The sequence below is a fragment of the Paenibacillus sp. FSL K6-0108 genome, from assembly GCF_045040695.1.
Classification (GTDB): domain Bacteria; phylum Bacillota; class Bacilli; order Paenibacillales; family Paenibacillaceae; genus Paenibacillus; species Paenibacillus pabuli_B.
In genome coordinates this window covers 4,959,559-5,074,901 of the sequence record NZ_CP150288.1, presented here as the reverse complement: position 1 = coordinate 5,074,901, position 115,343 = coordinate 4,959,559, and the positions used below count along the sequence as shown (strand labels likewise).

Annotated in this window: 117 protein-coding genes, 1 pseudogene and 1 riboswitch (2 of these 119 only partly in view); of the genes and pseudogenes, 103 read left to right on the top strand and 15 right to left on the bottom strand. The window is 45.9% G+C overall.

The window, feature by feature from the left end; all coding sequences use genetic code 11:
* Together MHB49_RS23060 and MHB49_RS23055 are read right to left on the bottom strand one after the other, a co-directional pair.
* Positions 1-873, bottom strand: partial view of a DUF5677 domain-containing protein gene (locus tag MHB49_RS23060; RefSeq protein ID WP_405153150.1) — the 5' portion only. Its footprint begins 33 nt before the window's first position; 873 of the gene's 906 nt are visible here — the first part of the coding sequence; the start codon lies at positions 871-873; its stop codon lies beyond the left edge, outside the window.
* Between the two features lie 56 nt (positions 874-929).
* Positions 930-1,154, bottom strand: a complete 225-nt coding sequence (locus MHB49_RS23055) for a helix-turn-helix domain-containing protein (protein ID WP_405153149.1) — start codon at positions 1,152-1,154, stop codon at positions 930-932.
* A 190-nt stretch (positions 1,155-1,344) separates the two neighbouring features.
* Between MHB49_RS23055 and MHB49_RS23050 the strand changes: the two genes are divergently transcribed.
* The 33 genes from MHB49_RS23050 to MHB49_RS22890 all read left to right on the top strand — a co-directional run bounded on the left by MHB49_RS23050 (position 1,345) and on the right by MHB49_RS22890 (position 28,819).
* On the top strand, positions 1,345-1,647 hold the full coding sequence (locus MHB49_RS23050) for a hypothetical protein (protein ID WP_405153148.1): 303 nt from the start codon (positions 1,345-1,347) through the stop codon (positions 1,645-1,647).
* A gap of 111 nt (positions 1,648-1,758) precedes the next feature.
* Positions 1,759-1,971 carry a hypothetical protein gene (locus MHB49_RS23045; RefSeq protein ID WP_405153147.1) on the top strand — a complete coding sequence of 71 codons (213 nt, stop codon included), beginning with the start codon at positions 1,759-1,761 and terminating at the stop codon, positions 1,969-1,971.
* A complete protein-coding gene (locus MHB49_RS23040) occupies positions 1,971-2,351 on the top strand; it encodes a hypothetical protein (RefSeq protein ID WP_405153146.1) in 381 nt (126 codons plus the stop codon). Before MHB49_RS23045 ends, MHB49_RS23040 begins: the two co-directional genes overlap by 1 nt.
* The gene (locus tag MHB49_RS23035; protein WP_405153145.1) at positions 2,314-2,676 is read left to right on the top strand and encodes a hypothetical protein; all 363 of its coding nucleotides are present in this window, start codon (positions 2,314-2,316) and stop codon (positions 2,674-2,676) included. Before MHB49_RS23040 ends, MHB49_RS23035 begins: the two co-directional genes overlap by 38 nt.
* 162 nt (positions 2,677-2,838) lie before the next feature.
* A complete protein-coding gene (locus MHB49_RS23030) occupies positions 2,839-3,105 on the top strand; it encodes a hypothetical protein (RefSeq protein WP_405153144.1) in 267 nt (88 codons plus the stop codon).
* 493 nt (positions 3,106-3,598) lie between these two features.
* The gene (locus tag MHB49_RS23025; protein WP_405153143.1) at positions 3,599-3,742 is read left to right on the top strand and encodes a hypothetical protein; all 144 of its coding nucleotides are present in this window, start codon (positions 3,599-3,601) and stop codon (positions 3,740-3,742) included.
* 206 nt (positions 3,743-3,948) lie between these two features.
* On the top strand, positions 3,949-4,836 hold the full coding sequence (locus tag MHB49_RS23020; RefSeq protein WP_405153142.1) for a Rha family transcriptional regulator: 888 nt from the start codon (positions 3,949-3,951) through the stop codon (positions 4,834-4,836).
* A gap of 63 nt (positions 4,837-4,899) precedes the next feature.
* Positions 4,900-5,880 carry a hypothetical protein gene (locus tag MHB49_RS23015; RefSeq protein WP_405153141.1) on the top strand — a complete coding sequence of 327 codons (981 nt, stop codon included), beginning with the start codon at positions 4,900-4,902 and terminating at the stop codon, positions 5,878-5,880.
* Positions 5,881-6,207: 327 nt separating this feature from the next.
* Complete coding sequence (locus MHB49_RS23010) at positions 6,208-6,702, top strand: hypothetical protein (protein ID WP_405153140.1); 495 nt, start codon at positions 6,208-6,210, stop codon at positions 6,700-6,702.
* Entirely contained in the window at positions 6,699-7,217 is a 519-nt protein-coding gene (locus MHB49_RS23005) for a hypothetical protein (RefSeq protein WP_405153139.1), read from the top strand. The genes MHB49_RS23010 and MHB49_RS23005 overlap by 4 nt, the downstream gene beginning before the upstream one ends.
* A gap of 412 nt (positions 7,218-7,629) precedes the next feature.
* Positions 7,630-8,016 carry a phBC6A51 family helix-turn-helix protein gene (locus MHB49_RS23000; protein WP_405153138.1) on the top strand — a complete coding sequence of 129 codons (387 nt, stop codon included), beginning with the start codon at positions 7,630-7,632 and terminating at the stop codon, positions 8,014-8,016.
* 737 nt (positions 8,017-8,753) lie between these two features.
* On the top strand, positions 8,754-10,523 hold the full coding sequence (gene terL, locus MHB49_RS22995) for a phage terminase large subunit (RefSeq protein ID WP_405153137.1): 1,770 nt from the start codon (positions 8,754-8,756) through the stop codon (positions 10,521-10,523).
* A gap of 13 nt (positions 10,524-10,536) precedes the next feature.
* The gene (locus MHB49_RS22990) at positions 10,537-11,985 is read left to right on the top strand and encodes a phage portal protein (RefSeq protein WP_405153136.1); all 1,449 of its coding nucleotides are present in this window, start codon (positions 10,537-10,539) and stop codon (positions 11,983-11,985) included.
* Complete coding sequence (locus MHB49_RS22985; RefSeq protein WP_405153135.1) at positions 11,985-12,809, top strand: phage minor capsid protein; 825 nt, start codon at positions 11,985-11,987, stop codon at positions 12,807-12,809. Before MHB49_RS22990 ends, MHB49_RS22985 begins: the two co-directional genes overlap by 1 nt.
* 83 nt (positions 12,810-12,892) lie before the next feature.
* Positions 12,893-13,501, top strand: coding sequence for a scaffolding protein (locus MHB49_RS22980; protein ID WP_405153134.1), 609 nt, complete (start codon positions 12,893-12,895; stop codon positions 13,499-13,501).
* 55 nt (positions 13,502-13,556) lie between these two features.
* Positions 13,557-14,483: a major capsid protein gene (locus tag MHB49_RS22975; protein WP_405153133.1), complete on the top strand. Its 927-nt coding sequence runs from the start codon at positions 13,557-13,559 to the stop codon at positions 14,481-14,483.
* Between the two features lie 19 nt (positions 14,484-14,502).
* The gene (locus MHB49_RS22970; RefSeq protein ID WP_405153132.1) at positions 14,503-14,727 is read left to right on the top strand and encodes a hypothetical protein; all 225 of its coding nucleotides are present in this window, start codon (positions 14,503-14,505) and stop codon (positions 14,725-14,727) included.
* A gap of 15 nt (positions 14,728-14,742) precedes the next feature.
* Complete coding sequence (locus tag MHB49_RS22965) at positions 14,743-15,126, top strand: hypothetical protein (RefSeq protein ID WP_405153131.1); 384 nt, start codon at positions 14,743-14,745, stop codon at positions 15,124-15,126.
* Positions 15,126-15,446 carry a hypothetical protein gene (locus tag MHB49_RS22960; protein WP_405153130.1) on the top strand — a complete coding sequence of 107 codons (321 nt, stop codon included), beginning with the start codon at positions 15,126-15,128 and terminating at the stop codon, positions 15,444-15,446. The genes MHB49_RS22965 and MHB49_RS22960 overlap by 1 nt, the downstream gene beginning before the upstream one ends.
* Complete coding sequence (locus MHB49_RS22955; protein ID WP_405153129.1) at positions 15,446-15,850, top strand: HK97 gp10 family phage protein; 405 nt, start codon at positions 15,446-15,448, stop codon at positions 15,848-15,850. Before MHB49_RS22960 ends, MHB49_RS22955 begins: the two co-directional genes overlap by 1 nt.
* Positions 15,850-16,224, top strand: a complete 375-nt coding sequence (locus MHB49_RS22950) for a minor capsid protein (RefSeq protein ID WP_405153128.1) — start codon at positions 15,850-15,852, stop codon at positions 16,222-16,224. The genes MHB49_RS22955 and MHB49_RS22950 overlap by 1 nt, the downstream gene beginning before the upstream one ends.
* A 57-nt stretch (positions 16,225-16,281) precedes the next feature.
* Positions 16,282-16,812 carry a hypothetical protein gene (locus tag MHB49_RS22945; protein ID WP_405153127.1) on the top strand — a complete coding sequence of 177 codons (531 nt, stop codon included), beginning with the start codon at positions 16,282-16,284 and terminating at the stop codon, positions 16,810-16,812.
* Positions 16,813-16,871: 59 nt separating this feature from the next.
* Positions 16,872-17,267: a hypothetical protein gene (locus MHB49_RS22940; RefSeq protein ID WP_405153126.1), complete on the top strand. Its 396-nt coding sequence runs from the start codon at positions 16,872-16,874 to the stop codon at positions 17,265-17,267.
* Positions 17,268-17,557: 290 nt separating this feature from the next.
* Positions 17,558-21,856 (top strand): phage tail tape measure protein, encoded by a 4,299-nt coding sequence (locus tag MHB49_RS22935; RefSeq protein WP_405153125.1) that lies wholly within the window; start codon positions 17,558-17,560, stop codon positions 21,854-21,856.
* Positions 21,856-22,641 (top strand): phage tail domain-containing protein, encoded by a 786-nt coding sequence (locus tag MHB49_RS22930; protein ID WP_405153124.1) that lies wholly within the window; start codon positions 21,856-21,858, stop codon positions 22,639-22,641. Before MHB49_RS22935 ends, MHB49_RS22930 begins: the two co-directional genes overlap by 1 nt.
* Positions 22,642-22,658: 17 nt before the next feature.
* Entirely contained in the window at positions 22,659-23,699 is a 1,041-nt protein-coding gene (locus MHB49_RS22925) for a hypothetical protein (protein ID WP_405153123.1), read from the top strand.
* Between the two features lie 719 nt (positions 23,700-24,418).
* Positions 24,419-24,574 carry a hypothetical protein gene (locus MHB49_RS22920; RefSeq protein ID WP_405153122.1) on the top strand — a complete coding sequence of 52 codons (156 nt, stop codon included), beginning with the start codon at positions 24,419-24,421 and terminating at the stop codon, positions 24,572-24,574.
* A gap of 16 nt (positions 24,575-24,590) precedes the next feature.
* Entirely contained in the window at positions 24,591-26,744 is a 2,154-nt protein-coding gene (locus tag MHB49_RS22915; RefSeq protein ID WP_405157221.1) for a phage tail protein, read from the top strand.
* 50 nt (positions 26,745-26,794) lie between these two features.
* Complete coding sequence (locus tag MHB49_RS22910; protein WP_405153121.1) at positions 26,795-27,349, top strand: stalk domain-containing protein; 555 nt, start codon at positions 26,795-26,797, stop codon at positions 27,347-27,349.
* Between the two features lie 66 nt (positions 27,350-27,415).
* Complete coding sequence (locus tag MHB49_RS22905) at positions 27,416-27,562, top strand: hypothetical protein (protein ID WP_405153120.1); 147 nt, start codon at positions 27,416-27,418, stop codon at positions 27,560-27,562.
* A gap of 25 nt (positions 27,563-27,587) precedes the next feature.
* Positions 27,588-27,896 carry a BhlA/UviB family holin-like peptide gene (locus MHB49_RS22900; RefSeq protein ID WP_405153119.1) on the top strand — a complete coding sequence of 103 codons (309 nt, stop codon included), beginning with the start codon at positions 27,588-27,590 and terminating at the stop codon, positions 27,894-27,896.
* A 1-nt stretch (position 27,897) separates the two neighbouring features.
* Positions 27,898-28,584, top strand: a complete 687-nt coding sequence (locus MHB49_RS22895) for an N-acetylmuramoyl-L-alanine amidase (protein WP_405153118.1) — start codon at positions 27,898-27,900, stop codon at positions 28,582-28,584.
* Position 28,585: 1 nt separating this feature from the next.
* A complete protein-coding gene (locus MHB49_RS22890) occupies positions 28,586-28,819 on the top strand; it encodes a hypothetical protein (protein ID WP_405153117.1) in 234 nt (77 codons plus the stop codon).
* 89 nt (positions 28,820-28,908) lie between these two features.
* Here the strand turns inward: MHB49_RS22890 and MHB49_RS22885 are convergent, their stop codons facing one another.
* Complete coding sequence (locus MHB49_RS22885; RefSeq protein WP_405153116.1) at positions 28,909-29,841, bottom strand: hypothetical protein; 933 nt, start codon at positions 29,839-29,841, stop codon at positions 28,909-28,911.
* Positions 29,842-29,915: 74 nt separating this feature from the next.
* Positions 29,916-30,947, bottom strand: coding sequence for a tyrosine-type recombinase/integrase (locus MHB49_RS22880; RefSeq protein WP_405153115.1), 1,032 nt, complete (start codon positions 30,945-30,947; stop codon positions 29,916-29,918).
* Between the two features lie 141 nt (positions 30,948-31,088).
* Here MHB49_RS22880 and MHB49_RS22875 point away from each other — a divergent pair.
* From MHB49_RS22875 to MHB49_RS22865, 3 genes and pseudogenes are all read left to right on the top strand, one after another.
* Positions 31,089-31,304 (top strand): annotated as a pseudogene (locus MHB49_RS22875) (sporulation initiation factor Spo0A C-terminal domain-containing protein); the annotation flags it as partial.
* 398 nt (positions 31,305-31,702) lie between these two features.
* Positions 31,703-32,476 (top strand): EAL domain-containing protein, encoded by a 774-nt coding sequence (locus tag MHB49_RS22870; protein ID WP_405153114.1) that lies wholly within the window; start codon positions 31,703-31,705, stop codon positions 32,474-32,476.
* 25 nt (positions 32,477-32,501) lie between these two features.
* Complete coding sequence (locus MHB49_RS22865) at positions 32,502-33,482, top strand: GGDEF domain-containing protein (protein WP_405153113.1); 981 nt, start codon at positions 32,502-32,504, stop codon at positions 33,480-33,482.
* A 113-nt stretch (positions 33,483-33,595) separates the two neighbouring features.
* Here MHB49_RS22865 and MHB49_RS22860 read toward each other — a convergent pair whose 3' ends face one another.
* Entirely contained in the window at positions 33,596-34,402 is an 807-nt protein-coding gene (locus tag MHB49_RS22860; RefSeq protein WP_405153112.1) for a FlxA-like family protein, read from the bottom strand.
* 143 nt (positions 34,403-34,545) lie between these two features.
* On the opposite strand from MHB49_RS22860, the gene MHB49_RS22855 reads away from it, so the two are divergent.
* The 4 genes from MHB49_RS22855 (at position 34,546) to MHB49_RS22840 (ending at position 39,774) form a co-directional block, all read left to right on the top strand.
* Complete coding sequence (locus tag MHB49_RS22855) at positions 34,546-36,555, top strand: ABC transporter substrate-binding protein (RefSeq protein ID WP_405153111.1); 2,010 nt, start codon at positions 34,546-34,548, stop codon at positions 36,553-36,555.
* Between the two features lie 299 nt (positions 36,556-36,854).
* Positions 36,855-37,892 carry an NAD(P)/FAD-dependent oxidoreductase gene (locus MHB49_RS22850; RefSeq protein WP_405153110.1) on the top strand — a complete coding sequence of 346 codons (1,038 nt, stop codon included), beginning with the start codon at positions 36,855-36,857 and terminating at the stop codon, positions 37,890-37,892.
* A 225-nt stretch (positions 37,893-38,117) separates the two neighbouring features.
* Positions 38,118-38,762, top strand: coding sequence for a hypothetical protein (locus MHB49_RS22845; protein ID WP_405153109.1), 645 nt, complete (start codon positions 38,118-38,120; stop codon positions 38,760-38,762).
* A 535-nt stretch (positions 38,763-39,297) separates the two neighbouring features.
* Positions 39,298-39,774, top strand: coding sequence for a hypothetical protein (locus MHB49_RS22840; protein ID WP_024630975.1), 477 nt, complete (start codon positions 39,298-39,300; stop codon positions 39,772-39,774).
* 109 nt (positions 39,775-39,883) lie between these two features.
* Here the strand turns inward: MHB49_RS22840 and MHB49_RS22835 are convergent, their stop codons facing one another.
* Positions 39,884-40,477 (bottom strand): thymidine kinase, encoded by a 594-nt coding sequence (locus MHB49_RS22835; protein ID WP_247898312.1) that lies wholly within the window; start codon positions 40,475-40,477, stop codon positions 39,884-39,886.
* A 184-nt stretch (positions 40,478-40,661) separates the two neighbouring features.
* On the opposite strand from MHB49_RS22835, the gene MHB49_RS22830 reads away from it, so the two are divergent.
* Entirely contained in the window at positions 40,662-40,874 is a 213-nt protein-coding gene (locus MHB49_RS22830) for a hypothetical protein (RefSeq protein ID WP_247898311.1), read from the top strand.
* Positions 40,875-40,882: 8 nt separating this feature from the next.
* Here MHB49_RS22830 and MHB49_RS22825 read toward each other — a convergent pair whose 3' ends face one another.
* Positions 40,883-41,230 (bottom strand): potassium channel family protein, encoded by a 348-nt coding sequence (locus MHB49_RS22825; protein ID WP_405153108.1) that lies wholly within the window; start codon positions 41,228-41,230, stop codon positions 40,883-40,885.
* A gap of 186 nt (positions 41,231-41,416) precedes the next feature.
* Positions 41,417-41,740 carry a DUF2627 domain-containing protein gene (locus tag MHB49_RS22820; RefSeq protein ID WP_064636780.1) on the bottom strand — a complete coding sequence of 108 codons (324 nt, stop codon included), beginning with the start codon at positions 41,738-41,740 and terminating at the stop codon, positions 41,417-41,419.
* 244 nt (positions 41,741-41,984) lie between these two features.
* On the opposite strand from MHB49_RS22820, the gene lpdA reads away from it, so the two are divergent.
* From lpdA to lipB, 5 genes are all read left to right on the top strand, one after another.
* Positions 41,985-43,409, top strand: a complete 1,425-nt coding sequence (gene lpdA, locus MHB49_RS22815; protein WP_109998534.1) for a dihydrolipoyl dehydrogenase — start codon at positions 41,985-41,987, stop codon at positions 43,407-43,409.
* Positions 43,410-43,548: 139 nt separating this feature from the next.
* Positions 43,549-44,577, top strand: coding sequence for a thiamine pyrophosphate-dependent dehydrogenase E1 component subunit alpha (locus MHB49_RS22810; RefSeq protein WP_063565722.1), 1,029 nt, complete (start codon positions 43,549-43,551; stop codon positions 44,575-44,577).
* Positions 44,578-44,579: 2 nt separating this feature from the next.
* Complete coding sequence (locus tag MHB49_RS22805; protein ID WP_053784434.1) at positions 44,580-45,566, top strand: alpha-ketoacid dehydrogenase subunit beta; 987 nt, start codon at positions 44,580-44,582, stop codon at positions 45,564-45,566.
* A gap of 48 nt (positions 45,567-45,614) precedes the next feature.
* Positions 45,615-47,069: a dihydrolipoamide acetyltransferase family protein gene (locus MHB49_RS22800; protein WP_405153107.1), complete on the top strand. Its 1,455-nt coding sequence runs from the start codon at positions 45,615-45,617 to the stop codon at positions 47,067-47,069.
* Positions 47,070-47,231: 162 nt separating this feature from the next.
* Positions 47,232-47,939 (top strand): lipoyl(octanoyl) transferase LipB, encoded by a 708-nt coding sequence (lipB, locus tag MHB49_RS22795; RefSeq protein ID WP_405153106.1) that lies wholly within the window; start codon positions 47,232-47,234, stop codon positions 47,937-47,939.
* 27 nt (positions 47,940-47,966) lie between these two features.
* Here lipB and prli42 read toward each other — a convergent pair whose 3' ends face one another.
* Entirely contained in the window at positions 47,967-48,068 is a 102-nt protein-coding gene (gene prli42, locus MHB49_RS22790) for a stressosome-associated protein Prli42 (RefSeq protein ID WP_090810668.1), read from the bottom strand.
* Positions 48,069-48,151: 83 nt separating this feature from the next.
* Between prli42 and MHB49_RS22785 the strand changes: the two genes are divergently transcribed.
* Positions 48,152-49,285 (top strand): M20/M25/M40 family metallo-hydrolase, encoded by a 1,134-nt coding sequence (locus tag MHB49_RS22785; RefSeq protein ID WP_405153105.1) that lies wholly within the window; start codon positions 48,152-48,154, stop codon positions 49,283-49,285.
* A gap of 127 nt (positions 49,286-49,412) precedes the next feature.
* Here MHB49_RS22785 and MHB49_RS22780 read toward each other — a convergent pair whose 3' ends face one another.
* The gene (locus MHB49_RS22780; protein WP_090900723.1) at positions 49,413-49,547 is read right to left on the bottom strand and encodes a Z-ring formation inhibitor MciZ; all 135 of its coding nucleotides are present in this window, start codon (positions 49,545-49,547) and stop codon (positions 49,413-49,415) included.
* Between the two features lie 120 nt (positions 49,548-49,667).
* Here MHB49_RS22780 and MHB49_RS22775 point away from each other — a divergent pair, with 120 nt between their 5' ends.
* From MHB49_RS22775 to sigF, 11 genes are all read left to right on the top strand, one after another.
* On the top strand, positions 49,668-50,243 hold the full coding sequence (locus tag MHB49_RS22775; RefSeq protein WP_405153104.1) for an NUDIX domain-containing protein: 576 nt from the start codon (positions 49,668-49,670) through the stop codon (positions 50,241-50,243).
* On the top strand, positions 50,243-51,463 hold the full coding sequence (locus tag MHB49_RS22770; protein ID WP_405153103.1) for an endonuclease Q family protein: 1,221 nt from the start codon (positions 50,243-50,245) through the stop codon (positions 51,461-51,463). Before MHB49_RS22775 ends, MHB49_RS22770 begins: the two co-directional genes overlap by 1 nt.
* Positions 51,464-51,650: 187 nt before the next feature.
* Positions 51,651-52,280, top strand: a complete 630-nt coding sequence (gene spoIIM, locus MHB49_RS22765) for a stage II sporulation protein M (RefSeq protein ID WP_247903231.1) — start codon at positions 51,651-51,653, stop codon at positions 52,278-52,280.
* 108 nt (positions 52,281-52,388) lie between these two features.
* The gene (locus MHB49_RS22760) at positions 52,389-52,856 is read left to right on the top strand and encodes a Fur family transcriptional regulator (protein WP_024630961.1); all 468 of its coding nucleotides are present in this window, start codon (positions 52,389-52,391) and stop codon (positions 52,854-52,856) included.
* 154 nt (positions 52,857-53,010) lie between these two features.
* Complete coding sequence (locus MHB49_RS22755) at positions 53,011-53,253, top strand: DUF4227 family protein (RefSeq protein WP_247898301.1); 243 nt, start codon at positions 53,011-53,013, stop codon at positions 53,251-53,253.
* A gap of 73 nt (positions 53,254-53,326) precedes the next feature.
* Positions 53,327-54,217: a tyrosine recombinase gene (locus MHB49_RS22750; RefSeq protein WP_405153102.1), complete on the top strand. Its 891-nt coding sequence runs from the start codon at positions 53,327-53,329 to the stop codon at positions 54,215-54,217.
* 182 nt (positions 54,218-54,399) lie between these two features.
* Positions 54,400-55,224: a purine-nucleoside phosphorylase gene (locus tag MHB49_RS22745; RefSeq protein ID WP_405153101.1), complete on the top strand. Its 825-nt coding sequence runs from the start codon at positions 54,400-54,402 to the stop codon at positions 55,222-55,224.
* Positions 55,225-55,538: 314 nt separating this feature from the next.
* A complete protein-coding gene (locus MHB49_RS22740) occupies positions 55,539-56,660 on the top strand; it encodes a D-alanyl-D-alanine carboxypeptidase family protein (RefSeq protein WP_247903230.1) in 1,122 nt (373 codons plus the stop codon).
* Between the two features lie 144 nt (positions 56,661-56,804).
* The gene (gene spoIIAA, locus MHB49_RS22735; RefSeq protein ID WP_036663380.1) at positions 56,805-57,158 is read left to right on the top strand and encodes an anti-sigma F factor antagonist; all 354 of its coding nucleotides are present in this window, start codon (positions 56,805-56,807) and stop codon (positions 57,156-57,158) included.
* Entirely contained in the window at positions 57,155-57,610 is a 456-nt protein-coding gene (gene spoIIAB / locus MHB49_RS22730) for an anti-sigma F factor (protein ID WP_247898298.1), read from the top strand. The genes spoIIAA and spoIIAB overlap by 4 nt, the downstream gene beginning before the upstream one ends.
* Positions 57,611-57,624: 14 nt before the next feature.
* Entirely contained in the window at positions 57,625-58,380 is a 756-nt protein-coding gene (gene sigF, locus MHB49_RS22725; RefSeq protein WP_076291907.1) for an RNA polymerase sporulation sigma factor SigF, read from the top strand.
* 88 nt (positions 58,381-58,468) lie between these two features.
* On the opposite strand, the gene MHB49_RS22720 is transcribed toward sigF, so the two are convergent.
* Positions 58,469-59,401 (bottom strand): EamA family transporter, encoded by a 933-nt coding sequence (locus MHB49_RS22720; RefSeq protein WP_405153100.1) that lies wholly within the window; start codon positions 59,399-59,401, stop codon positions 58,469-58,471.
* 109 nt (positions 59,402-59,510) lie between these two features.
* Between MHB49_RS22720 and MHB49_RS22715 the strand changes: the two genes are divergently transcribed.
* The 18 genes from MHB49_RS22715 (at position 59,511) to MHB49_RS22630 (ending at position 76,386) form a co-directional block, all read left to right on the top strand.
* The gene (locus MHB49_RS22715; protein WP_405153099.1) at positions 59,511-60,422 is read left to right on the top strand and encodes a helix-turn-helix domain-containing protein; all 912 of its coding nucleotides are present in this window, start codon (positions 59,511-59,513) and stop codon (positions 60,420-60,422) included.
* A gap of 8 nt (positions 60,423-60,430) precedes the next feature.
* The gene (locus tag MHB49_RS22710; RefSeq protein ID WP_405153098.1) at positions 60,431-60,655 is read left to right on the top strand and encodes a hypothetical protein; all 225 of its coding nucleotides are present in this window, start codon (positions 60,431-60,433) and stop codon (positions 60,653-60,655) included.
* A 489-nt stretch (positions 60,656-61,144) separates the two neighbouring features.
* Complete coding sequence (locus MHB49_RS22705) at positions 61,145-61,801, top strand: stage V sporulation protein AA (RefSeq protein WP_405153097.1); 657 nt, start codon at positions 61,145-61,147, stop codon at positions 61,799-61,801.
* Positions 61,782-62,210 carry a stage V sporulation protein AB gene (locus MHB49_RS22700; protein ID WP_405153096.1) on the top strand — a complete coding sequence of 143 codons (429 nt, stop codon included), beginning with the start codon at positions 61,782-61,784 and terminating at the stop codon, positions 62,208-62,210. Before MHB49_RS22705 ends, MHB49_RS22700 begins: the two co-directional genes overlap by 20 nt.
* An 86-nt stretch (positions 62,211-62,296) precedes the next feature.
* Entirely contained in the window at positions 62,297-63,904 is a 1,608-nt protein-coding gene (locus MHB49_RS22695; RefSeq protein ID WP_405157220.1) for a spore germination protein, read from the top strand.
* Positions 63,905-64,007: 103 nt separating this feature from the next.
* Positions 64,008-65,339 (top strand): diaminopimelate decarboxylase, encoded by a 1,332-nt coding sequence (gene lysA / locus MHB49_RS22690; protein WP_405153095.1) that lies wholly within the window; start codon positions 64,008-64,010, stop codon positions 65,337-65,339.
* Between the two features lie 224 nt (positions 65,340-65,563).
* Positions 65,564-65,995: a peptidylprolyl isomerase gene (locus tag MHB49_RS22685; RefSeq protein ID WP_405153094.1), complete on the top strand. Its 432-nt coding sequence runs from the start codon at positions 65,564-65,566 to the stop codon at positions 65,993-65,995.
* A gap of 236 nt (positions 65,996-66,231) precedes the next feature.
* The gene (locus MHB49_RS22680) at positions 66,232-67,545 is read left to right on the top strand and encodes a hypothetical protein (RefSeq protein WP_405153093.1); all 1,314 of its coding nucleotides are present in this window, start codon (positions 66,232-66,234) and stop codon (positions 67,543-67,545) included.
* Between the two features lie 129 nt (positions 67,546-67,674).
* Positions 67,675-67,838: riboswitch (FMN riboswitch) on the top strand.
* 471 nt (positions 67,839-68,309) lie between these two features.
* Positions 68,310-69,413, top strand: coding sequence for a bifunctional diaminohydroxyphosphoribosylaminopyrimidine deaminase/5-amino-6-(5-phosphoribosylamino)uracil reductase RibD (gene ribD / locus MHB49_RS22675; protein ID WP_076291914.1), 1,104 nt, complete (start codon positions 68,310-68,312; stop codon positions 69,411-69,413).
* A gap of 49 nt (positions 69,414-69,462) precedes the next feature.
* Positions 69,463-70,131 carry a riboflavin synthase gene (gene ribE / locus MHB49_RS22670; protein WP_405153092.1) on the top strand — a complete coding sequence of 223 codons (669 nt, stop codon included), beginning with the start codon at positions 69,463-69,465 and terminating at the stop codon, positions 70,129-70,131.
* 57 nt (positions 70,132-70,188) lie between these two features.
* Positions 70,189-71,427, top strand: coding sequence for a bifunctional 3,4-dihydroxy-2-butanone-4-phosphate synthase/GTP cyclohydrolase II (locus tag MHB49_RS22665; RefSeq protein WP_282189371.1), 1,239 nt, complete (start codon positions 70,189-70,191; stop codon positions 71,425-71,427).
* A 20-nt stretch (positions 71,428-71,447) separates the two neighbouring features.
* Complete coding sequence (gene ribE, locus MHB49_RS22660) at positions 71,448-71,915, top strand: 6,7-dimethyl-8-ribityllumazine synthase (RefSeq protein WP_024630943.1); 468 nt, start codon at positions 71,448-71,450, stop codon at positions 71,913-71,915.
* Positions 71,916-72,017: 102 nt separating this feature from the next.
* Positions 72,018-72,818 carry a ScpA family protein gene (locus MHB49_RS22655; protein WP_247898287.1) on the top strand — a complete coding sequence of 267 codons (801 nt, stop codon included), beginning with the start codon at positions 72,018-72,020 and terminating at the stop codon, positions 72,816-72,818.
* Complete coding sequence (scpB, locus tag MHB49_RS22650) at positions 72,787-73,449, top strand: SMC-Scp complex subunit ScpB (protein WP_405153091.1); 663 nt, start codon at positions 72,787-72,789, stop codon at positions 73,447-73,449. Before MHB49_RS22655 ends, scpB begins: the two co-directional genes overlap by 32 nt.
* Before the next feature lie 194 nt (positions 73,450-73,643).
* Complete coding sequence (locus MHB49_RS22645; RefSeq protein WP_405153090.1) at positions 73,644-74,372, top strand: DUF2953 domain-containing protein; 729 nt, start codon at positions 73,644-73,646, stop codon at positions 74,370-74,372.
* A gap of 182 nt (positions 74,373-74,554) precedes the next feature.
* The gene (gene ytfJ / locus MHB49_RS22640) at positions 74,555-75,037 is read left to right on the top strand and encodes a GerW family sporulation protein (protein ID WP_405153089.1); all 483 of its coding nucleotides are present in this window, start codon (positions 74,555-74,557) and stop codon (positions 75,035-75,037) included.
* A 165-nt stretch (positions 75,038-75,202) separates the two neighbouring features.
* Positions 75,203-75,625, top strand: a complete 423-nt coding sequence (locus MHB49_RS22635; protein ID WP_405153088.1) for a holin family protein — start codon at positions 75,203-75,205, stop codon at positions 75,623-75,625.
* An 83-nt stretch (positions 75,626-75,708) separates the two neighbouring features.
* Positions 75,709-76,386 carry an N-acetylmuramoyl-L-alanine amidase family protein gene (locus tag MHB49_RS22630; protein WP_405153087.1) on the top strand — a complete coding sequence of 226 codons (678 nt, stop codon included), beginning with the start codon at positions 75,709-75,711 and terminating at the stop codon, positions 76,384-76,386.
* 21 nt (positions 76,387-76,407) lie between these two features.
* On the opposite strand, the gene MHB49_RS22625 is transcribed toward MHB49_RS22630, so the two are convergent.
* The 4 genes from MHB49_RS22625 to MHB49_RS22610 all read right to left on the bottom strand — a co-directional run bounded on the left by MHB49_RS22625 (position 76,408) and on the right by MHB49_RS22610 (position 78,451).
* Entirely contained in the window at positions 76,408-76,590 is a 183-nt protein-coding gene (locus tag MHB49_RS22625) for a hypothetical protein (protein ID WP_405153086.1), read from the bottom strand.
* Positions 76,591-76,823: 233 nt separating this feature from the next.
* Positions 76,824-77,060 carry a hypothetical protein gene (locus MHB49_RS22620; RefSeq protein WP_405153085.1) on the bottom strand — a complete coding sequence of 79 codons (237 nt, stop codon included), beginning with the start codon at positions 77,058-77,060 and terminating at the stop codon, positions 76,824-76,826.
* 195 nt (positions 77,061-77,255) lie between these two features.
* Positions 77,256-77,525, bottom strand: coding sequence for a hypothetical protein (locus MHB49_RS22615; protein WP_247898280.1), 270 nt, complete (start codon positions 77,523-77,525; stop codon positions 77,256-77,258).
* A 185-nt stretch (positions 77,526-77,710) separates the two neighbouring features.
* A complete protein-coding gene (locus MHB49_RS22610) occupies positions 77,711-78,451 on the bottom strand; it encodes a GT-D fold domain-containing glycosyltransferase (RefSeq protein ID WP_247898279.1) in 741 nt (246 codons plus the stop codon).
* A gap of 184 nt (positions 78,452-78,635) precedes the next feature.
* On the opposite strand from MHB49_RS22610, the gene MHB49_RS22605 reads away from it, so the two are divergent.
* The 27 genes from MHB49_RS22605 to MHB49_RS22475 form a co-directional block, all read left to right on the top strand.
* Positions 78,636-79,295 carry a glycosyltransferase family 2 protein gene (locus MHB49_RS22605; RefSeq protein WP_405153084.1) on the top strand — a complete coding sequence of 220 codons (660 nt, stop codon included), beginning with the start codon at positions 78,636-78,638 and terminating at the stop codon, positions 79,293-79,295.
* Positions 79,296-79,332: 37 nt separating this feature from the next.
* A complete protein-coding gene (locus tag MHB49_RS22600) occupies positions 79,333-80,379 on the top strand; it encodes a glycosyltransferase (RefSeq protein WP_405153083.1) in 1,047 nt (348 codons plus the stop codon).
* Positions 80,348-80,986: a hypothetical protein gene (locus MHB49_RS22595; protein WP_405153082.1), complete on the top strand. Its 639-nt coding sequence runs from the start codon at positions 80,348-80,350 to the stop codon at positions 80,984-80,986. Before MHB49_RS22600 ends, MHB49_RS22595 begins: the two co-directional genes overlap by 32 nt.
* A gap of 193 nt (positions 80,987-81,179) precedes the next feature.
* On the top strand, positions 81,180-82,001 hold the full coding sequence (locus tag MHB49_RS22590) for a hypothetical protein (protein WP_405153081.1): 822 nt from the start codon (positions 81,180-81,182) through the stop codon (positions 81,999-82,001).
* Positions 82,002-82,127: 126 nt separating this feature from the next.
* Positions 82,128-82,613, top strand: coding sequence for a hypothetical protein (locus tag MHB49_RS22585; protein WP_247898274.1), 486 nt, complete (start codon positions 82,128-82,130; stop codon positions 82,611-82,613).
* A 200-nt stretch (positions 82,614-82,813) separates the two neighbouring features.
* A complete protein-coding gene (locus tag MHB49_RS22580; RefSeq protein ID WP_247898273.1) occupies positions 82,814-82,969 on the top strand; it encodes a hypothetical protein in 156 nt (51 codons plus the stop codon).
* 67 nt (positions 82,970-83,036) lie between these two features.
* The gene (locus MHB49_RS22575; RefSeq protein ID WP_405153080.1) at positions 83,037-86,858 is read left to right on the top strand and encodes a hypothetical protein; all 3,822 of its coding nucleotides are present in this window, start codon (positions 83,037-83,039) and stop codon (positions 86,856-86,858) included.
* 14 nt (positions 86,859-86,872) lie between these two features.
* Positions 86,873-87,523, top strand: a complete 651-nt coding sequence (locus MHB49_RS22570) for an S-layer homology domain-containing protein (protein ID WP_405153079.1) — start codon at positions 86,873-86,875, stop codon at positions 87,521-87,523.
* Positions 87,524-87,623: 100 nt separating this feature from the next.
* Positions 87,624-88,988: a hypothetical protein gene (locus tag MHB49_RS22565; RefSeq protein ID WP_405153078.1), complete on the top strand. Its 1,365-nt coding sequence runs from the start codon at positions 87,624-87,626 to the stop codon at positions 88,986-88,988.
* 13 nt (positions 88,989-89,001) lie between these two features.
* Positions 89,002-92,142 carry a M23 family metallopeptidase gene (locus MHB49_RS22560; RefSeq protein ID WP_405153077.1) on the top strand — a complete coding sequence of 1,047 codons (3,141 nt, stop codon included), beginning with the start codon at positions 89,002-89,004 and terminating at the stop codon, positions 92,140-92,142.
* Positions 92,142-92,558, top strand: coding sequence for a hypothetical protein (locus tag MHB49_RS22555; RefSeq protein WP_247898268.1), 417 nt, complete (start codon positions 92,142-92,144; stop codon positions 92,556-92,558). The genes MHB49_RS22560 and MHB49_RS22555 overlap by 1 nt, the downstream gene beginning before the upstream one ends.
* 18 nt (positions 92,559-92,576) lie before the next feature.
* The gene (locus MHB49_RS22550; protein WP_405153076.1) at positions 92,577-92,987 is read left to right on the top strand and encodes a hypothetical protein; all 411 of its coding nucleotides are present in this window, start codon (positions 92,577-92,579) and stop codon (positions 92,985-92,987) included.
* An 11-nt stretch (positions 92,988-92,998) separates the two neighbouring features.
* Positions 92,999-94,879, top strand: a complete 1,881-nt coding sequence (locus MHB49_RS22545) for a hypothetical protein (RefSeq protein ID WP_405153075.1) — start codon at positions 92,999-93,001, stop codon at positions 94,877-94,879.
* A gap of 16 nt (positions 94,880-94,895) precedes the next feature.
* Complete coding sequence (locus MHB49_RS22540; protein WP_405153074.1) at positions 94,896-96,041, top strand: hypothetical protein; 1,146 nt, start codon at positions 94,896-94,898, stop codon at positions 96,039-96,041.
* Positions 96,042-96,119: 78 nt separating this feature from the next.
* On the top strand, positions 96,120-101,705 hold the full coding sequence (locus tag MHB49_RS22535) for a hypothetical protein (RefSeq protein WP_405153073.1): 5,586 nt from the start codon (positions 96,120-96,122) through the stop codon (positions 101,703-101,705).
* A 44-nt stretch (positions 101,706-101,749) separates the two neighbouring features.
* Complete coding sequence (locus MHB49_RS22530; RefSeq protein ID WP_405153072.1) at positions 101,750-106,441, top strand: hypothetical protein; 4,692 nt, start codon at positions 101,750-101,752, stop codon at positions 106,439-106,441.
* Positions 106,442-106,457: 16 nt separating this feature from the next.
* Positions 106,458-107,603 carry a hypothetical protein gene (locus MHB49_RS22525; RefSeq protein ID WP_405153071.1) on the top strand — a complete coding sequence of 382 codons (1,146 nt, stop codon included), beginning with the start codon at positions 106,458-106,460 and terminating at the stop codon, positions 107,601-107,603.
* Between the two features lie 62 nt (positions 107,604-107,665).
* Complete coding sequence (locus MHB49_RS22520) at positions 107,666-109,438, top strand: hypothetical protein (RefSeq protein ID WP_405153070.1); 1,773 nt, start codon at positions 107,666-107,668, stop codon at positions 109,436-109,438.
* Between the two features lie 22 nt (positions 109,439-109,460).
* Positions 109,461-109,790: a hypothetical protein gene (locus tag MHB49_RS22515; RefSeq protein WP_405153069.1), complete on the top strand. Its 330-nt coding sequence runs from the start codon at positions 109,461-109,463 to the stop codon at positions 109,788-109,790.
* Positions 109,791-109,802: 12 nt separating this feature from the next.
* Positions 109,803-110,846, top strand: a complete 1,044-nt coding sequence (locus tag MHB49_RS22510; protein ID WP_405153068.1) for a hypothetical protein — start codon at positions 109,803-109,805, stop codon at positions 110,844-110,846.
* On the top strand, positions 110,846-111,790 hold the full coding sequence (locus tag MHB49_RS22505) for a hypothetical protein (RefSeq protein ID WP_405153067.1): 945 nt from the start codon (positions 110,846-110,848) through the stop codon (positions 111,788-111,790). Before MHB49_RS22510 ends, MHB49_RS22505 begins: the two co-directional genes overlap by 1 nt.
* 15 nt (positions 111,791-111,805) lie before the next feature.
* A complete protein-coding gene (locus MHB49_RS22500) occupies positions 111,806-112,597 on the top strand; it encodes a hypothetical protein (RefSeq protein WP_405153066.1) in 792 nt (263 codons plus the stop codon).
* Between the two features lie 12 nt (positions 112,598-112,609).
* Positions 112,610-113,350, top strand: coding sequence for a hypothetical protein (locus MHB49_RS22495; RefSeq protein WP_405153065.1), 741 nt, complete (start codon positions 112,610-112,612; stop codon positions 113,348-113,350).
* Positions 113,347-113,748: a hypothetical protein gene (locus MHB49_RS22490; protein ID WP_405153064.1), complete on the top strand. Its 402-nt coding sequence runs from the start codon at positions 113,347-113,349 to the stop codon at positions 113,746-113,748. The genes MHB49_RS22495 and MHB49_RS22490 overlap by 4 nt, the downstream gene beginning before the upstream one ends.
* A 12-nt stretch (positions 113,749-113,760) precedes the next feature.
* Entirely contained in the window at positions 113,761-114,783 is a 1,023-nt protein-coding gene (locus tag MHB49_RS22485; protein ID WP_405153063.1) for a hypothetical protein, read from the top strand.
* A 176-nt stretch (positions 114,784-114,959) separates the two neighbouring features.
* Complete coding sequence (locus tag MHB49_RS22480; RefSeq protein ID WP_405153062.1) at positions 114,960-115,286, top strand: hypothetical protein; 327 nt, start codon at positions 114,960-114,962, stop codon at positions 115,284-115,286.
* On the top strand, positions 115,252-115,343 hold the beginning of the coding sequence (locus MHB49_RS22475; RefSeq protein WP_405153061.1) for a hypothetical protein. 100 nt of this gene lie beyond the right edge of the window; 92 of the gene's 192 nt are visible here — the first part of the coding sequence; the start codon lies at positions 115,252-115,254; the stop codon falls past the right edge of the window. The genes MHB49_RS22480 and MHB49_RS22475 overlap by 35 nt, the downstream gene beginning before the upstream one ends.

Below are 115,343 nucleotides of genomic sequence, written 5' to 3'. Positions count from 1 at the left end.
TCCACTCGTTACTCTCAAGTAAGTCTTTCTCAAGTAAACATAAAACCATGCATACGTCTGTTTCTTTCGTTTTCTATATTTATTCAGTATTTCTTCGAATAAGGTAAAGCTCCAAGTCAAGGCCCATGTGCTGACGGTTTTTAAAGATTCAGGTGTTCGTAGTGGCTTGGTGTATCCCGTTGAGAAAACACTATGTATAGCTGAGTTTGCATGTGTTTTTGCCGACCAGGTTCTATAGAGTAATTCATATTCTGGTAGTTGTTTTAGATGGGCAGCTAATTCGTACAATGTTTTAGGTCCGCTGAATAACGAATACCAATTAGGAGTCTTTCCCCCACTTTTTTCTTTTTTATTTCTTTTACGAGTCTTATCCCACTCATCATTTATTCTTTTGTATTTACCATTTAAAAGACTATCTAAGTTTTGAATACGTTCTGTCGCGTCTATTTCTGGTAAAGGGAAAGAATAATTACTTTCCTCCAGTGTTTTTTTGAACTTTCCGATCTCTTCTTTAGAATACTGTTTGTGTAACTTTATTCTCGATTTTATGTGTGCTACATGGTAAGAAGCGGCGCGATCAGCCGAATGCCTATCGAGAATGTATCTGATTGATAAGAAATGCTCAAACATAGAGCGAATAATAGGGATTGCAGCCTCTGTATTTCCACTTTTAATCAAAATTGAAATTCCATCTAGATATTCTAAATAATCTCTCAGCAGTAAGAAAACAGTAGAATCAGTGTACTCGTTTATCGGATGTTTTTGGATCGTGTCTAGAACCGTACCCCCAAAGTCTACACATTGTTCAAATACTCTACTAATTTCATTTAATAGGGCGTCATATTCAGGATTTAAAATTGTCCGATTTAGCATAGTAAAAATTCCTTTCTTATTTTCAATCGGAGGCGGTAGATAAAAGGACCGCAGTATTAACGGTCCTCTTCATTATCTTCCTCTATGTATTCAATTAAATCACCGGGCAGTACGCCGAGCTTTACGCATAATGTATTTAATGTCGGAAAGTCAATCCTTGCGTTGGCATTCAACGCGAGCGCCTTTACAGTATTGCGATTTATGCCGGTAATTTGAACGATGTCTTTCTGTTCAAGTCCGCGTTCCTTCATTATCTTATCAAGCGAGAACCGGATAGCCACGAAAATTCCTCCAAAAATAATGTAGTAAACTAGTTGACAAGATAACAACTCGGATGTATAGTTGTAATCAAGTAAACTAGTTGACAAGATAACCTGTTAACATCTTATACGTATATCGTAACAAAACGTTTCATCATTATCAAGCAGCATCGTACCGGTCCGCAATAAATCCCGCGAGGAGGAATGAATTATGTCTAACATCACTGTAGTTACGAAGGTCGACGACTTTGACGGACCTTTCCGTGTCGAATACGCCGGCACACTTATAGATGAGAATCACGCTATCTACATCGACTCTGATTACAATATTGCAGTTATGGAGCGCGTTAATTTCGACGGAATAGAGTACGTTACGTCATACGGCGAGCCTGCTATTTTCGACCTGACGGTTGAGGACCTGAGCTTCATTGATAACATCCGCAATATGAGCGCGATCGAACTACTAACTAAATTTATCCGTAAAGGGGATATGCAAAATGAAACTCACCGTTAATAATACTCAAACTACGTCTAACAATATTGAAACAAGAAAGTATGGCCGCCGGTTTATCCAACTTCTGCGTGCTCTGTACGCAATCCTGATCATCACGAAGGAGATCGTAGCATGAGCCGCCGCCCTGTACACCTTTACCGCTGCGTCGTCAATTTCACGCAATCAAACCGCATGTTTTACGTTAACAGTGTTCGCCAGCTTTCCGACGTCGAGGTTCGTTTCCGCGCGGTTGAGAAGGGCGTCAGTAACGCCAATGTTTCCGGGCTTAGCGTAACCGCGGCCGACATCATAGACATCGACTTCGTATATCGCGGGGTGATGTGATGAGCGCACAAGACCGTTTCGAGCTGGCATCCGTTGCTATCGGGCCATTTGATAGTGATGACGAATTTTATGAATACGAAGGATGCGCACTGAACGAACGTTACATGTTCTTCATCGATGCGGACGCGCTATGGGTTCGCTCAGTTCACCAAGATCCGGAGCAGCCGCGCCAGTACATAGACGGAGAAAGCGGAGGCATGGCGATCGGCCTTGACGCTACCGGAGACATAATGGATATCACGGCTCAACTCGTAGCTAGACTGCGCGGCATGGATGCGCTCGATTTTCTGACGCAAATATTACTGTTTACGCCTGGCCGCGGTGATTTTAATCTGCAGCTTGATGGACTCATCTCGGATCGGAGGGAGCCGCGTGGATAAAATATTCATCCTACACGTTTGGGAAGAGAAGGCGGAGAGCCACGAAATAACTCCGGCCTGGCTCGTAAACAGTGACACCGCGATCTATCTCTCGCACTGCACCGTATTCCTTGTCCGCGTCATCCCGATCCGACTCGGCCACCTAACGCGTTATTACGTCGAGGATACGGCTACTTGCGGCATTCACCTCGCACAGGACGTCGATGGCGATCCGGAATTAATCGCAGCGCGGATTATAGGAAGGCTCCGGAGTCGGACCGCGCTTGATTGGCTGGCGGATGATGTACTCGGGGGAATGACGGGATTGTTCGAATTTCAAGTATAGCCGCCTGATGAGCGCCTGTTTTAGCGGAGCAGGACGAAACCAACGGGCCCCGGTCCGGCGGTCGCGGAACTTCCGCATGTATCATGTAACAACGTACTGTATCGATATGTATTTGCTTTCTACTTAATAGTCGCGCGGACTAAAAACGCCGAGGAGGCATCCATGGAAAAAACGACAGTAATTGAAATTGGTTATGTACGCGATCATCGCACCGGTAATTTCATTGTTACGCTCATTGACGAATCATTCCATCCTAACAGTAACCGCCGCCGCCAACAGATCGTTGTGTTACCTGGCGTATTCTTCCGCATCCTAACCAAAATAGACCGCCGATCCATCGCGAACACAGTTTATGTCACGTTGGAACAAGCGGCCGACCTCGGATTCATTGTATCGAAAATTCCCTTAACCGTTGAAGCAATCGCCTAGACAGACTCGTCTCATCATCCGTACTTTCCGACGCCAATCGGAGAGATCGCTATGCGGACACTTTAACGCTGAGTAGCGCCAACTATTCGGTACATTACGCCGGTCTAGCGCCAACTATTCCGGCATTTCCTTAGAATATTCCGCGGCACGGAGGCGGCAACCTTCGTTCAGGCAGCGCGTTCACATATATCGAGTGTAAGCGAGAACTTACGCTCTGAATCACTTTTACAATGACGGAGGGAGCGGCGATTGGCTATCGCGTGACGCGCCCTTTTCCGTTGTTATATCCAGTAATACGCAAGGTAACGGACAAGGTTTCAAGATTTTGAACTAGTTTTCATGATCTTTTGGAGATAGGAACAAGAGAAAGAAGTTATGTAATGCTTCGAGCGAGGCAGCAATAACCGCAAAAGCTAACAGATTACTATCAATGACGTCACTTACTTTGTTTCGTCCAGAAAGTACAAACTGGAAGAAAGCATAAAAAGCTATCATGAGATATATTGATCCTTTAGAAAATATAAATAGCTTGTCCACAAAAGTCCTGATTACTGTCCACCTCCTTGCAGTTACAGATAGTAGGTTTGGGAAAAGAGGAGGAAATAATAAAAAAAAAATAGACAAACCTCTTGCATAGCTGAAAAAGTGTGCTATACTGAGATTTAGACTATACTTTTTTATATAAATATATCAATTATATCACCTTACAATAATATTATATCGCTTATCTATCTGAAAGTCAACCCTTAACTTGAAAACTGGCAATACCCAATAACATCGGCCTCGCGCCGTTAACATATAGCACTACGTCAACACCAAACTAAACGAATGGGAGAGATGTACATGTTAGCAAATCAGAAATTGGTGTTTATCGAGAACAGGATGTTGGTGACGGATAGTTTAACGATTGCCGACGTGTTTGGAAAAGAGCATTCCAAAATCCTAAGAGATATCCGAGAACTTGACTGTAGTGAGGAATTTAGAGAATCCAATTTTGGACTCTCCTCATATCAGTCAGAACAAAATAGAAAAATGCCTAAATACATCATTACTCAAGACGGGTTTTCATTTCTAGTAATGGGGTACACGGGCAAAGAAGCTGCGCGATTTAAGGAAACGTACATCGGAGAATTTAATCGCATGCGGGAACAACTCCAGCAGCTCTCCACACCTTCATACGCGATCGACGATCCCATTGCGCGGGCCAAACGTTGGATTCAGGAGCGCGAAGAAACGGAGCGCATTGAGACGGAGCGATTGCTGCTTGCGGAAAAGGTAACGGAGCAGGACGAGAGAATAACCGTTTTACAGCCAAAGGCAGAGAAGTATGACGAATTCCTTGATTTGGACGGTTATGTTACTTTCTCAACAGTAGGTAAACAGTTCCTTGGCGGGATGTCCGCAATTGAACTTCGTAGATGGTTACAAGAGAATGGGATATTGTACCAGCGTACTGTTGACGGGTACTACCCTCCGACTAAGGGACATGAGCCTTATTTTAAGATCACTGTATTCACAAAAGACCACATTACAAGTAAAGGGTTGAAAATAACTCCGTCCGGAATTGATATGATGGTCGACCTTTTCTATCACGGAGTTAAGCCAGAAATTAAACGGGTTTCGAAGTTGAAGCCAGCGGAGGTAATCGAGTTTCCGCGTCAAACCGCACAGAGCTCATATAAACCTTGGACTCCGAAAACTACGCTCAACCTTCGTCCGGAAGCGCAATAATCCAATTAACGGCCGTACTTTTATCGTGCGGCCTCGTTTTTCCTACTATAAAGGAGGCGCAATATGAATCTAAAATACGGAATCGCAGCGTATCAGCAAAACGGAGACCTTACGATCGTCACCCGCATTATGGAGGACGCGGACGAAACGGATTTCCTCGGCAATCCAACGCGCCGTTACAGATTCGTAGAGGGAAACGATATCTCCATAGATCTCGCGCATCCTCACCAATATATAGCGTACCGAATACGTGCGATCCGTGAGAAGGCGGTTAAACACGCTTGGTATGTTCGCGGGCCTATTCGCTGGGCATATGACGAGCTCAACCGGCAGCTTTCGATTTTACACATAGATATGGGCGTTAGTATACCGTTCGAACCGGTAGACTGGGAGAAACACATCTACAAATACGACATTAATCCGGAGCTACTGGAATGGCTACGTAAATCAGACGATGAGATCACGCGGTCATACCACGAACTCGGAACTGTTGCGAATTACCGCCTGTATCGCGGCGTGTTGTCGCTGATTGAGCCGACAGAGGTGGCCGCTCGCTGCGAAGAGGCGCGTATCAGATCCGAAGTGATGATCGATATGGAGGCGGCGCTAAAGCATGTGCTCCAATACGTAGACGTCGCGCGGTCCGACCAAGAAATCGTTAAATACGTCAATCAATCGCTGATGACACGCTACTATGATGCACAGGCCAAGAGGAATGGATTGCGTAGACTTCGGAAAGGTGGCGCCGACCGAATGGTACAACCCAATTTTATGACTCCACTCGGAACAGTTCTAGGTTCAGAGGTTGCGGAAGAGACAGTATGGCAACGGGTAGGCGGACGCCAGGCTGACTTCTTGCGTAAATTGGCCGAAGCTGCCGAAAAGGATATGGTAGCGGGTGAGATGGGAAAGTACGGACTGACGAAAGATAGTTGTTACGTGATGACCGGGGAGAGGGCAAAAGAGATTAGCGGACTTTCTTACGATGCTGCGAGAAGGAGACTAACGCGGATTAGAAAAAAGTTTACACCCAGGGTCCATTAATCGTCGCACATTGACGGTATATTTAGAACTTATACAGGGCAAGTAAACGGAATATCCCATTATTATTTTACATCATAATTCCACTCAAGTAAAGCTGATGCCGCGCTACCACAGGCGGTATACCCTTTGGGTAAATAAGTCCTTTAAAAACGTGAACTTTTGCCTTACTTTGCGGGCAATAAGGGGAAACTATTTTTCGTACTACCCTATATTTTGCACTGTTTTGCGGCTATACGTTATGAGGAAGTAAAATCCCGTCAGGGAAACGAACGATGCGGGTATACTCCGCACGCCCTTACGTTAATCCAACGTTAAGGAGACGATAACATGGCCGATATTAGACGATTGTGGATGCACATTGAGTTTTACGTTAAGAAACGGGTAGATTTTGTAACGCTGGACCGGTTGAGTCCGGAAAGCTACGAGAAGTTTCTCACAAGAGCAGCGATCGAGGTATCGCGCGAAACGTTTCCCGCTAAAGTTTTCGGTATTTCACGTGACGAACTGCGCGAGATGGTGCGTGAGGTTATCGTGGATATTAGAGCGGATAAGATTGTTCGCCCCGCGGTAGATAAAGTCTATTCGTATATCAATAGCGTCGGCGAAACGATCATAGTATACGCGAAGACCAAGAAGGAAGCCGGCGAGCTTATGGGGCTTGCATCGTACGTGAATCCGCTCTATTGGGGTAAGAAGAGCACGATTAAACGTATACTGCAGGTTTACGAGGGCGGCCGGGCCGAGCTAGACAACGGAGAATATCGCCAGATCCCGCACAGCGGACAATTCATAAATCTGTACGGTCACGGAGGTGCGGCATGAGCGAGGTAGTCAAGCCCCTTCCGAACGACAAACGCGAGCTACTCGACAGTTCCGCGGGCTACGAGACGTACAACCGTGAACTGGTGCGCAAGGTATTCCCGCGCATCATAAACGAGGCATACGACGTAGTTTTTGCGGAAAGCAGACGTAAGCCGGAGATTCGCGATATCGTTGCGTTTTACTTCCTCCTGCAGTCGTACATTGACGGTAACCATACGCGAGCTGACGGAACCTATAACGATAGGTTCGGTGCGTGTTTCTTATCGTATGAAGCGATAATGGGCGCGCTTAGGATCGAGAGGAATCGCGTTAAACTGCTTGCGGATATACTCGACACGAACGGGATTATCCGTAGTGCGAGTCATTACGAAGGCACGCGCCGCTTCAAGTGGTACTTTCCGTCATACTGTCCGCGTATCACGGACGATGGGCATATTGTGGACGAGGACGGCATCGTAATAATGCCGGATCACTCCGTATACAAGCCGCGTCGGACAACCGCTAAAGTTGCTTAGTATGCGCTAGACATACTACCGGTGATATGCGCTAGACATACGATCCATAGTATGCGCTAGGCAGACGGTAAAGATAGAAAGATGTAAAAGAGAAAGATGTAAGAGAGAAACAAAACATTACCGCTCAGTTGATTTTGCTATCGCAAACTAAACTTCGCGGGACGAATAGAACTATATACCTTTATGCGCGTTATCAATTCAATAAGATACAAAGTACTGACAAGCAGGTGCGATCATCGAAAGATGTGAGCGCGAGGGCAAAGCCTGAGCTTGTCTTTTTGTTTGTGCTTATACATGAAGATAACTCGAAGAAGAGGCTCATGTAGGCAATATCAAAAGAATAGCGCGGTATCTCTTACGCCTTGCCTGAGCGTAGGAGGCACGTACTATTCACGTAAAGGAGACGGTACGTATGGCACTTAAACGCCTAGAGACGCATCACCTTATCGCGTTGAGTTATCTCGCGCAACCTAAACGCGCAGGTCTTACGATGGAGCAGATCGCAACAGAAGCCGGAGTTAGCCGGCAGGCTCTGTATGACTGGATGAAAGATCCGTTGTTCGAGCGTGAGCTAAAGAAACAGATTACGCGCAATGTACTCGATCGGATACCCGCAGTGACTGACGCAATGGCGCAGGCTGCTATCGAAGACAGGAACGCAGCGGCCGCGAAATTACTACTCACCATGACGGAGATGCTTACGGAGAAGATTGACGTTACCAAGACGGATGCAACTACGCTTGACCGCGAAGAGCTGGACCGTAAGCTTGCGGAGTACCAAGCAAGACGCGGAGTGTAAAGCGAGTAGACGGCTGTGTTTGGCGCGTCATTATATGAAGGAACGCGATGGAGTGCGTATGTACTGCGGTTGACAAGACGTCAATTACATCTACTGCGACCTCCTGGCGCGTGACTCTTCGGAAATTTTCATTTCGCCTTCGCGATTCACCACGTCACTGTAGCGCAGGTTATTCACTCCTCGGTGAATGACGCTGCATAACCGCCGTATAAGTACCGGCAGACCATACGGGAAATAGGCGTATATCCTTCCAGTTGCTAACGGGCATAATCCGCATAACGGCGCGGGTTGTACGCGTTAATAACTGGAAATGTATATGCGATGTATAAGGCGCGTTTATGCAGCGTAAATAAACGCAGGCGGGGCGCGGGTTTGCGGAGCGGACTATTACACCGTATACGGGATTTTGTGCACATGTCCGTGCATATCCGTGATTAAACGGGAACATTACGATTATGCAATGCGGATGAATAAACGGAGTGATTGCGGAAGGGTCAGCGAGTGAGAGGGCGGCCCACCCCCTCAACCCCTCAGCGCCGCCGCAACTGGTGCCGGAAAAATCCGCGGAGAAAAATTAACTTTGGACTTTACGCAAGCAGGCTATCGGAAAGCTCACGTAGTTTTACCGTGGTTTTAGCGTGCATTTAGCGCTTTTAACCAAGGCCGAGTGTATTCGGTAGGACCACATAGTAATAGCGTTATTTCACGCTGAAATTAAACGATGAGGAGGCGGAGTCATGGCGTGGGTAAACGATCGGTGGGTCGATAGAGATGAGCGCGAACAGATTATCGATAGATTAGACGCGTTAATTCACGCGATGACTGCGGAAGGTGTTCCGGAGTTGCTTACGAGTGAAGAAGAAGCAGAACTGGCACAGTACCTCGACGAATCTAAGCGATTGTCACGTATTCATAGAGCGGAAGCCGACCTCTTATACTTCGCTCTCGAATATTTCTCGGAGGTACATAATCCAGGCAACGCGGGTAACTGGGACGGATTCGACGTCGAAAGTGTTGAAGATTCTCCATCGTTTCACCGTGAAATCTGCGAGACAATGGACGATGTATCTATGCGGGAGATAAATGCTAAGGTAGTGCGTGCTGCGCCTCGTTCTCACGCGAAATCATCGTACTTATCAAAGGCGTTCCCTCTACGCGAGATCGCTTATAGACATCGTAAATACATCATCAACATATCGGAAACGCCCGCGGTATCTACCGGTAACCTTGAGTGGATTGCTAATCAGCTCAAAAGTAACGCTAAACTACGGGCAGACTTTGGTCCGCTACTGAATCCGAAACAACAGATGAACCCGAAAGATAACTCCTCCGAGTTTGTTGCGTGGGAGCCTGGTCCAGACGGAGGCCAGCGTCAGTTAACGAAGATGGAGGCGGCTTCCAGTAACCAAGCATTGCGCGGACGTAACTGGGAGGGTGTCCGGCCGGATCTGATTATCTGCGATGACCTGGAAGACATACGTTCTAACGCGGCCACGCCGGAACTGCGGCAGAAAATGCGCGACTGGTTCTCGCAAACGGTGGTGCCGCTCGGAGATCCGAAAGGTAAGCGGACGGCTTTCGTATATATGGGAACGGTTGTGCACGCGGAGTCGCTGTTAAGAACGGTTATGAAGCGGTCTGACTTTAACTCGAAGCTATACAAAGCGCTGATTGAAGACCCGGAGCATACGGAACTATGGGAAAAATGTCGCGCAATATATCTGAATCCTGACGTGGAGGATCGTGTTAAATTAGCGCGGGCCTTTTACGAAGCAAACCGAGAGGAAATGGACAGAGGAGCGGTCGTACTTTGGCCGGAAGTTCAGCCGTTGTGGGCATTGATGACGTGGAAATGGGCTAACGGATCAAAAGCGTTTAATACGGAATATCAGAATACGCCGATTGATGAGGAATCAATGATATTTAACCCAGAGTTATTCCGTTATTACGATGAATCTGACCTTATTGATTCATTTGGACGCGAACTTCCGCTTGATTATTACGCTTTCTGGGATATCGCTCAAGGAAAAAGTTCTCGATCTGACTATAACGCGATCGTAACAGTCGGAATAGACAGGAACACTCGTGCAATGTACGTAATTGATGCATGGGCGAGAAAATGCGCGGCTCATATAGCGTTAGAGCAGGCGGTTGAGATTATCAAACGATACGGGCATAAGGCGTTTGCGGTCGAGACGGTCGGCGCACAGCACGATATGTATCGGCAATTGAGCGAAAGGTTACGCAAGGAGCGCATCGGAAGCGTACGCCTCAAGGCAGTTGTTTCTCGTACAAAGAAAGAAATACGCATTGAATCATTGGAACCGCTGATCGAGAGCGGTTTTTTGCGTTTTAACAAATCGCACAGGTTGTTGCACGAGCAGATGGAGCAGTTTCCCTCAGGAACTCATGATGATTTACCGGATTCACTTGCTGGCGCGGTTGAGGCTGCAGGAGGCGGGGCAAGAAGGGGAAGATCGTGGAGCAAAAAACCTAAAGGACTATAAGGGAGGCGTCGCATTGTTTGAGGTTGGTAAGATGTATCCACCAAAAGACCACAAGGAACGGGTAGACCGATACCGGGAAAACGCGGAGCTTGTCAGATGTAACGCTGATTTGATAAAGAGGCTGAGCGAAGAAATAGAAGTTGAGCCGAAACGCTATATTTACGCTAATTACGCGGGATTGATATGCAAGAAAGCTGCCGACTTGCTATTCGGAGACTCTCCGATCTATAGCGCGGGAGAAGAAGCTTCAATCGAGCAATCCGCACTGGACCGGATAGTCAAGGACAACACGCTTAATACGACAAACTATGAAATGGCTCACGGAAATGCTTACCGCGGGGACTCGTTTTATAAGATCAAATGGGCGCAAGAATACCGCGGAATCTTACCGGAGTCACAAGATCCTTACCGCGCCGTAATTGAATCACAGAATGCAGCCTACGTTTTTCCCGAAACAGTGCCCGGTAATGCTAAAAAAGTCGCGGCATACCACATAGCCGTTCCGATTGCCTTTCACGAAGAAGGACGAATTCGATGGGAGCTACATGTTGAAACGCATGTTCCGGGAGAGATTACGTTTTCCAAGTTCGAAATGACCGCTCTGACTACGCGAAATGATGAAGTTACTTCGTGGACTATTACTGAGGAGTTGGAAGGCGTTGAGGCTCCGCTGAAAACCGGGGTGCCCGCGCCTCTTATCGTACATGTACCGAATTTCTCTTTCGATGATTCCTGGTGCGGACTGGATGATATAAGCGAGCATAGAGCTTTGTTCCGTGAGATCAATAACCGATTGACTCAAATTGCATCGATCCTAGATAAGCACGCTGACCCAATATTAACGGTTCCGTCAGGTGTTTTGGAGGACGGCCCGGACGGTGTGCCTCAACAAAGAGCTGCATTCGCTAAAGTCTTTGAAGTCGTAGACTCTGGCTCAGTCGTTCCTCAATATGTTACCTGGGACGGTCAGCTTGAGTCGGCTTTTAAGGAACTCGACAAGCTCATAGACACACTACTGACCACATCAGAGCTTCCACCCATTGCGTTAGGAAAAGAGAATGCAGGCACTAGCGGCGCGACAGGACTTGCTGTCAAATATCGCATGAACCCTTTACTTTCTAAGATAGCGCGGAAACGTCAGTACTTCGATAAGGCGCTCACAGAGGCACTTTTTATCGCGCAACTCCTTGAACAAGCGCAATCGAATGGTAGCATCAACTACGCGCCAACAAAGCCGCACATTATTTTCTCTGACGGACTACCTACAGATGACCGCGAGCAGGCCGAAATAGCGCAAATACGTACCGGAGGCAAACCGACGATGTCCGTACGTGATGCTGTTAAACGCCTTGACGGGCTGACCGACGAACAGGCGGAGCAGGCGATGAGCCGCATTGACGACGATGAGAAACGCGTTAACGGAACGGTCGCCAGTACGATATTTAACGAGGTTGTAGCGTAATGGAGACGATTCCTGATCCGAACTATGACCGCGACATCAACCGTCTCGTCGACGCATATAAACGCGGAATCCTCGCAATTGCAACAGAGTTATCCCGCTTGGATGTATCCGATATATCACGCGCACATGCAAAGGCCGCTCTCGCTGAGACTGCGGCTATTTTGCGTGATCTAAACGCGGAGTCGGCCGCCTGGGTTGCGGAGTATGTGCCGAAAGCTGCAACGGACGGAGTAGCGCGGGCAATCGTTGAACTCGGAGCTGCAAGTACGCTAGCCGAAGCGGAGAAGATCGTTAAATTTAACCGGATCAACCGCGAACTTGTTGCGTCGGCAATCGCGGACACACAAGCGGATTTGCTTGCGGTTACACAGAACATCGACCGCCGAGTCCGTCAGGCCGTCCGCCAAGCTACTGCGGAATCCTTTCGCGCTAATATGGCATCTGGAATTAACGGCCGCCGCACGATTAACGCGGACACGCTCGCAGGCATCCGGAGAACGCTCGGACAGGCGACAGACACCGGCATAATTGACGCAGCTGGTCGGCGATGGAAACCGGAAGTATACGTCGATACCGTAACACGAACGAAGCTTAACTCCGCGCACCGAGACGCAACGATTAACGAAGCGATCGGACGTGGCGCTTTTTACGCGCAGATATCGAGTCATGGCGCAAAGGACGCGTGCCGCAACTGGGAAGGCCGCATTGTCAAGTTAACGCCGGATGCTCCCGGAGATTATCCGTATTTAGGCGATCTACCTCGACGAGAAATATTCCACCCACGCTGCCGTCACGTACTGTCTCCGGTCCGCAATGTCGTCTGAGGCGAGATGTCCGAACGTACACGACACTAAACTGCTACGGAATCCACGCGCTACGCGGCGCTAAAACGCGGGAGGATACAACCATGAAAACCGAACATATTCGCACTAAGTTTCCGATGAATCTGCAGCTCTTTGCGGAAGGAGATCCGGAACCGACACCGCAAGAACCTGAGAAGACATTTACGCAGTCTGAACTAGACGCTATTGTCCGCGAAAGGTTAGTGCGTGACCGTAAAGGCCGCGAGGATTACGAGGAAATTAAGGCTAAGTTAGCGGAGATGGAAGGTAAACAGCCGGAATACGCGGCGGAGAAAGAAGCCGCTGAGAAACGCGCGCAGGAAGCTGAGGAAGCTCGCAACAACGCGTTAAGAACGGCGAATGAACGCTTAGTTAAAGCCGAGTTCAAAGCTCTAGCAGCGACCGGCGAGCAAAAGATTCGGCCAGATGCGCTTGAAGATGCGTTTAAGCTAGCGGATATATCGGGAGTTACGATCGATGAGTCGGGCAATGTGGCGGGAATGTCTGCCGTAATTAGCGAGCTTATCACATCCAAACCGTATCTTACGGAACAAAACGTAGGCTCACGGCAAATCGGAGGCGAGACCAACGGAGGTAGCCGTAAGATTGATACTTCCGGGATGAATCCACGCGTGAAGATGGCTCTTGGTTACTCAAATACGGGCAATAAATAAGAACCTTAGCGGTTCTGTTTCTATTTAAACTAAAATAATAGGGGGATTTTTAACAATGGCATTGACACTTTTGGAATCTGCAAAACTTTCACAGGACACACTTCAACAAGGCGTTATCGAAACATTCGTTCAAAACGCTCCAGTCCTTCAATACCTGCCGTTTATGGAGATTCAAGGTAACGCTTATGCATACAATCGCGAAGCTTCCTTGCCTGGAGTAGCTTTCCGCGGAGTGAACGAAGGTTACGTGGAGTCCACAGGCGCGGTGAACCAACTGACTGAATCTCTGTCCATCATGGGCGGTGACGCTGACGTCGATAAATTTATCCAGCAAACACGCTCCAATGTTAATGACCAACGCGCAATTCAGACTGCATTGAAAACAAAAGCGGCGGCTTTCAAATTCCAGGATACCTTCTTCAATGGTGATATCGCTACTGACTCCAAATCCTTCGATGGATTGAAGAAACGTCTTACTGGTTCTCAGGTGATCACAGCATCTACAAACGGCCTAAATATCGAGGACGTTGGTAACTATGACTTGTTCCTTGAGGCACTTGAAACGTTGCTGTATCAGACGCGAGGACGTGCGGATGCATTGTACATGGACTCCAAAACTAAAATCCGTTTGAGTACAATCGCAAGGAAACTCGGATTCCACGAAAACAGCGTGGATGTATTTGGCAGACCGGTAACTGCTTTCAACGGCGTGCCAATCTTCGACGCAGGAGATAATGCTGCCGGCGATAAGGTAATCGGTCACAACGAAACTACCGGCACAGCTTCTAACACAACTTCTATCTACGCGGTAAAATTCGGAGCAGACGAGTTTACCTCCGGCCTGACAAACGGCGGCGTGATGGTAACTGACCTGGGCGAAGTGCAGGATAAGCCGGTTCTGCGTACGCGTATCGAGTTCTACACAGGTATGGCGCTGTTCGACGGCAAATCTGCAGCTCGACTGTCCGGCATCATCGTCTAATTAAGCGGGAGGTGCGCAGATGTTCGTAATCAAAACGCCGAATCCGAATTATGATGGAGTTACGTGCGGCGTAAAATTCGAAAATGGCACGGCCGTGGTTGAAAACAATAACCTGCGCAGGGTTCTCGTTAACGACTACGGCTATTTGTCGGAAGCAAAATCGGAGGAAAAGCCACCGCAAGAAGAGGCCGCGTCCAAAGCGCCTAAACCTCGGAAAGCAGCAGCCAAACCCTCCACTAAATAAACGGAGGTGTGAGGCATGGCTTTAACAATAACTGCAGCAGACGCGTACATCGGCCTTAACGTGATTGACACGGAGGGGTGGGAAGATTCAGACGCCGCCAAAAAACAACGAATGTTAAATGTGGCCGAGCGAACACTGAATCGTCTCTACTCAAAGTATACGATTCCGGACGCGGCTGTGTACGAGTTCGCTGCGGCCTTGTCTGTCATCTTTAGCGATACGATGGTGCAGGCACAGCGCGGCATTCAGTCGACATCAATAAGCGGAGCGGTTTCAGTCTCGTTTGGTGTTGGCGAAAGGAAATTAACGCAATTAATTCCGCAATCATGTCGCGATATTATCGGAGCCGAGAATGGCGTTAAGCTTTCTGCGCAACGCTTCGGGAGGTTGATTCCTTAATGCCAGCGATCCCTTTGCGTCAGACCGTCATCATATCGCCTTTCCTCGGCAATGATCCGGATTACAACGAGCCAATTTACGGAGACGATTACGAAGCGAAATGCCGCTTTTCCGAAGGCGTTAAACTCGTACGTAATAGTCGCGGAGAAGAAGTCGCCAGTGTCGGCGCGTTCCTGTTCGATAAGCTTCCGCGCATTGATATCTCCGACAGACTCACGTACACCGACGAAAACATGCGGACGATAACGTACACACCCATTTCGATAAGCGTAAAACGGTGGTTCGGCGGTAAGCCCGCATTAACGGAGGTGAACGTGTAATGTCAATTGAGTTCGATATGGGCGGATTCTTTAAAGCGCTGGACTTTTCGAAAGATACCGTACAGGCGGCGGCAATCCGCGGAATGCATGACGCAACCGACGCTCTGCTTGCGGAGTCGCGCGATGAGGCGCCACTAGATAAAGGTACGTTGAGGGAAACGTCAGGTAAACGCGTTACTGCGAATGCGACCGGCGTACGTGGCGAAGTTTATTTTTCCGCAGTTGAAAAAGGCAGCGGAGGTAACCGTGTTAACTACGCGCTGATCGTCCACGAAATGAGCGGATATCAGAATCCGACTACGCCCGGAACGAAGCCGAAGTATCTCGAAGACCCGTTAACGCAAAACGCGTCGCTCTATCAGCGTCTGATTGCGGACGCGATACGGAAGGGGTTGGCGAAATAATGGCGACTCTTGGGATTACGGACATTACAGCGTATTTGCGCGTAGCCGTTCCGTATACGTACGTTGCTAATGAGTTTGCGGCGGGGAATCCGGACGACTGCGCCTACGTGCGTATGAGCGGCGGATATGAACCGAGCGAATGGACGAGTAAGCGAAGGCCCGCGTTTCAAGTTCTGGTGCGCGCCAAGTCATCGGCTAAGGCTACGCAAATAGCTGACGCAATATACGAGGATCTGGCAAGTAAAGGCGAGTTTTACTTCGGGACTGTCCGCATAGTCAAATGTCGTGCGAATCAGTCCTCTCCGATATACCTCGGAAAAGATGCGAACGATCGTACGATGTATTCATTAAATTTCACACTGACAACGATTTAAGGCGGCTCTTAGTGGGCGGCCTTTTTGCGTTGTCCAAATATGAGGAGGAACCTATTAATGGCACAAAACTTTTCCAAGATTGAGCTCGGCCCAGCCATCGTTGAGTATGGCGACGGTGTCAGCAAAGTAACATTCGAGACCACAATCGGCGGTGTATCCTTTACAACTGAAACGACTTACCGAGATCAACTGACGGACCAAACGGGCGAGACTGTCGTAGGTAAACGGATCACCGGCCGTAACTGCAGCGTGACTATCCCATTCGCGGAATATGAGCTATCCGTTATTCCGAAAATCATGACCGGCGCCTCTGTCGTAACGGATGGTACAGATTCGAAGATCGAGATTAAAACGGGCGTCGGTATGAACTTGATTGATACCGCGAAGAAAGCCGTAATCAAACCGCTGGCGAAGATCAACGATCCTAACTTCTGGGTTACGCTGCCACTCGCTTACTCCGAGACGGACCTCAGCTACGCATATGACAACGAAAACGAACGGATCACTAACGTCACATTGCGGTCGACCCCGGACGAGGACGGCGTAGTTGCGGTACTGGGCGACGAAACAATCACGGCAACACCGTAATAGCGCGAAATAACGGGCGGTCCTTCGGGGCCGCTTTTACTTTAACGGAGGCGATAATATTGCGATTAATCGGCGCGAACAAATACAAGATCGGCGGCAAGACGGTAACGCCACGCAAGATCACGATTGCACAATGGCGCGACCTTTTCGATAGTATCCACGCAGTACCGCAACTCATCGTGAGTGTAATGACCGCTGCTCCCGGAGACAAGGCGGCTTATTTCGTTGCAGCTATCCGCGAATCCTTTGACGATATCGTGCGCGTGACGGCCGTCCTGACGGGCATTGACGAGGAGTACATCGAACAAAACGCGTCAATCGACGAACTAGTTGCGTTCTATGGCGCGGTAGCTAAAGCGAACAATTTCGGTGAACTGTTAAAAAACGGGCGGGGCGTCCTGAGTCTGGCGGGACTGAGCGGAGTAACGGCTCCGGACGCAGTGAACGCCGAGTAACGATAGACGAGTTTTTCATAGAATGCGCGGTTCGTCTCGGCAAGACACAGATCGAGTTCGAATCGGGCTATTTTGTCATGGACATTTTTACCGCGCTAGAAGCTAAGCGGAAAGTAGATGCAGAGGATTGGCTGACGTCATTGTCCGTTCAACACTCGACGGGCGACGACATGAAGAAGCTAGTCGGAAGTCTCCGGGAACGCGCGGGCATGAATATCGCAAGCAAAGCGGAATTTGACGAGTCCGGATTTGAGGCTATGCGGAGACAATTGCGCGGCCACTAAAGAGAGGTGATAACGATTAGTACAGTAGATGTCGGAGGAATACGCGCGGTAATCACAGCGGATATCAACGGCTATAATCAAGCGATCGATAAAGCGAAGACGAAAGCGAAGGAACTCGGGGACGCCGGAAAATCGGCGTCCTCTTCTTTTTCTGCGCTTAACACGCGGCTATCAGAAGTAGGCGCATCGGCCGCGCAGATTGAGAAGATTAACGCAAGTTTGCGTAAGGCTAATCCGGAATTACTACGGAAACAACTCGAAGCCGTCCGCGCAGAGATGAAGCGACTCGGAGCTAGTAGCGCGGAGATCGATAAGGTTACGGCCGGACTCGAAAAGAGCGGAAAGGCAGCCGGAGGCGCGTCACTAGAGATTACGAGATTAGGCGGCGCGTATATCGGTCTATCCGTAGCAATGGCAGCGGTCATTACTAAAGCGGTACAAACAGCCGCGACGTTCGAGCAGTCCATGGCGAAGGTAAAGGCGCTGTCCCAGGCTACCGGAGAAGAGTTCGAACAGCTCCGTGCGCAGGCGATCGAGCTCGGTTCGACAACGGTTTACTCTGCTTCGCAAGCGGCTGAGGGAATGTCATTTTTGGCTCAAGCGGGATTTAAGACGAGCCAGATCATGGGCGCGATGCCTGGCGTACTTGACCTCGCTGCAGCGGGCCAGATGGAGATTGCGCGGACGGCCGATATCGCTTCGAATATCCTTACGGGATTCGGTATGAAGGCGGAGGAGACCGGCCGAGCTGCGGACGTTATCGCGAAGGCTATGTCGTCAGCTAATACGGATATCGAGCAGATGGGGATGGCGATGAAATATTTGGCTCCGGTTGCCGCGTCCGCAGGCGTATCGATTGAAGAATCTGCCGCAGCCGTTGCGTTGCTCTCTAACTCTGGTATCCAAGGCGAAATGGCTGGTACACAACTTCGCGCAATTATGCTCCGTCTGATCGCTCCTACGAAGGAAGCCGCGGGCATGATGAAGACGCTCGGCATTAGCGTAACCGACTCGCTCGGTAACGTTCGCCCATTCGGAGAGATTATCGGTCAGCTCGAAAAATCATTCGGCAGATTGACGCAAGCACAACAGGCGGAAGTATCGGCAACGCTCGCCGGTCAGGAAGCTACCGCGGGATTCCTCACGCTAATCAATAACGGCCAAGCGGCGTTCGAGTCGTTCACGCAGTCGCTCATTGATTCCGGAGGCACCGCGAAAGAGATTGCGGAAGTCCAAATGGATACGCTGAACGGATCAATTAACGAGCTCACTTCCGCGCTCGAAGCCGTAGGTATCTCCGTCGGTGATAAGTTCGCGCCGGCTATTCGTCAGGGTGCCGATGCACTCACCGGAATGCTTCTCGGATTTAACAATCTGAACCCGGCCACACAGAACGCGATTGTGACGTTCACAACCGTAACACCGCTGATTATGGGCGCGGTCGTAGCTATCCGGTTGTTGACTACCGCGTTGCGAGCTCTGACAGCGGCTAACCCGATTCTGCTCGCGATCTCTGTAACACTCGGACTCGTTGCGGCAGGAGTATCCGCGCTTGTATCAAGCAATAACGAGGCGGCTGAGGCGGTTAAGAAGCACGACGAGGCGCAGAAGAAGCTTAACGAAACGCTGAATCAATCGCCGATGGATCGTTCGGTAGCGGAATTGCAGGAGTTGCAGAAGCAGACCGCGGACCTGAATACGGAACTTGAGAAGCGCGCCGAGCTGCAGAAGCGACTCAACGAGATCGAAGCGCTCCAAAGTGACGGACTCGGAACCCCGGCGTTATTGACCGAAATGCTTGAGATCAACGATCAACTCGAAGAGATGGACGATAATCTACGCGGTATGGGTTATGACGGAGTTGAGGACGCGACAGCCAAACTCGAAGAGATGAACCAAGCGATCGATAATTCCACGCCTGCCCTTCTGAAAATGAAAGAGGCCGAGATGCAAGACCTCATCGCGAAGAAGGAGAAGATCGCAGCGACGGAACAACTGGTCGCCAGATACCGCGAGTTGGAAGGCGTTCAGAATATGGACGCGTCGCAGAAACAGCAGCTTACGGACCTGACGAACCAACTCCGCAAAGAGTATCCGGATCTCATCCGCGAAATTGATTCCGAGGGAACGGCGCGTCTTACGAACATTGGCATCGTTGACGACCATATCTCCGCTGAAAGGAACTTCGTTGATGAGTCTGCGCGCATGATGGCTATTTACATGGACAATCTCGCGGCAACTGCCAGAGCGCAGAAGGCGTCGATTGAGGCGCAGATCAGCAACTATCAGGCGTTGTTACGTACCTTAAGCGCGGTTGCCGGAGCCACTAACGGTATGAAGCAGAAGGTAACCGGCATTGGCGGCGTCAGCGTGAACCCTACGATCGAGGGCCACATTCAGAATAACGCGAGTGATTACGCCACTCAGGTACAGCAGAAACTCGGAGGGCTGTCCGGAGACCTGTACGACCAAACGCAGCATATCCGCGAGGTTGAACAGTATAAGCAAGGACTGACGGACGGGTCGGCGCTTATCCGCACCAATACGTCTACTGCAGGCGGCGTTAACTTGAGCGGAGATAGTAAGAAGAAGTCCGGAGGGAAGAAAGCCTCTACCGCAAAGGCCAAGAAAGAGAAATCCGCGGCCGAAGTTGCTCAGGAATTGCGAGACAAAGCGTATAACGCTGAGCTCGCCACGATCCGTTACCAAGCCGACATGTACGATTGGTCCGCCGAACAACAGATCAAAGCCTATGAAAAGCTCAAAAAGGCCCATGCGCAGCACCTCAAAGAAACAGTAGAGGACGCGCGTACGTTAAATCTGCAGCTCAAGCGGCTACAGGAAGACAGCGTCAAGGCCCGTTATGACTTCTCATCGACTTGGATCGATAAGGACCAACGCCGTATGGAGGATGCCGGTAAATCCGAAGTTGAAATGGCTAACTCAAAGCTTGCCGCCTGGACTCGCGTAAGGGATCGCTATAAGAAGGATTCCGAGGAGTATAAGAAGGCCGACGAACAGGTATATCAAGCGCGGAAAGACTTGGCGCGAGCTAACGAAAAGGCTATAGCGGACGCGTTCGGAAACTCCGAGAAGTGGATTACGAAGGAAGAACGCCGCATGGAGGCCGCAGGTAAATCGGAACTTGAGATTACGCAAATGAAGATTGCCGCATGGACACGCGTCCGAGACCGCCACGCTAAGGATTCGGAGTATTACGAACGCGCTGAGGAGCAGCTTTACAGTCTCCGTAAGAAGCTCGCGCAAGATACCGAGAAGCTAGCGGATGAGCTCGTTAAGGTTCAGAAGGCCGGGGTCGACAGCGCGAAGAAAGCCGAATTGGATGCGATCGAAGAACGGAAGAAGGCGTACGTTAGCGCCCAGGATGAGAAGATCGCAGCAATCGACGCGCTCATAGCGAAGGAAGCCGAGTACAATTCCGATGCCGATTACGAGACACAGCTTGCGGAGAAGAATGCACGGATCGACTTGCTTGGGTCGGCGGTAAGTCCGGAAGGTATCCAGGAGCGCGAAGACCTGATTAAAGAACGTGACCGGATGATCCTTGAACATGAGCGTGACCTGCGTAAACGTGAGCTCGAATCTCAGAAGACAGCGCTGCAGGACGAGAAAGATGAGCGTACAGCCGCGTTTGACGATGAGAAGACGCAAGTCGAGGCCAAATACGACGCGCTTAAATCCGCATTCGAATCGTATTCCGACGATATCAAGGTCATCGAATCCGCTATCTCCGAGTTCCGGAAGAATGCTAACGCCGCAGCTAATGCGGATATCTTGGCGCAGCTTGACCGCTTCGTATCGGATTACAACGCCACACTCGCAACGTTAGCGGCTCCGGTAGGTGGAGAGAACGCAGACCTTGCGGAGTATAACGCGAATAAGGATGCCTGGACGGCCGCCAAATCACGCGGAGACACTGCCGAAATGGCGAGACTCAGCGCACGTAACGATGAGCTGCGTAAACTTTACGGCATTGAGAAGGATACCGGGAAGTTACAGGCGTTCGCTACAGGCGGAATCGTCCAAGGCGCTGCAGGATCGGCGGTACCGGTAATTGCTCACGCGGGAGAAATGATTCTGAATGACGCGCAGATCGGTAACTTGTTCCGTATGATTGCGGACGGTCCATCGGATAGCGTTGCAGCACCTACGCAAGTTGTCAATCACATCGACATGTCCGTTAATGACGTGACACTTACGGATAAGGCGGATACTGAGACGTTGTACGACGAGAGAGCGCGCGCGGTTCAACGATTACAGACGCAAGGGGTGAAGACGCGCTAATGACGGAATGGGGCATAAAGATAAACGAGATTGACCTCGAAACGATCGGCTTCGCTTTAACCGAGCGGAGCCTGCCCGTTCTTCCTGAAACGGAGGACAATACGGTTAAACTCGCGGGGTCTGACGGAGTTATTGATTTCGGATCAACGTTCGGTCCGCGCGTAATTAACGTTACGCTATATTGCTTCGCGCAGGATTATCACGCAGCGCTTGCGCAATTGGCGGCGATGATGAGCGTACACGGTCCGCAGATATACGTTGAGTTTCACGATTTGCCCGCGAAAAGATATCCGGTGGTGTATAGCGGAACACTCTCGGTACAGGCAACTGGAAGTCGCACGATTAACCTTCCGCTTAAAATGAATGATCCGTGGCCGCAGTCCTTACGTGATACCGCGGTCAATGAGTACGGGCAGGGACTTTCGTATGGGCAAGGCTACGTATATTCAGATTACGCGCAGTTTTTTAATGCCGCGGGTACAATGCCGGTCCGGAACGAAGGGACCTTACCGCAATCGCCCGTGATTAAAGTGAGCGGAGCGTTTACGAATCTTACGTTGTCTAACGGAAGCCAAACGATAGTAATCAACGCAACGAGTACTGCGTCCGATTTATGGGAAATCAATTGCGAAAAATATACGGTTAAAAAGAACGGAGTCAACGCCTACGGTTCTAGTAACGGCGTCTTTTTTGCGTTGAATCCAGGAACAACGACGATTACGGTTGGAGGCGCGGGTCTTGCGGTATCACTTGCGTTCGTCTTCCGTTACAAATATCTCTACTAACGAAGGGAGCGCGGACAATGGCATTTAATCCGCAGACGATTAACAAAGAGCTGGATATGGCGAACCTCGCGAAGCATAACGTAAACTATTCCGCTATTAAAACGGAACTAGACGCACACGACACGCACATCGCCGCACAGACCGCGCACGGATCTACGCCAGCAGCAACAGCAGGGAAGATTATGCAGCGGGATAGCACAGGACGTGCGAAGGTAGCTGCGCCAAGTGCTTCGGATGATATCGCGCGTAAGGCAGAAGTTGATGCGGTTCAGGCGGGACTTGTTGAACACGAAGCGGACAATGTCGCGCATTTAACTAGCGCAGAGCATACGAAGCTGGCCGGAATTGAGGAAGGTGCAGAAGTTAACCAGAACGCATTCGCACAGGTGAACAACGTCGTGGCTGGCGCGGAATCCGATACGTTGACTATTGCGGGCGGTATAGGAATTACTGTGTCCGCGAATCCTGCAACGAAGACGCTAACTGTTACAGCTACGGGAACAGCTACGCCCGGTGAGCACGGTGCTGGTCATACGGAGCACGGAGCAGATCCTATTCCCACTGCAACAGAAACAGATGGCGGTATCATGAGTGCTGCCGACAAAAAGACCCACAATAACATGGCAGATCCGCCACGCGCAAAATATACGACTGCGACAGTAAAGCCCTTGCCATATTTAACTTGGACAACTCCGAACTGGGATACAAAGAATTTTGATACAAACGACTTTGTGTCTCAGGGGAATAACGGCGAGATCATCATTAATGAAGCTGGGACGTATTTGATTTATGCGAATATTGTATTTAGCGCCAATGCTGTGGGTTTTAGAAATATCATGTTTGAAAAAAACGGGAATTATCTTGCATATCAAACCAATAACGCTAAAAATGATTCTGGGCAAATACCGGCAATCAGAAGTTCTTTATCTGCCTTAGAGCAGTGCGAGGTAGGTGATGTTATTAAAATCTCTTGCTACCAAGATGCTGGACCGGAAGTAACGCTGAATATTAACGCATTCAGCACGTTTTCTATTGTGAAGGTAGCGGGATTTTCTTAACTAAAGTTTATCCGCATGATCGGCTTTATGTGCCTACTCAGATTAACAAACTAAATGATAAGTATTTTATTGTTGACTGCTACCACCATCGAATCATATACAGTAGTAATATCAATCTGGAAATTGGTAAATGGAATGAGGTCAACTATGAATTTTCCGGTCCTCATAGTATTGCTACAGATGGTAATATTTACGTAGTAGATAACGCCGGGCGTCATGAAGTTTTAGTATTCGATTCAAGTTTTAGGAGAATACAAACCATCCCTAATGTTGGATATCGTCCGCACAAGACGTTATACACAAATAGTCGGTTTTATGTTATTTCTTCCCAAACCCAAACCATCTATTGTTATCAGAAAGTGAATGGGTTGCTTGTAGAGGAATACCACAAAACACTAACGTTTCTTGGTAATTCATACTGCAGATCTATCAAAGTTATTGATGGTTACATGTACTTCCTGTCAGGATCGAATAAAATATTTGTTACAAACTACAGGACCGGTAACTTTGAGATTGTAGACCAATTTGTTATCCCTAATGAGTTTACGGGACTAATTGACGTTGAAAAATACAACGGAGATTACTACCTCACATCTATGGGGGACGAGCGATACTCCATTGCCCCTAATATTCTACGATGCACGAGCCTGACCGAATTGGCCCTGGGCAACTATATAAACTTGTACGATAAGTTTTCAATGTTAGGGGCTCCTTATTTCATGGAGATATTGGATGGTCTACTTTTCCTAACAGAAGTGGGAGAAGTCAGTAACTCGATTTTGTCGGTAGACTCCAACGACGACGTAATCATCTATCATACGTACCCAATCTTGCTTCCTGATTCGGTAGTACGCAGAGAAACATATCCACGTTAGAAATGATCGGAGGTGAATCGCAATCTTACGCATATACGATAAATCACGCAATCCCATCGGAGTCCTCCCGTCCGCGTACGATGTCCAACGCCAGCGCCGTATCAACTCGGACTACACACTGACGTTTAATATACCGATGACGTCCGATGAATATCGCGAACTTATAACGTTAAAAGGCCACGTTCAAGACGAGCGCGGCCAACTCTACGTTATCAACTCGCGCAGACGTAATCGCGAAGGTAAAACGCTAACCGCGCAAGTGTCGTGTTCGCACATTATGTTTAAACTCGCGGACTACAAAATGCCGTACTCTTCGTATATTTCGGAGGCGTACGGCGTTCATATTTCGCGGCTTACCGATACGATTAGCGCGGCGACTGGTGGGCGCTTTACGTTCTCGATCGACGATACGTTCGATTTGTACGACGTTAAGGACTGGGGCCGTACGAACGCGCTCGAAGCGTTGAACGCGGTAATCTCGATGTATGTTGTAGAAGTTGATCCGGATAATTTCGTCATCCACTTGCGGAAGAAGATCGGCGGCGACTTTGGCCATCAATACCGCATCAATAAAAACATCGTATCCTCTTCGTATGGTGACGATGGCAGCGCGCTAGTCACCCGTATGTACGCGCAAATGAAAGATGGCCGCACGTGGATCGGACAGCCTGCGACTATACTAAACGCAGATGAGCGCGCGAGATTGGCGGCAATTCCAGGCGCCATCGTTAACGGCGTGCTCCAATCGAATTATCTCGTGTCTCAATACGCAGGCGCCTGGGCTACGTCTGACATCGCGTTTTATGACGGGGAGATCATCGAGCAGAATATTACGGATGTTGCGGAACTCGTACGGAAGACGCGTAAGGCTCTCGCGGATAACGAGGTGCCTGCGCTTGAGCTTTCCGTAAGTGCAGCGGACATTCACAAAATCGACGGCACGGAGTCCCGCGCGGCTCTCGGCGACGTCGTTTACTGTTACGACCCGGAGATGGGCCTCGCGAATATTACGTCACGCGTTACGGAGCTGACCGAGTATCCGTTCGATCGCGATAAGCACACGCAGGCAACGGTGGCTAACGTAATGACGCGTGATTTCAGCGATATTATTGCTGATCTTGACCGGGCCAAGCGGATTGTTAACGATATTATGAGCGCGGGGACGATTCGTACGGAAGTGTTTGAGAGCTTCGCGAAGGTCGCCATTGCGGATATTAACAACTCGAAAACGGAGCTCGTATACCCGCCAGAAGGCGGAATCCTTGCGCGAGACAAGTCGAACCCTTTGCGCCAGGTTCGGTTAACGTCCGCTGGCCTAGGCGTATCTACTGACGGGTGGAATACGATACGAGCCGCGATTACGGCTGACGGAATTATGGGCGAGAGGATTATCGGACAGATCGGTAACTTCTCGTCTCTTAGCGTTGGTAGCGGAAATAACATAATCTTGCTGAACCAAACGGCGGGAATGTCGGCGGGCCACGCTAATTTTAACTCCGCGCCATTCCGTCTAGACTTCCAAGGTAACGTCACGATGAATCGTCTGACCGCAACCTCCGCGAATATCTTCGAGTCGAACCTTAACGCGTCTACGTGGAAGGACGGAGTGTTCTCCGGAAACATCACGGCCCAGGGCGAAATCACTGGTGGTACGCTGACAGGCGCGTTAATCCGTACAGCTACAGGTGGTCGGCGGATTGAGTTGGATTCGCAAGGACTCCGAAGCTATGACGCGTCCGGTACGGCTCGTATCCGAATTAGTACGAGTTCAGATAACGGAATGGCTGCGTTATCTTTCTTCGGATCGGGCGGCGCACTGGCTGGCGAGATTAATTCGTACCAGAATAGTGGGCAACTTACGATATTTAGTAACGACGTGTTCATCGGATCGAATAATACGGGGAATCCGATACGGTTGCAGGGTGCGCCAATTATCGCGGGGCCTGCGGAGTTTAGGAGTAGCGCCCAATTCAACGGAGCAGTGACAGGGTTGCAAATTTCTATATCTGAGGTTGTCGGACTACAGAATACTTTAAACTCGATGTGGACCGCTATTAACGGAAAGGCTTCGCTAGGTCACACACATACCGTATCCGTACCAAATCACAACCACGGCAACACGCAAAACCAAACATCTGGTGGCGGAACCTTCACAACCTCGTCCGCGTAATGGTAGTATAGGAAATATGAACCAACTACTAGATTCGCGGAGGGTTAAGCATGAAAAAAGTAGCATACATTGCCGGCGGTATTTTGATCGGATTCGTTCTTTCGACATCTGCCGGCGCATTTGCGGACAGCGTTAAGTCACTCGTCGGTAAGAAGGTATCCGGAGAGTACACCGTCATTGTAAACGGGCAGAAGCTCGCGGATAAAGGCGCGATTATTGATGGAAAGGCTAACGTACCTGTTCGCGGAATATCTGAGGCGATAGGAGCGGATATCAGAGTGGAAGGAAAAACTATTACAGTTACAACGTCGGACAATGCTGTATCGCAGTCCGAAAATACTGAGATTTCTTCTGAGAACAAATTCGCTGGCCAGTCTAAAGCGAGTATAGAGTCATCCCTTGAAATCTTACGGGAGAGAATTCTAGCACCTACACTAAAGGGGCGCGAAGAGATAGTCTCTGAGATAGATCGGTTAACCAGCGCGGGAGCAGAAGCTAGTGTTATCCAGTCACGCAAGGATCAGCTCGCGTTGTATGACGCAGATATAGCGCAAGCCAACGCAGACATCGCGCAAGCCGAAGCCGCACTCGCCGCGCTTAAATAAACGAATAAACTACGCAGGGTCTCGCCAACATCGGCGGGGCCTTATTTGCGTTAAAGGAGAATCGCGATGAAATCACGCACGTTACTCGAATGTACGATAGACCTGGCGCAACCTGTTCCGGAATTGTCCGCACCTCGCATATCATCCGGACAGTCAGGCGGAAATACTCCGCGCAATAGATCACGAAATCGGCTCCGCGCTTGCGGCGATTGAGGCGGAAGAGGAGGCGGATTAGTCGATGGAGCAAGCGGTATTTAATAGCGCGTTGAAGGAGGGCCTATTTGCGGTCCTTTTCGTCGTTGTCGGATTCCTACTTTGGCGTCAGATGGCGCGTATACAGGACGACGGTAAGGCGCGTGAGGAGCGTATGTTAGCGGCGGCCAAAGAGCGCGAGGATCAGATGTATTCGGACGCGCTACGTAGAGAGGAGCGTCTGATGCGTCTGGCCGAGGATTTAACGGGGCGTTTCGAAACGTTGGCGTCTCAGTACGAAACGCTTGCGATTGATGTAACGGAAATCAAATCCGTAATGAAAGGGGAGCGATAATATGAATTACCGCAAGGACTATATCCCGAAAGGTACAGCGAATAATAGACGGCCGTCTCTCGTTATGAATGCGACGACGATTACGATACACAATACGGGAAACCCGTCAAGTACGGCAGCTAACGAACGCGCATGGCTGACGAATCCGACCAATACGCGTACGGCATCGTTCCACATCGTAGTTGATGAGCGCGAGGCAGTCGAGTGTATTCCGCTGAACGAAAACGCCTGGCATTCCGGAGATGGCAGCGGAGCAAGTTCTGGCAACCGTACGTCAATCGGCATCGAAATCTGCGAGAGCGGCAGCTACGCGAAGACGCTAGATAACGCGGCTACTCTCGTTGCGTCGATGTTGAAAGAGCGCGGCTGGGGCGTAGATAGATTGCGCCGCCACTACGATTGGTCCGGTAAAATCTGTCCGCGCCTAATGTACGATGGTGGTGCGTGGACCGGATGGGGCCTATTTAAAGCGGCGGTGCAAGCGAAATTAAACGAAAAGGTGGCGGATGCTGACGTGAAAAAGGACGTAATTGTTAGCGTAGTAGTCAACGGTAAGAAAGTGACGGAGGGCGTGCTTGACGGAGGGACTACGTATACACCGGCGCGGGCAGTCGCCGAGGCGTTAGGCGCAAAGGTAACGTGGGACGCGAAGACTAAAACGGTGACTATTACGAAGGAGGGCGTATAGTATGTACGAAATCGGCGTAGTGGTTGCGGTGATTATTGCGGTTGGTGAGTTCGCGAAATTGTATGTGCCGGCGAAATGGATTCCGCTACTATCGATGGTGCTCGGACTAGGCGCGGGGCTCTTTTACATTCCGGTGGATTCCTTGGCTGACGGGATTATGACGGGTATCATGACGGGACTGGCCGCGTGTAAGTTGTATGATATCGGGGCGAAGGCGATTAAGAAAGCGGAATAATACGTAACAAATAGGCGTAAAGTCGACGAATGAAATGAGGCGCAGTTCTCGCGGATTAAGTTCCGTTGAGGGCTGCGCCTTTTCTGCGTTTATTCGAGGCTGTTTTGAGTACGTAGCTGTTCTTTTGCCAATTCAAGTTCCTTTAAGAGTGAGCTAGTTCTTTCATGAAGTGTGGGGAGATATCTATCAAATAAATCGGCGTACTTAGTAGAGAGATAAATGAAGGATTTATTATTAATAAACACTGTAGCTCGAATGTTTGAATTAATTCGTTTAGTCACACAAGCATGGTGAAGCACATAATTAAAAATTGATATCTCTTCTAATAAATTTATTAACATTGCTGGGTAAGCAGTAGTAACATTTCCGAATTCCTTTAAAGGAAGCTCTCCTCTAATCGTAGGAGTAAAGTAAGTTGCAAATGCAGCATTAAAAGAAGAGTGTAATGATTCCGACAAGAATTTTTGCTGTGTTTTTCTTTTTTCATTGTAAAAATTGAATTGATCTTCTGTTCCACTTGCATCCGTAAACATTTTATGTATCTTAGATTTGATTCGGTCATACTTAGCATTCTTATACCAAAACTCATTATTATCATACATCTCACTTATATTCCCATAAGCTTGTCGAAAATCAGTGTCAACTAAACATACATAAAAAGTATCAAAAGCCTCAGTCAATGGCCTGAACAAACACTTAAAAGCGTCAGGCAGACCAGCTCGAAGTATTTTCCTCAAGGCAATCAAAAGATTCGTTATCTTAGCTGATAATATCAGGTAGGGGAGTTGATCTTGATCGGTTGGAGTAGTTGCATCGAGTATTGAGCGCACCTCAATAGTTAGATTTAACCCTACATCAAAGAGCTCTAAGTAATCATCGAATGAAAATTCGTTCATTGTAGTAAGTATTTCCTTTTCAGAACTTTCAAGTATCGCATCAAAGTCCCTTCTTATTTGTATTCCAGTAGAGTATTCGAAATTTCTATCTCCAGTAATTGACTCATTTAAAAGATTAGGGTTCATTAAGTAACCTCCTATAAATAAAATCTCCTCTCTATTATATTAGAAAGGAGAAGTTTGTATATATTGGGAGGTAATTATCTGAATATTCGTTTACCGCGTTTTTTCTCGTTACCTTTATCGATCAAGCTCGAAATTGGACTTGCCTTATCATGCTGTTCGCGTATATCTGTCCCTGTAAACTTCGCGTATACCTGCGTCATATTAAGCGACGTATGACCTAGAATTCGCGCCAGTGTCAATGCATCTCCGCCTTCGCGTAAGAACTTCACTGCAAAGTAATGCCGAAAAGTATGCGGCGATACTCGCGGTCCAGTTACGCCAACACGCTTCGCATAAAGTTTAAGCATTTTCGCGAAAGTATCTCCGAAATAACGTTCCCCGAATTGTGTGAGCCAAAGCGGATCATCCTCGCTGACGTCCATGTACGATATTAGATTCTCAAGCTCACGGGCGGTCAGCGGGGAAATAGGGACCACGCGAGTCATATTCGTTTTTGACGTTTCAGCGCGGACTATAATTTGCCGCGTCTTAAAGTTAACGTCTGATACGCGCAGACTCGTCAGTTCTTTAATACGTAGACCAGTGTCACAGAGGAGAAGCATCATACAATAATCGCGGCGGCCTGTGTATACTCGTCGATTGGGAGCGCTGAGTAGCTTGACCACTTCGTCGTCTGTAAATATATCGAAGGTGTCTTTCGCCTCTGCTTGGTACTTAACCGCCTCCATCGGATTGTATGAAATTACTCTTTCTTCTATTAAGTAATTAAAGAAGATGCGCATATTCCGTATGACGTTGTTTATCGTCCGAGGGGAGAGTCCTTTTGCACCGTTTGGGCTCGTCGGATGATCGTCCCACCGTACCTTCCCGAACGAAAGATATTCGATGTACTCACGTAGGATCTCCGTATTAATTTCGTCATACTCGCGCTCAATATACCACTTCTCGAATTGATTCAGAACTTGCGCGTAGGCGCTAATCGTTTTTACTGCGCGGCGCTCTCTGCGCTTAGAATCGAGAAACTGCGCAATGCGATCTCCCAACGCAAGTTTAAGCGGCTTACCCTCTTTTGATACAAACGTAAACTTCGGTGTTTTCTGCGCCATTTATCAGCGCCTCCTTTAGCGATAAATTTACGCTAAATGTTCCGATAAAGCTGCGAAATCTTTATCGCTATAGCGACAGACTATTTCGCGTATGTTCACGCTAAACTTTGCGTCACGTTGACCGTTTAAACTAGCGGATTTCTGTATCCAGCGATTGCCGAAAAATTCAAAACAACGCCGTCTCGCGTCGAACGTGCGATCCGTCATGCCATTGAAGTGGCATGGACGCGTGGTAACATCGACAGCATTAGCCACCTGTTTGGCTACACGATCAACATCAGCAAGTCGAAACCAACGAATTCAGAATTCATCGCGATGGTGGCTGACAAGCTGAGAATTGAGCATAAGGTGTCCTGAAAGGATCAGGAATAATAATTATGAAACATATAATTTTTGAACTTATTTACACATAAGCGAACACTACGTTTTTATTGAGTCTTCCAGGACCCATAGAAAACGTGGTGTTTTTTTTCGCAAATAATGCACAATTCCAATAAATAAATTGAAGTAATGTGATAAACAGGAGGGCTGCAGTGAGACTTTCTTAGATATACATCTCAAATGGTGAAACTTTTTACAAACTTTTACTTGCAGTTAACGCTTTCTCGGCAAGAAAGTGGTACGATGTGACCACTGACAAGATCACATTATAGGTATAAAGGATGAATAATATGAAGAGAACGACCCTTCTCTGCACATACATAAATGAACTATACCATTCTTTGAGATATGTACATAAATCCCTTCAACAATCTATGCTTAGTTACAGGCAATTCACCGGACTGCAAAATATTATGCGCAATAGAATGCTTACTACATATTTTCAACCAATCTTGAATCTGCAAAGTGGGAGCTGTCTTGGTTACGAAATATTGAACCGTCCTCCCGTATCCAATCTTTTTCCAAATGCAGAATCTTTTTATCAATTCATTGGTCATACGGATCAGGTGTTCACATTTGAGCGCTTCTGTCGTGAGATTTCGATTGAAAGATTTAGTGCCTCTTTAACGACAGAGCGTTATCCCGACAATACCGTCGTTTTTTTAAATATACATCCTCAGGTTTTAGCGGATTCCACTTACCGCAGCGGAGAAACAATCACTCTGCTGAACAGTTATGGTCTATCCCCTGAGCAAGTGGTCTTCGAGCTAACCGAAAAACAGGCAGTCCAGGACTATTTAGAATTCGAACGCATTCTCTCGAATTATCGCTCACTGGGCTTTCGGATTGCCATTGATGATGCGGGTTCGGGGTATAGCAGTCTGAAGGCGATTGTAAGTCTAAAACCGGATTTTATTAAAGTGGACAGAGCGCTGATTAGTCGAGTGGACACACATCCGGATCAGCAACACATTGTAAGGATTCTTAAACAATTTGCTGTCGACTCGGGGACCAGTATCATCGCGGAAGGTATCGAGCGTTACGAGGAAATTCAATTTTTGCGTCGTGAAGGTATCGAATACGGTCAGGGTTACGCACTCGGAAGGCCTGATACAGTATTAAGGCCGTCTCCCTTATTTTTTCCATAGGGGTGATTAAAGATTTGAAAAGTAGATGGTATGGCTAGGTATAGAGGAGGCGAATGGTATATTTACGCAGATAGGTGAGATAGCCGATACGATTCCTGTAGTTGCGCCTGAAACAAAATGTGATATCGTCTACAATCTTTTTAAATCAAATCCCAATCTGGAAGGTGTGGCGGTTATGGGGGAACAAGGTGTGTCATTAATGATGCGAGCTCGTTTCTTCCAGCAGATTGGTACACAATACGGCTATAATTTGTATATGGGACGCCCTGTGGAACTGGTTATGAACGCTCGGGCACTGGTTGTCGATTACGCTGAACAGATTACGGACGTAAGCGTTCTGGCTATGAATCGATCTGAAGAAGAGTTATACGATCTAGTGCTTATAACAGCTGAAGGCGTTTTGTATGGAGCAGTTAGTATCCGGCGTCTGCTGCTTGCTGTTGCGGATGTTCGAGCCGAGATGGCGATATTCATGAATCCCTTGACAGGTCTTCCAGGCAACCGAATTATAGATGAACGATTGGATCAGTTACTGCAGCTTGATTATTTTAGTGTTCTATACATAGATTTGGATCAATTTAAATCCTACAATGATAGCTATGGATTCAAAATGGGGGATCAGCTTATTCAAGCTACTGCTAACCTGCTCCGGAAGCTTTTTGTTTTTCCAGAAGCTTTTCTGGGCCATATCGGGGGAGACGATTTTATTGTGATATTAAATCATCATGACTTTAGGTACGTTTGTGAAGAGGTAATAACAGGTTTTGAGAAGATCAAGCGAATGTTTTACAATCAGGATGACTTGGATAATCAATATGTTTTGGGGGAAGGGCGTTCTGGACTGAACCGACCCATACCGCTTGTATCGGTGTCGATTGCTGTGGTCACAAACCGTAGACAACAGTATGAAAACATTGATCAAATTGTGAGTGAGGCGACCCGGATTAAAAAAGTATGTAAATCGGTAAATGGCAGCGTTATTTGTGGGAATGAGGAAGCTGTATAACCATCACTGTCGGGAAAATGACCAAATTCGGAAAAACCGTTATTTATCAGGTAGAAGAGACCTGGTAAATAACGGTTTTTTATTGGAGAATAGCTATCTATTATGTAATCTAATTAAACCCGAATGTCGAGCGATGTATAGGATGGGACAGGGGATGCATTGGATTGTGTTTCTTGAATTTTCCCTGGGTCGTTATGATTCTGTGTACCTTTGGAAATTTTCGATTTATTTTCAGCTTTGTTTCCCTCAACGACTTCCTGATTTTCCTTTTCCGCAGAGGATGAAGGTGTAGAAGACGAAACCGATTCTTTGGGTTCAGGCTGATGTATCTCTTTCATCAGTTCTCCAATCTTCTGACCTACTTTGCTCATTTGGGAGCTGATGTCCTGAACAACTTCTCTTTTTTTCTGGAATACGGTACGTTCAGCATTCTCAAGCATCATTGATTTGCCAGCATCATTACCAGCATTAATCTCCAGAACCAGTCGGTCAAACTTGGTTTCCCCTTCAATGGTCTGTATGGAACTGTTCATACGATCTCGCAAACCGACCAGTTTACCTAACTGATCATAAGTCTGACTATGCTTAATTAGATGGTCCATGGATGGGGTTTGAGCTTCATCATTACGCTGAGGTTGTTGTTCTTTGGTCTTCTCAGGCTGTTTTAATTTGTTCTTTTCCTCCATTTCTTCTGCTTTGATCTGGGCAATCTGCGTATCGATTTGCGTAATGGAGCTCGTTAATGATTTAATTCGTGCTGCTTTGGTTTTGGTGTCCAGTTCATCATTGGATTTTACAGCTTGTACTTCTTCATTAAGTCTGACCTTCTGCTGCATAAGTCCCTGAATTTCCTTCTCTCTGCTGGAGATATGGCTTCCGGGGGTGAAGCTGCTTTTAGCGGCAGGTGAAATTGAATTCATAATTTTCTCCTTATATTCGTTATATCGTGGATCTACTTACATATATCGGATGTTTCGAGAAGCGAGTGAAGATATGCTGGAGAATAAATTGACTGTCACTTGTATGTTGCTTACTTGCTGAGAATAATTGATAATGGTTATCAATGAGTGAAGGACAGTTTAGTCAATTTATTAGACGGAGTTGGGTTAATGAAATGTGGAATAATTATTACATACTCTGGAACTATGCTGCTGTGAGTATTGCGGATATTCGTTATATGGAGTTAGGGCCAACGGAGGAGCTAACCTATAAATTTCCTGCAAGCACGTTTGTATTCACCATCCAGGGTAAAGCCTATGTGACCATAAACGACCAGAAGCATGAAGTGAGTCGTTTTTATGTTCTTCATGGTGGAAAGGGAAGTGTGCTGCATATTGAAGCTGGACAATCCGGACTGAATCTGTTTTACCTTATGTACAAAGTAAGTCTGCCAAGTGGAGGAAGAACCGATTTGGGCAACATGATGGAGCGCATGAATCCATTTCAGTTAACCTATGGTTTTGCCCCCAAGTCACCAGTTGTGCTTTATGAGCAAGTAAAACAGATACACACGTTATGGAATCAAAAGAACCCCTTACATCATTTTCAGGCCAAAAGCCTGTTTTATCCTTTTGTAGAGCAAGTATCAGCACAAATTCCTCATGCTGCAGCTCGCTATTCTGTTACGGATCAGGTCAGCAAAGTCATCAAAATAGTGGAATCCTCTTATGCTGAGCCGTTGACGTTGTATGTTTTGGCCGAGAAGGTTGGCAGCAGTCCCAGAAGTCTGTCCCGCAAGTTCAAACAGGTTACGGGTTATAGTCCAATCGACTATTTGATTCAGTTCCGTTTGTTCAAGGCCAAGGAGATGCTGCTGCGTACCGACGCTACATTGGATGAGATCGCAGCAGGCATCGGTTATCCGGACGGATATTATCTGGGACGTATGTTCAAAAAACATACAGGTGTTTCTCCGCTTCAGTTCAAGGAGAAAACATCTGGACCCCTTAAATGGCCTGATCTGACATCGACCTTGGCGCGAAATGACATTTCCAGTGGAAGAGTGGAAAGGTATGTTTATAACGATGATGATAATCATTATCAATATAAACACGGAGGGTCATTGTACATGAATAGACAGACCAGAACGGGAATGCTGTTTAGTATTTTATTAAGTCTTACTTTACTGCTGAGTGCCTGCTCGCCAGGGGCAACTAGTAATTCTGGGGGAGAAACAGCGGGAAGAAATGGGACTTCGAGTACCACTAGCATAGTAACGGCAGATAGCCAATCGAGCACTTCCGAGCCTCGGATCATCTCGACAATTAAGGGAGATATCACGGTACCGGCTGAACCCAAGCGAATTGTAGTTGATTTATATTTGGGAAGCCTGATTGCTCTGGGAATCAAGCCAGTCGGTACACCGGAAATGAATCTGAAGAATCCGTATTTTATCAAATCACTTGAGGGCGTAGAGAATATTGGTGAATACGAAACCATTTCTCTTGAAAAGGTATTGGAACTTCAACCAGACCTGATTGTCACGGGTGATCCTGACTTGTTTGATTCGTTTAGCAAAATTGCGCCTACGCTTGTTGTTCCTTATGGTGAGTTGAAAAATACCTATGAAGAGATCGCTTATTTCGGTAAAGCGTTGAACAAAGAAAAAGAGGCTGAGTCATGGTTGGCCGATTACGACGAACGAATTGCGGATGCCAAGAAACGTGTAAGTGAAGCAATCGACGCAGATGCAGAAGTATCCGTTATGCAATTTTACGATAAAGCCCCATTAGCCTTTGGTGATAATTTTGGGCGTGGAGGTCAAGCTGTGTACAGTGCTCTCGGATTGAATCCTCCGGCTGCCAAAAAAGAGATTTTAATGAAAGATCAGCTTGTTGAAGTTTCGTCCGAATCCATTCCCGAATTTGCTGGTGATTACATTATTCTTACGGCAGACAACCTGACTGTAGAGGAATTGAAATCCAAGCCGGTATGGAGTTCGCTTGATGCCGTCAAGAATGATCGTGTGTTTATCTGGAGTCCGGATCGTTCATGGTACTTTGACCCCATTGCAACGTTGGATCAGACCGAGGAATTGGCAGCATGGTTCACGAAGATAGCGAAACAAAAGTAAATCTTTCGGATCATTGGTTGGTAAAATTGAATTCTGGTCAAAATACAGTTGATAATGAAAATTATTATCATCTATAATATAGGGATAATAGCAAATTGATTTTGTTGCCGAGCATCTACTCGCAGCTCCCAAAGTAAAGTAATCAACAGATAAATAACCGATGGCAGTTTTGTATAAGAAATGTTTGAATTTTAGCCATTGTAATTTGATAAGTTTCCCAGTAGACTAGGGAAAGAGTGATAATGAGAATCGATATCAAATAGTCGAGTGCTTTGGATCGAACTGATGGAGGTAACTACATGGATCAGCATTTGGAATTATATGATGTAACAATTATCGGCGGGGGACCTGCCGGCATGTATTCTGCATTTTACAGCGGGATGCGTGATATGAAGACCAAATTGATTGAGGCGCGGGATAAATTAGGTGGTCGCATGCTCTTTTATCCAGAGAAAATGATTTGGGACGTTGGCGGCGTTACCCCAATTTTGTGTGAAAATTTGATTAAACAGCTGGAAGAACAGGCTAGAACTTTTGAGCCAACGATTGTGTTTGAACAGCAAATTGAAGGATTCGAGCGTCAGCCTGATGGCACGATTCTGCTGACATCGCATACAGGAGAACAACACTGGACACGTACCGTCATATTGGCGATCGGGTATGGTATATATAAAATGGCGAAGCTGGAGCTTGAGGGCGCTGACCGTTATGAGGTTACCAATCTTCACTACACAATACAGGAGCTGGAACCTTTCCGTGGCAAACGGGTACTGATCTCTGGTGGGGGTGACTCCGCTGTCGATTGGGCCAATGAGCTTGAAGCACTGGCAGAACAAGTGACAGTGGTGCATCGTCGTGACCGCTTTGGCGGGTTGGAGCGCAATGTACTGCGGATGAGAGAATCCTCAGTGGATATTCGTACACCATACGCCGTTGATACCCTACATAGTCAAAGTGGGGAGATCATTGAACAGGTGACAATATCCCATGTGGAGACAGGTGAGAGTGAAGTTCTTGATGTGGATGCGATTATCGTCAACCATGGAATGAAGAGTGATTTTGGCCCGATCCGGGATTGGGGACTTGATCTTGGTGAATGGCATGTCACCACAACTGAGAAGCTGCAAACGAATATTCCAGGCGTCTTCGCTGCAGGAGACTTTGTAGATTATGGAAGTAAACTGTATCTGATTGCTGGTACATTTACGGATGCAGCTCTCGCGGTAAACAGTGCAAAACTGTATGTGGACCCTGAGGCGGAGAAAGTTGCCTATGTGTCTTCCCATAACAGCCGTTTTAAGGAGAAAAATAAAGCACTTGGTGTTGTGGAAGAATAGAATCTCTTCATATAGTTCCAACTCAAGTTTAATTCAAACGAAGTAGTTCTGGCTAATGCCGGAACTGCTTTTTTTTTGTTTCCATTTTCGGTATGAACCTCCTCAAATTGCACAACATAAAACAGGCACCGGAATTGAACATGCATCATCAACTGTCTATAATGAGCGTTAGAAGTGGAGAGAAACTTCAAGAAATGTCAAACAGATTAGAGTGGAGTGCAGAATATGAAAAAAGAATCTCAACGTATATCCACATTCATTCATCGGTGGTTCAAAGGCCCTGAGAAAAAACGCATCAAATGGTCGGAAGTTTATCTCGCTGTTGCTGGAAAAATGCATCGACTATTGGTGGAAGGCAGACGTGAACGTTCAGCGGCCAGAAGACTGCATCAGGATTTGCCTATTATCGCTTTGGGCCAGATGGAGCTGGAGCCGGGAGATATTTTGTATACACCAAGTTCGGAATCGACCTATTACGCAGGGCATATGGGAATTATTGGACTCGACGGTAAAGTGTATCACGTTCACCCTTACGGGCCCGTGTTTGCCGATTCGTTGGATTGGTACATCACTCGCTTTTATGAGGGAGATCGTTTCATTGTATTTCGTTCCCGTTTAAATCAGGCTGGTGTGAAAGCAGCTCAGTGGGTACATGATCATTATAAGCAGGTGAAATTTTATCGATTGCAGACGAATCTGCGCAGTATTGAACGGAACTATTGTTCCAAATTTATATACCAGGCGTACCAATTTACATCTGGACTTGATCTGTGGAGTCGCAAGTTTGTCAAGCTGAATCAGGGGTATATCTATCCGTTTCGAATTGAGCGCTCACCCGCGCTGGAGGTTCTTGGAACGTTTTATAAATAGGTACGTTAACCGACAGAGCTCCTTTCTTTATCAAGAGGTAGGGCAGGTTCTGTCGGTTTTTTTTGTATGTGTAGAGATTAAAAACAGGAAAAAGACCCAAAACGTCGAATAGATTATGAGATAGGCATGCACAACTTGGAATCGTATACATAACCTTTGCAGGACCAATTTTTGCCCAAACAGAAGCAATTCACTGCTCAGAAGGCAAACAAGGAAGAGAGAGAAAGAGATGAAATGGCTGAATTTTATACACAGATTCAAATCAAACTCCAAGGTAGTAAACCTATCCGATTATACTCCCAGGAAGGAAAGGAGGCACCATTGTTCCATTTGTAGTAAAAAAGTGAAGTCCATCGTGCATTACGCGTCTTCCCAGGGAAATGTTGCAGGTGTATGCAGTTCGTGTAAATCATTGGCAGAACATCGAGGAATGTTACCCATTTAATAAGGAAGAGATACGCTCAGGAAATAACAATGTTTTGATTTATGAGCGTTTTTGTAGTACATTAGCAAATGTATTCGAAGGAGGATTCTAATGTACTCAGGTAGACAAGACGATACTTTATACATCATGACCTACACCTTAAACAGCGGTATCAAGGGTACGGTTCCACTGTCAAATAAGCAGATTATTGAGTGGCTGGATTGCTACAGAAATGAGAAGCGCTTCGTGACCGAAATCGGCAAGGAGTTTTTTGGATTGAATGCAGGATTGGTAGCAGATTTCAAAGTTCAGAATCATTTATCGGATTATCAGCAGACAATTATGCCTACACAGCAGCAGGATAACATGGAACGCTTGTCCAGCGCATATAAATCAACTGAGTTATTAATGAAGATTGATTGCAAATGTGGTACGGCATATGTTACAGAATCACCATATAAGCGGACCAAATGGTACTGCACCAAGTGCAAAGAGATTGTATTTTTGGATGCCAAAAAAGGAATGGTAGAAACGTCGCGTGGCGACGCTTACTACATGACCAACAAATATTTTGTTTCCCGGGACTAGCGGGAGATGACGAATGGAAAGCATCGCTGTGAGGCGATGCTTTTTTGTGTGCACATTAAGGGTATGCTTTTTAAAAAGGAACTGCAATAATAAAAGCCCTTAAGGGCTTTTAGCATTCAACTTTGTGAGGAGGAATAAAGCAGCAGCGACAGCGCGGTTCGTAAGCTTCTGAATCACCAATCATGACAACAGGTCCAAGGGTGACAGGCTCTCCATTAACGATACGCTGGGTGAAAGCTGCATCCGGGCTTCCGCATACTGCGCAGAATGCCGACAGTTTCTCAATGTCATCCGCCATGGCGAGCAAACCGCCTATATATCCAAATTCCTTGCCACGGTAATCCATATTCAGACCATCCACAATGACATGTTTGCCACAGTAGGCAAGCTCGGAGACCAGTTCCATGATGGCGCTGCTAAAAAATTGAACCTCGTCAAATGCAACAACATCAGCATCTTTGGTCTGAGTCAGGATCATCTCTACGGACTCCGGGGTCAATTGCCGGGGAATGGAATGGGCAGGCAGACGATAGCCGATACGGCTAACGATCTCGTCTTGGGCAAACCGATCATCTTCGGCGGGTTTGTAGGCAACGACCTTTTTACGGCCAAATTGAATTAATTTCTGACAACGGCGAATGAGTTCACCGGATTTTTCACTAAACATAGGTCCTGTAATTACGGTAATTCGTCCTGTTTGCACAGTTCTGTTACTCCTCTCACATACGGGATTCAACAAAAAAAAGCGACCATTACAGAGTACCACAAAATCTTTAGTAAGAGCCAGAACTAATCTGAGCAGCTTTGTGTTACTATATGGATTGTTAAGCTGTTGGTTACGATAGTGCAGTGCATGAACCAGTAGCGATTGAAAAGAGGTGTTTACGATGAGTGAAGCATTATCCGAATTACAGGAGCGATATGAACGTTTGAAAGGACAGTCAGTCCTTGACGAAGCTGCGCAGGCGTTGTTTACAGACTTGTTCGCTGAAGCGGAGCGGCTGCAAGCCAGTAATCTGACGTTGCGCAGAACGATACTGAAGTCCTCTTCCAAAGAGTCACGCATGTCTACCAAGCTGCGGGATGCATTATACGAATAACCCGGAGACTACTCCGGGTTCTCTTCTGTCTGCAATTTGCGGGGAAATAGAATACCTGCTGTAATTCTGGGAATCATGGCGAAGGTGAGGCCAATGCCAGCAAACATATAGATGATTGTAAATGCCTTGCCGAATCCGGTCGACGGTACGAAATCCGGGTGTCCCACTGTCGTTAGAGTTACTGCGCAGAAGTAGAGTGCATCAATCCAGTGAAGGCCTTCAACACGGGTATAAAATAACGTGCCCGAGAGAAGTGTCGCCGCAGTCAATACAAAAAGAGCCAGGAACTTCTGGTCCTTGAAGGCATGAAAAATGCCTTTAAGCAGTCTTTTCAGCGTAATGATAAACGATACCATATTGATCCATCCTGTCTATGGAAGAGTGGGCATTGTGCATATTCAAGATGCTAACTCTGAATTTATGCAAAATACGTGTTTGAATAAATAAGCATTATACCTGATCGAGTACCGTATATAAAGGCAGATGTAAAGTTCGGAAGTTGAAATGTTGCGTAGCCAGAAAAAATGACAAAAAGCCCGGACTCAGGAAGTCGTACCGGGCGTCTCTGCTTTGTCGGCTGAGGGTGCGCTTTTTGAACGAAAACGGGGTCCTACATAATTACGCTTGCGGTCACGGAACAGAATCCAGCCTCCCAGAAAACTCATGCCTGCGGCGAACAGGACAAGTCCTCCACCAAAGGAGAGCCATTGAAAACCTGGTGAGATCTGCTCGTTCCCATGCTCGGCATAATACAGGAAAAGGGCGTCCTTCATCATCAGAAAACCCTTCATTGCCATTAACCCGGGAATGACCAGAACAATAATCGCTACAAATCGTGCAAAGATCAGTCTAGTATTCATCACCATTAAACTCCTTCTGCCTGAGGTTGACGTAAAATAAAGGTTGCGCTTACAGGTCATACCTGATTCCATCATAGCTTGGTTTCCAGAAGCTGTCCATGCGTTTCAGGGTCAAATTTTGAGTTGACTGCTCAAGGGGAGTACAATGGAATATAGATAACGTCTATGAAAAAGAGAATCATTTGAATTATCATCTTACAAATATATTGAAATTGTATTGAAATAATATGGATAGAGGAGAACATTAAAGATGCCAATTACATGTGATGTTGCCATTCTTGGAGGAGGAACGGGAGGGTACGTTGCTGCCATCCGTGCCGCACAATTAGGAAAACAGGTTGTTATTATCGAGAAGGATAAGCTCGGAGGCACCTGTCTGCATCGTGGCTGTATTCCGAGCAAGGCGTTGCTGCGAAGTGCGGAAGTGTATGCAGAGATCCAAGAGAGCGAAATGTATGGAATTGAAACAGCTGGAGCGACACTTGTATTTCCGAAGGTTCAGGCGCGCAAGGATGCAATTGTGGAGCAGCTTCATCAAGGTGTGCAGTATTTAATGAAAAAAAATAAAATTCAGGTCGTACATGCCAAAGGGCGCGTGATCGGACCTTCCATTTTCTCTCCTCAGAGCGGTGCAGTGGCTGTCGAGTTTGAAGATGGCGAGATGGATACGGTTGTGCCAACCAATCTCATTATTGCTACCGGGTCTCGCCCGCGGGTACTGCCGGGTCTTGAGCCAGACGGCCGATACATCATGAGCAGTGATGAAGCTTTGCGAATGGACGAATTACCGGCATCCCTGATCATTGTTGGTGGTGGCGTGATTGGCCTCGAATGGGCCTCCATGCTGAATGATTTTGGCGTCGAAATTACAGTTGTTGAAGCCGCTGCTCATGTATTGCCAGCAGAGGATGAAGATGTAGCGAAGGAAATGCAGAGACTGCTTGGGAAACGCGGTGTTCGCTTCCTAACAGGCGCTAGCGTTCTGACAGAGACATATAGCATACAGAAAGACGGTATTCAGATTGATGTCAAGCTGGGGGATGAGAAGCAAGAGACCCTGAAAGCGGACAAGATGCTGGTGTCGGTTGGTCGTCAGGCCAATGTCGAAAATATCGGACTCGAAAATACGGATATCAAACTCGAACGCGGATTTATTGCTGTGAATCAACATCTGCAAACGGGTGAGGGACATATTTATGCAATCGGCGATGTCATCGGCGGATTACAGCTGGCGCATGCAGCGAGCCATGAAGGCATTTTGGCAGTGAATCATCTGGCGGGTGAAACGGTACATGCCGTCGAATCACATCGAATCCCGCGCTGTGTCTATACTCGTCCGGAAGCAGCGAGTATCGGATTCACGGAGCGCGAGGCCAAAGAGCGTGGTTATGAAGTGAAGACAGGCAAGTTTCCGTTCCAGGCGATTGGAAAATCTTTGGTTCATGGAAGTCGGGATGGGTTCGTGAAGGTAATCGCGGATGCCAAAACGAATGATATATTGGGTGTACATATGATCGGTACCCATGTGACGGAACTGATCGCAGAGGCCTCTTTGGCTCAGATGCTGGATGCCACACCGTGGGAAGTGGGACAGACGATCCATCCTCACCCAACTTTGTCGGAAATCATGGGTGAAGCCATGTTGGCAGTAGACGGAAAATCGATTGGAATGTAAGCCGGACAGGCTTATGAGAAAGGTCCTTTCCTTTTTTGGGCAAATGGGATTATAATAAGGTTAAGCCAAGTCTTAGTACCAGGTTATAAGATCGGGTAGTAAGACGGGCATAGGCTTTGATTAAAAGGAGGTACCTCATATGAGTTCAAAAGGTACTGCAGACGCGGTCCATCGGCATGAACAGCTGGGACTTAGCGATGGTGAAGTATTGGATATGTACAAATACATGCTGCTCGCACGCAAGTTTGACGAGCGCTGCTTGCTCTTACAGCGGGCCGGCAAAATTAACTTTCACGTATCCGGTGTAGGACAGGAAGCTGCGCAAGTAGGCGCTGCATTTGGTCTCGACCGGGATCACGATTATTATTTACCGTATTATCGCGATTATGGCTTTGTACTGGCGGTCGGCATGACTCCACGTGAGCTGATGCTGTCTGCTTTTGCGAAGGCGGAAGATCCGAATAGTGGCGGACGGCAAATGCCGGGTCACTTTGGTCACAAAAAGCTGCGGATTGTAACGGGCTCCAGCCCGGTTACCACACAGGTTCCGCACGCTGTAGGGTTTGCACTGGCTGCCAAAATGAAGAAGCAAGAATTCGTTTCTTTTGTAACTTTTGGCGAAGGGTCGAGCAATCAGGGTGATTTCCACGAAGGTGCCAATTTCGCAGGTGTTCATAAACTTCCTGTGATCATTATGTGTGAGAACAATCAGTATGCCATCTCGGTGCCAATTCACAAGCAGCTGAGTGGTAAAATATCGGATCGTGCACTTGGGTACGGGTTCCCCGGACTTCGTGTGGACGGAAACGATGCGCTGGAAGTATACGGTGCAGTCAAAGAAGCTCGCCGCCGCGCAATCGCTGGTGAAGGACCTACACTTATTGAAGCAATGATGTATCGTTTGTCTCCACACTCCACTTCTGACAATGATCTGGCATACCGGACCAAGGAAGAGGTTGAAGAGAATTGGAAGAAGGACGGCGTGCTTCGCATGAAGAACTATCTGATTGATTGCGGCATCTGGGACGAAGCCCGGGATGCGGATCTGGCTTCCCAGCTTGCGCTGGAAATGAAAGAAGCGACTGAATACGCAGACAACGCGCCATATCCGAAACCTGAGGACACTCTGACGCACGTTTATGCGGACAGCGAAGAAGGGGGACGGTAAGTATGGCGGTTATGGAATATATTGATGCAATCCGTCTCGCGATGAAAGAAGAGATGGAACGGGATGAAAATGTTTTTATCCTTGGTGAAGATGTCGGACTCAAAGGCGGCGTGTTTACTACAACCAAAGGATTACAGGATCAGTTCGGCGAAATGCGTGTCATGGACACACCTTTGTCCGAGTCAGCCATTGCAGGTGTAGCCATTGGCGCTGCGATGTACGGTATGAAACCTATTGCCGAGATGCAATATTCGGATTTCATGCTGCCTGCAACGAATCAGATTATTAGTGAAGCGGCCAAAATTCGCTATCGCTCCAACAATGACTGGAGTTGCCCGATTGTTATTCGCGCGCCGATTGGCGGCGGTATTTTTGGTGGGCTGTATCACTCCCAATGTCCGGAATCGATCTTTTTTGGCACACCAGGTCTGAAAATTATTGCTCCATACTCGGCATACGATGCGAAGGGACTGCTCAAAGCAGCGATTCGCGACCCGGACCCGGTTCTCTTTTTTGAAAATAAAAAATGCTACAAGCTGATCAAGGAAGATGTGCCGGAAGATGATTACATCGTTCCAATCGGGAAAGCCAACGTGCTTCGTGAAGGAGCAGATATTACGGTTATCGGTTATAGCCAGCCACTTCATTTTGTCATGCAGGCTGCCGAGGAGCTGGAGCGTGAGGAAGGCATCACTGCCCACGTACTGGATCTGCGCACATTGCAGCCACTTGATCGCGAAGCCATCATTGCATCCGCTCGTCTGACAGGTAAAGTGTTGATTGTGCATGAAGACAATAAAACTGGTGGTGTAGGGGCGGAAGTTGCGGCTATCATCAGTGAAGAATGTCTATTCGAACTGGATGCGCCAATTCAGCGTCTCTGCGGACCGGATGTGCCGGCAATGCCGATTAGCCCAACATTGGAGAAATTCTATATGCTGAGCAAGGATAAAGCCAAAGAAGCGATGCGTACACTCGCCGAGTATTAATTCGTGTAGTGAGATAGTTTAAAAGCAAAGTTTGGAGTGATATAACCAATGAGTATGAAATGGATCGAGGTCATTATGCCGCAGCTGGCGGAATCGCTGGTCTCGGCTACCATTGCCAAATGGTTGAAAAAACCGGGTGACCGGGTTGAACAATACGAACCGATCTGTGAAGTGATTACGGATAAAGTTAACGCAGAGATTCCGTCAACCGTTGATGGAATTATGGGTGACCTGTTGGTCGAAGAAGGTACGACCATTGCAGTTGGCGAAGCCATCTGCCGTATGCAGGTAGCTGCTTCTGATGCGGAAGCACCAGAGCAAGTAACCCAAGCTTCGCAGCAACAGAATGGTGATCATGTTCACGCACAACAACGTGCGAATTACGCACCTGCTGCGGGTGCAGCGAGTACAACAAGCCATGATCCCAATCAGCCGATGCGTAACCGCTATTCTCCTGCGGTTCAATCCCTTGCAGCTGAACATGGTCTGAACTTGCAGAGCATTCAGGGCACTGGAGCAGGTGGACGGATTACTCGTAAGGATGTACTGGCAGTCATTGCACAGGGTGGAAACGCTGGCGCAGCGTCTGCACAGTCTTCTCCTGTAGCAGCACAGCAGGTCTCTTCGGGAGTGCCTTCTGGTTCTCCTTTCAGCGGATTGAATCGGGGAAATGCAGACGTGGGCGCATCTGCGGGAGAAACCGTTCCAGCAGCCGACGCAGGCGTTCCTGTGAGACATTCCGGCATACATCTGACCGAAAGTCCGAAAATTCCACAAATCGAAGTAGAGGGCGGCGGACAGGGAAGATCCGAATACTTTATCGACGTCACTCCTGTTCGTAATGCCATTGCTCGTAATATGCGCCAAAGTGTATCGGAAATCCCGCACGCGTGGACGATGATCGAAGTGGACGTGACGAATCTGGTGATGCTGCGCAACAAACTAAAGGATGAGTTCAAGCGCAAGGAAGGCATCAACCTGACGTACTTGTCCTTCATGATGAAGGGGGTCGTTAATGCGATTAAAGACTACCCGATCATGAACTCGGTATGGGCTGTTGACAAAATTATTGTCAAACGGGATATCAACCTGTCGATGGCAGTGGGTACAGAAGACTCTGTATTGACCCCTGTCATCAAACATGCGGATCAGCGCAACATCGCTGGCCTGGCTCGTGAAATTGATGAGCTTGCACGTAAGACTCGTGAAGGCACGTTGAAGCTGGACCACATGCAGGGCGGAACGTTCACGGTTAACAATACCGGATCATTTGGTTCGATTCTGTCGCAACCTATTATTAACTATCCGCAGGCGGCGATTCTTACCTTTGAGTCGATCGTCAAGAAACCTGTGGTCATCAATGACATGATTGCTGTCCGTTCCATGGCGAACCTTTGTCTCTCCCTGGATCATCGGATTCTGGATGGAGTCATTTGCGGACGTTTCCTGCAACGTGTAAAAGAGAATCTTGAAGGATACACGATGGAATCGAACGTGTATTAAGAGAGAGCAAGTGCATCATTTCAATGAGTTACGAATGATGCCAAGCGCTGAATAGATGGATAATGGGAAAGTGTATGTGCCAGTGGCCGTGCACTTTTCCCGTTTTCTTCAATGAATGCTCATCATGCAATAAACATTGAAACAGAAGGGTGTGGGGGAATCATGAGCAAGCCGCTGGATGTTGTGTACATACCGATGCTTGATTATGAAGAGGCTTGGAACCGCCAGAAAGCGATTGTGCAGCAACTGGATGAGGGAGAAGGCGCGGAACAGATGCTGCTGCTCCAGCATCCGCCGACGTATACGATCGGTTCACAGAACCACCCGGAGCACCTGCTTCTCAGTGAAGATGAGCTGCGGGAGCAAGGCATCTCCTTGTTTCAAATTGACCGTGGCGGTGATATTACGTATCATGGCCCTGGCCAGTTGGTAGGTTACCCGTTACTTGTTCTTGGGCGGGATGAAGCCTTGGATTTACACGGCTATTTACGTCGCCTAGAGCAGGTGATTATTGATTACCTGGCTGATCAGGGTATCGAAGCGGGACGCAAAGAGGCGTACACAGGAGTGTGGATCGGAGATTTGAAAATTGCCGCCATCGGCGTAAAGTTCAATCGGTGTAAACATCGGCGCGGCTTCGTGACGAGTCACGGATTTGCTTTTAATATTACCTCGGGGATTCAAGAAGCAGGCTTTCAGGGGATTGTACCTTGCGGGATTGAGCAGTATGGTGTGACCTCGTTGGAGGATATTACAGGCAAGACCTATACTGTAGAGCAGGTTGCGCAGGATATCGTTCCATACTTTAACCGTATTTTCCCGTATGAGATTACCTGGATTACAGAAAAAGAAGCCCTTCCCCGTCTGTAAATCAGACAGTACAAGGGCTTCAGGTTTCTATCCGAACAATAAAGGTTCGAGCGCAATGAAAAGGGTGGACCCAATCATGGCGAGCAGCATGAGATAGATAATGATGCGAAACCATTTCTTTTTTTGCATGATGAGAGAACTCCTTTCAACAAATGAATAAACAGACCATAGTAATTGTATTGTACCGTATCGAAGAAAGGTAGGAAAGTCCTATGATAAAACAGCAGCGTGTTATTGATCAGTTTATGGAACTGGTGCAGATTGATAGTGAAACAACCCATGAACAGAATATATCAAACGTGTTAAAAGAACAGTTTACTCAGCTTGGCCTCAGCGTATATGAGGATGACACGATGGAGAAAACCGGACATGGCGCCGGTAATCTCGTCGTTACCTGGGAAGCCGAGGGTGCGGAAGAAGCAGCACCCATCTTTTTCACATGTCATATGGATACCGTAACGCCTGGACAAGGAATTAAACCTGAGCTGGGTGAAGACGGCTGGATTCGCAGTGATGGCACGACGATTCTGGGTGCAGATGACAAGGCGGGGATTGCCGCTTTGTTTGAAGCGATTCGAGCTATTCAAGAGAACAACATACCTCATGGGAAAATTCAGTTTGTGATTACTGTTGGGGAAGAGTCGGGTCTGTTTGGTGCACGTGCCATGAATCCGAACGATATTGAAGCCGAGTTCGGTTACGCTCTGGATTCCAACGGAGCTGTGGGTACAATCTGTGTGGCAGCTCCGGCGAGAGCCGAAATTCAAATGAACATCTATGGGAAATCCGCACATGCGGGCGTTAATCCGGAAGACGGCATCAGTGCCATTCAGGTGGCGGCCAAAGCAATTGCGGCGATGAAGCTGGGACGAATTGATGATGAGACTACGGCGAACATCGGCAAATTCCAGGGCGGATCAGCACTGAACGTTGTTTGCGATTTTGTGCAGATTGAGGCTGAGGCACGCAGTATTGTGCAGGAGAAGGTAGAACTTCAAGTGGCCCAGATGCGTGAAGCACTGGAAACGACATGCCGTAAATATGGTGCAACCGCTGAATTCCGCAGTGAGATTCTCTATCCTGCATTTGGCTTCCATGATGAACACGAGGTTGTTCAGCTTGCACAGCGTGCGATTCGGAGCCTGGGGCTGGAGACCAGCACGTTTGCATCCGGTGGTGGCAGTGATGCCAACATCTTCAATGGCTTCAACATTCCTACGGTCAATCTGGCTGTAGGCTATGAAGACATCCATACGACGAAAGAACGCATCCGCGCCGAGGATATTGTGAAATTATCTGAAGTGGTTGTGGCTATTATTCAGGAAACGGCTGCAAGTCAAAAGTAATCCAAAGAGACTGAGGGGCGAACCTCCCCGTGCAACAATTGAAAAGTCCGAATCCGGTACAAACCGAGTTCGGACTTTTTGGCAAAATCATGGTATATTTCATGGGTATTGCAGACCAAGAACAGTATCATTTACGTCCAGCGAGCATATCAACTAACTTGGCATCTGGACCCCACTCACGCACCCATTGCTTGAGTATGAGCTGGACTTGTCTGGCTTGTCCGACCACGTGTACGGATTGCGGTGTTAAATAACTGTTCATTGGTTGTCCCCCTGATTCGCTATATTTGTTTGAAATCGCTATAAGCTCACCATATGCCAAAAAACAGAGGTTTATACGTATAAGAGAACCAAAATTCGAAGAAGTGGAGTTGAAGAACAGATGAACCCAACCAATCCTAAACATCCTGCCAATCCAAAACTGGACGAAGAGACGATATCGACAAAGCCCATCTTCGAGGGCAAAGTCATTTCCCTTCAGGTCGACACGGTCAAGCTGCCTAACGGTCAGACCGCTACCCGTGAGATCATCCGTCACCCTGGAGCGGTAGCTGTCCTCGCGCTGAATGGCGATCGTATGCTGGTCGTTGATCAGTATCGTCAGGCTATGGGACGTACCGAAGTCGAGATTCCGGCAGGCAAGCTGGACCCGGGAGAAGAACCTGAAGTGGCAGCAGCGCGTGAATTGCGCGAAGAGACTGGTTATTTAGCCAAATCACTGCGGCATTTGCGTTCGTTTTACACTTCGCCAGGATTCGCGGATGAGATCATTCATCTGTACATCGCCGAGGAGCTCGAAGCAGGAGACATGGCTTTGGACGAAGATGAATTTCTTGAAGTGTCCGAGATCACAATTGAAGAGGCTTATCAGTTGATGGATCAGAATCGGATCAGTGATGCCAAAACGATGATGGCAGTGTATGCATGGGATCTTTACAGAACGACAGGACGGTTTTAATGATGAATGAGCAGCAGACAGCGTCTGCAGGGTGGGAGCCTTGTTATGCTGACCTCCATATTCACATTGGGCGAACTTCGCGCGGTGAAGCTGTTAAAATCAGTGGCAGCCGTGATCTGACATTTGAGAACATTGCTAGAGAAGCCTCGGATCGCAAAGGAATCCACCTACTCGGCGTCATTGATTGCCACTCCCCGGTTGTGCAGATGGACATTGAACAGCTGCTTGAGAACGGCACGATGTCCGAGCTTGAGGGAGGAGGCATTGCGTATCAGGACACAACCATCCTGCTGGGTACGGAATTAGAACTGCGTGAGCCAGGAATGCGGGAGTTCCATATGCTGGCCTACTTCCGTGATCTGAAAACCATGAAGTCCTTCACGGACTGGATGAAACGTTATATGAAAAATGTGAACCTGAGCTCACAGCGGGTATATGTACCTGCGCTTGAGATGCAGGGCGAGATAAAGGCGCGTGGCGGGCTTATTGTGCCAGCGCATGCGTTTACCCCGTATAAAGGCATATATGGCAGCACAGCTCCTCGTATGGCTGATGTGCTGGATACGAGCCTGATCGATGCGGTTGAGCTTGGGCTAAGCTCCGATTCATCCATGGCCAGTTATATTCGGGAACTGGATCAAGTTCCTTTTCTAACGAACTCGGATGCTCATTCTCTGGGCAAGATTGGACGGGAGTACAACCAGTTACAACTGGAGAAGCCTTCCTTTGACGAATTCAATATGGCACTTAAACGACAAGCAGGCAGAGGCATTACGGCCAATTACGGTTTGAATCCAAGACTTGGCAAATACCACCGAACCTATTGTGCATCCTGTGGAAGCATTATGGACGAGCATGCGATGTCGGCAGAACGTTGTCCATACTGTGGCAGTGTGAAGCTTGTGCAGGGTGTACTCGATCGCATATTGGCAATCGCGGATCGGGAGAGTCCTCAGGTTCCCACAAACCGACCTGCTTATCACTATCAGGTACCGCTCGAATTCATCCCGGGTTTGGGGAAAGCCAAACTGCGCCAGCTGCTGGATCGCTTTGGTACGGAAATGAACGTATTACATCGTACAAGCGAGGATGAACTTGCAGAGGTCGTTGGACCGGTTCTGGCAGGTCTTATCGTTGCTGCGCGGAATGGTCAACTTGAATTGTCATCTGGTGGTGGTGGCACTTACGGAAAGGTGTCTAATAAGGAAAGATCAGAGTAGAGAAGTCTGCAGTAGGCTACAACGTGAGTTAGCGTAATTGGGTGTGGGAGAGGTATTTTGTCATGGGAAAGGGAATCTGAATCTGGACAAGAAGTCATACGTGTGCATTCCGGTTCATAAGAATGACTATGGGGATTTCACTCGATATCCTTGCAGCATGATAACCGGAAAGGGGACCCGTACCTGTATGCGTTCTGCCTACTTCACATTCAAAGGCCAAACCTCTTTATATGTATTCGTGGCTGTCTTGTTTCTGGTGGGTGTCATTTTTGGCGCCCTAATGGTTAATGCACTATCCCTTGAACAACGTCAGGATCTGGAAGGATATCTTGGCAACTTCTTCATGACGGTACAGCACAGCGGACAGGTGACTGAGACCGGAACCTATTGGGACATTGCCATGCTTCATCTTAAGTGGGTGGGTCTAATTTTCATTCTGGGCTTGTCGGTCATCGGCCTGCCGGGCATATTGGTTCTGGATTTTCTGAAAGGTGTGCTCATTGGTTTTACAGTGGGTTACCTTGTTGGACAGTATTCATGGAAAGGGCTGTTATTTGCCCTCGTTTCCGTTGCACCTCACAATTTATTTGTGATTCCGGTACTTCTGATTTGCAGTGTGTCTGCCATGACCTTTTCCTTATACATTATTCGCAATCGTGTTCTGATGCAGCGGACGCCAGGCCGTCAGAAGCCTTTTGCATCATATATCGTGTTAACTTTGGTTATGGCAGCGATGCTGTTAGGGGTGGCGTCATTTGAAACATGGGTTACACCTGCAATGATGCGATGGGTCACACCAATGTTACTACCTGCCTAGCTTTGCGCGTGATAGTGTAAAATGTTGACTTTAATTATGTACTCCCCCTATAATGAAAGAAGTGGGTTAAGTTGCAGTGTGCAGTGATTTCCTAGGGGGAGGGAGAAAATGGAAGCACGGATCGATAAAATTAAGCAGCAACTACAGTCCCAAGGATATAAATTAACGCCCCAGCGGGAAGCCACCGTGAGAGTACTTCTTGAGAATGAAGAAGATCATCTGAGCGCAGAAGACGTATTCATGCTCGTGAAAGAAAAGGCTCCCGAAATCGGTCTGGCAACCGTGTACCGTACCCTCGAACTGCTGAGTGAGCTGCATGTTGTAGAGAAAATCAACTTCGGCGACGGTGTAGCGCGTTATGATCTACGCGGAGATACATCCAAGCATCACCATCATCACTTAATCTGTGTTCAGTGCGGAAGTATGGATGAAATACGTGAGGACTGGCTTGGACCGCTTGAAGAGCGACTAGAGCGGGAATTTAATTTTTCAGTAGTAGATCACCGTCTGGATTTCCATGGGATTTGTTACCGTTGCAAAGCTAAAAATGACCAGAAGCCCAAAGATGAAGAATAACATAGCATATCTTCAAGCTCTCACCGGCGGTTTTGACGGGAGAGCTTTTTTGGTCCAGCGTGTGATGTAAGGTTTACCCAGAAAGTCATATTCCTGCGTTGGCGGACATACCCTGATTCTAGACGAATCAGTTCGAACCAGGAGGGGATAACCTGTGATTATATCACTGCGGAGAGGGCTCCGTTTTATTCGATTTATCGTATTTTTTGCTGCATTAGTTTATCTGTTCTATCATGTTCTGGATTTGTTCAACGGATGGATCTCACCTGTGGACCAGTATCAAATGCCAACAGGAAATGCGGTTAAAGTATTTCAGGAAACGGTTTGGCCCATTAGCGGGGAAGGACGTCCTACGATGGCAGACCGTCTCCGTTTATTCTATTGGTACGGAGAGTAGTTGAACAGCCAGGGATGCAAATACGGAGACAGGTTGCCCGAGTGGCAGTTCTGTCAGATGAGGAGCGTTGTGCATGAGGCAGACGATACACGCATATGCCTTATACTTGGAAGAGGATAAAGGGATGTCGAGCAGCACGCTGGAATCGTATCTTCGAGACGTGGACAAGTTCATCGAATTTGCGGAGAAAGAATACGGTATCCGGGAAGCGGAGCAGGTACGCCGGACTCATGTCATCCTGTTTATAGGTCAGCTGAAACAGACGGGACGTGCGAATGCAACCATTGCCCGCAGTGTCGTATCCTTGCGCTCCTATTTTCATTTTTTGATGAGGCGTGGTGAGATTCTGCAGGACCCTACGTTTGATGTGGAGGCTCCAAAAGCAGACAAGACACCACCGCAGGTATTAACCATCCAAGAGATCGAATTGCTGCTTGCGTCCCCCGATACCCGTTCGCCGCAAGGGGTTCGTGACCGGGCCATGCTTGAGCTATTGTATGCCACAGGCATTCGTGTATCTGAACTGATTGCACTGGATGTGCGGGATGTACAGCCAGGCATGCGCTTTATCCGCTGTGGAGGTGCTGGTAAAGAACGAATTTTGCCGATCGGTGCGCCTGCCGCACAGTGGGCGAGTGTTTATGTGAACGAGTACCGCAACCTGCTTATCAAACATGAGACGGACGAGCAGGCTCTCTTTGTTAACGTATCCGGCAGACGATTAACCCGGCAGGGCTTCTGGAAGCTGCTCAAAAAAGCAGCGATGGATGCCGGAATCTCGGGCGAAATTACACCACATACGCTGCGTCATTCCTTTGCCGCTCACCTGATTGCCAGTGGGGCAGATACACGTGCGGTGCAGGACATGCTTGGTCATGTGGAGCAACCTGGGCAGCAGTACGGCCATCATGGTCGCAAAACAATGAAAGAAATTTATGAATCTCATCATCCACGGGCAAAATAGTTTACGTATGGATACAAATCTGCAAAAAAGAGCGGAACAATAGCCCGAATTAGGATAAAATAAATTGAACACATCTAAACGCCGTTATACATAAGCAAATGCGTCAATTCAGCGAATATGTCTTGGATTGATCTCATTTGCGGATACAGGACGGATCGTTTCAACTCAAGGGGGAACATCTTATGACAGCATTAAATCAACAGATGATTTTGGAAGCGGCATCTTACATTCAAAGCAAAATTTCCATTAAACCGGAAGTCGGTTTGATTTTGGGTTCAGGACTTGGCATTTTGGCAGAACTGATAGAAGATGGCGTGAGCATCGCTTATCAGGATATTCCTCATTTTCCGGTATCCACAGTTGAAGGACATGAAGGCGAATTGCTGGTGGGAACCATCAAAAGTCGTCCGGTTGTCATGATGAAAGGTCGCTTTCACATGTACGAAGGATATGGTCCGGAGCTGACGGCCTTCCCGGTACGTGTTATGAAAGAACTTGGCGTAACTTCCCTGCTCGTAACGAACGCAGCAGGTGGCGTGAATACCTCTTATGAAGCGGGTGACCTGATGCTGATCTCGGATCATCTGAATCTCACAGGCAAGAATCCGTTAATCGGGCCGAATGATTCCGCCCTTGGTGTGCGCTTCCCGGATCTTTCTGAAGCCTATAGCCGCCGTCTGCGTGCACTTGCGAAGGATACCGCCGCTTCACAAGGTTTTGATGTACGTGAAGGTGTGTACGCCGGCATGCTCGGTCCAAACTACGAGACACCAGCTGAAATCGTGATGCTGCGTACGCTGGGGGCGGATGCTGTCGGCATGTCTACCGTATCCGAAGTCATCGTGGCACGGCACGCAGGACTGGAAGTACTGGGTATTTCCTGTATTAGTAACATGGCTGCCGGCATTCTGGACCAGCCGCTGTCTCATGATGAGGTTATGGAGACGACAGAGCGTGTTCGTGAATCTTTCCTGGCGCTTGTGCTGGCTGTTATTCCACAAATGTAACTAACAAATTAGCAAGAAGTAAGAGGTAACCTGTCCTAATATGATCTATTGGGAAGGGGTTACCTTTTTTAATTTTCCTTAACGGGGCGCTCACTAATGCAGTGAGTTCAGGCTCGTTTTTTTTGTGTTCCGTTTGGATTACATAAAAAGTTCGGGAAATCATTCTTTACATGGAATAATTTACTTCATTCGGGCCGACAATGATTAGCAGTACATGCATGGAACATGCAGTAAGCAAGTCATTTGAGGAGGTAACCCTAGTGAAGAAACGAATAATGGCATCGTTCATGACCCTTTGTATTCTGCTGCCCCTGATGGCATCAACAGCGCTGGCTAAAGAAACTCCTAAAGCAGCGGGAGGAGCAGATTTGGCCCCGTCGGCACGCTCCGCCATTTTGATGGATGCAGATACGGGCACCGTCATTTTTGAAAAAAACAGTCATGATCAGCTGCCTCCGGCGAGCATTACGAAGATTATGACCATGCTGCTAACTATTGAAGCCATTGACTCTGGCAAGCTGAAGCTTACCGATAAAGTGAGAACGAGTGAATATGCCGCATCCATGGGTGGATCCCAGATTTTTCTGGAACCTGGGGAAGAGATGACGGTCGATGATATGTTAAAAGGGATTGCTATGGCTTCAGGTAATGATGCCTCAGTAGCGATGGCCGAGAAAATTGCCGGCTCGGAGGAAGCCTTTGTGCAGCTGATGAATGATCGGGCAAAGGAGCTCGGCATGAAGGATACTCATTTTGCCAACTGTAACGGCCTGCCGGTAGAAAACCACTATTCTTCCGCCCATGACATTGCGGTCATGAGCCGTGAACTGCTGAAGCATTCCGGAATTACGAAGTATACGGGTGCATATCAGGATTACCTTCGTAAAGATAGTGAGAAGCCATTCTGGCTGGTGAATACAAATAAGTTGGTTCGTTTTTACTCCGGTGCGGATGGGTTGAAAACAGGATACACTTCCGAAGCCAAGTTCTGTCTGTCGGCTACAGCGATGAAGGATGGACTGCGTGTCGTTTCCGTGGTGTTGGGTGAACCAAATACCAAAACTCGGAACAGTGAAGTTTCCTCGATGTTTGACTATGCTTTTGGGCAATACACGATGAAAGCTCTGTACAAGTCAGGGGATCTGCTGGGCAGTCTGAAAATTGAAAAAGGGGAAGTGGCCGAATTGCCCCTGAATGCAACACAAAATTATAGTGTGCTGATGCGCAAAGGTGCGAAATCGGATGAGATTCGTCATGAATTGCTGATGGCAAAAGAAGTGAAAGCCCCGGTCAAAGCAGGTCAGAGTATAGGTAAGCTTGTTGTCTACCAGGGCAATGAAGTCATCAAGGAATTCGACATTCAGGCTCCACAGGATGTGGATAAGGCAGGCTGGTGGAAGCTGTTCAAACGCACGACCTCCAAACTGTTCGATTAAACGGCGATTTATGCAGGTTACGTACATCCGTTGAACAATATTTTGTAGTTAAATAGGGGTTTTCTTCTAGTTTTGTCGGGGGGCAGGAAATGCCTTCGGGAACGTAGAAATCCTTGTTCAAGACAGGGAGGAGAGTGAGCAAACGTGAACTTGCATGTGGAAATGGAACATCACCGCGGGATTCTGATTGTGCGATTATCCGGGGAGCTTGATCACCATACAGCTGACATGGTACGGATGCAGATGGATGAAGCCATCCAACGCAGACAATGCGAGCATCTGGTACTCAGCCTGAAAGATCTGCAATTCATGGACAGTTCGGGTCTGGGTGTCATTTTGGGAAGGTACAAGCTCATTAAGAATAAAGGCGGCAAAATGGTGGTCTGTGATGTCAATCCGCCAGTGTATCGTTTGCTGGAAATGTCGGGTTTGTTCAAGATTATGCCGATTTACGAAAATGAGGGAACTGCTCTCTCGGGTCTGGAGGTCGTCTCATGAATGAAGGAACGGGGACAAATTTCATGAATCTGCAATTTGCGGCCAAGTCGGAGAATGAATCGTTTGCACGGGTGACGGTTGCTGCCTTCATCTCCCAGCTTGATCCTACGATGGACGAGCTTAGTGATCTGAAGACGGTCATTTCGGAAGCCGTAACGAACAGCATCATCCACGGTTATAACAACAATCCGGAAGGTGTTGTGTCCATTCAAGCCGAGATTCGCGAGGACATGATCACCATCATTGTGGAAGACCGTGGTGAGGGCATCGAAGATCTTGAACTGGCCAAACAGCCGCTGTACACGTCCAAACCCGAACTTGAGCGCTCGGGCATGGGCTTCACCATTATGGAAAACTTCATGGATGAATTCGAAGTCAGCAGTGAGCCCGGCAGAGGCACCTCCATCAAGATGAAGAAAAGGATTGAATCCAAGAAAGCATTGTATAATTAGGGGTTGGTGGTCTTATGGATGCTGAAGTGAAACAGTCTTCACAGACCTATTTGGACGATGCCGAGGTCAAACGGCTGATTGCGCTCAGTCAGTCGGGTGACCATGTCGCACGGGATACGCTGGTGAACTGCAACATCAGACTCGTCTGGTCCGTCGTACAACGTTTTATGAACAGGGGATATGAGCCGGAAGATCTGTTCCAGATTGGTTGTATCGGCCTGCTTAAATCGGTGGATAAATTCGATCTAAGTTATGATGTAAAATTCTCCACTTATGCTGTCCCGATGATTATCGGAGAAATTCAGCGCTTCCTGCGGGACGACGGTACACTTAAGGTTAGTCGTTCACTCAAGGAAATGGCGAATAAAGTCCGTAAGAAAAGGGATGAGCTGTCCAAAAACCTGGACCGTCTGCCCACGATCAAGGAAGTGGCTGAAGAGCTGGGGGTTACCCCGGAGGAAGTTGTTTTTGCACAGGAAGCGAACAAACCGCCTACCTCCATCCATGAGACGGTGTTTGAGAATGACGGCGATCCGATTACGCTGATGGACCAGATTGCCGACGAGTCTCAGGAGCGGTGGTTCGACAAACTGGCGCTAAACGAAGCGATTGGCGGTCTCAGTGAACGGGAACGGCTGATTGTGTACCTCCGGTATTACCGGGATCAGACCCAGTCCGAGGTAGCCAGCAGGCTGGGTATATCCCAGGTGCAGGTGTCACGGCTGGAGAAAAAAATACTGCAATCCATTCGCGACCAGATCGCACAGTGATTTTGGATTGCAGATAACAATATTGGTGTGAAATCACCAATATACGACAACTAACAACCTTCTATCGCGCATTAATGTGCGAAGAAGGTTATTTGTCGTTAACCTGAACGGGTTTGGGATGACTCGACTGCAACAATAACATCAATCCAATGATACATGCGGTTCCCAGCCATTGGAATAACCCAAAGGGTTCATGCAGCCAGATCACAGTGGTGCCAACAGCAGCAAGCGGCTCCGCGCTTCCCATCAGACTTGTTTCTTTGGCTGTCAAGCTTTTTAAACTTTCGATATAGAACCAGAATGCAATCATCGTCCCTAAAATAATGGTAAATGCCAAATATCCGTAGGTTTCCAAACGCAAGCTGGCAAAGCCCATTTTCCAAGGGGGATGGATGATACTCATAGCGGCCCCTCCGATGATCATTGCCCAGCCTACTACTACGAGTGAATCAAACTTTTCAATCAGTTTAACGGCGTAGAGAGTATAGAAGGCAGCAGCAACCCCGGATAACAGCCCCCACAATACCGCAGGTAATGGCACAGATAATTGGGAGAGAGAACCATTTGTTAGGAGGAGAAAACACCCGCTCATAGCCAGAATCGCCGATATCATATCCTTTCGGGTAAGAGCAGCTTGTTTTCGCCAGATCATATAGACCATAATCATGACTGGAGACAGATATTGTAGTAGTGTCGCCACCGCTGAGTTGCCATGATGAATGGACGCCGTGTACGTATACTGAACAGCGAGCATTCCGAATAATCCGAAAATGATGAGCTGAAAGGCTGTTTTTTTCTTCTTCCATACATCGAAAATTTGCGAGCGTCTTGTTGTAAAGGATTGAACCGCTAGAAGCAGAATGCCAGCAATCAGTAATCGTATTGTTACAAACCAGTTGATATCGATACCGTACTGTTGAAACAGCTTTTGTGAAACGGTTCCACCAATACCCCAGCTTATTGCTCCTGTAAGAACGAAGAATATGCCCGATTTTCTAGATCTTTGAATAAATAATTTCATGGATATTTCCCTCACCTTAAATATAAGAATAGTGTTATATTAAAATGAAATGGGCTATAATAATATCAATATTGCACAGATAAATATAACTATATTAAGATGAGGAAAAATGATTAAGAAAGAATTTGGGATTGATCAAAACGGAAGGGAACTGACGGAGCATCGTACGGTTACACTGCCTGTTGCGTGTTATGAAACCACAATTGTATGCCATGTTCACGGGCATATTCCTTTGCACTGGCATGATGAATTGCAGTTTGTCCTCGTTGTTCAGGGAGAAGCTCTATTTCATGTTAATGATCAAAAGATCATTGTGGCGCAAGGCGATGGCTTGTTTATCAACAGTGGTTGTATGCATATGGCAGAGGAACAGGGTGAGTATGAAAATTGTATTTATCTCTGTCTGAATGTCTCTCCGCATTTTGTTGTGCCATCCGAATTATACTTGAAGTATGTATATCCCTATATCTCAGCGACCAATTTTCCTTATGTTCAAATCAAAGGGGAAATTTCCTGGGGAGCTCAAGTCCTGGGCGCCATCCGCCATGTTAAAAAGGATCTGGATGAGCAGCCACCATTTTACGAAATGAATGTGGCTTCAAGCCTTTTAACGATTTGGAAACACCTGATTACAGGCGGATCGGCGCTGGAATATGATCCATCCGAAATCATCAGAAGCAGGCGAATGAAGGAGATGCTCGAATGGATTCACCGGCACTTCGCCGAACCGATCAAATTGGAGGATATCGCAAGGGCGGGCCAGCTAAGTCGATCGGAAACATGCCGATATTTCACGCAAATGTTAAATTCAACACCCATGCAATATGTTATCGATTATCGTATCCAAAAGAGTGTGGAGCTGTTGCAACTCATGGAACGCAGCATCACCGAGATTGCTTATGAAGTGGGTTTTAACAGCACGAGCTATTTTATTCATCAGTTTCGCAAAAACAAGCAAATCACCCCGTTAAAGTTCAGAAGACAAATGGAGTTGAGAAATAAGGAGGGTATGAAACAGTAAACAAAAAAATGAAGGTACTGTTATCGACCCTGCTGATGATCACTGCGCTTGTCTTTGTGTATATGCGTTATTTCCATCCGTTCCCCATATCTATTGAAGTCATCCAAACCAATCCTTCTTCAGAAATCACCACTTCACAAGAAGTCCTGACAACCATGCGTAAAGCTTTCCCGGAGATGCCTGATCTCCAAGTTTCTTACCAGTCCATCCATAACACTTTCTCTTCTCACTAAGTCGCTATATGAGGGGCTTTTTTTTGTTTGAGTAACAAAAGGATCATGACAAAATATGGTCCAAATTCCCCAGCTGTTATTTCTCCTACTAACAACCACACAGCATATTTATTGCAGACCTTTGGAAAAAAGGGACCTGTGCAGCGGAGGGATGGAATCGGACTAAGGAGCGAAACGTGAGGGCTCGTCTAAGGATACACATTAGCAACGCAGGCGGCAGATTAGACCTGAAGAAGCGAAGCGTTCGCCTTTGTCTCCGAATTTCTACACTAGTAGAAATCAATCCAGAAAATTTGGAGACAACAGCGATCGAAAGGTTGGTCTGCCGTCGGAGTGTCTGCGTGTATCCTCCCCCCGAACAACAGCGACCGATGGCCGATCCATCCCGAAGCGCCTGTACGCACTCCTAACCTTTTTCCAACCAGAATGTAATAAATTTGCACATTCTTCAAATACTAACCTAAATTACGCAGTAAAGGAGTGTTTCGGATGTCCCTGACACCCACTCCAACGGTTTATGTTCGTTTGCGCAGCCGTATTCGTATCCAAAGGGGCCGCAGCGTCAGGATTGGGGATGTAGCTCATTTGCTTACCTCTCCCGAAGAACAGGAAGCAAGGTTGCTTGAGCTTGAATTGCTGCGCCCCGGACCGGAGGACGGCAATCTGATCCTCGTTGATATATTGCAGATCATTCCCTTGATCCGTCGGGCCTTGCCAGATGTCACGGTTGAATTGATCGGATCGGGTCATACGCTTGTTGAGGTGGTTGTGGGAAGTGGCAAACCCTCCAAATCTCTGTTCATCCTGGTATGGCTTCTGCTTTTCTTTGGATCAGCATTGACCATTATGAATTTCCATGCGGATGTAAACATGCAGGAAGTTCAGATTCGAATTGTAGAGATGATTACAGGCCAACGGGATGAGCACCCGTATCTGTTTCAGCTGGCATATTCCATCGGAATTGGGTTTGGCATGGCGGTGTTCTTCAATCATTTATTCAAGAAAAAGTGGAATGAGGAACCTACCCCTTTGGAAGTGGAGATGTTTTTATATCAGCAAAATGTAGACAAGTATGTGGTGATTGAAGAAACCGAACGTATGCATGAAGAGGAACGCAGGGAGATGAATGCGGATGAGCGTTCTTAACGGAGCGATCAGCATTGTGTTGGGTATTGCAGGAGGAATCGCCGTAGGAAGCGGTGTGATTGCGCTTATTCTCGTGTTAGATATGATCCCCAGACTAGCTCAGCTAACGCGTTCTTACGACAAAACCCATTGGTATGAAGGGGCATTGATTGGAGGTTCGCTGCTCGGTACTGTTGCGGATTTTTGGCACTGGAAAATGCACGGCGTGCTGTTGCTTAGTCCGATCATCGGACTGTTTTGCGGTGTGTTCATTGGTCTGCTTGCCGCGGCACTGACTGAAGTGCTGAATGTACTGCCAGTTCTGGCGAAACGACTGGGCATGAAATCTTATCTGTTTGGACTGCTGCTTGCCATGATTTTGGGGAAGATGACAGGATCCTTGTTTGACTTTTTTGTATATCAGCGTTAACACGTTAGGCCTAAGGAGGATGGGAAATGGATGTAAGATCGGACAACGATGGGCAGGACTCTGGCCAAGGAACCTCCGAAGAGGTAATGCACAAATTTCCTAATGAGATTCAGAAGGAAGAGGGGAAGAAGGCATACGAGAAAAAGAAGCAAGATGAAATGTCGGACAGTATTGAAGAATCCGTAGAATATTGGCAGGAAAACGACGATATTTCCCCCCGCATGAGTGATAACAAATATACGCTTCAGCAAGTGCTGGGACTCGGAGAGTCCTTTGATGTAGATATGAGGGAAATGGTTTTGGGCGGTAAACACGTTGGATTGTTGCTGCTGACTGGATTTGCGAAGGATGAGATTCTGCTTGAAGTGTTAAAAAGGTTAACTTATCTAACACCGGAGCAAGTGTCTGGACATGCGTTGAAATCGTATTTCGAATGTTACATTCCCCATATTCAGGTTGAGCGCGTGGAGAAAATGAGCGCCGTTATTAACAAGGTCCTCATGGGAATGAGTGCCATGTTTGTCGAAGGGGATCGTTCCGTTATCATTATGGATACACGCAGTTATCCGGTACGCTCACCTGAGGAACCTTCGTTGGAGAGAGTGGTGCGTGGTTCTAGAGACGGGTTTACAGAAACGCTTCTGACCAATGTGACGCTAGTGCGTCGCAGAATACGTGATCCTGGATTAAAGTTTGAACTCATGCAGGTCGGCCGGAGATCACAAACGGATGTCTGTGTAGTATATATTGATGATATCGTGGACAAGGTTCAGGTGGATTCCGTTCGTGAAAAAATCAAACGGGTGAATATCGATGGCATTCCTGCTGCCGACAAGCAGTTGGAAGAAGCGATTATTAATAAGGGTTGGCACCCATATCCGTTGGTTCGTTATTCGGAACGGCCAGATGTGACGGCTTCTCATCTGATGGAAGGACGGGTTGTTATTTTTGTAGATACATCACCCAGTGTGATGATCCTGCCCACGACTTTTTTTGACCTGTGTGAGCATGCGGAAGAGAACAGGCAGACTGCCTTTATGGGGACCTATTTGCGCTGGGTACGATTCGGGGGAATACTGATTTCACTTTTCCTGTTGCCGCTGTGGTTGCTGATGGTCATCGACCCTGCTATCAAGCCAACAGGGATGGAGTTCATCGGTCCTCATGAGAATGCAAAGTTACCGCTGATTCTACAGTTTCTGTTAATTGAATTCGGCGTGGACTTATTGCGGATGGCTGCTGTTCATACTCCTACGCCACTCGCGTCAGCCATGGGTTTGATCGCTGCGATTCTGGTTGGGGATATCGCCGTCAAAACGGGCTACTTTGTCAATGAAGTTGTATTGTATATGGCCATTGCCGCTATTGGCATGTTTGCAACGCCCAGTTATGAGTTAGGCTTGGCAAATCGATTGGTCAGATTGTTTTTGCTGGTTGCTGTGGCGATATTCAAGGTTCCTGGATTCGTAGTCGGGACCACGCTCATTATTGTGGCTCTGACTCTGCATCGCTCCTACAATTCTTCTTATCTCTGGCCATTCATACCGTTTAATGCAAAGGCTTTGGGTAACTTTTTGATCCGTTTGCCTCTGTTGGAGAACAAAAAACGTCCTTCAATCAATAAAACACGTGATAATACCAAAATGGATGATGATCCGGACGGAGAAATGCAAAAAAGTAAAAAACACAAATGATCTTCCGAAAAATCCATTCTTCTCATTCACTAATTTGATATACTGGTGTAAAATCATTGGAATAACAGCTGTTCCAGTATATAAAAAGTGAGGAATGCAGATTATGTATTTACATGGTACAAGTAAAATAAATGCACAGGGCCATCTCGAAATTGGTGGCGTGGATACAACGGATTTGAAGGAACAATTTGGAACTCCACTGTACGTTGTGGACGAGCAATTGGTTCGCGAGCGTTGCAGAGAGTACATGGAAGCATTTCGCGCTTCCGGCCTTGGATTTCAGGTTGCTTATGCAAGTAAAGCGTTCTGCGTGATGGCCATGTGTGCTCTTGCAGCCGAAGAAGGACTTTCCCTGGACGTCGTATCCGATGGTGAATTGTTCACGGCCCTGCAAGCCGGTTTCCCGGCAGAGCGCATTCACTTCCATGGCAACAACAAAACGTTGGAAGAGATTGAAATGGCGCTTGATGCAGAGATTGGCTGTTTCGTTGTGGATAACTTCAATGAGCTTCACTTGCTGCAAGCTGTAGCCGCGGACAAAAATCGCAAAGTCAACATTTTGCTGCGTGTGACGCCTGGCGTTGAAGCGCATACCCATGAATATATTTCAACAGGACAAACGGATTCCAAATTTGGATTCGACATCGGCAATGGAACGGCATTTGAAGCTATTGAACTGGCTTCCAAACAGTCGAACTTGGTGTTACTCGGTGTGCATTCACATATCGGATCCCAAATTTTCGAAGTGGAAGGATTCCAAATGGCAGTTCAACGCGTTGCGGAGTTTGCAGCAAATGTGTATGAGCGTCTTAACGTTGCGTTTAAAGTAGTTAATCTGGGCGGTGGGTTCGGTATCCGTTATATTGATGGGGATACACCGCTTGAAGTTTCACAATACGTAAAAGCCATCACCGATGCGGTGAAAAATCATTTTGCTCAAATCGGCTATGCCGTGCCTGAGATCTGGGTTGAACCGGGCCGCAGCATCGTAGGTGAAGCGGGAACAACGATCTACACTGTTGGAACAAGCAAAGATATTCCAGGAGTTCGCAAATACGTAGCTGTAGATGGCGGAATGACAGACAATCCGCGTCCGGCACTGTATGAGTCCAAATATGAAGCCGTATTGGCAAACCGTGCAAATGAGGCTGCTCAGGAAACGGTATCTGTTGCTGGTAAATGCTGTGAGAGCGGCGATATGCTGATTTGGGATCTGGATCTGCCTAAAGTGCAAAGCGGCGATCTGCTTGCAGTAGCTTGCACAGGTGCGTACAACTACTCTATGGCAAGCAACTACAACCGGATTCGTCGTCCTGCAGTTGTGTTTGTCAAAGACGGCCAAGGAGACGTTGTGGTACGCCGTGAGACGTATCAGGACATCATCCAGAATGATCTGGTACCTGAGCGCATTGCAAAACAGCCAGTTACTCGTTAATGTAAGAACCAAATAGCGGAGTTCTACATGGAGAAGACAAAAAAGGGTTCAGCCTTTTTTGTCTTCTTTTACTCTTAAGGGCCGGATTTTGAAAAAAATCTTGCTGATTATTTTGCGATCCATCCATTTTCGGTGTACACTAAGAAAAGTGCTATAAAGCTTGGCCCAGGGTCATGCGTTCTGGCACCATTAACGATGGTCAATACGAAAGGAGTCATTTACATATGGCGAAACAAGCGAAAATCAAAATGGCAAACGGCGGAGAAGTTGTAATCGATTTGTTCGATCAAGAAGCTCCAAACACGGTAGCAAACTTTGAGAAACTGGCTAACTCCGGTTTCTACAACGGTCTTGTATTCCACCGTGTTATTCCGGGCTTTGTAGCTCAAGGCGGATGCCCTAACGGTAGCGGTGCAGGCGGTCCAGGTTACACAATTAACTGTGAAATCAACCCGAACAAACATGAGCGCGGAACTTTGGCTATGGCGCATGCAGGCCGCAACACAGGCGGAAGCCAGTTCTACATCTGCTACCAACCGCAGCCACATTTGGATGGACAACATACTGTATTTGGTAAAGTTTCCAAAGGTATGGAATTCGTGGACGCTTTCGAAGGTCGCGACAAAATGGAAACTGTTGAAGTTGTAGAAGCTTAATCCAATCTACAAAACTTCAGACGACTGAGCAAACCCTGGTACTTCTGTTACAGAAGTACCAGGGTTTTTTTGCATTTTCTAGCCTTTTTGCATATATGACTGGTCCCAAATAAGCTAAAAGGAACTGGCATGAAGGCCCATTCTGGGTTATTCTGGCTATAAATCAAGCTGGGAAACCAAAAGTGTGTGTTTCGTCTGCCATCGGGTTTACCATCAGGAGAGGATGTTCTGAAACATTGGATATTGTTCAACAGCTTAAACTGCTTCAACAAATTTATAGTGAGAAAATGTTGTGGGACGAGGAGTTGCAGGCTTCAAGACATGTCGTTCCAAAGAGCATTTCCAGCCAAGATCTCGAAGGTCTCAAGATGGCTGGCCATCTTCCGAATCAATTTGTGAAGCCACAGCATGATGAGACCGTTAGTGAACTGAAAACACTGGCTAAGCGTTGGACGCTTCAGGAAACAGCGCAGTGCTTCGTGGCTTCTATGTGGTCGGCACCCATGATCTGGCGTTCGCTCCTGACAGGCAAACTCATCGCGAGCAGTATGCCGGACCATGAACTTACCCCATATCCATCCATGAATACCTGTCAGGTCTGCGGATTGTCAGCAGATGAGGGAGTAGACACGTCGCTGCAATGGTATTGGCGGATGACGAACGGTACACCGCTGGATGGTGATATCCTTGGACATGTACTCGCTCTCAGAGAGCTGTCTGAATCGCAGGAACTGCCTGTTCCAAACGCATACGATCGCTGGACATTCCGTGCTGTGTTGACTGTGCTTCGTAACTTGCCTCCCAACACACGTTATAGCAAGGCAGCAGAATTACTGAAGAAAGAACGTCTCCTGCCGGCTAAAAAGATATATGTGTACCGTGATCTGCTGGAAACGTTAGCTTTAATCGGCATTCTGGATACGCCCGAGCATCCAGGCATGATCACGTCATTCACGTTGTACGTCAATCGGGACCAGCGGCCAAACGTTCGGGTTGAAGTGCAGGCACCTCTGGCCTGGTGGAATTCGTCTGTTGGCGTGAATGAAAAAAATCTGATCAACATATTCGGTGATTATGACTGCAGTGATGTTTCCCTTGAGGAGAGGCCAGGACCATATCCACCGCTGAAAGAGACGATTGTCGGGGCTTTTGAAAGCAGAAAAGTAGTTTATGTCAAAGCGCCCAAAAAGTCTCCTGACGCCGGAATCGGTGAAGTACAGCCCGGAGACGTATATGCAGTTCGGGTACGTGAAGGCGCATGGATTACTGTATACTGTCATGAAGTTAAGGAAAAGCGTGCCATTGTCGAATATTTGGATGGTGTTTTTGCTGAGATGCCCGGAAAAGCAGATTTGATCCTGACCGTTCGTCCACGACCGGATGAACGATGGCAATGTTCGGCAATTGCCATCGATTCCACGAGCTGGGTCAGAAGGGTTGCCCGGGATATGCCAGCCCCTGCGGCGTCTCAGCCAGAACCGGATCGGATTCCGTTTCATAACGCCAAGGATTTGAAACATATGGCAAGCTGGTGTTTTCCTGATCTGTAGCTTCGTATCTCGGAAGAGTTGCGGTTTTAGGTATGTCAAAGCTTATTAAAAGTTAGTATGTGACAAAAAGGAACAAAAAACAATTGATTTTTTGGCATTAAAGTGCTAACATCCAATTAATAACGAAAGCGAATCCTTCAGGGCAGGGTGCAATTCCCTACCGGCGGTGATGCAGTATGTGAGGATATCTATCCAGCATTGATGCAAAGTCCGTGACCCGTCTGCCTGTGGCAGATGGCTGATCTGGTGTAATTCCAGAACCGACAGTATAGTCTGGATGGGAGAAGGAGAGGGTGCAGTCCGCAGGACCGCATTCCGCAGTAGTGTTGCTGTACAGTTTTTGACGAATTCATTTCCTGTGCAGGGAGAAATCCGGTTACTTTTCCGGCAATCTTCATACATATGCCACATCATAGAAGCTCTTTACCTGTAATTAAAGTTCATTTAAGGTATGTGTCTGTTTTCACTTGCCAGAAATGAAGTTTGGGCGAAGTGTTGTTGGTGCTGTATCAAAGTTACTGCTGGTGACACATGTCTCTCATCATCCCCATCGAACGGATTGTTCGACGGGGATTTTTTTATAATATCAGTAATGTAAAAACTTCGAAGCATGATGTTCCTGATATTGCAAGAAAAAATTCCTTTAAACGCGGTCTGGCTTCCTAGGAGTACTTCGATAGACGTTTTTCTTATTGGATATGGAACATGCCTCTCTGTTGGAAGGGAGGTCTAAACTCAAGATTTTAACCGTGGGGTGAACGGATTTGGAAATGATTAATGATGAATTTTATATGGCGCTGGCACTGGATATGGCAGAACGGGCCCAAGGGCAGACTGGAATCAATCCGGTCGTAGGGTGTGTCGTTGTAAAAGAAGGGCGAATCGTGGGCCTTGGAAGTCATCTTAAACGGGGAACGGGTCATGCTGAGGTTCATGCACTGAACATGGCGGGCAGTGATGCTGAAGGTAGTACCGTGTACGTTACGCTTGAACCTTGCAGTCATTACGGAAAGACTCCACCATGCAGCGAACGTCTCATTCATGAGAAAGTGAAACGTGTCGTCGTGTGCTGCGAAGATCCGAATCCGCAAGTCTCCGGCAGAGGGATCAGCATGCTGCGTCAACAAGGGATCGAAGTTGAAGTTGGAGTGTTGCGTGAGCGCGGAAGACGGATGAACGAGAAATTCATTAAATACATTACAACAGGTCTCCCTTTTGTGACTCTGAAGACGGCATCTACACTGGATGGCAAAATTGCTACGCGCAGCGGTGACAGCAAATGGATCTCCAACGAGTCAGCTCGCGAGATCGTCCATGCTCTTCGCCATCGTCATCAGGGAATTATGGTTGGTGTGGAAACGGTCATTGCTGACAATCCGGAGCTTACAACCCGCTTGCAAGTGGAAGGGATCAGCCCGGTACGAATCGTGGTGGATTCCAAGCTGCGTCTGCCTGTAGGGGCCAAAATGGTCAAGGATGGTCTTGCACCAACCTGGGTGCTTACAACGGATGAGGCTAGTCCTGAAGCGGCTGAGCGGCTGGAAGCCTATGGTGTGGAGATCATACGCTGTGGTCCTGGACCACGTGTCGATCTGTTGAGTGCACTCAGCAAGCTTGGTGAGCGTGAAATTGGTTCGATTCTGCTTGAAGGCGGGGGCACTCTAAATGGTGCCATGCTGGAAGCGCGGTTGGTAGATCGACTGCTCATGTTCATTGCTCCGAAAATTGTCGGAGGATACGAAACACCAGGCAGTTTCCGCTTCGAGGGTGTAGAGCGCATGAGTCAGGCGATTCAATTGCATCAGCTGGAAATTGAGCAAGTTGGAGATAATATTAGCATTGGCGGAATTCCGGTTTGGCCTGAATAAATGAATTGATTGAATTAACAATAACGAAATAAATAAAGGAGGCGGTAGCATGTTTACCGGTTTGGTGGAAGAAGTCGGTCAGATCCGGCGTATTGGTCGGAAAGGTGAAGCGATGGTCCTGAATATCGGAGCTTCCGCCATCATGAACGATCTGAAGATTGGCGATAGTGTAGCTGTAAACGGGGTATGCTTAACTGCGACAACCCTGGAGGGTGGCGGATTTACTGCTGATGTGATGCCTGAGACATATCGACATACCAATCTAAGTCAATTGCAATTCGGCAGCAAAGTTAATCTGGAGCGGGCCATGCTGTCAGGTGGTCGTTTTGGCGGGCATATCGTTCAGGGCCATGTCGATGGCACTGGGGTCATTGGCAGCATTACACGTGACCAGAATGCAATTGTTTTCGAGATCAAACCTGATGATACGCAGCTGTTCAAATATCTGATACCCAAAGGGTCTGTAACCCTGGACGGAATTAGTCTGACCGTTGTGCATACTTCGCAGACTGCATTCACTGTATCCATTATTCCACATACCATCGGTGAGACCGTATTAAATGTGAAAAAGACGGGTGACACCATCAATATTGAGTGTGATATTTTGGGCAAATATGTGGATCATCTGCTTCATTATAGCAAGGGACATGAAAAGAACGGTGCGGGTAAACCGCGAAGTATCAGTGAGGAATTCCTGTCTAATCACGGATTTGCTTAACTAATCGTAATTGATTTAATACAAATATAAATTGAAATGGAAACTGGAGGGTGACCTATGTCAGAGCAATCCATTCTGAATCCTATTGAGGAAGCCATCTACGATCTGATGCAGGGTAAACCTGTTATTGTGGTGGATGATGAGGATCGGGAGAATGAAGGCGACTTTATCGCTTTGGCCGAAAAGGCTACACCTGAAGTGATCAATTTCATGATTACTGAAGGCAGAGGTCTGGTATGTGTTCCCATTACACAGCAACGTGCCGATGAACTTAACCTGAAACCTATGGTTCAGCAAAATACGGACTTTCATGGAACGGCTTTTACCGTCTCTGTAGATCATAAAGACACCACAACGGGCATCTCGGCTCATGAACGCTCCATTACAGTCAAGGGTCTAATTGATCCCGAAGCGAAAAGCGGAGATTTCCGCAAGCCTGGCCACATGTTCCCACTTATCGCCAAGGATGGCGGTGTACTGCGGCGTGCGGGACATACGGAAGCGGCTGTAGATCTAGCCATTATGTGCGGTTCCTACCCGGCAGGTGTTATCTGTGAAGTGATCAAGGAAGATGGTACAATGGCCAGACTTCCGGATCTTCAGGAGATCGCCCGCAAGCATGATCTGAAACTAATCAGCATTCAAGACATGATTCGGTACCGGAATGAGAAGGAACAGTTGGTTCAACGCGAAGTAGCTGTGCGTATGCCAACGGACTTTGGTGAATTCCAGGCGGTGGCGTACACCAATGCGGTGGACAACAAGGAGCATGTCGCTTTGGTTAAAGGCGAAATTGATGGATCGAAGCCAGTACTGGTCCGCGTACACTCCGAATGTCTCACAGGGGATGTATTCCATTCTCATCGATGTGACTGTGGTCCACAATTCGATGCAGCATTGAAACAGATTCATGACGAAGGCAATGGCGTCCTGCTATATATGAGACAGGAAGGCCGCGGTATTGGACTGATTAACAAACTCAAAGCTTACAAACTGCAAGAGGAAGGTCTGGACACTGTGGATGCCAATCTGAAGCTTGGATTTGCAGCTGATCTGCGAGATTACGGCATTGGTGCCCAAATTCTTAAGGATCTAGGTGTTCGACAAATTCGGTTGTTAACCAACAATCCACGCAAAATTAAAGGACTTGAAGGTTACGGACTTGAAGTGGTGGAACGAGTTCCGATTCAGATGGAAGAGAATGAGGATAATACGGTCTACCTGCACACGAAGCAGTCGAAGCTTGGCCATATGCTGAAGTTCGACGATATTGAACAAAATGAAGAAAAAAATTGACAATTAGGGAGATGACTTGAATGCCACACTTTTTTGAAGGACATTTGGTATCGGAAGGATTAAAATATGGAGTGGTTGTAGGACGGTTTAACGAGTTTATTACAAGCAAATTGCTCAGCGGAGCATTGGATGCGTTCAAACGTCACGGAGTACAAGATGATGAAGTGGATGTAGCGTGGGTTCCAGGAGCCTTTGAAATCCCGTTGATTGCCCAAAAAATGGCCGAAAGTGGAAAATACGATGCTGTCATTACGTTGGGAACGGTTATCCGGGGTTCAACGACACATTATGATTATGTGTGCAATGAGATGGCGAAGGGTGTAGCTGCAATTAACCTGAAAACAGGCGTACCTACGATCTTCGGTTTGGTTACAACAGAGAATATTGAACAGGCCATTGAACGTGCTGGAACAAAGGCAGGAAACAAAGGCTGGGATGCAGCTACTGCCGCTATTGAAATGGCGAACTTGACGAAACAGCTAAAATAGTGCTTATTTAATATAGTGCCCTGCTCTGCGCAGACGAAAACGGGAGACCGGATTCGGCGGCTTAGCGGGGGTTTTTATTTTTCTGGCGGGAGGATTCGTCTAGTGACGGTAGTTACATACAAACTGGAGACTTTTGAAGGGCCTTTGGATCTGCTGCTTCATCTGATTGATAAGGCAGAGATTCATATCCAGGATATTCCCATCAGCGATATTACCGATCAATATATGGCGTATCTGCATTCGATGCAGGAGCTGGAGTTGGATATTACGAGTGAATTTCTGGTAATGGCAGCAACACTTCTGTCGATCAAGAGCAAACTATTACTGCCCAAACCTCCGGTAATTGAGGACTTCGAGGATTATGCATATATGGAAGATGAAGATTATGATCCACGTGCAGAACTGATTGCACGTCTGATTGAATATCGCAAATACAAGGGAATTGCGCGGCACTTACATGAACGGGAGTGGGAACGCAGCCTTATTTTCTCAAAGGAGCCCGAGGATTTGCGACCGTATATGCCTGTAGAAGCACAATCGAATCCGGTTGAGGGTTTGCATACCTCGGATCTGATTGCTGCGTTCCAGAAGGCGCTGCGCAAGGCGGAGAAGCGGACAACTGTAACGAGGATCCAACGCGATGAAATCTCGGTTAAAGATCGCATTCGTGATGTCGTTGGCGCTTTGGAAAGTATGGGGCCGGGAGGCAGGCTGTTATTTTCGAAGCTGTTGGATAACCAGATCTACCGGCATGAGATTGTCGTCACGTTTCTGGCGGTGCTTGAGCTCATGAAGATGAAGCAGATCGTATGTTATCAGGAGCGGATGTTTGAGGATATCGTTATGGAGTGGAGAGGGGAAACAAAGAATCATGGATTTTCCGAAATTGAAATCGATTATTGAAGGCCTGCTGTTTTTGTCCGGAGAAGAGGGGCTGAGCATTAAACAAATCGCCGAAATCGTGGATCAACGAACCGAACTGGTGTCGGATGCGATTGAGGAAATGATCGCTGAATTTGCCAACCAGGGGCGAGGCGTACAAATACTTAAAATTGCAGGGGTCGTCCAATTGGGTACCTTGCCTGAACATGCGGCTTATTTTGAGAAATTGGCTTATTCACCTGCACGTACCTCTTTATCCCAAGCGGCTCTGGAGACGTTAGCGATTGTGGCGTATCGTCAACCCATCACACGGGTGGAGATTGAGGAGATTCGTGGCGTAAAGTCGGAACGTGCCATTCATACACTTGTGAACAAGGATCTGATCCAGGAAGTGGGACGGGCTGAGGCCATTGGACGCCCCATTCTATATGGCACGACCAAGTCTTTTTTGGATTACTTTGGATTAGCTTCGCTCAAAGATCTACCTGAGCCAGGATTGTTTGAAGATTCCGAAAACCTGGAGGAGGAAACGCAGTTGCTTTTTGAAAAATTGGATGTGCAGCATGCGGACCTGAACCTGGATAGTACAAATCTTGAAGACGATGCAGATGCAAATGATATAACGGATGAAGATGATGCTTTGAATTCATAGCTTTGACTTTGGACTTTGGATGATTACAAAACCGGTACCTTTTTAGGGATCGGTTTTTTTGACGTGGTATTAAGAATGTATTTCAAGGTGGACCGCCCAAAGATTTATGGAATTTTCAGGTCGGACGTGAATTTTTTGCAATATAGAGTGCCATACTAGACGAGAAAAGAATTGAGGGCTTGGAGGTAAGGCCTGTGTGGATTTGGCTTGGAGGAATCGGCTTGTTGATCGCACTGCTTCTTGTCGCAGTCCTCATCTCGTATGTTCATGTGCATTTTACATTTAGGAAACATAATCATGATGATTATGCAAAGATTACGGTTCGTCTGTTATATGGCACTGTGCGTATTAACTATGAAATTCCCAGTATTGTTTTTCGTAATATGAAGGAAGGTTTCCTGGTCAAGACAGAACAGCGAATGAATCATTCAAGGGGAGAAGCCCAGAGCAGCGAGCGTGTGAATAAACGTAAAGTCAAAAAATGGGCAAAAGATGTAAAAGTCATGCTTCGGGCAACGGAGGCACTGAAACTCTGGATCAAACAAACGCTAACTCGTGTACATATGACTCATTTATTCTGGTCTACCCGTGTAGGAGTCGGTGACGCGGCGTATACGGCTATTCTCATTGGTTGGATATGGAGTATTAAGTCGATTATCGTTGGATACCTCTCTTATCAAATCCGTTTTGAACAAACGCCAATGTTACAAGTTGAGCCGGTGTGGGAAGACGAGATGGAGTTCCAAACCGAGCTGGATTGGAAACTAAAGATCCGTATTACAGCAGTCATGGTTGCAGTGCTTACGTTATTAACCCGAGTGCTTCAAGTGGAGGGAGGATGGCGGATGTGGTTCAAACTCTTAAAAGAACAACGGCGCAGACGCAAGCTGAAGCTCAAGAGGCACAGCAAATCCGATTTATAGCTGGGATTTGCTGTGTTGTCCTTATACCCTGTTTCGGCTATGTGTAATGTATGCTTTGCCATGTAAACGATATGAATTATTTGATCACGGTGTAGTTAATGCTATTTACATAAGTCCCATTAAGTTTGGGGATGATATGGTTAGATCAAACCTAGTTTAAAATGAAACTGGAGGGAATTTAAATGTCAGATCATCCAATTCAAGGCTTAATGGAAACCGCAATGGAGAATATCAAGGCCATGGTGGATGTCAATACAATCGTGGGCGATGCGGTTGAAACACCTGATGGTACTGTAATCCTGCCGATCAGTAAAGTCGGATTTGGATTCGCTGCAGGTGGCAGTGATTTTCATGTAAACGATGGAAGCAGCAAAGGTGGCAACGGAAGCAGCTCTACCGAGCATGCAAGTTCCGCATCAGTTCACTCACCATTTGGAGGCGGAAGCGGGGGCGGCGTATCCATTCGTCCTATCGCGTTCCTCGTGGTTGGCAAACAGGGCGTTCACATCGTTCCGCTTGACAATTCTACGCATCTTTTCGAGAAACTGATTGATTCCACACCTTATGTGATGGACCGGATTCAGGACATGTTCCGCAATCGGAATGCAGCAAACCCTACAGAGTCAGGCATTCCTGTCACACCTGATCCTTCTACGTACAGCTAAAAAAATCGGTTGAAATCCCTTCCGCAGCGCATATGCGAGAGGGATTTTTGCTGTTTTTTAGTGATATGCGGTTGAAAATAACCCAAGTGATCATTATCTAATGAGACTAATCCCTTTGTTCCGCCTAACCTAAACATGAAAAAGATGTTGAAGGGGGAAGGCTAATTGCAAAAAGATACGATCTTTACCGTTTTAATTGGATGGTTATTGTCTGCTATGGTGTACTTGGTTGGAGGGATGGATCACCTGTTTATTGCAGTAACGATTTTTGTGGGGCTCGATTACATCACCGGTGTGTTATCTGCATGGTACAAAAAAGAACTTTCCAGCAGGATTGGATGGTGGGGGCTTGCACGCAAGTCGTTGACATTTGTATTCGTCATTATTGCTCATCAGCTGGATATCGTTGCTGGCAATTCAAACGACTTTATGAGAGATGCCATGCTGATGTTTATCATCGGTACAGAAGGGATAAGCATTCTCGAGAATATGGGGAATTTGGGACTTCCTGTTCCGAAATTTATTACTTCTGCTCTTTTCAAGCTCAGGGGTGAGGAAAATCAAGCTGAAGGCAAGGAGAAGATATAATGCTCCCAATCACAAAGGACTACATACCTGTTAATAAATACAGTCGAGCTGGCATAAAACTGAAGGCTAAAAGAGGAATTGTTATGCATTATACAGCTTCTCCCGGAGCATCGGCCAAAAACATCAGTACATATTTTGCAAGCTTGGCACAGCAAGTTGGAAAAGGCCGTTATGCGAGTGCACATTACTCTGTAGATCGAACCTCTATCTATAACAGCCTGCCAGATGACGAACTAGCTTACCATTGTGGTAGTGAGACCTACACGAAGGAAGCTTTAGCCCATCTCGGAACGTATCCAAACAATAGTACGGTGGGAATTGAAATGTGTATTGAGAAGGATGGCAGCATTCACGAGGATACATTTAATAACACTGTAGACCTTACGGCATATTTGATTCAAGAACGTGGCTTTCCCAATGTATTTTTTACACATAAAGAAGTTGTTGGATGGAAGGAATGTCCATTACCTTGGATCAAAGCCCCTGAGGAATATGAACGGTTTAAACGAGCAGTCGATTCTAAATTGAATCCACTTGAGGAAAAAGTGGTCACGGAGGATGAAGATAATATGAATAAAGTGCTGGATTATGCTCAATGGACATGGAATGAACTTGATCAATACATAGGAGATGCCTATAACGACAATATCATTGACGAATGGGCCTGGGTGGAAAAAGTACGCAAGAAGAAGCTGACCTACGGAGAACTGCTGATGTTGAAGGTTCTAATTGATGAACGCAGACGAAAAAAAGCTAAATAGGTCGATAAAGTAAAGAGGGGATTATCCCCAATGTTCTTTTAACCAAGCATTAAAATGAGCTGCATCTTTCAAAAAATAATAATTTTGTATGATTACAATTTTGTCAGGATGTTCATGTTCATATTGTGAGTGAGACAAAGCAGAATCCCCAATTACCGAGTGATTTACGTCCTTTGTAACAAATTCAAGAATATCTTGGTTCATACAGCTATCCTTTCGTTAAATGCGTCATGTAGTCATGTAGAAGAAGGAGATATCCATGATGTCTCCTACATGTTCTATACGATCTCAAAAAAAGGATGTTAAGGCCGTCAGATATAAAATTGCAAAAAAATAGAGCCAAAGTCCAAGGGACTTGAAGCTCTACTTTTTTGCATTTCCTTCTTAAAAGAAACATATATCCGGTTAGATTATTACTGATTACTAAAACGGTGTAGCTACTCTTGTGAAAAAGCGGAAAGGGCCTCATCTGTAAGATCGAGTTCAGCAAAGGCTCTGCACACTTGCTGGAAAGATCTAATGGTATTGGTCTCGTATAGAATGTTAATGGGATCGAAACCTAGCATAACTAGCGAATCCACAAGTTCTGTCTGGTCCACTTCGATATGGTGCAGTGCTTCAAGCATGGTCTCAATGACTACTAATAATAAAATTGCCTTATTTACTTGATTCATCGTGTTGCTCCCTTCGTTAGTTCCTTTTCTCCTGTCATTCGGCCAAGGTACATTCTTAGAATAAGCAGGGAGAGATGGAAAATAACGCGAAGCACATAAACGAGCAATATAAACTAAATAAATCTGAAATGAGGAGAGAACAATGACGAAAAAACAATCAGATGATTTTCAATGAATTTCCCCTTGTATGTATGTTCAGGCGTTCTCGTTTACTTCATTGATGATTGAATCAATCAACTCGTCATCAACCAAAGTACTGGCTTTTTCAAGTGCTGATAAAATGCCTTCCGGATTATCAAAAAACACGTTAAACAGAATGGGAGCTACATCGTCTATGTTAATTTTCTGGGCTTTTACCATACTAATCAGTGCAACAACGATCTCGTGCCCTTCTACATTACCTTCCATGAATCTATTTCTTAAGTGAGTTGACACTGCTTCGGTCTTTGACTGCGAGTATGCCATTACATTCCCTCCAACGATTGAATAATCTAAGTAGTGCTCCTCTTTTTTATGCAAGTCTAAACCAGGATAGATTAGGAGTTATCTTAACCATAATAAGTCAGTTAGTTCAATTTATCAATAACTACTACAGCAATGAAATATCACTTGAACCCCATGTATACTCAACAAAAAAGACCCTGGACGGGTCATTTTTTCGGTCTTCCTTCCCAGTAATCCGGGAATCCCTCGTAGTCCCAAGCGTACAAGTTTTCGTTGTCTGCCTGGATGGCAACATCTGCTCCTGAGCCAAAATCAATGCCTACAGATCCAAGTTCTTTTGCTTTAATGGCTAATACCTTACCAGGTGCACCTGCGCATACGAGAGCCATTTTCCAAGGTGTTTTTTTGTAGATGTCTTCCATCTCTTTGGAGGCTGCGCTCACATGAGACCATGAGGGACAATCCAAAGTAGCTACGATACTGGTCCAACCGTATCGGCGCTCCAGAACTTCTTTGTATTGAACCGCCTTGGCTCCGCAGAGCAGAATGGGCATGGTCTGGAACGTTTCATAGAACAGCTTAAACCGGGCAATGTAATTATTTTCAAATGCGTAGAATGTCTCCTTGGGCTCAATCTTGTAATACGCGAGACACATATCAAACAAAGGTCTGAAATACCAGTGGTCCGTCTGTGTCAAATGACCAACGTAATCGGCTTTTCTCAAGCAGTGTACAATAATTTCTCTTGCACCTGCATTGGGTAACGTAATACCACAGTATGTGGGATCATTCACCCACCCGTAATGGGACTTGATGAAATCCATGGTTAGGACGGTTCCATGGGCCAGAATGGTATTGGAAGCATCCCCAAATCGAACGGAAGCATGAGCTTCTCCATCTGAAGCTTTTTGGAACCAGCTATGAATTAATTCAATACTACCGAGCACACTCTTCACCCTCTTTTGGTATGAAACGATTCAAGTCCTTGTTGTACATATTCATCAACTCCTTCTTTTATAGAATAGAAGAAATGGTTTATTCTCTCTCCTCTTTCAGTGAAAAGTCTTTTTTGTTGGACGCTGAAGAATGGCAAAGATCGGTCTACACTATGTGAAAGGGGAGGGATGAACGGTGGCTAAGGTATTCATAGGTGCTCCTGTGAGAAACCGGGCATGGATTATGGAGCGGCACTTGCAGTCGCTCAAACAACAAACAGTACACAAGCAATTTTTGTACATTTTAAATGATAGTGAAGATCAGACAGAACAAATTTTAAATGATCATCAGATCTCGTACTTGACTCATAACTTGGGTAAGACATTCGGTCATTTGCGCGGTCAGTACTCCTATCACAATCTGGCGCTACTAAGGAATATTCTTGTGATGGAGTTTCTTAAATCCGATTGTGATTATCTGTTCTCCATTGATACAGATATCATTATTCCTGAACAGAGCCTTGAGCAGCTTATTGAAAATGATAAGGACATCTGTGCCATGCTGATTCGAAATCACCCAAGAATTAAGGCTTATAATGCAATGATTGGTGGAAAGCACATTTCAGATTTCAGAGAGGGAGTCATACCCGTGGATTTGACAGGTGCCGTATATCTGATTAAACGTGAAGTTGTTGAAGCGGGTGTACGATATGGTTCACATTCGATCGGTGAAGATGCTCCCTTCTGTGAGCAGGCTCAGCAACTTGGTTATGAATTGTATGTGGATACACGGCTTCGTCCAGTTCATGCCTATGAGAAAGGAGTGGAGTTGGTTGCTGAATTGGCTAGTACATAGAAATAGGGAGAAAAACGCAAGTTTTAAAAGCATTGAAATGACGATCATATATCCGCCTGCACTCGATTGGAATTTGTTATTTCAACGTCCACAGCAATTAATGACTGCATTCTCCAAGATTCCAGGGGTACGCGCTATTTTTGTTAACGAGGAGACGTATAAGAAACAGAACCACCCGATCGAAAAGTTGAACGAGGACCTCTTCCTTGTACAAAAAGGTATTAACTATGACCATCTGATCAAAGGGAAAAAGGTACTCTGGTTCTCCAGTCCGGGCCAATATAATTATGGGGATGGTCGCAATTTTGATTTTACTGTATTCGATTACTTGGACAATTCAGCCGATGAATTTGCGGTTTGGAAGGATTTCATTCCAAAATGTTTTGAACGAGCAGATCTTATTGCTACAACGGCTAAGGTGATGTACGAAGCACATAAAAATGATGGTAAACCGATCTTTATGTGCCCGAATGGGGCGGATTATGAGCACTTTAAGAAAGCGCGCGTACCACTCCCCATACCGGCAGACTTCCCCGATGTTGAAGAGGGGCAAAAGGTGGTGGGATTCCATGGGGCAATGGCCTCCTGGGTGGATTATTCACTTATTACCGACATTGCAGACAAAGGATATCGTGTAGTTCTGATAGGGAACAATGCCCTGTATCAAAAAAACATTATGCATCCCAACATAACCTGCCTTCCACATAAGGATTACAGAATTCTTCCCGCATATATTGCCCAATTCGATGTTTGTATCGTGCCATTCAAGTTGACAGAAATGATTCGTGGATGTGACCCGATCAAATATTACGAATATTTGTCTGCGGGCAAGCCTGTTATAACGACTCGTATGGAGGAAATCGTTAATAAGTACAGTAACGTAACCTACTTTATGGATCGTCATAATTGTGGGCAGGTGCTTCAAAAAGCAATCCGTGAGAACAGCGAGGCCAGGATCGCAGCCCGTACAATGGTTGCAAGAGCTAATGGCTGGAACAGCAGGGCCATGGATGCTGTCAAAATGATAAATCAGGTGATGGGAGGCAAGTTGGATGAAACAGATGTTCAAACGAATTTTCGGTAGCCAGGCGGCCAAGCTACCAGTTGAAGTCGAAAAAGTAGAGGTTGAGATGAATGAGTTCAATTTTTCAAAATACGTACCCAAACTCAAAACAACCATTGTATATTTGCCTGCTATAGATTTTCATAGTGAACGATTTGGGCGTCGACCACAACGAATATTAAGAGAACTTGCGGCAATTGGTTATCATGTGATTTATATAAATTCCAGTGATGAGTTTTATCAGGTGGATGCATTGGAGTATCCCCACCCTGAGCTTCCAAACTTTGTCGTGGCTCGTATTGGTCAGAACGTTCGCTCACTGTTTGAGGGTGAGAGAGTCATCTATTGGGTGAATGACAGCCGGTTGGCAAGTTCGGTCGAGACATCATATCCTAACCTGGTTGTATTTGATTCGCTTACGGATCCCGACCTGCTCGAAAAAGACAAGCACAAGATGGAAGCTGTTGCTGACGTTGTGTTTATTACACCGGAGCGAATTTATGAGCATGGCAAATACTGCGCTCATGTTCATCTGATTACTGCCGATGAATTCGAAATAAGGGAAAGAGCAGAACAAGTCGCCCAAATTATAGATGAATTGCCCAATCGATCGGCCCCTCTTATGTAGGGGTCTTTTCTTTTTCTTTGACAGTGTTAGGGAATGAGCTTTGCGTTCTACACTATGAAAAGCAGAGACAGCCACCAGCCAAACTGCTTGGAGGAATGAAACTCAAATCTTTCCAATCCTTCGACCAGATGCAGGCTCATGTAAGTCTCAGTAGCTAAATAATTATATACCAATCTAAGGAGTGGACTGTTCAATGGCTAAAAAGATGATTATCAAAGGTGTAGGTACATTCATGGCGAAGCGTTACCCTACAGACCCGCTGGGTGCAATTGAAGTAATTACACTGGGTACGCTGCAAGATTTGAAAATTGACCTCAATGTAGAGCTGGAGGACATCTTTGGTGGTGATGGATTGTTTGCCATCGACGTACTGGTGAAGTCCAAGTCCATTGAGGTATCTGCTACAGATGCCAAATTCGATCTGGATGCGATTCAGCTGATGATGGGTTCAACCGTACAGGAACAAGTGAAGTCCTACGTATGGGTTTTGAATGAGCAGGATACTGCAGCTGCTGGCGCAGCCAATTCCGGATTTGCTGAAGTCAAACCAAAATATGCAAGTTCAATCTATGAAAATTACGGAGATATTACCGTTCGCCTTAAAGAGTCCAACAAGTTGCTGAAACAACTCAAATCGAATGCTGCAACTGTGGCACCAGATGAATTCTTCTACGATGAAGCAAATGATGTTGTTGTACTCAACGCTGCGCATATCAGTAAGGAAATTGTGCTCAACTACAAACGCGAAGAAACGGTAGACATGGTCGATTTGCTGGTTGACGAAGTGCCTTTCCCAATCTCTGTAATCCATCACGGTACATTCCAGCAAAAAGATGGCTCTTTTGCAGGAGTTGAAACTGAACTGTACATGTGCCGTGCCAAAGGTACATTCAGTATCAATGCTCAGCGTGCAGCAGCATCAGCGTCTGCGATTTCCTTGCAAATTCTTGATCCTGAACGTGCAGACGGCAAATTGGGAAGTATCAAACGCTTTAGCGCGACAAGCAAAATCTAAGATCTCATACGATGTTCCATTGCTCCTGGCAAGGTATAGTACGGCGTCTGTGTCCTCCCCTGCACAGACCCTTGCCTTGCCAGGTTCTTTATTTTACAGGGGAGAGAATATTCAGGGGAGGCTCTAATGATGGTGGAAACAGAACAGGAAAAGGCTGAGCGTGAGCTGGCTGAAAAATTGAACGAGGAAGCTGCCGAACGAATCAAAAATGATCCGGCGAATAAACGGGTAACTCCGGAGGAAGCTGAGGCTGCTGAACGGGCATTCTTTGAAGACGATGAGATTATAACGCTTCGTGATCGGCGGAAATACCGTATCCCTCCATGTAACCTGAAGGATGCACGTCGATTAATGAAACTGCTGAAAACGGTGAATATTGATGCCATTATTCTTAACTTTATTCCAACAGAGAATGATGAACTGGATGCAAAACGACAACAGGATTTATTTGATGTGTTGGCCATGGCATTTAAAAACTATCCGCACATTGTGACCAAAGATGAACAGGGTGAGTATATCATCAATCGGGAATATCTGGATGAGTACCTGGATTTAAATACGGCCCGTCAAGTTATTGATATGCTCATTGGTCTAAATGGTCTAAAAAAGTAGAACGCGCCGAGGGTGAGCCTCTGGAGGGAACCGAAATCCGTGATGAGGAAACGCAAGAGCCAATTCACTGGGGAGAAATCTTCTTTACCCTTCACAAGCACTGTGGGCTGAACAAGTGGGAGATCTGGGAGTACACGCTCCCTCAGGTCGCGGAGCTGTGCAAGTCAGCCGAGAAATATATTCAGTTTGAGGTTGAATTAATGACAGCACCTCTTCGCATGTTCGGTGGCGGCAGAGAGGAAGAAGCAGTCGGGGAAGATGGAAGTATTAGACGTAAACGGACCTTTGATGACGCGGACTACACCGAAATATCCGAGGAAGACATCGGTTTGCTTGCACAAGCGCTTGGAGGATAAGTGAGAGACGTCCCGTTTTGCCTACACTAAGGTAGAACGGGATTTATGTATAAAGGTGGTGATGAATTTGGCTGACACAGAAGAACAAAAACACTCTTTAACCAGAGAGATATTAATGGAGGTAGAGCAGTCTGGTATCGAGCTCCCTGACATGAAAGATGGTAATCGATCAGGCTTTCAATCACTCGTTAATCGTCTTGAAGAGATGAGGGACGCTATGCAGTCCCGAATGATTGCAACGTTAACCAAGGATTTGGAAACATTTTATCGTGGGGCCTTCAACGCAATGAAAGATCTGCCGGAAGCCGATTCACAGGAGTTAGTGGACTCTATGAGCAGCATGATGAAATATATCTCCTCAGGTGAAGCCAGAGGGTACTCACCCACTATGCTGAAGGAATCACTTGAGTCGTCACGTCAGATGGATGACCAGATGACCAAGGCCAATCAAAATTTCGAGATTAGATCATCAGGTGAAACAGGTCAAACAGACGGGACCATCAAGGAACTACAACGGATTGCATTACAACATGGTATGGACCAGGAGGATGTGGGTCTCGCATATCGCATTGGTTCACGCTCCTATGATAATTCTCAGGAAGCCACAGCCTTTGCTAAAGAAGTCGCCAAGTTGCATTCGTTTGACAATGTGGATGTAGAGAAGACTGCTACGGGCTTGGAAGCCGTTTCCTCTGTTTGGGGAATGAGTGGTTATGATCTATCCAAGGTAACGGACATGATGCTTAAGGCTGCAACGATCTCACAGGTAAACATCCAGGATCTGATCAAGGCCATGCAACATACGGTGCCTGCATCGAGTGATAGTGAAATTGAATTAACAAAAGAAGATGCACTTGCCCGTTTGATGGCGACGTCTTCATTGTCTCTACAGGAGAAAGGTCATTCAGGTCTGGGTAGTGGTTTAACCCAAGATCAGGCTTCAGTGGGCGCTCTTGTGGAGCAACTTAAGATCGTTGACGAGGATACAGCTTCCATGGTTCCGCGGACAGACGCAAGAGACAACTTGCAATTTCGTCAAAGTCAGTTCCGTACTGCGTTCCAAATCTCTACATATGAAGCCATGAAAGGGTTAAAAGAAGAATTTTCTGGGCTCCAGACCTATCTTATTTCATTCTTGCGATTAATTGGAGACCAATCCAGCGGAATTGCAGATCATATGGAACTGATTAATCGGATTATGGAAGAAGCAGGTGTTCAAGTGGCCTGGGACAAGTTCGCTGATGTGATGAACAAAGGAGAACTGACGCGTTATGGTATGGGTGATACAGGTACAGTGAAGAGCGAAAGCTCAGGAGGCAACATGTCCAACCCAATCGGAGTTGCTGATGTGCACCGTGCGGGTGTAACCCAGGAAAGGGCTAGACAGCAAAACCGTCTTCGTGTTCAAGGTACCCGTAAAGCAGAGATACAGACAAGAGCAACCGCCAAGCAAGAAGAAGTGCTCAAGCTACATACTAGACGAGATGAACAACAATCACTCTATAAGCAGGCAATCCAGGATGGTAATTCAGCATCTTCCTCCTTTCACGAAGGAGAACGTGACCAAGCGGAGAAGGAAGCCAAAGCCAAAAGCAGGGAACTTCGTCTGTTGCGTGAGGAATTGGATTCACTCGATGAACAGATGGCGAAGACAAAACGGAGTCTTGATTTTCTAAGACGTGAGTTGGATGAGAACGGAAAAGCGATCATGCAGCTTGAACATCAAGCGAGAATATTGATGTTAGCGATGGATGATATGGATCTGGATGCAATGGAACTTCGAAATAAGTTATATTTCCTGAATGCCGAGTTCCTTTATGGCGCAACCGATGTTCAGCGTTACGAATCCGAGATCCAGAAACTGCGCAAACAATCGATTCTATTAAATGATGTGCTATCCAAATTAAGGAGTGAAGTGAATGCACTGAATTCCTCATTCAGACAAGGTTCAATGGACGCCGCGGCATATATCTCCAAACTGAAGGAGCTTGAACAGGCACAATTGGCTGCGATGATGAACTCTTCCGGAGGATTCCTCGTAGTTCCGGGTTCAGGAAGTGCGGGTGCCGGATCAGCTGCAAAAGATGATAAAGAGAAGGATGATTCGGCAAACAAAACCTTCGTGGCACGTCATGAAGACCTGATCAAGGATGTCATGAAAGATGCGATAATGGATGAATTCAATCCAGGGGGTGATTCCAAAAAGGAAAATCAAAAGACCAAAAAAAGAGGCCTTCTTTCCAGATTTAAAGACATGAAAGAGACAGGCAATCGCAAAGCATTTTTTGACAGCCATGCCCCGACTCGTGATAAAGGTGGAAATATTCTTCGAGATAGACAAGGTAATTTGATTACTCAGCGTGATATCAATGCGGAGCGTGCTGCACGTGGGATTAAAACACCGGGTAAACTTTCGAAATTAGTGAAAACCGGCTCAAGATTCTTAAGACCTTTAAAAGCCGTACCAGGCCTTGGTGTTGCGATGGGGGCCATGGATGTCATTTCAGGCCTTGTTGATCCGCTTAGTAATATGGGCAAGTCTGACGCGGAGAAGCAGAATATTCGGGCAACGAACAAGGAAGAGCTGGCAAAACAGTTCAAAGATGTGGAGCAGTCATCTTTTATAGGAAAAGTATGGAAAGGACTTAACCTGGGGATGGATGCCGCTGTATCCGGAACAATGAGTACGATATTTGGGGATAATGCCACCAATAATAAGTTTGGCGATTATTGGAAGGGATTTAAAGCGATGTGGTCCGAAGATGGCGGAGATGCGGTCGAGAAAAAGCTGGCCAAAGAGTATAACTATGAGCAAGAGAAAAAAGAGTCGCAGCTTCAAATGGACAAGGAGTCCAGCAAGACGCCCGAGCAGAACAGTCAACCACAAGTGCAATATGTGCAGCCTCAGATTCAGTACATTCCTGCTGCTGGCGGAATGGGTACCATTGCTAACGGATATACACCTCAGCCGCAAAGCAATGGTATTGATGAAATGATCGCCAAGATTAATCGTCAACTCAACAAGTCAACAAGTGACAATGAAACGAATTATCAAGTCGCTCGATCCCGTCTGTTGATCAGCGGTGTCCGCGAGGATTCTGGCCAGATGCGCACCTTGATGGAGAAATATTTGCAAGAAAATATCAAGTTCTTTGATAAGGCGATTGCTAGTTTGCAAAAGACGTACGACAAGATGGCAGAGGGCAAGGAAAAAGATGAACTCGGTCTGGAGATTAATGAGAAGAAGCAGCAAAAGGCACAATCAGAGCTTGAACTGAACGGTGTTAAAAACAGTAAAATTGACGAACTCAGACGCAAGATGAACGACCAGCTTGAGCTGACACAGTTGGATTACGACAAACGAATGTACGATCTTCTGGCGGCCAATGGGGGCAAGGAAGATGCACCAGAATTGGTTGCATTGAATAAATCCCGTGCATCTGAGCTGAACTCAAAAATAGGTTCATTCCAGAAGGAATGGAAAAATTTGCTGAATAGCGGTGTATTCAAACCTGGCTCTGATGAATATATGGAAATCTTTAAACAAATCCAATCATTAGGTGTAGAACAGTCCAAGAACTTGGCCGAAATCAGCAAAAAAATGGATAAACCCATATCTACATTCAACATTCCAGCAGGACTTAAAGTCATGGATTACTTTGATTATATGACGACAAACAATACACATAAAAGTGTGATGGTTGGCGCGGGCGATGTCACGGTGCATGTGAATATCGACAATATGACAGGCAGCACAAAAGATGTGGAAAAACTGACGTCGGCACTGGATAAGACACTGCGGCAGAATAATCCGGGTCTTGTAAACAGGATGGCTAGTAATGTCGGTGCAAGAATGGGGAGTAATTACCCCGTATCTTTTATTAGATAAGGAGGGCATCTGATATGTCTCAGCAAGACCCGTTTGGTTCAGCTAATGACCGGTATAAAAGAAGGCTATATGTGGATACAGGCATGAAGTTTGAGCCTGTGATGGGTCGGATTATTGATCCGTACTCTTCACCGTCGCCCAATCCGCAAGTGAGGGAAATTAAAATGATTAATGCTCCCTCGCATTTTCATCAGATGGGTGTGTCTTCGTACAAGTCCATCATTAACATCCTGTTTAAAGACAAGCAATCCTATCATGACTACGCCATGTACGTAGGCTGGACGCACAAATTTTATGATGAGAAGGGCAATATTTATGTTGGTGTTGTAGAGTCCATCAAAGTCGACCCAATTTTCTATCATCAGGATACGATGGATAAAGATCAGAAGGGTTACAAGGTTGAATTGACCATGACCCTGATCAAGAAAGATGGATATGACCGCAAGAGTGCGGTTCAGTTTCAGGATTTACAGACGACGGAAGGCAAGAATCACTGGGCAAGAGACTCCATTGAGCGCATGGCTGACTTGGGGCTGACGGTTGTAACAGAATTGGATGGTACCCCCATTCTATACTTCAGGCCTGAAGATTTTATAACCAGAGCAGAGTTTGTTACTTTCCTGATGCGCACGAAGCGTCTGCTGGAACGAACCATTCGAGAGTAGGGTGACCTACTCTCTTTTCTGTCTATTCTAAAGATAGGGGGTGTTTATCATACGAAAATGGGTTGATGTAAACGAAGGGGACTGGTTCTATAACGATGTTATGGAAGCCACGAATATGGTTCTGGAAGATGGTGAAGTCTTTGTTGCCGGGATCAACTATAACAAGTTTGAGGAAGGCAAGCCTTTTGTATATGAGGAAATCAAGGGGCAAGCGGGGCAAACCTCATTTAGTCTGCCTGTTCTGATTAAGCCGACAGATGACAATCCACTGTATGTGTTTATTGATGGTGTTCAAACGATCTACGAAACGGCTGAAACCAATAGTAAGGGGTTAACTGATGTAGAGTTGTATACCGGTGTGAAAGCAGGTCAGATGGTGTCCTTCTGTAGTTATGGAGAACCGTTGCTGGATAGTGATTGGAAAAGGCCACCGGTCTCCTGGACTGGAGATCTGCCCAGAGCTGCACTTAGTGCAGCGACGACCTATTTCTACGATCCATTCAGTCGTAATCATCAGGAGTATTTGTATGCAGCAGGCCAACCGCTTCGGAGACTCAGTATTCCTTCCGAGGTATGGGCAGACACCATGGGGGATGCGGCAGCGGTAACCAAAATTGCAACAGCGGCAATTGGCTATCGAACAGATGTATATTGTGTCAGTCCAGGGGGTTCAGTCTTCCTCCCATTTAATCTGAACGGTGTCACCTGCAAGTTCAACTATTGGACGAAGAATAGCGGTGGTGCATTCAAATTCAAGAGTGAAGAGATCAAAGCGAAAACGAGTAATCCGGCATACAATAACTGTTTCTTTCCTAATGCCATTATTCAACGGGGAGAAGCCTTTCATCTGATTAACAAGCTACGAAAGGTGTTCTATGCCAGATTTACGGACAAGAATGCCCCTACTACGGGGATTAATGAGAAAATTACCGCTTTTCAAGGGCAGCGAGTGTTTAGACTGAATGGTAATTATCCGGCAGGTAAAAAGAAACTTACAGTTACAGTCAAATTCAAAGAAGAACAAAAAGATAAAATCAAAGAAACACCAGGCTATTCGGAAATAGATAACCATACGGTTGTCTTTAATCAACCTTTGTCAGAAGGCGACGAAGTGACTTTCTATTATTTCAAAGATGTGAGCGAAAGGTTTGCAGACGTCGGAAAAGATTCGGCCATTTATTATCAGAACAAAGATGAGCGAGTCGTACAGAACAAGGATGCATTCTGGAAAATAGCTGTCTCTGAGATGGAAGACGAAACATTTGCTAATAATGATCCGCTGATTGCAGGTATCAATATAAAGAAAAAGCTGGATGGTGCAGCGGTGGTAACGAATATGGGCAGACCTGTAGGTGGTACGGAACCGGATGAGACATGGTTTTTGGGTAACTCTGCTATGACACGGGCTGAAGCCGTGGCCTTCCTGGACCGATTCATGAAGTGGACCATCGAGCGATTTAAGTAGGGGGAGATACAATATGATTCCAATTTCGGATGAGGTTATGAATGTGCTGTCCCAGCGTCTGAAGCTGGGGGAAGGAGCACTTCCCAATATCCGGGTTGAAGTGGACAGGCTGGCATTTATCCCGGGACGGACAGAAGAGTTCAGGTATATGGTTTCCGAGCAAGTACCCATCATCAGTACACAATCCGTATGGGTGGATGAGTCGAGTACCGGAATTTATAATGGCTCGACCGAAGATAACGCCCAAGACATTTGTTTTCCGGTCAAGGGTAAAACGATTGACACGATTAAAGTAACAGATGAATTTGGATCTCCTCGTGATAAAGGTACAAGAATTCATCAGGGCATTGATTTGTGGGATGAGATTGGAACTCCGATTCTGGCTGCTTGGGCAGGAAAGGTAGTTCGAACATCCCGGAATAAAACAGAAGGTGCCGGAAATGCCGTAAACATTCGACATGCGAATGGTGTAATCACCAAGTACTTTCATTTAAAAGAAATTCTCTGTTCGGTGGATGATGAAGTAGCTCAAGGTGCTGTCATTGGAACACTAGGCAATACAGGGGGGGTATATACCAATGGCCATAAGGTATCTGCTGCTGAACGTGCAGCAGGTAAAGGGCGACATCTGCACTTTGAAATTTGGGAAGGAGTTAATCCAACAACGAAAACTGGAGAAGGTGGCAAGGCGGTTAACCCCAACTTGTATTTGAAGGGAAAGCGCAAACTGCACGGAAATGCGAAAACAACGTTTACTGATGTAGTGCCGGTTCAGGTTGAAGGATATCCAGGAGAGATCAAACTGAATGAGAAATTCGATAAACGGAACTGGTATGAGAAAAGCGTGTATACAACCGGATTGAAATTTTCGGATTATGCCAAGATCGAATCAGGCTGGACTTTATTTGATTCGGGAGGAAAGCTGCTGTATACGTTTGAAGGCAAAGCCGCGGTAGCCGAATTTGAGATTAACGTGACAAAACTGAGCATGCCTACGCAAGGGCTTCTTAGTATTGGAATGGGGACTAATTTTAGTGAAGCTGAAGGGGATTCGTTCGCTGTGGTGATCGATGGTAAAACGTATGCCTATGTCAATAAGTTCAGCGGGGCATACGACCTGACCAAACTAACGGAATTGAACAATATTGTAATTCCCGCAAAAGCCAAAAGCATCAAAATTAAGGTGACTTATGGAGGCAAACAAAACACCACTGTTCCACCCGGATCGGTTCCTGCTTCGAAGGTGAAATATAAAAAATTCGCCATTGATTATATTCGTATACAAGAGTTGTTGCCTGCTCCGTTGAAGAATCAAAAGAGTGAAGAAGGACTTGATCCGTCCAAAGGCTATTATCAAACGAACAGTTATGAAAGCTTTGTCATGAACAATAGGCCAGAGTCGGATGTTATTCAGGTTGGATCTTTTGTCTATATGGATACGCAGGTTCTTCCCAATATCATTAGTGCCGAAATCGATGATCAGTTTGACTCTGAAGCCAGGGAAGCACGGCTGACCATCTCTAATCCAAGAGGATTCTTCTCCCCGGATTATAATCCTGCCCATTTTCCCGAGCTTGGGGGCGTCCCATCTCCATGGTCTTATTTTGCCAACGGATTCCATGTCGGGGTTCTGAGTGAAAACACACCGATACGTATCTACATGGGCTATGGTCAGCATATGATGCGGGTATTTACCGGACTGATTGACAAGGTGGACATCAATGGTGAGGGCTCCACGCTGGAGATCACGGCTCGAGATATGTACAAGCGCATTATCGAGAAAGTCATTTCGGAGAAAAAAGCTTATCCAGAGGTAGATGAGATTGATAATGTGCCAGATCCGGTGCCTCCTGCAGCAGTAGGGACGGACCGGACATCTTCCATTATTCAGGCTGCCCAAGCTCAAGCTGCGGTGTATGGCGTGCCGGATCACAAATTTTTGCTTGCAATATGCAAACATGAGACCGTACTTGGCACACAAGGTAAGGGTAAAGAAGAGAACGGCAGCTTTATTCTCGGATACGGCTGTCCTAGTACAAAAGCTTGTAACCCCAGCTACAAGGGAATTCAGGAGCAGATGAAGCGCGGCGCAGAACGGATGTCCAAAGCACTGGCTTCAAGAGGAAAGAAAGTAACTTCCAAGGCGGATGTACTTTATTTCCATGATGGAGGAGACATCGCTCCGATGACCTGGAGTGCGGATCGAGATAATTGGGTGAACAAGGTATGGACCTTTTATCAGGAGATGCTCGCAGACCCTGCAAGCTGGACCATTACAGCAACCTCCACACCGGCAGCTACACCGACACCAGCTCAGCCTGTGGAGCTCGAAAAGCCGGCTTGGGTTAAATCTACGGTTGTGCTAGATCTGGTTAAACACGCAGGTTTGGTGGGTTGGAGGGCAACCAGTGAGGATCGCTCTTATCCTGACTATGTGATCGACGAGACCTATCTGATTGAGGTGAATCAGAAGACGGGCAGAGTCATTGTTCCGGTACCGGGACAGGAAGGTGAGTTTGAAGTCAAGGATGCAAGTACGGTGCTTACACCCAATGGATGGCTTAATCCATTCATTGAGGAGTACGGCAAAACGTTTGAACAATGGTCTGCCAAAGTTACGGAAGCCGTTCAGGATATTATTTCGGAGATTCCTTATCGAAGCTACTGTGACCGTTATGGTACATACCGATTGGAGCGCTTGAATTATGACAAACCGGTCGTTGCGGAGTTTTCAGAGAACGACAATCTGATCTCCATTACCAAATCGACGGATTGGTCCAGAGGAAGAAGTCATATCGTTGTTATCGACTCGAATCAGAATCAGAGCAGTTTTGTGGACAAGGAGATTTTGCTCGAACTGAAAGGTGAGATCCGAACCATGGTGCTTGCGGTACCTTGGGCCAAGACAGTTGAAGCTAAAAGACAGGTGGCAGAGCGAGCTTTTTTTGATATGAAACGTATGTGCCGTACGCTGCAGGTATCCATTCCTGCGAATCCTGCTCTTGATCTGCTTGACAACGTTATCGTGACGGATAAAACGACTACCACCCGCTCCGTATACACGATTAAAAGTATCAAAACTAGCTATTCCGTGGATCGGGGCATGCTTCAGGTCATTGATATGATGTGGGCAAGAAAGGGAGTGATGGTGTAATGGCCGGCATCGTGAATGAAAATATTGTTTTTCCTGTGCTGGATCTAATCCACCGGGAATTACGCAAGTATAGCAGTACTTCAAATTCGAACAGTTCTCCTCTTGAGGGGGAACCTTCCGTTACATTATATCGGGAACATATGCAGGACCCGGACAGGGTGACTGGAGCAGACCTCTTCTACGAATCGGAGTGGAAGGTTTCGATCTGGATGAAGTTTGGCTCCGAGGATGAAGAGGACTTTCCTACCGGGGTGGGCTACTCCCACCCGGATTATGACTATTATAAATTTTTTCGGTTAACACAGGTAACTGCCCGCACATTTGATCCAGGCGGAGAGGCGATGTTCACCTACAATATTAGTCTAAATTATGATGACGAAGGACGCTTAACTGGAACGAGCGTAAATCGTATATAGCATGTAGGAGGTGGTTCCATGGCATTTAATGTTTCTTACATCGCGGGTGGCGTCATCGACAAAGTGCGCGAGCTGCCGTACCCACACTTCAGTAAAAAGACGATCCCTTTCATTCGGGGACAGATGTTGGACATTCCGGCGGCAAAGACCACCAAGTCCGATACGTTCACCTTGGCGTATGACACGGAGTTCCTGAGCATTGCGTTTGCTGCGAGTCACTACTGTGTCGGCGATTACTGGGAACTGACGATCGGGACCGAAAAGGTGTGCAACACCATTTATACGAAGGAGCTTCCAGAGTCGGTATCCATGGGTAACAGTTTCGGAATAGTCTACCCGATTCCGGCGGGAACGACCATTAAGTTTGACTTCGTAAGCGTGGTGGCTGAAGCCAAGTCGGTCTGGTACAACATCAAATTTTTGAGATAAGGAGGGTGACGATGGAACAGACTATACCATTAACCAAATTTAGTGGGTTCGTGTCCGGTGAAAGTAAAGCCGAGGATATTATTTTCGACTTGGCGGATGCCATTGTAGGGGCGAAAATTCCGTCTGCAGATGGTTCAAATGTAGAGAACAAGTGGAAGAAAGTGTACGAATCCATGTCAGATGTATGGGTGACTTACAAAGAGATGACCCGTACAGGCGTTCAGGGGAAGTACAAGCATTCCGATGGCAAGTTGTATGATGTATTGAAATTGGCGAGCAATTTGCAGAGTATCTCAGCAGCAAAAGATGGAAGATTGCTTATAGATGAGAATGGGTACATATACGAGGTGCTTGGTTCTCCCAATATTAAGACCAACAAAAAAATTCTTGTAACAACACACCAGTATCTTAATAGTCAAGGTGAAACTGCATATCAAAATATTCCGAATGCTTTGGTTGTGATTATACCTGATGAAACCTCTGTTCAAGGTAGCCGTGTGTATTTTGTTAAACAAATTCAAACCAAGAGTAATGGAACTAAGGTCGATAGCATTGATTGGAACCAATTCGAATTGGTTACGGAAATGCCTGGTGATTGGGCATATGCATTGAATAAGACGGGATATAAATTTAGGGTTGAAAATGAAGCTTATTCAAGTGGTAATTCTACCTATTATCATAGAACTGAACCCGTTCTCGCAACAAAATATACGTTCACCGAGCGATATTACGTAGCTGAACCAACCAACTATACTACATCAAAAGTTGTGTTAAAAGCTACACCAGATGTACCAGAAGGTATTTCCTCACGTGATTACTTTATCATGTTTACGCAGCCCCAGAACTTTGCAGGCGGAGATTATAATTACTTTGACTGCCAGCATGGTGTAGGATTTGTAGGCGAATTAAGTCAAGGTGATCCGTCAGCTACATACAAAGGCATCTGCAGTACTTCAACCGTCTCACCTGGGTCGACACCAGTGGTGGTGGATCAGACTGCAGCAGAAGCGATGTACGAGCAGTGGAATGATCCCGAAGCAACTAAATTGTACACACCGCCAACCATCACATGGGATAAGGATTTCGATGGTGTTACAGAATTGATAAGTCCCGCTTCCCATTTCTTCTACGGGCGTAATTCGACCGTGAAATGGCTACCAAACAAAAAACGGAGACCTGATTACTTGGTAGCCTACCATATTTCGGTCAATAACGACCGAGCTGCGGTTGTCATTGAAGGAGATCCTTCTCCAAACATTCATGGATATTACCGCAGTTTCGGTTATTTTGGGAAAATCGTACCTTTTAACGATCATGATCACATTGGAAACTTTGGTTTAACCGTAGGTATGGGAGATTTGAAACAGGATCTAACAGGATATACAAAAAATGATATTCGAACGGATTTAAATCCGGATAAGTATGCTCAATATGGAGAGTATACTTCGAACGGGATGGACTCGGTATCTCTTCTCCGAACTCGAGGTAACGTATTGTATCAAGCTCATTATCCAGCATTTATTACCCAGCTGCCGAATTATCCCGATGTGGGGAGTATCCCAAAAGAACTGTCTAAACTAGTGTTAGACAAGGATGGTTTCCAAAAGTCACTATGGACTGGGAAATACCATGCAAGTCCAGTTTATCTGGTGCATCAGGCGGAAGGTTATCGGGGTTATATGGATGGGGTCGTTGCGATATATGATCAGAATCTGGTGAATCTGGACGAACTGATTGTAGATACAGAGATCCCCAAAGACAGCAGTAATCCTGCAGGCGGTAATTGGACAGAAGTTTACAAGTTTTTTAGCATCAAATCGCCGATGAATTTTTTCAAGCAGTCGCCTGCTCCTGACCTGGTAACAATTGCAATACTCAAGGAAATTAAATAAGGAGGATTAACATTACATGGCAAATTTTAAGTATGTGGAAACCATTACAACATCTCAGGATCTTTTGAACAAGTTGAAGGAGGAAATTACGGTTTTCGAAAAATTCCCCTTCGAATCAACAGCGGGTGAAACGGCTGAGAATAATTCGTGGAAGGTGTTTTATGAAGAAAAGGATGCTGAAAATCGCATCAGTCTGCTGATCCTTCAAGGCACAATGACCATTGGAACAACGGAAACACCAATTAATAAAAAATATTATGTTCAGTTCACAAATCACGCCATCGTTCCACGAGTAATCACACCAACACCTAAATATGTAGAGCATAGTACATTGACCGTCCAATTGCTTGAAGGACTCGAGGGAGAAGAACCAGCTGCTTTGCCAGTGAAGACACTGCCAACATTCAAATTAACAGGTCATCCTGTATTGTACCAATGGGCACTGGAGAGTCATACACCAACGGATCGAAACAAAGAAAAACCGGTCTATATGTATATCAATGTAATGAATAATCGTCTGGCCATGGTTCTGGTTGCAGATCCGGCTGTAAATTTCCTGGATTACAAAAAATCATTCCTCTATGTAGGTGCTCTGAAGCCATTCAAGTATAACCTGAATGATGTCGATGGAAACGTTATGCTGACGGCAGGTGCAGTTATTGACGAACCGGACATTGCAACAATCGCCAAAGACGGTACATACTACTACGGTCAATATACTTCTGCAGGTAACAACACATTGCAGATGCTTAAGACCAAATCAGGCATTGAATTCCAAAGCCATTATCCTTCTTTCATTACACAAGCACCACCGGTAGGCAAAGCCTTTATTGATCCTGAACTGGGGGATACCGGCCTTGAACTGGAACCGCAGGGTTTTCAGGCATCCAAATGGACATCCAAGTATCACTTGTCCCCAATTTACGTTGTCCACCCGTATGAGGGATATCGTGGGCAGTTTGACAACTGTATTGCGGTAACGAAACATAATATCCTCCACTTGGATGAGCTGATTATTGACGTGGAAGGAAAATCTTGGCATCAAGAGGTTTACCGTTATTTTGATACAGATACACAACAGAACTTCATGAACTTATCAGCTAATCAACGTATGGGCGTAGCGATTCTGAAAGAGGTACGTTACTCAAGTAAACAAGCATAGACCTGAATCGTATAGATTCAGTAGAGGGAACCCTGACTCCGCTCAGGAGTTCCCTTTTTATTTGGAGGGGGTGATGCAGTGCTCACAACAAACGAATACTTTTTCAGTATCAGGGATATTGTTCAGACAACACAGGGATATTTACTCAAGGTAGGCAGCACAGGAAGCAGACCTCTGGACTATATGTTTGTATACATTCCTTATAGTCGTTATGCCAGCATATTGATGCTTGATTTCTACATAGCACGGAGTACCGCTGAGGATACGATAAAAGACGAATTGATTGACTCCATCAAGAGAGATTTGGAGGGAGAAGAACAATTCATCGTTCTGTCTGATGTACAAGCAAGGGATAATGCTTCGATAAGCGAGCTGCCTATTGGAGACAAAAGATATATGGTACAAGGTGATGTCGAAGAAGGCATAAAGGCCATGCGTGAACGATTCCAAGAGAGTGAGGTGCAAGGAGGGATTGAGGGCTCCCTAACATCTCTTCGTAGTAGCGATCTTATGGACAGCTCTGAACAAAAGGTCGCTAATCGAATGCAGCGCCTGCATAATGGAGAATTACATACGGAAGATGCAGCATGGCGTGTTGATAATAACAAAGAGTTGAGAATATTCAAGAATGTTACGGTGACACGCAATTTGCTGAAAAATCTGGACAAAATTCATCCATCCCAATGGGGTGTTCGTTTCTCGGATCAGGATGTCATTCTGGATTATCTTGGAGGTTATGATCGAGATGATGCAGTTGAAACAGTAGTTGAACGAATCATGGCGTCAGCCAGAGATCATCAGAAGCATACCCGGCTTGAGATTTTAGCGATAGCCAATCGGACAGTTTCAATGCTCACAGAGCAAATGGTGATGGATGGTGCTTTGAAAGAAACAGAGCGACACAGCATTTTAGTGAGAGTAATCGACAGTGTAAAAGAGAGACTGAAAGACACTGCGATATCCAAGCTGGACTTGGCTTTATCAATGACTCGGCGTGAACTCGATGTTTCATATGGAAACATGCTAAAAGCTGCAAAAGCCCATAATCGGAACACCTCCAAGGAGCTTATGAGTAACTCCCAGCGTTTCTATAGACAGCATTCAAGCATAGATCATGAGATACTAATAGGGAATTCTTCACGTTCCCTGCAAGAAGAATATATGAAAATTGTACACGAGCAAATTCTCGCTTCAATAGATCATTCGAGAGAAATCAGTGTTTATAAACCAGATCAGGGTGAAAGAAATCTCCGGGTTGAAGGACAACTGGCTCAGTTCAATCAAGCTTTGCGGCATATTGATTTTGAAACGCAGATGCAGTACGTACAGCAATTGGCGCAACGTAAAGATTTCGAGAACGGATTAATCATGCGTCCACCTGTTTTGGCAAAACTGAAAACACGCCAATTCCCAAGTGTGGTGCATCAGTCTCTCCAAATGGAAAGAGATACTACTAAAGAATTACTTTTAGCGGAAACACAGTTATATAGACGAAGCACAGAGCACGATATTATATCTTTAAACGAAATCATGAATCTGGATCGGAGTCTAGTGACTGCACCTACCTTGATCAATAAGGATGATATATGGGGAAGCAGGGCCAAGGGTGTGCAAACCTATATGGACAAATCTACAACGAATAGGTATCATCCCGTATCTGCGTTAAGAGATATTCGTAGTGATCCCTGGGTGATCCAAAGTGCTTTTCCAAAAGCGCAACGTATTATAGGTCATAATTCAGCAAGAATAGATCAGGAATTCCCCTGGGGCAAAAGAATCATGGATCATAATCCTGCCTATATTGAAGATGTAAATACGCAAATCAAGGTTCACCGACTTATTGTTGTACTTGGGGTGGTTGAGGACACCAATAAGCAAATTATTGCATCAAGGAATTCTACGGAGTTCGGGAATGTCTTGCGAGATAAACCCGATGCATATCGGGATAGAGTAGAATCTGCTTATGTCGAAAGGAATAAACCTGAAGGCACTCGGGTAGATAAGGAAGCTGCATATCTGCTTCGAGAATATTCAGCAGGGCGCAGGATCGACAAATTTGAATCGTTTGTATTTAGCCAATTCGATACGGGCCATGTTGGTCCACGAGCGATATATCTTCCAAAATCAGAAGTACATGCTGAGCGAACAGATACTTATGGGATAGAATTACGATCCACAAGCGCGGGTGACCGCATTACGGAACAAGGCATCTGGTTGCCCCAGCCTTTACGTGGAGGGCGTGGAGATAAGACATTGACGATTGAGGATACTGTCTACGAGGCGCTGAAGAGTAGGGATAGTAAAAACCTTTTTCTTGACGATGAGATGTATGTGGCACTTAAAGGCAACAAAGAGCTCAATGTAGAGAAACTGTGGCAATCCCTAAAGAATATGACGCAGAAGCATATGGTTTACTTGGATGAATTGCTGAAAAAGTTCATCAGTGATGGTGGAACGATTGGAAACAAGTTATATCCGGGTCATCTGGAAGATTCATTGCTGGCAGCAGAATTATTGGATCGCCCTGCGATTGTGTTGGAGATGATGATTGATGCGGTGCATCAGACCGACGATGTCGCCTTTATCGATGAAAACCTTCTTACTGGAGTTCGAGAGAGAATCGATGCATTAGTTGAAGTGGGTATCTTGTGCTCAAGTAAACAAAGTGATAATGGACTCATTACGTTCAGTTCCGAAGGTATCAGGGAATTGAAACAAGTTATCATCGACTTGGACATGCCAGAAGCATATCAAGAGCCTGATGATGCATGGACAGACACAGCATATCTAGATGCAGAGCAGCACTTCCGTGATGGGAATGTAGAAGATAAAATGTCCGAGTCCATCAAGGAAAAAGATAGTGAGTATAATCAAGTAGGGTTGCTGAATGAGCAAAATACGGGTTCAAAGTTTGATCGGCGTGGAGAAACCATCGAAGTGACTTATGCGGATTGGGATGTCAAACCGATTACTTTTAATTTTGATACTCCACTTGGATTTGTTCATGCATCACCGGGCTTTTTCGAAGAGGATCTATCAGAAAAGAAGTTTGCTCACTCACAGGAAGAATCCGGGATGCTGAATGAAGCAGTCGATGGCTCTAATCACAAACGAGATGGATTATTTAACGAGCAAGATTATGTCACAGGAGGTTACATCTTACGGTCAGGCGAGGACTCTAATATATATGTTGCGGGTTCAACAGATCTGCGAGAACTGCATGTTAGTGAAGAATACTCCATCGGTGCCCGTTTCAGTCAACAAGCAGATGTGAGTGAGGAATATAATTTAGGAAGTGCTGTTGGTCGTGAGCTTCAACAGACTGGAGAGATAGTTTCAGGAGCTTCTTCACAAATGAGAAAAGGACAAGTCATTCAGTTGCGTACCTCCAGCACTTCTGGAATTCGTCAAGCAAACATAAGTGAGGGTTATGAATTAGGAGCTCCACTTTTACGCCAAGGTCTATCTAATGAAGGCTACGGGCTTGGATATCAGGATTTGCATGAAATGCTATGGGATGATAGTTATATGGGGGAAACAAATCATCGACTGGGTGTAACGGAAGAAGGATCATTTTACAGTTATATGGAATTTAAACAGGGAAACATGAATGACGGAATGCAATTGGCCATGAACTTAGAACGACTGGCAGGGCAATCAGGTCGAGTTGAATATGCAACTCAACTGAAAGTTTCATGGGTGAATGAAGATTTTCTGGGTCAGGTATACAAACTCGGCAATCTGGAACAACAGTGGATAGCTGAAAAGCCACAACAGGGAAATCTGGAAAGCCAATGGGTTGCTACCAAATATCAATATGGTTTGATGGATCAATATCTTGATAGCGGGGATAAACCTAAATACGCAGATGTGCCAGTACAATCTATTGGAGGCTTACCACTCAAATATGGACAGATTGAAGAGGAGTTGCAGGCAACTAAATACCAGTATGGCAACTTGGAAGAGCAGCTACTCGGAATTAAACCTCAGTATGGAAAAATCGAAGAAATGCTGTTTTCTACCAAGCCTCAATATGGCAACTTGGAAGAACATCTTCTCGCTATCAAGGCGGGTAAAAGTTCCGAATATCACTGCACCAACAACGGAGATAAACGTCTAAGAGATTCATATGTTGAAGAACAATGGAATGGATCAAAGAGCGAGGTAGACACAGGTCTTGAGAAAGACATAGCGGGTATTCTGAATCCTCTTCAGGCTACATTTGAATCCGGTTTGTTAAGCGAAAAAGGCAACTCTCAGGCTGATTGGGAGCAATCTTTCATCAGTGACAAGGCGAGCACTGATTCCTCAATCGTTACTATATCTGAAGCATTAAAAATCCAACAACATGGGCATGTGGGAGAGCAACTGAATGCTAGCAAGTTGGATCAAGATGCTTCCCTTCTGGATGGTTCAGAAGGAATGAAAGAACATGTGGATGGTGAGTTAATTCATCATACATCGATTGGGACGAACTCAGCGCACAACGCTAATGTTGGGAGAGAATTATCCGGTGAAGCCGGACCACTTCATTCCATAAGGCAATACGAAATAACGACTGCATTTAAGAATAGTCTTAATGGTGAATCAAATTCAGAAGATACTAACATGTCAATCAAATTAAGTGGATCAGGACAAGAAGTCGATGATTTTTCATATGCAGATTTTGAGGGCAGAGCGGCACTTGTTCAACAGGATGTCATCACTGCAGAACGAGAGGATGAACGAATAGCTCATCTGGAATACCAGACAAGAGAGGCAACATTTGCGAATGCTCGTTTGTCTGAATTGCAGAATCCAGAGGATACATTCGCAACCTTTGAGGAACGATGTACGCAGGTGATCACGGGCTTTATTTTCGCTGAACGACCTGAGATGCGGGCAGAGTATTTGGAACAGCTTTTTGCATTTTTGCCGGAACGAACAGCTCATCTTATGAAGATCTATCACGAAGCCAAAGCGGAAGGACAGGCTTCTGAGATTGAAGTCGATTCGGTGTTGGCTTATCGGGATCGGATTACTGAGGGATATCTGCCTCTCGTGGATACTACCGCGCAGGGACTTGTTTTCGATTATACCGATAATCTGTTGGACCACGGAATGAATCCCGAAGATTGGGAGGGTGGTTTTGGCGTGCCCGAAGAGTATGATCCTCATGATCCGTTCAACGTTTATTTCCCATACTCCAAAGAGATGGATGCACTTGAACTTGTTCAGGCAGATGATTGGGTTCAATTCGGAGGCGGCGATTGGAAACGGGATGAGCTCCTCGGCAAGTTTTACAGTAAAAATGAAACTTCTCAAATCAACGGATGGTACCGGAATAATTTTCTGGGTGATCAGTATAAATTCTCTGTCGATTTCAAGGTAGATGAGAACGAGAAGGGTGACGACGGCGTTGGTATTATTTTTAAAATGCAAGATATCAATAACTATTGGATGTTTATGGTCAATGGTGGCGATTCGACAAATGCTCTGGACATGAGGACACCGATGCAGCTGTATCATGTCGTCGCGGGGAAAAGAGAGTATGTAGGTTCTCCGATGCAACCTTTTAAATGGGAGAGGAATCAATGGTATACAATCTCAGTATCCATCATGGGAGGAAAACTACAAATTTATACTGATTCCAAACTACAATATGATTTAACGGGCACTGATTAACTCAGTGTTCTTTTTTTCGTATAGAGCGAGTACGAGGTGATTTTATGGGTCATACATTTGGATTGTTTACAATGTCTCAGAAAGGCGTATTGTTCGCCAATATGAGAGCTAAGATAGCTGATAAAGAGGATTATGCCAATCCTAATCATCCAGAGCATCTTCCGCAGAGTCCCAATGCACCAAGGAGCGAAACCGTTCGGCATGGTGATGAAAACAACCCTATACTGGGTGATCCAGGTTACGGTCAAATCGGACGATGGCAGACGGTTCAATTGGATGCGCTAGAGAACAGTATTGATCAAATCATTGAACAATATCTGAGAGATAAGTCATGGTATGCGAGTGTGCGATGTCGCGAAGCGTTATGGAATATGTACCGCAGGATTGAATGGTGGGTGGAGCAGCAGCAGCCTCCAGACAAAACACAATATCAGCGAGTACTGCAAATGATTAAAGATTGTATTCACAAAATTCTTGAAAATGCTCAGAAGCCTGGAGGAAGCCATCATGGTGTGTCATTACCAGTCTGTCCGGCACCCTACTACCATCATTTTAGTGGGAATTACTTCAATCATTTTGATGCTACCGTATATGAGATACCGCTCTTTTCGATGAAAAAGGACGTAACCTTCTCAAACAAATTTCCTGATTTCTTTAGATATGTCTCATCGACAGAGGATCAGGAGTGGGTGACTGTTCACTCCGTAGGCAAAAATGAACAATCCGGTTCCGAAATGATATTGAAGCTCGATCTAGGGCTTTTGGAAATTGGCAACTCCTCCAAAATTACATTTAACTGGCGTGTGAAGCGTTATGGACAGATCAGGTTCAAGTACCTGGCTAGTGCCAAGCGTGGTAATGGCATGCTGTTCTATATCAACGGGCAGCAAGTCGGAGGCGAATGGAGTGAGAATAACGGTTGGCAGGAAGCCGCATTTACGCTGCAGCCAGGACAGATGTATAAGTTCGATTGGCTAATTCGCAAAATGCGACCTGAAGTGTGGCAGAACAATGGCGTTTACATCAAGGATGTTGAAGTTGTTGAAATCGTGGATACACGCAAGCCACCTGCGCCGAAGGATTACGATTTGGATGGCGAGGACGTATATGAGTATGGAAACTGGGTTGTAAGATCACCACAAAGCGTTGCCCAGGCCCATTTTAAAGGACAGTTCATTACGGATGATTTACGAAAGAAAACGATGACGATGGATTTGGATAATGAATGTGATGGCACCATTTCATTTGCTTACAAAATGGGTGTAGATGAAGAGCCATATCCGGATCATGATTATCAGTTGTTTTTTGATGATGAATTCATTCAGCGGTCCCAGCACGGTGATGGAGATCATGGTAGTAATGCTCGCTCAGCGCATGGTGTGGAATGGATACTGAATGGGGAGTACTCAGAAACGGAGTCCAATCAGGCCAAAATTGAATATGAAATTGTTGCAGGGCCTGATACGACCATTGACCTGAAAGGTGCACTCGAAGTAACTTGTCCTCCGCGAGAGATTGATCATTGGGAGCCATCTCATCGTGGACAAGGGATTAATAAATATCAATGGTACATGTCGGGAAATCCGAGATGGATTGATCAAGGAGATGTATTGCGTCTAGAGGAGCCAAAAGAAGGGGATATGATCGCTGAAACTTCAGTGAATTTGCCGGATGAGGGGTGGTTCATATTCAGTTATAAGCATCTGTTAAGGCCTACTGAAGCGTTTGAGGTAACGGTAAACGGTATGTCCGTTCATTATACAACGATGCATGGTGACGGCGAACAAATACGTATACCTCTGCAAGCTGGAAACAACGTAATCCAATTTCGAATCAGAGATAGTTTAACGGAAGAACCCTTTAAATATCAGTTGGACAAGTTGTTTACTTATGGTAATAACACGGGCAATACATACCGGACAACGTCTCCGTTAGGTTCTTATGTTGATGTGACCCGTGGATGGGATGTAACCGATGCTGGTGCGTCTACCCAAACAAGCGGAGATACGATTACATACAGTGCAGAGCTGAATCCTGGTGCCAAATTAAATATTAAAGAGCACATGCGTATTTATCCCGCGATGGATTCCAATTATGACCCAGACAAAGGGACTTCGAGAGATATCATAGTATTTGAAGAGTTATTTAATAAAAAGGATGTTTATAAACCGTCTTTGAAATTTATTGGTGGTTGGAATTGGAAAGATATCAAACCTCCACAATATAACCCTGACAATCCTCCAGATCCAATCCCTGTTGGAGATGGTGTTATGTGGGCACAAGGACATAACCAAGATTTTATTTGTGAATTTACAGCTGCTATGGACAATTCCGGATATATTTGCTGGCAGTATGGTGGCGACTTTGATTTGGGGGAGAAGTTGGAATTACAGATAGATGGCATCAGCGTTTGGACGGGGAGTCAATCCAACGGCGATAAAGGTACGAATTGTATGTATCCCCTACCTGCTGGTAATCATAAATTCCGCTGGATATACCGGGATGGCAAGGCGTACGTGCCTAGCGACGGTAATCCAGGTGGATCTGGCAGCGGATCTGCAAATCCAGGCGGAAACGGTACCGGAAATGGTCAGTCAAATGGTTCGACTACAAGTCCGTTTGGAGAAGTATGTTTTCCCGGTGGAGTGAAGAATCATGAAATTCAGTATGGACAAAGTTCTTATTCAGGACGGTCTGACCAAACGAGTTTGTGGGGGTGGAAAAATGAAGGGGCAACCTATGACGGTAGTCATAGACTTTTAGATGAAGGAAAATATATTACCCGGGATTTTTATGCTCCTCACATTGGTAAAATTGATTATGTTGAGACACTAAAGGTATACCCTATAAAGAAATTAAACAACACGGGTTTACGACCCATTCGAACTTCGGACATGATGAGACAATATTATGCCGAACCAGGTACCATTTATCAAAATAAAGAAAGTAATTATTACGGATTAAATGTGAAAAGCCTATCTCCTGGGGAACCAAAAACGGAGTTTGATAGTCCACATACCAAAATGATTTTTCAACGATTTTACTGTGAAGGCGAGTTTAGCATTGATTTTAGATATATTTGTTATCTGAGAGATAAGGATCAACAAAAAGCGAGATTTAGGGTGTATTTTTATCCTGAATCTGGTACAAAACGAATACTATTAAACGAAATTAATAACAGAGGGAAAAATAACGGGAAAGTGAATTACAAGAATATAAGTGCTACTGACTGGAATACAGCAGCGACCTTTTCTGAAACAGTTACTAATTTGAAAGCAGGATATTACTATATCTGCATTGGCATTACGGATACTTTTGGTGACAGTGATCAAGATAAAGATGGTTTTCTCTACCATGCTTCTATTAAGAATCTATCCATTAAAACAAAAGATTCTGCTGGATTGAACGGCGGCAATCTGGTTTATCCTAACAGAACGGATAGTGAGACGTATGTATTGGTTGATTTGATCGATAAAACTGCAGGTTCAACGTTATACTCCTATCGTTACCCAGCAAGTAATGGAGAGATACAGACGTACGATATAGACTTCTCTGCTTATACATTACCTGGCAAGGCATACACGGTAAAATACAGTTTACACAAAGCTTCAGGTGCTTCAGGAGGCAGCGGTTTAGATGCCGGTGGGTTCACGCTCAGCGGAGGGCGCTTCAAAGAAACATGGGGTGCTTACTGTAAAGATGCTCAGGGACTATTGTATCGAGAAGGAGGGTCCCCTCACCCAGGGGAAGATTCATGGAATCCACCTGGGCCAGGTACAACTGCGCCGGATGGCGGGAGTCACGCTTGGCTTGATGTCATTCGGTTATACAAAAATACGAGCAGAGCTTGTCCGGGCACAAGAATTGTCATTGAAACCTTTGAGGACGGTCAATTACTAGGTTCACCACAGAACGTGACGAATGAAGATGATCAGATTATCTCCATTGAAGTCGAAAACACCTCAGATCAGAAGAAGAAATACGAGGTTCGCGTTCGATTCGAGCAGGGATGTGCAGGAGACGGTGCAATGATTTGGGGTGGTTCGCTGCACTTGGATGATATTGATAAACTTGATCCATCATGGGCAGAAGTGACCCATTTTGAGGTGTGGAATAATAAACCGATCTGGATGGGCGGCTGTGATAACAGTCACATACGCGTAAAAATTACCCGTGAAGACGGAAAAGTGTTATGGGATGAAACGTATTACGGGGATGGATACCGGGGCTTCGAACTGAATGATCTGGCTCCCAAGCCATATAGCAAATATAAAGTGGAGATTACCACAGATCAGAAGGGGCAGATCAGCGACTGGACGGGAAAGCGATACATGACCACCTTCCGTGTGCATGACTTCAAAGCTTACGAAAGATGGGTATGGGTACCTGAGCCGTTTGATTGTCAGCTGGATTTCTTCATCGATAATGTACTGATCAAAACATTCACCCAAGAGGGTGGATACTATTCCTTCTCACATCCGGTGCCCAAAGGCAAACATGAGTTCAAATGGGTGTTCACCTCACTTCAGGAAGTAGGTACACGTAGTTACGAATACGCGAACCTGGACTGGATGGAACTGACCAACTGGATCTGTGATGACGTCTATGTCATTCCTTATTGCGAAGGCGGTGGTGGAGACCAGTGTGTAGAAGCTCTCATCAAGTGTTTGCTGGAAGTTTGGAAAGCAAGGCCTAAGATGTGTGTGATCGGTAAACGTATCTGGCTATTCACGTAATGAAAGGAGGATCTTTATGGGTGTTGTGAAACGTCAGGAAAAAGGGCTAATCTATTTTGAGGAATTCAATAAGTCAGGTCTCGATTCGGGGTGGGAAGTTCTGCCTGACGATCCTACAAGGTACAGGACGGATGGTGGAATGCTGGAGTTAAAACATGGGGCTTCTCCAATATATATGTTCTTCACGGAATTGACCGAGATCAAAGAGTTCGTAATGGATGTGAAGAACGAGTACAACCCGACAGTTGAGGGGGATACAGGAGGCCTAATTGTTTATGCGGACGAAGAAAATGTTGTAAAACTCGAAGAATACTTTGATGTCGAAAAAGGTGTTGCCAATAGCTACCCATGGATCCGACTTGTCCGGAGCTTTAATGTATATTCAGCATACTGGTCGGATGACGGGAAGATATGGCGATTCATTGGTAACCAGGAAGTGATATCTTCTGTGCCCAAGATCGGTCTTTTTTTAGAAACAGGAATAGAAGGTCAATCATTATTAATCAAACAAATACGAATTCAAAGAAGTACCAGGGTAAAAGTGGATAATCTCAAACAAGGATATCAGGTTGATCTTCTGGATCAAGAGGGCAAGTTGCTTGAAACCAAGGCATGTCAATATGAGAATACATCAGTCTTGTTCGACCTTCAAAGATATGGTTATCCGCTTAAAGGCAGCTTTGCTGTGACTTTGCCTGATAACAATAGATTTGAATCATTGGAAAAGTTAAGCATATACGGTGGGGATACGTATTATTTTGAACCCAGACTAGATCTCTACTATCGTGAGTATAACGAAAATGGAGCTTATTTCGATGTCAAACTGCAAGATAACCAGGAACGTTTCCTCGGTTATATGTCTTCCGGGCAATCTGTAACGGAAAATGTGCTGTTCATCGCTAAAAATTCATTGAAACAGGGTGTTTTTCAAAATGTTAACTTTGAGCTTGCGGCTTACCGGGGGGATCAGTATCAAAATGTAGTCCGTTTAGCACCCGACGTTCAAGGAGAACCAGGGGCCTGGAGTTTGCAAGTTAACGCAGTTGAGATCACACCAGCAGATCCTTTTCATTTCTGGGTGAGGGTAGAGAGACTGGATACAAGCACAAATTACGAAGCCCAGGTTACGTTCGGAATCAAAGTTTCTTCAACGTATGTATAGCTCTAAACTTTGAGTGCTCGACCACGTATAGATTCAATAAGGGTTGAGTTGGAGGTGAGAACATGTCTGTCCGCTTTAGTGGGACAAGTTCAGGGACGAACAATGGCAAGTTACTGGACCATAATAGCTTGCTGAACAAGGGTACCCGGTCCCATCAGGAGATAGATGAACATCTGTCAGAGATAGAGGAAGCTAGAAGTAGTTATAATAGTCTCCCTAAACGTTTGGATGAGATGGAGCTTATTGGAAAACTAAATGATACACGTATAGCTGGTCAAGAATTACGTATTGCTGATCTGGAACCTAAAGTACTTAATCATGGAATATTGCTCGAAGACCAAAAGTCCAAGTTGAGTGAATATGAGAAAGCCATAGCTGAGGTCAGTACAGATGTACATGAACAAAATGAAAGATTGGAAAGTTTGGAAAATGAATTAGGAAATGCCCGCGGAAATCATGAATCAATCGCAGATGTTATATCTGATATTGAAGATTCCATTGATGATCTGAAGACCATCCCATTATCTGATTTGGCAATCAGTAGAGTAACTATGGAATCTGATGGTCTGCTTAAAGTCCTGATAAACGGCGGTTACGCAAGCATAAACAGTGCACTCGTTCAAAAAGAGGAGTCTTTCTATTCATTCATTGGCGAGCTGGACACTAGATATTATGTGTTTCTGAAGAATGATGGTACATTCATGCATCTGCTGGATCGGGATGAACCTGATAACGCCATGATTCTGGGATCTATTGCTATTGGCGCCACTTCCGATGCCATTTACATCAAAGACCATCGCTATTTTTTAACTAAGACTGTGTCAGCAGGTAATTTCAAAGATCTCCAGGGAATGGTCGCAGATGCTCAATCGCACATTATTGAACTGGATGAAGAAGTTGTCTCATTAACAAATAATACCAAAGATCTATCCAAACAAGTTGAAGACCTTGGTGAGATCAAAGCTGAAGTGTCCGACTCCAGAACAGACAAAGATGGCTTTGTATTTGATAAGCTGCCAGATCGTTTAAACCATATGCAATCCAAGCTGGAGCTTGCTGCATCCAGGGGAACGATGGAAAACCAATCGATTTTTCGTATAGAGTATCCACCGGATATAAGGGTTACAGATCAAAAGAGTTTTTATTGTCCAAAGTATAGTATTGGCTCTGACAGTGTTGAAGTACTTCTGGATGGCATCAGGGTAACCCCTGGGGAAGACTATATCGAATATACGGATACGGAAATCCGTTTTCTCTATGACATTCCCGTGGATTCACGTGTAACACTTCTTAGCCGAGGGTCGATCATCAATACGTCTTCAACATCAGAGTATGAATATGACTCCAAAGGCAGAATGAAGCGTGAGATTATTACCGGAGGCATTAACCGTATTATTGAATATGAGTATGATCTTGAGGGGAATCTTCTGGAAGAACTTATTACAGAAAGTGATGGGCAAGTCAAGACGATAACCTATGAACGAGAAGAAGGCAGAATTAAACGTAAGTCTAACAATGGAGCCATGTACTTTTATTTACAAGGCAGCTCAACCTATGATGATCGGTCCATCAAGCATCGGCTGTCAACTTTGGAGGACATGGAAGAACAGGATGTCTACTTTGAGTATGATCCGGAAAATGGCTTGATTATTAAAGAGACTACATATAACAACGACTTAAAGGCATCTTTGGTAAAAATGATCGAATACAGTTATAACCCTGATGGCAGTGTGGATACTGAAATTGTTGAGTTTAATGGTTTGAAAATTTCGAAAAAATATCTATATGATTCGGATGGAAACATCCTTGGTGTTCAAAAAAGAAAGGTAGGTTGATGAAGTGGAATCACATTTCTCAATGACCAAAATTAAAACAGGGTTCCGTCCTTTATTTGACAAGATGGTAGGTATGAGCCTTATTCCAATTTCACAGGAAGAGGTGGAGCTCTTAATCTTTATGTTGCGGAGCGATATTATCTTCGATGGCACAGGACAACAATACATTCCGATGCTTGAAGCGCTGGACAAGGTGATCCCTCTTGAGTTAACAGACGAAATTAGTCAGGAGCTTGTGGATCAGGATACACAACGTCAAGAGCAAGATAGACAAATGCAGATCCGTACCGTATTTCTGACAGCAATGAAAGAGTCGATGCTTCAGGAATTGAAAGTTCGTTATGGTATTTAAGGAGGTGGAGCAATGACAGCAACTATGGTTCAAGGTTTTAGGAGGTATGAGTTTACGAGCACGATTACCAATTTTTTAAGCACTTTGACAATTGAGATGAATACCTATCCATATGAGGATACCAATTGGAAAGTATCTTATTATCCGAAAGATCCATATTCTCAGCCAAAGGCATATAACTCACTGAATCAAACATATGGCACCCCGCTAGGTTCTTTGACGCTAGAGAATTTGAATGATACATCGCTATTTTTCTCCTTGTGTCTAAACCATTCAGTTTCGTATGGATGGACTACTTATGGTTACCAATTAAGATGTGGGTTAAACCGTCCTACTGTTGGGGAGGCCCCATATCCTGATGTTTCACTTGCAATTGGAGAAGAAAGCAATATTCCCTTTCATACTTCGTCTAGTAATGTAACTCTAAATATCACATATAAATGGACGGTATTCCCTTTAAATGAGGCAATATTCATTTTTGGTGAAGCATTAAACAATATCGGAAATGCCTATCCATTCAGATTATACTTAGGAAGAATGTCTGCTTATGAGGAAGAAGACCCTGTAGTAAAAGGGAGTTTTGTAGGTATATTTTCTCACGCTCCTATAGGTAGTGATACTAATTGGGCAAATAACAATTTGTACAGTGTTGGTAGAGGAGTCGTCAGAACTTCACGTAATAACAAAAAGTACGAATTATATAACTTCTGCACTAGTGCCCAAGCTACCTCGCCTGGTTCAGGCAATCGATATTTTGTCTCCCCGTGGTATGTTTTCCAATCTAAGGAGGGGGTTCGAGGTGAGTTTCAACAAATGAGGTCTGTAGTATTCAAAGACGCTAACCAACATCCGGACGGAACGATGATTGACTTGGATGGTAAGAGGTACCATGTTTTTCACGTTAACGACCAACAACAGCCAACCAGTTATAAATATTGGATAGACACGGCAGGTCAGACCAGATATATTCAACCCTACTTCTTTGATAGCAATACGCTATTAGGAGATGGACAAAGAGCCATATTATTCGAATTACCTTCGGAGGTGTCCAAGTAATGGCAGTACCAAAACGATACTCCTGGGTGAGTACAATATCAGAGTTTTCGAATAATGCTGAAATACAGATGGCGGGGGACTCATGGTGGGAAGTGAAGAAATATGTCCAGACAGCTGTTACCAGTGGCGGTAACTGGGGAAACACTGTTTTCAAAAATCTAGCAGATAATAGTCTGTGTTTCACTATGGCATTTCATGCACAATCATATAATGGGGTTATCAGATGGGGCATGATGAATAATGTGACACCTAAGGTGGATGTATTCACAGATTCACTTGATAAAGGTTTTACAGAAACTCCATTTTCATGTGACACAAGCCAGTATAATATCACATACAAATGGACTGTATTCACTATGAGTAAAGGTGTTTTCATTCACGGTGAGTATCAAAGTCACATTAATTATGCATATCCTGTCCGTATATATATGGGCAGACTTGCTTCATTGGAGCCAGAAGATCCTGCGATTTTAAACGACTTTGTAGGCATTTTTACGCATATGCCATCTAATGTCAGTAATAGTAATGCGGCTACTTATGGTGAATACAATGTGGGTAGAGGTGTTGTTAGAAAATCTCGTAACGGCACTAAGTATGAGTACTACAACTTTACAACAGATGCCCAACTTACTTCTCCGGGTGTAGGTGGCCGATACTACGTTAACCCATTTATGGTATTTAATCCATCAGAAGGTGTTCGGGGACAGTTTGATGACATATATACAGCTTGTTTTAAGGATGCTTCACAACATCCGGATGGGTCCATTCTCGATTTGGGAGACAACAAATATTACGTTTTTCATGTTGTGGACCAACAAATGCCGTACAACGGTAACTACATCCGCTGGTATACATCTAGTAATAACGTTCGATACTGCGTTCCTTGTTTCTTCGGCAGCAACAACGTCATGGGTGGACAACGAGTTATTCTATTTAAAATATAAGGAGGGTTCCTATAGATGTCATTCTTCAGTGGTAAAGTCAAAATGAATATGTTATTTCAATCAATAATTAATGGCTTCAAAGGGATCGCATCCTCTCCCTGGACTATTTATTTTGAGACATCGGATTTCTTTGTTATCAAATCAATCGGTTCATCAGGCAAAGACAAGCTATTTATCAAGTTTGAAAAAGGAAATACGAAGGAAACAAACGGCAACTATATTATTGTGACTGTAGCCGAAGATGTATTACTTGCTGACGGAAGTATCCCAGAAGGGAAATTGTATACCACGAGGAACTTCTATTGTCATACCTCTGTTGTTGATTCCAACCTGCTTACTGACTATCAAGTATCGGTTACAGCAGATCGTGTCATCATGTGGTTGGCGGGTGATATGAATTCCGTAACTGGTATATCCAATTTGGGGTATTTCGGTCTGATGTACCGCTATTCCCAAGAAAATCACTCTGGTGCTCAGGGGATTGGAGTGAGCTACCAGGGATTCAATGGTATTCGTACAGTTAAGGATGTGGATAACATTCAAACCAATAATGTGTACAAATCTTATTCGGCAATGGTGCCGACCAACCCGGGCTGGGGCGCACTCTATCATCTCTCGCCATGTATTATGGCCAATAATGCAGAAGGTCCTCGAGGCGAACTGCATGATATTTACTTTGCACCAGCGGCAGGTGTTAGCCACGGGGATGAAATAACAGTAGCAAATAAGACTTACAAAGTATATTCATTGACAACAGGAGGTTCAAGCTTCCTTCCAGGTAACACCGTAGCCGTATTGATGCAGTAGAGGGGGAAAAGTATGGCTGCAGCAGGGACAGAAAGTACAATCTATAAACCTCACCAGGCAGGCAGACAACAAAGTTCGGGAGTACTATTTAAGTACGATCAAGGTCAATATCGTTCGAGAGCAACGCAAAGATTGTCTCTGTATACGAGCAAAAGCTCAGGGGTGGCGGGTCAGATGAAGGTGGCAGGAGTGCAGTGCATCTTCCAGGTTGGGGAACTGTATCATCCTGTAGATGACGTACCATCCGAACACCACATCTATTCCATCTGGGGATATGATCAGGAAGACCTTCCACAACTCTTCAACGGACGTCTTATGCTTACCGACACGCATGGAATAATAGTAAGCCATAGCAGAGAATTAAGTATATATGATACTACGAGTTATATTCCAACACACAACACGCCAGAAACCAAATATAAAGGTAGACTCGGCAGAGCAGGTGCACAAGGATATTTAATTAGATTAACGAATGGTCGATGGATACATACCACCAAAATCGTTTTTTCGTCCAAGGATTCGTTCAGGGGGGTTATTCGTTCCTATGCAGTAGGTAGAAGAAGCTTAGCATCATCAGAGCGCATACCCCTTCAATATATTGTAAGTCAACTACATCATAGTGAGATGGATAATCTTAAGGGGTATCTTTCTGGCCAATCGGGAGGTAATGGGGGTCCAACGATACCTACCACGCTGTCACCTCGAAGGTACCCTGCTACTTATATTCCAAATCGCAGGAGGAGTGAGAAATGAACAAAACATGGCGAATCATGCAGGAGTTGAAAGACGTGTACAAACCAGTAGAATTGTCCCATACCGTTGAAGGATTAAAAGGTATGGGAGAGTCTTTGATTGTTTCGATTCCCATGAAAACCCCTCGTTTTCTGATTAAAACCGTACGTGTTATCCCTGCAAAGGAAACGAATGTCGAGCTTCACATTCTTGACAGTGCGGACAAAACAAAAGCCCAACTTCTTTATTTTAATACGGCAGAATATAGTACAGGCAACTTCATAGACGGAATATACGACAATGTGGATCTTCCGTATGACGATAAAGACGGTACATCCCATTTCCACTTTGAGATTATTAATCCAGGTTCAATGCATTCAGGTTTTGTCATTGAGGTTACTGGTTTGACGGTTAGATAGGAGTGAGCGGTCATGGATATCATTACTTATGGCAAAGTGGTCAAGATTTCAAATGAGATTAAGGAAGCCAGAGAGGGTAGTGTTACACTTGATGCACGATTGGATAAGATTGCTCTAGGCGGCATAACGACAGTTAAGGAAAAAGTGGACCTTCCTTCGCCTGGTGTACCTGGTGCATTTTATGGTGTTACTGTGGATGAGACCAATCAGAATCTTTCTACGTTATATATTTACAGTGACGGGTACAGACGTATCGTAGGATCCAACGTTTCATCTAACTCCAATGGAGTACTTACAATAGACGGCGTGAATGTCACGGTTTATGAGCACCCCGCTTTCCACAGCGCAGACATCTTGATGGATGGGGAACACAACAAAGCGTTTACCTCTCAGGAAAGACTGAAATTGTCCGGAATTGAAGAGAAAGCGAATTTTTATGAACATCCGAAGACCCATGTGGCGGACATGCTTGTCGACGGCATTGGAAAAAAGGTCTTCACTTCCATTGAGCGAACCAAGTTAGAGAATATCGAGAATGAAGCCAATCATTATATCCATCCTGATACACATAGCGCCGATATGATAATCGATGGTGCAGACCATGTGAGCATGACTGTATCTGAGCGCAAGCGCTTGAGTGTGGTGGACCCTTGGGATGCAATCAGCGATTTGGTGGATTATACAGACGTAGTTACTTACTTCGCTTTTGATATGCAAGGCCGGGTCATTCGACAAGTCGTCACAGACAATTACACCGAGCAAGTAGTCACAGAACCATTGCTGACCATGCCGATTTCGACAGATGGGTATGCGCAAAATGATTCGTTCTTGGTGGTATCTGTTGGTGAAGTTCATCGGTTGGATGGACAAGTATTCGTGCAGCTGCCGACCTTGGTCGATGTAATATATCAATATGATGGTGAAGGAAGACTGGATTCAAAGTCCATTACCAGGATGGCAGCAACCCCAATTCAGACCAGCTTCAAATACATCTATGACTCTTTGGGCAATCGCATAGCGGTTAAGAAATATTAAGGGATAGCTTAAGCTGTCCTTTTTTTGTTCCAAGAAGAGATACGACTGAACAGGGTTAACATCCTGAGGATTAGGACGTATAGAGAGAATAGTGATGGTATGATGGCTAACACTCGAAGTTTATTCTTTATTTCCTAGTATGTTAGAACATGAATTTATCCAGGAGGTATTACTAGATGATTATTGGACTCACCGCTCATTTCTATTTCAAGGGAAGTGGCAAAAAGAAAACAGTGACATGGATTGAGGACAATCCCCGTCTGCAACAGAAAGAGAAAGATTCCGATAAGGTTGTTCGCGAGATTCCTTTAACGGCTGATGAAGTCAAGCAAGAGTATCGCAGGCTTTTTACCAAACATAAAAATGAGGGAAAGTCGATCACTTTAGAAGATACAGATCAGGTTGTGCACATCATTGATCTTACGGACGTTCGTAATATAGAGCTTACTTCGAAGGAGGAGAACACCGATGATGTACAGACTGACCTTCGCGCTGAATCATGAGGAGATTGTCACGATGGAGATAACAACAGAGAAGGACGATTTAGTTGGTGCAACGGA

Coding starts and splice junctions, on each gene's coding strand:
- MHB49_RS22780 (WP_090900723.1), bottom strand. CDS start 49,547: ATGAACAGTTATTTAACACCGCAATCCGTACACGTGGTCGGACAAGCC.
- MHB49_RS22525 (WP_405153071.1), top strand. CDS start 106,458: ATGGGTGTTGTGAAACGTCAGGAAAAAGGGCTAATCTATTTTGAGGAA.
- MHB49_RS22955 (WP_405153129.1), top strand. CDS start 15,446: ATGTCAATTGAGTTCGATATGGGCGGATTCTTTAAAGCGCTGGACTTT.
- MHB49_RS22965 (WP_405153131.1), top strand. CDS start 14,743: ATGGCTTTAACAATAACTGCAGCAGACGCGTACATCGGCCTTAACGTG.
- MHB49_RS22895 (WP_405153118.1), top strand. CDS start 27,898: ATGAATTACCGCAAGGACTATATCCCGAAAGGTACAGCGAATAATAGA.
- MHB49_RS22685 (WP_405153094.1), top strand. CDS start 65,564: ATGGCGAAACAAGCGAAAATCAAAATGGCAAACGGCGGAGAAGTTGTA.
- ribE (WP_405153092.1), top strand. CDS start 69,463: ATGTTTACCGGTTTGGTGGAAGAAGTCGGTCAGATCCGGCGTATTGGT.
- MHB49_RS22825 (WP_405153108.1), bottom strand. CDS start 41,230: ATGGTATCGTTTATCATTACGCTGAAAAGACTGCTTAAAGGCATTTTT.
- MHB49_RS22910 (WP_405153121.1), top strand. CDS start 26,795: ATGAAAAAAGTAGCATACATTGCCGGCGGTATTTTGATCGGATTCGTT.
- MHB49_RS22520 (WP_405153070.1), top strand. CDS start 107,666: ATGTCTGTCCGCTTTAGTGGGACAAGTTCAGGGACGAACAATGGCAAG.
- MHB49_RS22665 (WP_282189371.1), top strand. CDS start 70,189: ATGTCAGAGCAATCCATTCTGAATCCTATTGAGGAAGCCATCTACGAT.
- MHB49_RS22745 (WP_405153101.1), top strand. CDS start 54,400: ATGACAGCATTAAATCAACAGATGATTTTGGAAGCGGCATCTTACATT.
- MHB49_RS22545 (WP_405153075.1), top strand. CDS start 92,999: ATGGAACAGACTATACCATTAACCAAATTTAGTGGGTTCGTGTCCGGT.
- MHB49_RS22615 (WP_247898280.1), bottom strand. CDS start 77,525: ATGGCATACTCGCAGTCAAAGACCGAAGCAGTGTCAACTCACTTAAGA.
- MHB49_RS23050 (WP_405153148.1), top strand. CDS start 1,345: ATGTCTAACATCACTGTAGTTACGAAGGTCGACGACTTTGACGGACCT.
- MHB49_RS23010 (WP_405153140.1), top strand. CDS start 6,208: ATGGCCGATATTAGACGATTGTGGATGCACATTGAGTTTTACGTTAAG.
- MHB49_RS22630 (WP_405153087.1), top strand. CDS start 75,709: ATGCATTATACAGCTTCTCCCGGAGCATCGGCCAAAAACATCAGTACA.
- MHB49_RS22590 (WP_405153081.1), top strand. CDS start 81,180: ATGGCTAAAAAGATGATTATCAAAGGTGTAGGTACATTCATGGCGAAG.
- ytfJ (WP_405153089.1), top strand. CDS start 74,555: ATGTCAGATCATCCAATTCAAGGCTTAATGGAAACCGCAATGGAGAAT.
- MHB49_RS23000 (WP_405153138.1), top strand. CDS start 7,630: ATGGCACTTAAACGCCTAGAGACGCATCACCTTATCGCGTTGAGTTAT.
- MHB49_RS22595 (WP_405153082.1), top strand. CDS start 80,348: ATGAAACAGATGTTCAAACGAATTTTCGGTAGCCAGGCGGCCAAGCTA.
- MHB49_RS22625 (WP_405153086.1), bottom strand. CDS start 76,590: ATGAACCAAGATATTCTTGAATTTGTTACAAAGGACGTAAATCACTCG.
- MHB49_RS22970 (WP_405153132.1), top strand. CDS start 14,503: ATGTTCGTAATCAAAACGCCGAATCCGAATTATGATGGAGTTACGTGC.
- spoIIM (WP_247903231.1), top strand. CDS start 51,651: ATGCGTTCTGCCTACTTCACATTCAAAGGCCAAACCTCTTTATATGTA.
- MHB49_RS22560 (WP_405153077.1), top strand. CDS start 89,002: ATGATTCCAATTTCGGATGAGGTTATGAATGTGCTGTCCCAGCGTCTG.
- MHB49_RS22750 (WP_405153102.1), top strand. CDS start 53,327: ATGAGGCAGACGATACACGCATATGCCTTATACTTGGAAGAGGATAAA.
- MHB49_RS22760 (WP_024630961.1), top strand. CDS start 52,389: ATGGAAGCACGGATCGATAAAATTAAGCAGCAACTACAGTCCCAAGGA.
- MHB49_RS22960 (WP_405153130.1), top strand. CDS start 15,126: ATGCCAGCGATCCCTTTGCGTCAGACCGTCATCATATCGCCTTTCCTC.
- MHB49_RS23045 (WP_405153147.1), top strand. CDS start 1,759: ATGAGCCGCCGCCCTGTACACCTTTACCGCTGCGTCGTCAATTTCACG.
- MHB49_RS22555 (WP_247898268.1), top strand. CDS start 92,142: ATGGCCGGCATCGTGAATGAAAATATTGTTTTTCCTGTGCTGGATCTA.
- MHB49_RS22850 (WP_405153110.1), top strand. CDS start 36,855: ATGGATCAGCATTTGGAATTATATGATGTAACAATTATCGGCGGGGGA.
- MHB49_RS22530 (WP_405153072.1), top strand. CDS start 101,750: ATGGGTCATACATTTGGATTGTTTACAATGTCTCAGAAAGGCGTATTG.
- MHB49_RS22880 (WP_405153115.1), bottom strand. CDS start 30,947: ATGGCGCAGAAAACACCGAAGTTTACGTTTGTATCAAAAGAGGGTAAG.
- ribE (WP_024630943.1), top strand. CDS start 71,448: ATGCCACACTTTTTTGAAGGACATTTGGTATCGGAAGGATTAAAATAT.
- MHB49_RS22480 (WP_405153062.1), top strand. CDS start 114,960: ATGATTATTGGACTCACCGCTCATTTCTATTTCAAGGGAAGTGGCAAA.
- MHB49_RS22855 (WP_405153111.1), top strand. CDS start 34,546: ATGAGTGAAGGACAGTTTAGTCAATTTATTAGACGGAGTTGGGTTAAT.
- MHB49_RS22490 (WP_405153064.1), top strand. CDS start 113,347: ATGAACAAAACATGGCGAATCATGCAGGAGTTGAAAGACGTGTACAAA.
- MHB49_RS22550 (WP_405153076.1), top strand. CDS start 92,577: ATGGCATTTAATGTTTCTTACATCGCGGGTGGCGTCATCGACAAAGTG.
- MHB49_RS22845 (WP_405153109.1), top strand. CDS start 38,118: ATGAAAAAAGAATCTCAACGTATATCCACATTCATTCATCGGTGGTTC.
- MHB49_RS22865 (WP_405153113.1), top strand. CDS start 32,502: ATGGTATGGCTAGGTATAGAGGAGGCGAATGGTATATTTACGCAGATA.
- MHB49_RS22585 (WP_247898274.1), top strand. CDS start 82,128: ATGATGGTGGAAACAGAACAGGAAAAGGCTGAGCGTGAGCTGGCTGAA.
- MHB49_RS23025 (WP_405153143.1), top strand. CDS start 3,599: ATGAGATATATTGATCCTTTAGAAAATATAAATAGCTTGTCCACAAAA.
- MHB49_RS22900 (WP_405153119.1), top strand. CDS start 27,588: ATGGAGCAAGCGGTATTTAATAGCGCGTTGAAGGAGGGCCTATTTGCG.
- prli42 (WP_090810668.1), bottom strand. CDS start 48,068: ATGCAAAAAAAGAAATGGTTTCGCATCATTATCTATCTCATGCTGCTC.
- MHB49_RS22505 (WP_405153067.1), top strand. CDS start 110,846: ATGGCAGTACCAAAACGATACTCCTGGGTGAGTACAATATCAGAGTTT.
- MHB49_RS22930 (WP_405153124.1), top strand. CDS start 21,856: ATGACGGAATGGGGCATAAAGATAAACGAGATTGACCTCGAAACGATC.
- MHB49_RS22720 (WP_405153100.1), bottom strand. CDS start 59,401: ATGAAATTATTTATTCAAAGATCTAGAAAATCGGGCATATTCTTCGTT.
- scpB (WP_405153091.1), top strand. CDS start 72,787: ATGGATTTTCCGAAATTGAAATCGATTATTGAAGGCCTGCTGTTTTTG.
- MHB49_RS22775 (WP_405153104.1), top strand. CDS start 49,668: ATGAACCCAACCAATCCTAAACATCCTGCCAATCCAAAACTGGACGAA.
- MHB49_RS22800 (WP_405153107.1), top strand. CDS start 45,615: ATGAGTATGAAATGGATCGAGGTCATTATGCCGCAGCTGGCGGAATCG.
- lipB (WP_405153106.1), top strand. CDS start 47,232: ATGAGCAAGCCGCTGGATGTTGTGTACATACCGATGCTTGATTATGAA.
- MHB49_RS22580 (WP_247898273.1), top strand. CDS start 82,814: ATGACAGCACCTCTTCGCATGTTCGGTGGCGGCAGAGAGGAAGAAGCA.
- MHB49_RS22920 (WP_405153122.1), top strand. CDS start 24,419: ATGGAGATATTGGATGGTCTACTTTTCCTAACAGAAGTGGGAGAAGTC.
- lpdA (WP_109998534.1), top strand. CDS start 41,985: ATGCCAATTACATGTGATGTTGCCATTCTTGGAGGAGGAACGGGAGGG.
- MHB49_RS22925 (WP_405153123.1), top strand. CDS start 22,659: ATGGCATTTAATCCGCAGACGATTAACAAAGAGCTGGATATGGCGAAC.
- MHB49_RS23015 (WP_405153141.1), top strand. CDS start 4,900: ATGAATCTAAAATACGGAATCGCAGCGTATCAGCAAAACGGAGACCTT.
- MHB49_RS23035 (WP_405153145.1), top strand. CDS start 2,314: ATGGACTCATCTCGGATCGGAGGGAGCCGCGTGGATAAAATATTCATC.
- MHB49_RS22500 (WP_405153066.1), top strand. CDS start 111,806: ATGTCATTCTTCAGTGGTAAAGTCAAAATGAATATGTTATTTCAATCA.
- MHB49_RS22770 (WP_405153103.1), top strand. CDS start 50,243: ATGATGAATGAGCAGCAGACAGCGTCTGCAGGGTGGGAGCCTTGTTAT.
- MHB49_RS22510 (WP_405153068.1), top strand. CDS start 109,803: ATGACAGCAACTATGGTTCAAGGTTTTAGGAGGTATGAGTTTACGAGC.
- MHB49_RS22515 (WP_405153069.1), top strand. CDS start 109,461: ATGACCAAAATTAAAACAGGGTTCCGTCCTTTATTTGACAAGATGGTA.
- MHB49_RS23020 (WP_405153142.1), top strand. CDS start 3,949: ATGTTAGCAAATCAGAAATTGGTGTTTATCGAGAACAGGATGTTGGTG.
- MHB49_RS22860 (WP_405153112.1), bottom strand. CDS start 34,402: ATGAATTCAATTTCACCTGCCGCTAAAAGCAGCTTCACCCCCGGAAGC.
- MHB49_RS22540 (WP_405153074.1), top strand. CDS start 94,896: ATGGCAAATTTTAAGTATGTGGAAACCATTACAACATCTCAGGATCTT.
- MHB49_RS22905 (WP_405153120.1), top strand. CDS start 27,416: ATGAAATCACGCACGTTACTCGAATGTACGATAGACCTGGCGCAACCT.
- MHB49_RS22890 (WP_405153117.1), top strand. CDS start 28,586: ATGTACGAAATCGGCGTAGTGGTTGCGGTGATTATTGCGGTTGGTGAG.
- MHB49_RS22810 (WP_063565722.1), top strand. CDS start 43,549: ATGAGTTCAAAAGGTACTGCAGACGCGGTCCATCGGCATGAACAGCTG.
- sigF (WP_076291907.1), top strand. CDS start 57,625: ATGGATGCTGAAGTGAAACAGTCTTCACAGACCTATTTGGACGATGCC.
- MHB49_RS22600 (WP_405153083.1), top strand. CDS start 79,333: ATGACGATCATATATCCGCCTGCACTCGATTGGAATTTGTTATTTCAA.
- MHB49_RS22820 (WP_064636780.1), bottom strand. CDS start 41,740: ATGGTGATGAATACTAGACTGATCTTTGCACGATTTGTAGCGATTATT.
- MHB49_RS22805 (WP_053784434.1), top strand. CDS start 44,580: ATGGCGGTTATGGAATATATTGATGCAATCCGTCTCGCGATGAAAGAA.
- MHB49_RS22695 (WP_405157220.1), top strand. CDS start 62,297: ATGCACAAATTTCCTAATGAGATTCAGAAGGAAGAGGGGAAGAAGGCA.
- MHB49_RS22565 (WP_405153078.1), top strand. CDS start 87,624: ATGGAAGCCACGAATATGGTTCTGGAAGATGGTGAAGTCTTTGTTGCC.
- lysA (WP_405153095.1), top strand. CDS start 64,008: ATGTATTTACATGGTACAAGTAAAATAAATGCACAGGGCCATCTCGAA.
- MHB49_RS22740 (WP_247903230.1), top strand. CDS start 55,539: ATGGCATCAACAGCGCTGGCTAAAGAAACTCCTAAAGCAGCGGGAGGA.
- MHB49_RS22700 (WP_405153096.1), top strand. CDS start 61,782: ATGCGGATGAGCGTTCTTAACGGAGCGATCAGCATTGTGTTGGGTATT.
- MHB49_RS22945 (WP_405153127.1), top strand. CDS start 16,282: ATGGCACAAAACTTTTCCAAGATTGAGCTCGGCCCAGCCATCGTTGAG.
- MHB49_RS23040 (WP_405153146.1), top strand. CDS start 1,971: ATGAGCGCACAAGACCGTTTCGAGCTGGCATCCGTTGCTATCGGGCCA.
- MHB49_RS22980 (WP_405153134.1), top strand. CDS start 12,893: ATGAAAACCGAACATATTCGCACTAAGTTTCCGATGAATCTGCAGCTC.
- MHB49_RS22710 (WP_405153098.1), top strand. CDS start 60,431: ATGAAGGTACTGTTATCGACCCTGCTGATGATCACTGCGCTTGTCTTT.
- MHB49_RS22870 (WP_405153114.1), top strand. CDS start 31,703: ATGCTTAGTTACAGGCAATTCACCGGACTGCAAAATATTATGCGCAAT.
- MHB49_RS22840 (WP_024630975.1), top strand. CDS start 39,298: ATGTACTCAGGTAGACAAGACGATACTTTATACATCATGACCTACACC.
- MHB49_RS22950 (WP_405153128.1), top strand. CDS start 15,850: ATGGCGACTCTTGGGATTACGGACATTACAGCGTATTTGCGCGTAGCC.
- MHB49_RS22570 (WP_405153079.1), top strand. CDS start 86,873: ATGTCTCAGCAAGACCCGTTTGGTTCAGCTAATGACCGGTATAAAAGA.
- MHB49_RS22495 (WP_405153065.1), top strand. CDS start 112,610: ATGGCTGCAGCAGGGACAGAAAGTACAATCTATAAACCTCACCAGGCA.
- MHB49_RS22715 (WP_405153099.1), top strand. CDS start 59,511: ATGATTAAGAAAGAATTTGGGATTGATCAAAACGGAAGGGAACTGACG.
- MHB49_RS22985 (WP_405153135.1), top strand. CDS start 11,985: ATGGAGACGATTCCTGATCCGAACTATGACCGCGACATCAACCGTCTC.
- MHB49_RS22975 (WP_405153133.1), top strand. CDS start 13,557: ATGGCATTGACACTTTTGGAATCTGCAAAACTTTCACAGGACACACTT.
- MHB49_RS22885 (WP_405153116.1), bottom strand. CDS start 29,841: ATGAACCCTAATCTTTTAAATGAGTCAATTACTGGAGATAGAAATTTC.
- MHB49_RS22620 (WP_405153085.1), bottom strand. CDS start 77,060: ATGAATCAAGTAAATAAGGCAATTTTATTATTAGTAGTCATTGAGACC.
- terL (WP_405153137.1), top strand. CDS start 8,754: ATGGCGTGGGTAAACGATCGGTGGGTCGATAGAGATGAGCGCGAACAG.
- MHB49_RS22485 (WP_405153063.1), top strand. CDS start 113,761: ATGGATATCATTACTTATGGCAAAGTGGTCAAGATTTCAAATGAGATT.
- MHB49_RS22830 (WP_247898311.1), top strand. CDS start 40,662: ATGAGTGAAGCATTATCCGAATTACAGGAGCGATATGAACGTTTGAAA.
- MHB49_RS22785 (WP_405153105.1), top strand. CDS start 48,152: ATGATAAAACAGCAGCGTGTTATTGATCAGTTTATGGAACTGGTGCAG.
- MHB49_RS22705 (WP_405153097.1), top strand. CDS start 61,145: ATGTCCCTGACACCCACTCCAACGGTTTATGTTCGTTTGCGCAGCCGT.
- spoIIAB (WP_247898298.1), top strand. CDS start 57,155: ATGAATGAAGGAACGGGGACAAATTTCATGAATCTGCAATTTGCGGCC.
- MHB49_RS23005 (WP_405153139.1), top strand. CDS start 6,699: ATGAGCGAGGTAGTCAAGCCCCTTCCGAACGACAAACGCGAGCTACTC.
- MHB49_RS23030 (WP_405153144.1), top strand. CDS start 2,839: ATGGAAAAAACGACAGTAATTGAAATTGGTTATGTACGCGATCATCGC.